Raw genomic sequence first — 115,343 nt, 5'->3', positions numbered from 1 at the left:
GGAAGATCGTGTCCCCCCTTTTATGCGTGGGCAAGGTAAAGGGTGGATTACGGCAGAATATGCGATGCTCCCGCGAGCTACGGATCAAAGGAATATCCGTGAATCCTCTAAAGGGAAGGTTTCAGGAAGAACAATGGAAATACAGCGTTTGATCGGTAGAGCATTAAGAGCAGTTGTTGATTTAGATAAAATCGGAGAACGTACCGTATGGGTTGATTGTGATGTCATCCAGGCAGATGGAGGTACCAGGACTGCATCGATTACCGGTGCCTTTGTAGCAGTGGTCCTTGCTTTTGGCAAATTACTGGATAAAAAGGTTCTGAAAGAGATGCCGATCAAAGACTACTTAGCAGCAATATCTGTCGGGGTGCTTCCAGACGGCACAGAAATTCTGGATCTGTGTTATGAAGAAGACAGTAAGGCGCATGTAGACATGAATGTGGTCATGACTGGTAATGGAGAGTTTGTTGAACTGCAGGGGACTGGAGAAGAAGCGACATTTTCTGTGTCTGAACTTCAAAAAATGCTGGAACTGGCTCAAACAGGAATGGAGCGAATTTTCAGTATTCAAAAAGATGCGATTGGCTCCTATGCAGATCAGGTAGACAAAGCAGTAGCAAGTGATAAAAAATGAAAGAACTAATTGTTGCTACTAAAAACAATGGAAAAGTGAAAGAGTTCAGAGAAATGTTCAAGAAATATGGAATTGAGCTTAAATCATTGCACGATTTAACTGATTGGTCAGGAGATATCGTAGAAAGCGGAACTACCTTCGAAGAGAATGCTCTCATTAAAGCTGAGGAAATTTCAAAAGCTTACGATGTACCTGTACTGGCAGATGATTCCGGTTTGGAAGTGGACGCTTTGCAGGGAAGACCTGGTGTATATTCTGCTCGCTATGCTGGTGAAGAGAAAAATGACCAGAAAAACCTTGAAAAAATTTTGAAGGAATTAGAAGAGACAGAGGATTCAGAGCGAACCGCTCGTTTTGTATGTTGCATCGCGATCATACAACCTGGCAAAGAAGCAATCATCAAAAGAGGAACCTGCGAAGGTAAGATTGCAAAAAAACCTGAAGGAAGTAATGGATTTGGCTATGACCCGATTTTTGTACCGGACGGTTATGATCAAACGATGGCTCAACTTAAATCTGATGAAAAAAATGCTATCAGTCATCGCAGAAATGCGATTGATAAAGTGGAGGAATGGTTGAAAGAACTTGTCTGAGAGGAGAGTGTCCTATGCCAAGTGTATTAATTATAAGTGACAGCCACGGATTGACTGATGAAGTAAAAGAAATTAAAAAAAAATATGAATCTCAGGTAGATGGTATGATACATTGTGGGGATTCAGAACTTAACCTTCATGACAAAGAGCTGGAGGGGTTCTATTACGCAAAAGGCAATGTGGACTTTGACTCTGAAATGGAAGAGGAGCAAGCGTTTACGATTGATGGAGTTACCTTTTTCGTAACGCATGGCCATCTGTTTAATATTAAATCTACTTTGATGCCACTGAATTATCGTGCCGAAGAATTGGGGGCAGATGTGGTATGTTTTGGCCACTCTCATATGGCTGGAGCAGAAAAAGTGGAAGACCGGTTGTTTATCAACCCTGGGAGCTGCAGACAGCCAAGGGATCACCGGGAGCCAACTTATGCGATTTTGAAATGGAATGATGATCTTGTGTTCCAACTGCAATATTACAATATGAAACACATGCCTATCGACTTAAAGCTCCAAACAACACTGCGGTCAGAGGCCTAGTACTCTGACCCAATTTAGGTGTTGACAAAGTAATAGAGAGTTAATATAATAAGTCTTGTCTCTTAAAGAGAGTACATAACAAAGAGAACAAATTAATCTAAATAATGCGCGGGTGCAATTTAGTGGTAAAACCTCAGCCACGAGCAAAGCATCCACCGAATAAGCTGCGAGTTGTCTCGACGGATTTAACTTCCTTGAATTATCTTGTAGAGGAAGAGACATGATTGTTCGTGAGCCTGACTTAAAGAAATCATTTATTTAACATGCGGGTGTAGTTTAGTGGTAAAACCTCAGCCTTCCAAGCTGATGATGTGGGTTCGATTCCCATCACCCGCTCTTTTCTAAAGCATAATTATTATTAATTTTTAATTAATATGTCCCAGTAGCTCAGCAGGATAGAGCAACAGCCTTCTAAGCTGTGGGTCGGGAGTTCGAATCTCTCCTGGGACGCCATTTTTAGTTAACAGCGTTGGGTAAACCCAAGGCTTTTTTTATTTGGTTAATAATTAAAGATTCCCTACTGTACGCTAGATAACTGTCTTCTTGAATTTTTTAAAATAAATGTTTGTTTTACTTGAAGTCGGGAAAAGATAGAAAGATAATAGAGAATAATACATAGAGCGATTAGGAAGGGTGTCCTATGAAGAAGAAAAAAGGGAATATCGTCATGTTCCCAAAATGGAAGACCAGACTGGAGAATGAGGGGTTAAAGGCCATACAGGAAAAACGGTATGAAGAAGCATTGAAAACATTTGAGCCGCTGTTCGAACACGATGTAGCATCACATGATGTCATTACAGGCAAGTTAGTAAGTTTAATGGAGCTTGGGAAATATGAAGCTGCTGAAGAACTATGCGAATATCTTATGAAACATGATTTGGAAAATTATTACCAATACTTACATATTTATTTAACCATTCTGTTTCAAACGAGCCGATATGAAGAGTTAGTAGGGCTGTTGGATGAAATATTTCAAGAAGAAGATATGCCACAAAAAATGCGTACCCAATTTTGGCAGTTATATGAAGTTAGCAGGAAGCTGGTAAAAGAAGATGATGAGCAACAGAACAATAAGTTAATAGATGAATTCTTTGAAGGTTTGAGTAATGAAGACATACATAAGCAATGGCGTTCAATCATTAAGCTGCGAAAGTTAAGCGCAGCTCCTTATATCCAACCGTTTACTGAACTTCTTAAATCCAAAGAAGTACATCCTATAATCAAAACAGGAATTATTCAATGGTTCCAGGAGCATCAGGTTGATATTAATTTAGAAATCTCCAAGTTCGGACTGACAGAGAGAGTAAATCCATCTCAATTGAAGGAACTGCATTCAGATTATGTCATGCAACAATTAAAAATGAGGTTGGGCGATATGGAACAAAAGAATCCTACCATGTATGATATTGTACAAAACCTTCTTTATCGGTATTTGTTTGTACGCTATCCTTTATTTCCAACCCAGGAGGAAGCGCCTCAGATAGTAGCAGCTTTAAGGCAGCTGGGGCATGAGTACTTACAGCTCCCTGTTCCAGAAGTGGAAAATTCGGACGAAGTTGAAAAATATAAACAGGAGATTCTCTTATGCGAGCAGCATTACACCCTTATTATGGAAGAGTAATGATGAAAATCTTCCCCGGATAGGATACATATGTTGAAAGGTGTTTCTTTTATGTTATAATGTAGTGGTTGCAAATTTAGATTCGTATGTAAATAGAATCAGAGAACAAGAAGAAAATCGCCCCAAGGCGAAAGGAAATCATAGATGTTGGAGGGAATTTTTTATGTCAGCAAAATGGGAAAAAAAAGAAGGTAACCAAGGGGTCCTTACAGTAGAAGTCCCAGCCGAAGAATTTGATCGTGCGTTAGATCAAGCGTTCAAAAAAGTAGTCAAACAAGTCCAAGTGCCAGGCTTCCGTAAAGGAAAAATGCCACGTAAACTATTTGAACAACGCTTTGGTGTAGAATCACTGTACCAAGATGCTTTGGATATCGTTCTGCCGGAAGCTTACATGAACGCTGTACAAGAAACAGAAATCGAGCCGGTTGACCGTCCAGAAGTGGATGTTCAGGAAATTGAAAAGGGTAAAGGTGTTACATTTACTGCTGAAGTTACTGTAAAGCCTGAAGTAGAGCTTGGCGAGTACAAAGGACTTGAAGTAGAAGAAATGGATACAGAAGTAACAGATGAAGATGTAGATAATGAGTTGAAAACATTACAAGAGAAGCAAGCGGAGCTTGTTGTCAAGGAACAAGGAGAAGTTGAAGAAGGCGACACAGTTGTAATGGACTTTGAAGGCTTTGTCGATGGTGAAGCTTTTGAAGGCGGCCAGGCAGATAACTACTCCCTTGAAATTGGTTCTGGCAGCTTCATTCCAGGATTTGAAGAACAGTTGCAAGGTAAAAAAGCAGGAGAAGAAGTCGATGTAGTAGTGACTTTCCCTGAGGAATACCATGCTGAAGAGCTTGCTGGTAAAGAAGCGACCTTCAAGGTTAAAATTCATGAAGTAAAAGGGAAAGAACTTCCGGAACTTGATGATGAATTCGCAAAAGATGTGGATGAAGAAGTTGAATCCCTGGATGAGTTGAAAAAGAAAACTCGTGAACGCCTGGAAGAACAGAAGAAGACAGACGCAGAAAATACCAAAAAAGATTCCCTAGTGCAACAGGCGTCTGAAAATGCGAGCGTGGAAATTCCATCTGCAATGGTAGATACCGAGCTTGATCGTATGATCCAGGAGTTCGAGCAACGACTACAAATGCAAGGCATGACGAAAGACATGTACTTCCAGTTCACAGGCTCTGATGAAGATGGTCTTCGTGAACAAATGAAAGAGGACGCTGAAAAGCGTGTCAAAACAAACTTGACACTAGAAGCCATCGCAAATGCAGAAAATATCGAAGTTACTGATGAGGATGTCAATTCTGAGTTGGAAACAATGGCTTCTATGTATCAAACAGATGTCGCTAACCTTACACAAATGCTTGGCGGAAACACTGATATGATCAAAGAAGATTTGAAAGTCCGCAAGGCAATTGATGTTCTGGATGAGAATAGTAAAACGAAATAATTTTGAACTAAAACAAGGCGCGGAAAACGTGCCTTGTTTTCTCATATAAATGTATATATTGCTTTACTCAAAGATAGACTAGTAATAAAAGGGAAAGATAAATAAACGTTGTGTATACATATGGTTTATTAACCAGGGTTAACCATGTAATAAGGCGCTGTTTTTTGTCGAAAATCCGTTTATTCTATTGTTTGACTTATCACTTACAAATCTACATAATGAGGTTGACGAATGTAACTTTAAAATAGGTCGTCAATTAGTGTTTTGCTTTGTCTGCCAACTTATATTTGTTATGATAGGCTAAAGAAACTTTACAAATGGTGTGACCGAATTGAGTATAGATTTTTTGGCTGATATAAATAAGGGGTGAATTGGATGTTTAAATTTAATGATGAAAAAGGACAATTGAAGTGTTCATTCTGTGGAAAAAGCCAAGAACAGGTTCGTAAACTTGTCGCTGGCCCAGGAGTTTATATATGTGATGAATGTATCGAATTATGCACGGAAATAGTGGAAGAAGAATTAGGAAATGAAGAAGAAGTAGAATTCAAAGAGGTTCCTAAGCCTCAGGAAATCCGTGAAATATTAAATGATTATGTAATTGGGCAGGATCAAGCAAAGAAGAATTTGTCTGTTGCCGTTTATAACCATTATAAGCGTGTGAATGCGTCGCCTAAAAATGATGATGTTGAATTAGCGAAAAGTAATATTTGTATGATTGGACCGACAGGTAGCGGTAAGACATTACTGGCCCAAACATTAGCACGTATCCTGAATGTTCCGTTTGCCATTGCGGATGCGACTTCCTTAACAGAGGCTGGTTACGTCGGGGAGGATGTAGAAAATATCCTTCTAAAATTGATTCAGGCTGCTGATTATGATGTAGAGAAAGCTGAAAAAGGGATCATTTATATTGATGAAATTGATAAGGTAGCCCGTAAATCAGAAAATCCTTCAATCACACGTGATGTTTCTGGTGAAGGTGTACAGCAGGCATTGCTTAAGATTCTTGAAGGTACAACAGCTAGTGTGCCTCCTCAAGGCGGCAGAAAGCATCCGCATCAGGAATTCATACAAATTGATACAACCAACGTGTTGTTCATTGTAGGAGGAGCCTTTGACGGTATCGATCAAATCATCAAACGCCGTCTAGGCAAGAAAGTAATCGGATTCGGTTCTGAAGATACTAATGAAGAGCTGGATAAAGGTCAGCTGCTATCAAAAATTCTGCCGGAAGACCTTCTTCGTTATGGATTAATACCAGAATTTATCGGTCGTCTACCGGTAATCGGAAGTCTGCTTCCGCTAGATGAAGATGCATTAGTTGAAATACTGACACAGCCAAAGAATGCTCTGGTTAAACAGTACCAAAAGCTTCTGCAAATTGATGACGTCGAGTTGGAATTTGAGGATGAAGCGCTCAGGGAAATTGCCAGAAAAGCAATTGAAAGAAAAACTGGTGCCAGGGGTCTTCGCTCCATTATTGAAAATATCATGTTAGATGTGATGTACGAATTGCCTTCCCGTGATGATATTGAAAAATGTATCATTACGAAAGAAACAGTCTTAAATGAAGATGGGAAGCCGAAGTTAGTTCTGACTGACGGTACTGTTCAAGATGAGAATAAAGAATCACCAAAAGAAAGTGCTTAAGACTGAGTGAATTTCCACAAAGCGAATGAGCTGAGGATCCAGGCCGCGCTGCAAACAGACTGTAGCGCGGCCTTCCTTTCATTTCTTCCTTTTTAGAGGTCCACTTTGGACTTAAGGAAGGCAAGGATTAAATGTACTACATAGGTAACACTAAAATCAGTATGGCATCACCCGAAAGACATCGAATATTTTACATGAAACGTACGATTTAATAGGATGAAAGTACGGAACAGCTAATCCATTTGGAGGTGCGCACATAATGACAGTAAATCAAAGAAAACAGATTCCCCTCCTGCCCTTGAGAGGGCTGCTCGTCTATCCTTCAATGGTCCTGCATCTGGATGTTGGACGAGATAAATCAGTTAAAGCTTTAGAACAAGCGATGATGAAAGATAATGAAATATTTTTAGCTTCGCAAAAAGAAATGAATATTGATGACCCATCCCAGGAAGATATTTATCAATTTGGAACCATCGCCAAAGTGAAACAGATGGTCAAACTTCCTAATGGAACCAATCGGGTTCTTGTAGAGGGGTTAGTACGCGCTGAAATAAGTGATTTCTCGGATGACGAGGAATATTTCATGGTTGAAGTAGAGAAGTATGAAGATAAGCACGATAACAGAAATGAGGAAGAAGCGCTCATGCGCACACTTCTGCAACATTTCGAACAATATATCAAAATTTCTAAAAAAATCAGTAAAGAAACCCTGGATACGGTGGCAGACATCGATGAACCTGGCCATTTGGCTGACATGGTAGCTTCTCACTTACCTTTGAAATTAAAGGAAAAACAAGCGGTCCTTGAAACAGTCGATGTTAAGAGGCGACTTCAGCACCTAATAGAACAGATCAGTAATGAAAAAGAAGTGCTCCAGATAGAGAAGAAGATTGGCCAGCGAGTTAAACGCTCCATGGAAAAAACACAAAAAGAATATTATTTGCGTGAACAAATGAAAGCCATCCAAAGTGAACTTGGTGATAAGGATGGAAAAAGCGGAGAAGTGGCAGAGCTCCGTGAAAAGATTCAAGATGCAAATATGCCGGAACGAGTAGAAGAAGTAGCCTTCAAGGAATTGGGACGATATGAAAAAGTGCCTCAGAGTTCTGCGGAAAGTTCAGTAATCCGCAATTATATTGAGTGGCTTGTTTCTCTTCCGTGGAATACGGAGACAGAAGATAATTTGGAAATCCACAATGCTCAACGCATTCTGGATGAAGATCATTATGGACTCGAAAAAGTTAAAGAGCGTGTATTAGAATACTTAGCTGTTCAGCAATTGACTCAATCGATTAAGGGGCCGATTCTTTGCTTAGTAGGACCACCAGGGGTAGGTAAAACTTCCCTTGCTAAATCAATTGCACGAGCAGTCAACCGAAATTTTGTCCGTGTTTCCTTAGGTGGAATCCGTGATGATGCTGAGATACGCGGCCATAGGCGTACGTACATCGGAGCAATGCCCGGCAGGATCATTCAGGGAATGAAACGTGCAGAATCAATCAATCCAGTCTTTCTGCTGGATGAAATCGATAAAATGGCAAGTGATTTTCGCGGGGACCCATCTGCAGCGATGCTGGAGGTGTTGGATCCCGAACAGAATAGCACCTTCAGTGATCATTTCATTGAAGAAAGCTATGACTTATCCAAGGTCATGTTCGTTGCCACAGCCAACAATATGAGCGCTATACCTGGTCCATTACTAGACAGGATGGAAGTAATAACAATTGCAGGCTACACAGAAGTAGAAAAGCTTCATATTGCAAAGGAACACCTATTACCGAAGCAGATAAAAGAAAATGGTTTGACAAAAGGACAGGTACAGTTTCGAGAAGAAGCATTATTGAAATTGATCAGGACTTATACTCGTGAAGCGGGAGTCCGTAACCTGGAACGAGAGCTTGCATCTATTTGTCGTAAATCTGCCAAAATTATTGTGGCAGGTGAAAAGAAGCGGGTAGTGGTTACGGAAAAACTTCTGGAAGAGCTGCTTGGCCGGCCGAAATACCGGTATGGACAGGCAGAGGAGGAAGACCAGGTAGGAACTGCTACAGGACTTGCCTACACATCTGCCGGGGGAGATACGTTGGCTATCGAAGTATCCATCTATCCTGGAAAAGGAAAGTTGACTTTAACAGGTAAGCTTGGCGATGTCATGAAAGAGTCCGCACAGGCCGCATTCAGTTACATCCGATCCCGAGCAGAAGAGTTAAAAATTGATGTCGACTTTGTAGAAAAAAATGATATTCATATTCATGTTCCTGAAGGTGCGACACCGAAAGATGGACCATCTGCAGGGATAACCATGGCTACGGCTCTCGTTTCTGCATTGACGGGAAGACCAGTAAGAAAAGAAGTAGGAATGACCGGGGAAATAACGCTTCGTGGCCGTGTCTTACCGATCGGAGGACTAAAGGAAAAATCTCTGAGTGCTCATCGTGCTGGCCTCCGAAAAATCATCATACCAGCAGATAATGAGAAAGATCTGGAAGATATTCCGGAAAGTGTACGAAATGACTTAGAATATGTGCCTGTTAAACACTTGGATGAAGTGCTGGAGCATGCATTGTTGGGGGATAATAATGAAAGTAAATGATGCCGAATTAGTCATCAGTGCCGTAAGTAAAAAGCATTATCCTGCTGATTATTTACCGGAAATTGCGTTAGCTGGCCGGTCGAATGTCGGGAAGTCTTCATTCATCAATAAGATGATACAGCGGAAAAGCCTTGCTCGTACCTCCTCTAAGCCAGGAAAGACCCAGACATTGAATTTTTATAAAATCAATGAAAAGTTCTATTTTGTAGATGTACCAGGCTACGGATATGCGAAAGTTTCCAAAAAAGAACGTAAAAAATGGGGAGACATGATGGAGGAGTACTTCGCGGAAAGGGACAACTTACGGGCTACTGCACTGATCATTGATATACGTCATAAGCCGACGGAAGACGATATCATGATGTATGATTATCTGAAGTATTTTGAATTGCCTGTCCTGATTATTGCAACCAAGCTTGATAAGATACCCAAAGGGAAACGGGACAAGCATGTCAAAATTGTAAGAGAGACATTAGAAATAGAAGACGAAGATGTGGTCATTCCTTTCTCATCTGAGACTGGGGAAGGAAAAGACAAAGCCTGGAAAGCGATGCTGGCCCATTTGAACTAATAAAGGTTGAAAGTTCACCCGAACTGCCTAGCAGGCAGTTCGGGTATTTTTAATTTTGTGAAACTTTTTTTAAGATGAAAAAGCAGTTTAATTCATGATAAAAAGGGTATTATTTACTTGGGTGCTTATCTACATAAAGAAGCATTTGGTGGAAATACTATGAAAAATCATCGAATTTGCTGATCTTTCATGGCTAAGTATACTTTGTGCTGTATAATAGCAGAATTTGAATTTTGAGAAAAATCTGACCAATTGTTATGATGAAGTGTGCGAAAAAAGATAAAAGAGGAGAGGATTTTGGGAATATGAAAAAGTTATCTATATCTTTAGCAAGTGTATTAATGATCCTTCTGCTAGCCGCCTGCGGTTCGAGTGAATCGGAAGAAAATCAGAGTTCAGATTCACAAGGTAAAAGCGAATACAATTTAGTAGAAGATGGCAAGTTCACATTTGCTGCATCAGGAGAATTCAATCCATTCAGTACCACCTCTGCTTCCGGTGAAATGGAAGGTTTTGATATAGACGTCGGCAATGCAATTGCAGAGGAGTTAGGTTTAGAACCTAACCAGCAGAAATTCAAGTTTGCTTCAATTGTAGAAGGTGTCAAAACCGGCCGTTTTGATGCCGCTGTAGCCAGCCACACAATCACTCCTGAACGTCAAGAGGAAGTAGATTTTTCCACCCCTTACTACTACTCAGGTGCCCAAGTCTTTGTGCGTCCAGATAGTGATGTAGAATCGCTGGAGGACTTAGAAGGTAAAGAGATTGCCGTATCAAAAGGTTCTACTTATGTTGAGTTCGCCAACCAGGTGACAGATAAAGTACAGAGCTATGATAGTGATGTTGTTGCCTTGCAATCGTTGGACAAAGGACGACATGATGCTGTCATCACTGATTTTTTAACTGGAAAAGAGGCAATTGGTAAAGGTTTGAATGTTGAAGGCAAAGAGATGATTGAGCGTAGTGAACAGGCTGTAGCTATTGCCAAAGATAACGAAGAGCTTTTACAAGCTGTGAATGATGCGATCGATAAACTTAGGGAAGATGGGACGCTTACAGAAATCAGTGAAGAATATTTTGGGGAAGATATTACGACAAAACCAGAATGAAAAAATTAATAAAAGAGCACGCCGTGCGTGCTCTTTTTTACACTTTTATTCCGTCTAACCCTGTGTGAGTATTAAAGCCTCAGAGTGATATATCAAGTTTTGCTAAATATTAGGAGGAGCTGAACGTATTGTATTTGAACATCATCAAATTCGGTGAAGCATTAATTGAAAGCCGGAGTCTTTTTGCTGAAGCCGCATGGCTGACGCTGAAGCTTACGGCTGTCTCGATATTTATAGCTATATTTATTGGCTTATTTTTTGCTTTATTAAAAATCTCTAATATTAAAGTATTGGAATGGATTGCGAACTTATATATATTTATTGTACGTGGAACCCCTTTAATTGTACAAATATTCGTATTCTATTACGGACTCACTGAAATAGCTATGATTTCAGGGTTTTGGTCTGCAACATTAGGCTTGGCCTTCCATAATGGGGCTTATATTGCTGAAATTTTCCGGGGCTCGATACAATCGATCGGTAAAGGACAGAATGAAGCTGGCAGGTCGCTAGGCATGAATCGTTCACAAACGATGAAAAGAATTATATTACCCCAGGCCTTCCGCCGAGCCTTACCCCCTTTAGGAAACCAGTTTATTATCGGTTTGAAGGACTCTTCTCTTGCGGCATTTATCGGTTTGACTGAAATCTTTGGTGCTGCGACAACAATGGGGGCAAATACATTTGATTATATGACTTGGCTGCTGGTAAGTGCGGTCTACTACTTGATTCTAGTATTCCTGTTGACTTTACTGGTATCATTCATTGAAAAGAAAATGGCGGCAAGTGATTAATAGAGGAGGAACAATAGCGTGTCTGAAGCCAGAGAAATGATTCGTGTAGAAAAATTGAATAAATCATTCGGTGATCTTCATGTCTTGAAAGATATCGATTTTACTGTAAAAGAAAGTGAAGTAGTAGTTCTGATTGGAGCGAGTGGTTCAGGAAAGAGTACATTACTTCGGTGCTTAAATTATTTGGAATTGAAAAATGACGGGAAAATTATCATAGAGGGAAAAGAAACAGACCCCAAAAAAGATGATTTGAATAAAGTAAGGCAGAAAGTAGGGATGGTCTTCCAACATTTTAACCTGTTTCCCCACAAAACAGTGTTAGAAAATGTAATCGAAGCACCTACACAAGTGAAGAAAATTAAAAAATCCCAAGCCATCGAAGAAGCAAAAACCTTATTGGATAAAGTAGGCTTAGCGGACAAAGCGGATGATTACCCTTCCCGACTTTCCGGAGGTCAAAAACAACGAGTGGCGATTGCGCGTGCGTTGGCGATGAAACCAGATATCATGCTATTTGATGAACCGACTTCCGCCCTTGATCCTGAGCTTGTTGGCGAAGTACTTGCTACCATGAAGGAACTTGCAAAGGAAGGAATGACGATGGTGGTTGTGACCCATGAAATGGGGTTTGCCCGGGAAGTAGCAGATAAAGTAGTATATATGCATGACGGCCGAATCGTCGAAGAAGGAGAACCGCATCAATTGTTTGATCACCCACAAGAACAGCGGACACAAGAATTTTTGAGTTCTATCTTATAAATAAAATCCCGGGCAACTAGTGCCCGGGATTTTATTTTTTTCTTTTATTTTTATCATTCTTTCTTAAGAGGAATAAACCAATAATAATCAAAGCGATGGACCAAAATTGCTCGATTAAGGCAAATAGCTGATAGATCCAGTGAAACCACCCTGGATTGACCGGGGAAAATAAGGCGAAAAGGCCGAGGAGTACTAACAACAGTCCCGGTATCAACCCCTGCTTTGTTTTATTAGAACGCATTACGAACGCAAAACCGATAATCAGGGGATATACTCCCCAATGATCCAGCCAGAAATGGTAAGTAGTAAGCCCGTGGAAATGTATTCCGAAGCCTAACAATACAGCACCCGCAAAAATATTATGGTAGTCATTCGTAATATAGCTATGTAGTAAAAAAGAAATTCCGATAATCATCAAAATTGTCGGCCAGGAATAAAAATCAGTTAGCAGGGGAATATGTAACTGTCGCAGCAAAAAATAGGCGCCTAGTCCAATTAATAGGAAACCTGTAAATGTGTTTTGTTTTTTCATGCAAAGCCTCCCTTTACATATGTCGAATTCTTGCGTATATACCACGGTTGTGGTACATTACAGTCGGGTTTGATTTGTTTACGAAGGAATTACAATTAATTATCTTTTATTTAATCCTATCATAGAGTTTCAAATTCTGTTCACAATTTCCAATGGTTAGCCCTATTTCTCATGTTATAATGTACTTTATAAAATACTGCTCGTCAGGAAAGTTTTTTGGGGGTAGATGATATGCACATTTTAGTTGTCGGCGTAAATTATAAAACAGCCCCAGTAGAAGTCAGGGAAAAACTCACGTTTTCTGAAAACCGCATTTCTGATGCCATGGTTGAATTGAACCAGCGGAAGAGTGTGTTAGAAAACGTGATTATTTCCACATGTAATCGAACGGAAATTTATGCCGTCGTTGATCAACTTCATACCGGCCGCTATTATATCAAGCAATTCTTGTCTGACTGGTTTGAGGTGGAGAAAGAAACGTTCTCCCCTTATTTGTCCATTTATGAAGGCGATGGTGCCATGGAGCACCTCTTGCGTGTAACCTGTGGCTTGGATTCTATGGTTCTTGGGGAAACGCAGATTCTTGGTCAAATGAAACAGGCCTTCTTACAAGGACAAGATGCCAAAACTACCGGCACCATTTTTAACCAATTATTCAAGCAGGCGGTAACACTTGCGAAACGCTCTCATAAAGAAACAGAAATTGGAGAAAATGCGGTGTCTGTCAGTTATGCCGCGGTCGAACTTGCCCGGAAAATCTTTGGTGACCTTGTTAATAAACATGTCGTCATCTTAGGTGCAGGAAAAATGGGTGAGCTTGCTGCTAAGAACCTGCAAGGATCCGGTGTGAAGCAGGTTACTGTAATTAATCGAACGCTTGCAAAAGCCCAGGTAGTTGCCGACCAGTTTAATGGAGAAGCTAAAACGATTGACGACTTGTCAAAGATATTGAAGGATGCGGATATTCTAATCAGCTCTACTGGTTCTAAAGAGTATGTGATTACCCAGGAAGTGATGGCTCCTATTCAGAAAGCCCGGAAAGGGAAACCGTTATTCCTGGTAGACATTGCGGTACCTCGTGATCTTGATCCTTCTATGGAATCTTTAGAAAGTGTATTCTTATATGACATTGATGATCTTCAAGGAATTGTTGATGCTAACCTGGCTGCAAGACAAAAGGCTGCAGAAGTTATTGAAATTATGATTGAAGAAGAGATCATCGCGTTTAAGGAATGGCTGCAGACGATTGGGGTAGTACCAGTCATCTCCGCTTTAAGAAATAAAGCATTATCGATCCAATCCGAAACAATGAAAAGCATTGAACGTAAAATGCCTGATTTGACTGAGCGTGAAAAGAAAGTGTTGAATAAGCACACGAAGAGCATTATCAATCAGATGTTGAAAGAGCCTATATTGCAGGCCAAAGAACTGGCAGCTCAACCGGATGCAGATGAGTCCTTGCAACTGTTCATGCAAATATTCGGCATTGAAGAGCAAGTGCAGAATGAAATCCAGGAACAGCAAATGAAAGAAAATAAAGTGGTGTCCCTGGACCGTAATGGGGAACTATCCTTTCCTGCCATAAAAAATGCTTCCACACACTAGTAAGGAAGGATAACTATATGCTTGATGTGAAATGGCTTTATGAGTTTATTATTTTCATTTATGCTCTAAGCGTAATAGGCTATTTTATTGATTTCATTCAACAAAACCGGAAGGCGAACCTTGCAGCCTTCTGGTTACTTAGTATGGTTTGGTCTTTACAAACCATTTTTTTATTAACACAAGTTTTTGTGAAAGATAATTTTCCTGTTATGAATGTCTACGATGGGTTATATTTTTATTCTTGGATTCTAGTTACTTTTTCATTGGTCATCAACCGCTTGTACCGGGTAGACTTTCTCGTATTTTTCACAAATGTGGTTGGTTTCTCAGTCATGCTGCTTCACATCACTACGAAAGCTCGAGCTGACCTAGTAGAACAAGGAATCCGTTTTGTTGATGAAATGCTTATTGCTCATATTACCTTAGCACTTATATCTTACGGTTTTTTCACTTTTTCCTTTATTTTTTCCTTAATGTACCTGCTGCAATACCGCTTGCTGAAAAAGAAAAAGTGGGATAAGCGGTTGTGGCGTTTGGGGGATTTATCCAAACTCGATCACTACTCTTACTTGGCAGTGACTGGCGGTGTCCCATTATTGTTGTTGGCTGTCATTCTTGGTGTCGTATGGGGGTATAACTCGGGTGATGTTTTTTACTGGTATGACTCGAAGACAATGGGATCATTCATCGTGTTATTCGTCTACATTATCTTTTTATTTTTACGGATAGTGAAAGGGTATCAAGGCAGGTCGATAGCTGTGTATAATGCTGCGGCATTTTTGTTTTTGCTCGTTAACTTCTTTTTATTCGGTTCACTGTCGAACTTCCACTTTTAAGATTGAGGAGGCAATTTGGTGCGTAAAATTATTATTGGTTCAAGAAAAAGCAATTTAGCAATCACTCAAACAGAATGGGTCATGGAACAATTGAAAAAGGTGGAGCCTGCCGCTGAATTTGAAATCAAGCGGATCTCAACAAAAGGAGATCAAATTCTGGATGTCACTCTCTCAAAAGTTGGTGGCAAGGGGCTGTTTGTCAAAGAGATAGAAAAAGCAATGTATGAAGAAGAAATCGATATGGCTGTTCACAGTATGAAAGACATGCCCTCCGTCATTTCTGAAGGTTTGATGATCGCCTCTGTGCCAGAGAGGGAGGATCATCGGGATGCGTTCGTTTCTAATAATGATATTAAATTGAAGGACTTGCCCGCAGGGGCAGTTGTTGGGACAAGCAGTTTAAGAAGAGAGTCGCAAATCCGTGCAGCCCGCCCTGATCTGGAAGTGAAATGGATTCGCGGCAATATTGATACCCGTCTTAAAAAGCTGAGAGACGGTGAATTTGATGCGATTGTTCTTGCTGCAGCTGGTTTAAAGCGCATGGGCTGGAGTGATGACCTGGTAACAGAATATTTGGATAAAGATGTTTGTGTACCCGCAGTCGGTCAAGGTGCTCTTGCAATTCAAACAAGAGAATCTGACAAAGAGTTACGTGAATTACTATCTAAAATCAATGACAGTTATACGGAAAAGACAGTAGCGGCAGAACGTAAATTTCTTCACGATTTAAATGGGGGCTGCCAAGTGCCAATCGGCGGGTATGCCTACCTCGAAAATGATGAAATTGTCTTGACTGCACTAGTAGCTACTCCGGATGGAGAAACCATTCTGAAGGAGACTTTCAAAGGTTCCGATCCAATCGAGGTAGGAAAAGAAGCGGCTGATCATTTGAAACAGTACGGAGCTCAGAAAATCGTAGATGATGCGAAAGAGGAGCTGGATCAATAATGGGGGCACTGACGGGTAGAAAGATACTTGTCACCCGGGCTAAAAGCCAGTCCGACTCATTATCATATAATATCAGGCAAGCAGGTGGGACCCCGGTAGAGGTCCCGCTGCTTCATTTTGCTTTACGTGATAACCAAGAAAATAAGCGGTATGTAGAACAACTTCACGAATACGCTTGGATATTTTTCACAAGCTCTAACGGCGTGAAGTTTTTTTTCGAATTATGGGATGAGAATGTTTCATGGCCAGATAATCTAAAGGTGGGGGCAGTAGGGGAGAAAACGGAAAAGATGCTGAACAAATATGGCGTTCGAGCAGACTTCGTTCCCAGTACATATACTGCAGAAGTGATGGCTGATGAATTTCTAGGCACCTTCCATGACCCTGGTCCCACTTTATTAGTTCGCGGAAATCTATCACGTGATGTATTGCCCGAAGCACTGAAAGGGCATGTCTTTTTCCAATCAATGACTGTGTATGATACGCTATTAACGAAGGATCATAGACCATTAACGGAAACGTTGGAAAAACTTCCAATAGACGCTTATACGTTTACAAGCCCTTCTACAGTGGAAGCATTCATCCGTTTATGCCATAGGCACAAGGATTTTAAAGCATTCCTCACAGTTCCTTGTGTTTGTATAGGCCCTACGACCGAAAAAAAAGCTAAACAGGAAGGATTCCTTAACGTTCTGATGCCTGAGGGACATTATACAACAGAAGGCATGACAGGAATTATGGAAAGTTATTTCAGTGAGAAAGGATAAGATTTAGATGAACAGTAATGGCTTTAAAAGACATCGCCGCCTGAGGCGTACGGACTCCCTCCGTGCGTTAGTCAGAGAAACTAAAATAACCAAAGATGATCTCATTTATCCTATTTTTGTTGTAGAAGGGGAAGGAATCAAAAAAGAGGTAGCCTCCATGCCCGGAGTATTCCATATTTCCCTGGATTATCTGACGGAAGAAATGAAAGAGCTGGAGGCAAAAGGAATCCGTTCGGTTATTGTGTTTGGTGTACCTCATGATAAGGATTCTCAAGGCTCTCAGGCTTATTGTGAACATGGTATTGTACAGGAAGCGATCAGGAAAATTAAGAAGGACGTTCCTTCACTTACGGTAATTGCTGATACGTGTCTTTGTCAGTACACAGATCATGGTCATTGCGGTCTTGTGGAGAACGGGGAAGTTTTAAATGACCCTTCCTTAGAGTTATTAGTCAAAACTGCTATCAGCCAGGCTGAAGCCGGTGCTGATATCATCGCTCCTTCAAACATGATGGATGGTTTTGTCGCTGCGATAAGAGAAGGATTGGATGAAGCGGGCTACAGTCAGATACCGATCATGTCCTATGCTGTAAAATACGCGTCGGCTTTCTACGGTCCGTTCCGGGATGCTGCTCATAGTTCCCCGCAATTCGGTGACCGTCGGGCATACCAGATGGATCCTGCCAACCGATTGGAAGCCATGCGAGAAGCGGAGTCTGATATTGAAGAAGGCGCCGACTTCCTTATTGTCAAGCCAGCCTTATCGTATATGGATATCATGCGAGAAGTGAAAGACCGTTTTAATGCTCCTCTTGTTGCTTATAATGTCAGTGGAGAATATTCCATGATCAAAGCAGCAGCGATGAACGGATGGGTCAATGAGCAGGAAATTGTCATGGAAAAATTGACCTCAATGAAACGTGCTGGTGCAGATTTGATCATCACTTACTTTGCTAAGGATGTAGCAGACTGGCTGAATGAATAAATATTTCCAAGGTGGTGCGTAGCAATGAAAAAATTTGATCGTTCAATTGAAGCCTATAAAGAAGCCGAGCAGTTGATGCCGGGTGGAGTAAATTCACCGGTACGTGCTTTTAAATCTGTAGATATGGACCCGGTATTTATGGAACGTGGAAAAGGGTCAAAAATTTACGATATCGATGGAAATGAATATATTGATTATGTATTAAGCTGGGGACCTTTGATTCTCGGTCATGCAGATGACCGTGTCGTAGAACAGCTTAAATCGATTACAGAGTTAGGGACCAGCTTTGGTGCCCCGACACAAATTGAAAATAAGCTTGCTCAATTAGTCATCGATCGTGTCCCTTCTATTGAAATGGTGAGAATGGTGAATTCAGGAACTGAGGCTACTATGAGTGCGCTCCGTGTTGCAAGAGGTTACACGGGCAGGAACAAAATATTAAAATTTGAAGGAAATTATCACGGACATGGGGATTCTCTCCTGATCAAAGCAGGTTCAGGAGTAGCTACACTTGGATTGCCTGATTCTCCAGGGGTTCCTGAGGGTATCGCCAAAAATACGATTACTGTCCCGTATAATGACCTTGAAAGTGTCCGTTATGCATTTGAACAATTTGGTGATGATTTGGCAGCAGTAATTGTCGAACCTGTAGCTGGAAATATGGGAGTCGTCCCTCCACAGAATAGTTTCCTTCAGGAGCTTCGCCAAATTACAGAAGATAATGGAACCGTATTGATTTTTGATGAAGTAATGACCGGTTTCCGCGTTGGATACAATTGTGCTCAGGGCCACTTCGGTGTAACGCCTGATATGACATGCCTTGGCAAGGTCATTGGGGGTGGACTGCCTGTTGGAGCATATGGCGGCAAAAAAGAAATTATGGAGCGAGTTGCACCTACAGGTGATATTTATCAGGCGGGGACACTGTCTGGGAACCCATTAGCGATGACAGCAGGATACGAAACATTAAAAGCGATGGATCAGGCTGCTTATGAAGCGATCAATGAAAAAGTGGACCGGTTAATTCAAGGCTTTACCGATGCAGCATCTGAACATGATATACCGTTCACTGTCAATCGTGCGGGATCCATGGTAGGTTTTTTCTTCAATAACGAAGAGGTTTACAACTTTGAAACAGCCAGCTCTTCTGATTTGGACTTCTTTGCAAAGTATTATCGCGGGATGATTGAAGAAGGGATCTTCTTACCTCCTTCCCAGTTTGAAGGCTTATTCCTATCCACTGCCCATAGCGATGAAGATATTGAAAAGACAATCGAAGCAGCTGAAAAAGTATTTGCTGACAACAGTAGAAAAAATAATTGATTACCTTTGGCTTAATAAGACACTATATAGCATAGATTAAAAAGACTTAGAGGAAACATACTCTAAGTCTTTTTATATTTATTTTTCTACCAATCTTTGATAAGGGTTTTTTTTGTTTCGTATATTTTTTCTCTTTGGCGCATAAAGTGGAACAGAGATGAAGTTGCGTGACAAGGGAGGAGGAAAGTACGTGACTAATGATAATAAGAATGTGTTTTCTTTTTATTTAGACGAATCGCTATGGTTTGAAAGGGGACAGGAAGTCAAAGAACTGATGGGGATTTCACTTGACCCGGAAATAGTCATTCATCCTTTAGAGGAAACGGTGTTGATTCAAGGGACCATCGACCTGACAGGTGAATATTTTACAAAGCCTGACGAAGAAGCAGAAGCGGAAACGGTAGCGCCTTTTCCTTCCAGAAAATTAATGGAAAGGGTGGAACATGAAGAGGAAGGTGCGAGTCAATTCCATCATCGTTTTCCGGTAGAGGTTTCAATCCCAAGGGACCGTGTGGCGAACGTTGACGATGTATCGGTAAGTATTGATGTGTTTGATTATGAATTGCCGTCTGCAAACCAGTTAAAGCTTCATGCAACAGTTGCGATACACGGTATTGAGGAAGCTGAAAGGGACAAGGAGGAGGATACAGAGGCAGAAGAAAGAGGAGAAAACAGTGAGAATTGGGATCAGTCCTATCAATTCGAGGTGGATTATCCTGATAACGATCAACCCTCTTCATCCTTATCCGAAACAGTCACGAGTAATGAGATTGCATCACAGGAAGACGAACAAGAGGATTTACCAGCAGAGTCTTCTAGCAGTAATCGTTGGAAATATAAACAAGTGCAAACTCTTTCTGAGTTTTTCAATCATGGAAATACAACCGAAGACCAAGATGAAGAGGATGACACAAATCCCTCGCCTTCCTATGAGGCTTCACCATCTTATGTGGAAGAAGATCAGGATTGGAATGATAAGGAGGATACGGAATCTCCTTCGCCTGATTCTTCCGAACGTAATATAGGGAATCAATTGCTGTTCAGTATGTTCGAAGACCGAGAAGAAACGTATACGAAAATGAAAATGTGTATTGTGCAGGAAGAAGATACACTGGAAACGATTGCAGATCGCTACCAAATTTCTATTACTCATTTAACGAAAGTGAATAATGTATTTGAAGACGATCTTACACCCGGCAAGATTATATATATTCCTTCGCAATCATAATAAAGGATGCTAACGGCTGTCGAGGAAGAATTTATTTCTTCCAAGGCAGCCCCATCTGTTTTCAGGGAGGGAACTTTTTTGGAAGAGATTCATAATTTCATCCACAGCTATGGAATATCTGGTTATCATATCCGGCAGGTGACTGACAAATTGCACCGGGTGGAGACTGATAATGGCGTGTTCGCGTTTAAGCAATCCCGCTATCATTCGCATGAAGAAGATAAGTGGAGGCCGATTATAAACTGGTTGGAAGTGAACGGGAAGAACTTTGCTCCCCCATTTGCACGTACCACAGATGGCATGCCCTATGTGTTAGGACGGAGTCACATCTATTATTTGACCCCATGGGTAGAGCATACGAAGGATGAATACCCAAGTCATGATATTGAAAGTTTTTTCCGTAGTCTTGGCACTTTACACAAACAATCGAAACAAACCCAATCTGATAATCAAGCGTATATGGAATATTTGTGGCAAAAAAAAGAAGCAGGCATCCAGGCACACCAACTTCTTCTGGAGAAAGTAGAAGCTTTTGAAAAGCGTCACTATATGCCTCCACTTGGACTCGCCGTATGTTCTCAGTATAAACAGCTTCATTACACATTGGAATTTATGAAAGAACTATATCAGGAGCTTCCTGAACGAGATCGTTTACCTGATAACTTACCCCACGTGATCAATCATGGTAATTTAAAGAATGATCACATTATTCAATATCATGGTCATAGTTATTTTGTGAATTGGGAGCAAATGTTTGTTGGTCCTCCCATGTTAGATTTGAGCAGGTTTTTTTTGAATGATTTCCGCTTTCATGACAGCCCTGTTGAAGAATATAAGAAAAAGTTTTCTGTTTATGAACGTTTGTACGGAATAACCAATCAGGAACGTTTGCTTTTAGCCATCCACCTTATTGATCCCCATCATTATTTAACGCGCTTGGATCGTCTATTAAGGGAGGAAAGGTCAAGTGAGCTTGAAAAGGTGCAAAAATTAGAAAAGAGCTTCAGACGCATTGTCTATGGTCGTTTGATCGCTGAATCTCTCTTCAATACTTTTCAAGCCCAGCAACTAAAGGATAATGAATCTAAATCCACTCCAGATGAAAAGCAAGGAAAATCCCAAGAATAATCCCAAGCAACAATACATCAAAGGTAGTTGGGAAGAGAAGGGTGCGCAGCAGTTGGAAAATGGCCAGTGGCAGCATCGCTTTTTCAATGATGTAGAGCCATCTTCGACACCAGGGTGGCAGGCGGTAGCGGTACAGTCTGCTCATTATAATTCACCTCTTTAGTATAAAATATGAAGAAACGGCAAAAATGATGAAAATGCGGATTTTTTAAGTAACAGTTGATTTTAAATACATTTCTCTATACAATATGAAATATAATTGAACACGTGAAATGCCTTGATGGGGAAGAGTACAGAATGCATCCCGACAGAGAGGAAAACAATTGCTGAAAGTTTTCCAGGATTATGCATACTGGAAGGTCGCCCCGGATGCAGCTCCTTTGAATGAAAGTAGAAGGTGCCGGTTAGAAGCCGTTAACAAATCGAGTGCACAAGAAATCATTTTTTTCTTGTGAATAAAGGTGGTACCACGGAGATCAATCTCTTTCGTCCTTTTTTGGATGATAGGGATTTTTTTATTTTTTTTAAAAAAGTAACATAAGGTGGCGACCCAAGTATGTCTAGTCACGTAAATATAAGGAGGAAATGTAAGATGAGTAATCAAGAAGTATCCTTACCGCCTAAATACGACCCGACCGCAGTCGAACAAGACAGGTATCAATATTGGGTAGATGGGAAGTTTTTCGAAGCAACCGGAGATAAATCGAAAGAACCTTATACAGTTGTCATACCACCGCCGAACGTAACAGGTAAACTACACCTCGGTCATGCATGGGATACGACGTTACAGGATATCATTACACGAGTAAAACGTATGCAGGGGTACGATGTGCTATGGCTTCCTGGCATGGATCATGCAGGGATTGCAACCCAGGCAAAAGTAGAAGCAAAATTAAAGGAACGAGGGCAATCCCGCTATGATTTAGGCAGGGAAAAATTCCTTGAACAAGCATGGGGATGGAAAGAGGAATATGCAGATTTCATCCGTACACAGTGGGAGAAACTGGGACTTGGTCTTGATTATTCCAGAGAACGGTTTACTTTGGATGAGGGATTGTCGAATGCTGTTAAAGAAGTATTTGTAAAGCTGTTTGAAAAAGACCTGATCTATCGTGGTGAATATATCATCAACTGGGACCCTGCTACGAAGACGGCTCTCTCTGATATTGAGGTCATTTATAAAGATGTCAAAGGTCATTTCTATCATATGAAATATCCATTAAGCGACGGCTCTGGTCATATAGAAATAGCAACGACTCGTCCGGAGACAATGCTGGGTGATACGGCAGTTGCTGTCCACCCGGAAGATGATCGTTATAAGCATTTGATTGGCAAGAAGGTTACGTTGCCTGTAATTGAACGGGAAATAGAAATAGTGGCTGATGATTATGTAGATATGGATTTTGGTTCTGGTGCGGTGAAAATCACTCCTGCTCATGATCCGAATGACTTTGAAATTGGCAACCGTCATAACCTGGAACGTATTTTAGTTATGAATGAAGACGGTACAATGAATGAAAATGCTGGCAAATACCAGGGCATGGACCGATTCGAATGCCGGAAACAGCTGGTAAAGGATCTGCAAGAACAAGGTATTTTGTTTGACATAGAAGACCATGATCATTCGGTAGGTCATTCAGAACGAAGTGGTGCAGTTGTGGAGCCTTATCTATCTACACAATGGTTCGTGAATATGGAGCCGCTTGCAGAAGAAGCAATTAAATTACAACAAGGCGAAGACAAAGTTCACTTTGTACCTGACCGATTTGAAAAGACTTATCTCCATTGGATGGAAAATATTCGTGACTGGTGCATTTCCCGTCAACTATGGTGGGGACATCGTATCCCGGCCTGGTATCATAAAGAAACAGGAGAAATTTATGTTGGCAAAGAAGCACCAGAAGATGAAGAGAACTGGGAGCAGGATACGGACGTATTAGATACTTGGTTCTCCTCCGCGTTATGGCCATTTTCCACCATGGGATGGCCGGATGAAAATAATGAAGACTTCCAGCGCCATTTTCCAACGAATGCATTAGTTACAGGTTATGATATTATCTTCTTCTGGGTTAGCCGAATGATTTTCCAGTCCATCGAATTTACAGGACGTCGTCCTTTCAAAGACGTGTTGATTCATGGTTTAGTCAGGGATGCGGAAGGCAGGAAGATGAGTAAGTCGCTTGGCAATGGTGTGGACCCAATGGATGTCATAGAGAAATATGGGGCAGATTCGCTTCGTTATTTCTTGTCCACTGGTTCCGCTCCAGGGCAGGATTTGCGTTTTCAATGGGAAAAAGTAGAATCGACCTGGAATTTCGTTAATAAAATCTGGAATGCTTCCCGTTTTGCGTTAATGAACATGGGTGGCATGAAATACGAAGAGATTGATTTATCAGGGGAAAAATCTGTAGCAGACGAATGGATTTTGACCAGGTTGAATCAGACAATCGAACAAGTAACTAAGAACATCGACCGTTATGAGTTCGGTGAAGCAGGCCGCCATCTCTACAATTTCATTTGGGACGAATTTTGTGACTGGTATATAGAAATGGCGAAACTGCCTTTGTATGGGGAGGACGAAGCGAAAATTAAGACGACACGTTCTGTACTTGCCTATACGTTAGACAACATTATGAGAATGCTTCATCCATTCATGCCGTTCGTAACAGAGGAAATCTGGCAGCACTTGCCACACGAAGGTGAGTCTATCACGCAAGCGTCCTGGCCGAGAGTAAATCCGACCTTTAATAACGATCGAGCGGTAGGGGAAATGGAACGGCTTGTCAATATCATTCGTTCTGTTCGTAACATCCGTGCTGAAGTCGATACACCGATGTCAAAGGAAATTCAGTTAATGATCCAGACCAAAGATAAAGAAGTTGCACAAGAGTTGGAAACGAATCGTCATTATCTGGAGCGGTTCTGTAATCCAAGCGATCTGACAATCTCAACCAGCATCAAGGCACCAGAAAAAGCAATGTCAGCTGTTGTAACCGGAGCAGAACTTTACTTGCCTTTGGCCGGCTTGATTAACATCGAGGATGAAATCAAGCGTTTAGAAAAAGAACGTGATAAATGGGAGAAAGAAGTGGAACGAGTACAAAAGAAACTTTCAAACGAAGGTTTTGTCAAGAAAGCTCCCGAGCATGTAGTCGATGAAGAGCGTAAAAAAGAAAAGGATTACCTGGATAAACGGGAAAAAGTAGAAGCCCGAATCAAAGAGCTCAAAGCATAAACAGTTAAAAAGCTGAGGGTGTTCCTAATGGGGATACCCTCTCTTTGTTATACTTTAAGAAAGTTTAACCTTGTAAAAGGATAAAAGTATAAGAAAAACTAAGGCTTTCGTCATAAATACTTGGCGATAAGCCAAGTTTTTTAATGAAAGGAGGAGCATTAATGAAATATGATGAAGCCATTGCATGGATACATAGCCGTGAAAAATTCAAGATTAAACCAGGACTGAAGCGGATGGAATGGATGATGGACAGATTAGGCCACCCGGAAAAGGATATCAATGCTATTCATATTGCCGGAACAAATGGTAAGGGGTCGACACTTTCTTTTTTGCGGCATTTACTCGAAGATCAGGGAATGAACGTAGGGACATTTACGTCGCCTTACATCATTCATTTTAATGAACGAATTAGTGTAAATGGGAAAGCGATTAAAGATGAAGATTGGGTGCACCTTGTGGAGACGGTTAAACCCTTGGCAGAAGAATTGGGAGAAACGCATCTAGGAGAACCAACAGAATTTGAAGTAATCACTGCGATGGCGATTGTTTATTTTCAGCAATCACAGCTTGATTTCGTAATTATGGAAACAGGTTTAGGAGGTCGGTTTGATTCAACGAATATCATTCAACCCATTGTGGCGGCGATAACGAATGTCGGCCTGGACCATATGAATATCCTGGGAAATAGTTATGAGAAGATTGCAGCGGAAAAGGCTGGGATCATTAAGAAACATGTGCCAGTGGTCACAGCGGTTGAAAATAATGCTGCTATCCATGTAATCGAAGAAAGAGCGAGAACGATGGAGGCAGAACTTTATCGATTGAACAAAGAGTTCTTTGTGGAACACAACTATAGTGATGAGGAAGGGGAACATTTCACTTTCCATGCTAATCAGTTTGTATCGAATGAACTAATAAGCCGAATGAAAGGTAGACATCAGGAGAAAAATGCAGCAGTAGCTTTGCAAGTAATGGAGGTACTTAAGGAAAAAGGAGCACCTTTCAAACGTGAACATTACAGTAATAGTATTATGTCAACAAAGTGGCCGGGACGTTTTGAGCGTGTATGGAATAACCCGTTAGTCATTTTAGATGGAGCCCATAATGAGGAAGGCACAAGTACACTCATGCGAACGATTGCTGAACATTACCCCCAACAACAAAAACACTTGCTCTATGCAGCCCTTGAAGACAAACCAGTGAAAGGCATGTTGCGACAATTAAAAGGAAATTTCACCTCCATAATATTCACTAGTTTTGATTTTCCTCGCGCCATGAACGGGAAAGCATTGAAAGAAATTTATGGAGGGGAAAATTCAGTCGTGCAGGAAAGTTGGCAACAGGCGCTCGATGATATAATAGGTAAAATGAACGATAAGGATCTACTAATAGTGGCAGGATCATTATATTTTATTTCTGATGTGAGAAAATACTTTGAATATAGGTCTATGGTATGATAGTATTATAGTTATCTGAAAATTCCAGTCACTGGAATCGCTCATGATAAAAATGCGTATATCCCGCCAGGATTTATACCGTCTCCCGTTGAATATGCTGGTTTTTTTAGTGACGAGTATCTCGGGTGCTTCCATTTACTACTTAATGGGAGGGCAGCATGGCAGTGAAGCCTATCAAACACTGTATGATATAATTCCGATTCTTGCCTAGGCCCTGACCACTTTCGTTACTAATCAGATATTGATCAAATTATTGGGCCTGTTTCTTATGAAGCGTCCCTTTCAGTGGATTGACCGCGCAACTTTGTGGGAAATTTATACTACCCTGCTAATATTACCGGTAGGTTTTGTTTTGTATAGATTATATGCTGATATGGGCCTGGCTGCTGTGTATTATGTAGGGATACCTTTCGCGTTTATATCAGCAATGATGATGCTTTATTATAAAAGCAGACAGCTCAACAGTTATTTGCAAAAAACAAGTGAAATCGGTCACGAATTGACAGGCCGTCTGAAGGAATCGGAAGTAATGGATTTGTTTATCAGCCGATTAGTAAAGCTATTGCCCATTGATTTTACCTATATTTATGATGTTATAGATCAGGAAAAAATAAAAATGAGTCGCTTTTATAAGGTACAGCAACAACAGAACATCCCGCAGTTCTTTTTAGAAAAAGGGGAAAGTATCAGTGGTGCTGTGCTTCAACAAAGGAAAGCGTTACAATATCACCGCCGGGACCAATGGAAAAAACAGAATCAGGAAGGGATTCCGGAAGAAGGGGAAAGTCTGATTTCTTTACCTGTTTTCCGAAATGATGAAATTGTTTCGGTAATCACGGTAGTATCAAAAGAAAAGAGGGCTTTTGAAAAATTTCAGTATATGATTGTTGATATACTATCCAATTATCTTGTCATTGCTATGGAAAATGCCAAAAACTATGAAGAAACGAAGAATCAAAGTGAACGTTGTCCGCTTACAAATTTATATAATTACCGCTACTTTGAAGAACAGCTGGAACAAACTTTTCAAATTCAGCAAAATATCAACAGACCTTTGTCGCTGATCTTATTAGACATTGATCACTTTAAATCAGTCAACGATACATATGGCCATCAAAGTGGGAACGAAGTTATTTGTACATTGGCGGACTGGCTTGTTGAAATGATTGGAGGGGAAGGTGTAGTTGCAAGGTACGGAGGTGAGGAGTTTGTAATTATGCTTCCGGATTACTCTGTAGAAGAAAGTTTTCAGCTGGCAGATAAAGTGCGTAGAAAAATTGCATCAAAGAAAATTATACTGCAGGAACACATGCTAGGGGACAAAGAGGAATCACTGGTGCTGACTGCCAGCATTGGGGTTGCTTCTTATCCCGAACATTGTGAACAGCCCCTGGAATTAGTCCGGCATGCTGACCGTGCCATGTACATGGGGGCTAAGCAAAAAGGCAGAAACAAAGTTGCCGTTTATCAAAGCAATAAAGCTTTAGCCGAGTGATTCGTCACTCGGCTATTTATATAGTATTTTTGTACGGCTTATACAAAAGTTAGACCTGGTATCCGATATATAAAGTAGAAATGACAACTTTCATCTAGCCCACAGCAGGTGATAGCTGATTTTTATTAAAATCACATTCTAAGAGGGGATGAACATATGGTAGTGGTTTTAGCAGTAATAATGTTTATGTTTGGAATTATATTTGGGTCCTTTTTTAATGTTGTTGGCCGGCGCATGCCGCAGGGGGAAAATTTCTCAACCTCTCGATCTTATTGCAGCAGTTGCAGTCAAACCCTTAATGGCTGGGACATGATACCGGTTCTTTCCTATTTGGCACTTCGCGGCAGATGCCGTTACTGTAAAGCAAAATTCTCCTTTTTATATCCGCTAACCGAATTATTGACAGGATTATTATTTGTTTCGAGCTTTTTAGTTTATGGGTGGGGTTACGAGTTAATCGGCGCCATAATATTAATTTCCTTAGGAATGATTATCCTGGTTAGTGATTTGGTATATATGATCATCCCCGATCGTTTATTATTATTCTACCTCCCACTGGTTATCCTCTTTCGAACTGTCTATCCTTTAGAGCCATGGTATTCATCTATCATAGGTGCCTTCATTGCCTTCCTTTTAATTTTTATTATTATTTTTATTACTCAAGGTGGGATAGGTTCAGGAGATATGAAGTTGTTTGGACTGCTTGGTTTTCTCTTAGGCTGGCAACAGGTATTACTAGTTTTTTTCCTCTCCATCTTAATTGGTGCAGTGATTAGCGTATTATTATTGAGTCTAAGAATCATTGATCGAAAGAGTCCGGTTCCTTTCGGGCCCTATATTATAATTGCGGCGTTGATTACTTATTTTGCAGGAAGCGATATTATAGGCTGGTATGTGCTATTGGTATGGTAAAGGTTCTTTTGGCTTTATAAGAGCAATAGTATCAAAATAAAACGAAGCAATATTAGACATAAATAGATGATTTTATTGGTAACCAGACGACACCGGTCGTCTGGTTTTTTGTCTGGGGTGTGGTAGATTGGATTAAAAGCCGGTAAAGGTGGTGGGATTATTGGACAAGCATCATAATAAGATATCTATCAGGATGAACGGGAAAGAGACTTTGATTCCCCGGGAAGATGAGAAAGCAATGGAAGAGGTGGTTTCTTCTAAAGAAGAACAGGCTGCTACAGCAGAAGTGTATGAATATGAACGGACAGAAGAACCAGCCAATGTGATCAAGCCGGAAGCTTGGAAAAAGCATCCCTATTATAAAAAGAAGAAGCGTAGGAAGAAGGTTTCCTCTCCGGTAAAGAATATTCTTATTGTTGTCATGACTGCATTAATCTTCGGTCTTTTATTGGGGTTTCTGTTATTAAGAATGTTTGTTGGAATGACTGAGAATGATGGCGCATCGGCAAACAGTGGTGTATCACTGACAGAAGTAAACAGCGGCGGAACGACTAATACCGGTGCAGAGGAAAGTCAGACATTGATGGCACTTCCAGGCACAGATGCATATGTCGTACAAGCAGGATATTTTACTAGTACGGAGAAAGCTGAAGAGTGGAGCCAAAATTATACAGAGCATGGGCATCCGACAGTTGTGTGGGAGCGTGATGAAAATGTCTTCTTATTTACAGGGCTGGCTCCGGACTATGAGGCAGCTCAGTCAAAAGCATCTCAATTACAACAAGATGGACTGGAAACCTATGTGAAGAACTGGTCGGTTCCAAAAATAGAAAAAGTGAACAAGGAAAAAGCGGAACCCTTGAGTGGTTTCGCTGATTTATTCTCTGCCACTTTGAATGGGGAAAATAAGGAAGAGGGTTGGAAGCAATTTGGCGAACGTTTGCCAAATGAGGAAAGCTTCATGGCGCTGAAAGATAATATTGCTGCCCTCGTGTCAGCAAGTGATTCTGTCCAACAAGATGTCCTGTTATTAGAAGTTTGGAAAAGCTATGAAGAAATACTCAAAAAATAGGTGCCTGCCACCTATTTTTTATTTTTAAGCTTATAAGTAAACAACAAAACTGGGAAAACTTATAATGGAACATAGATAGTTGTTTAAAAAATGAGAAGAAACGGAAATTATACAGTTTTTATAATTGGTTTAGAGTTTACTACACTTATTAGAACCTCACAGTTTTATCAGGAAGGATTTAAGTATGAAGAACACATTAGTGTTAGGCTCAGGGTCACCACGTAGAAAAGAATTGCTTGAACTGGCAGGCTACCGGTTTGAGATAAGGACGAGCGATGCGGATGAATCCGTTGTTACGGAGAAAAATCCCGAAATCTTAGTAAAGAAGCTGGCAGAAGTAAAGGCGGATCATATTGCGACTGATAACAATGAAATTCTGATAACAGCGGACACAGTAGTGAGTATCGACGGAAAGGTGTTAGGGAAGCCTGAATCAAAAGAGGAAGCCATCGAGACGCTCCGTCTGTTAAGCGGAAGATCGCATGCCGTTCACACCGGTGTAATGATTCGCAGCAGCGAGAGTCATGAACTATTTGCAGTCCGAACAGAAGTGGAGTTCCTGGAACTCACTGAAACCGATATTATCCGTTATGTAGATACTGGGGATTCTTTTGATAAGGCGGGGAGTTATGGCATTCAAACGAAGGGAGCTTTGCTGGTCAAAGGTATCAAAGGCGACTATTATAACGTCGTAGGTCTGCCTATCGCTTGCCTTGCTCGAAAACTTGACTCATTCAATATTTTCCCATCCTGATAAAGAAATGTGAGGATTAAAAGGAAAGGATGCGGAATATTTGTCAGAAGTCCAGGTGATGTTAAAAGATGTTCCTTTGGCCGATCGACCAAGGGAACGCATGCTTGAACATGGCTCCACCCATTTATCCAATCAAGAACTAATTGCGATATTACTTGGAAGTGGATCAAAAAACGAGTCGGTGATGAATCTATCACAACGTCTGCTGATCCATTTTGAAGGTTTAGACCTTTTAAAGGACGCTACCATTGAAGAATTGACAGCCATCAAAGGAATCGGAACAGCAAAAGCAGTCCTCATTCAGGCAGCTTTAGAAATCGGTAAAAGAATTCATCAGATGAAGCCTCCCGAACGGTACGTCATTCGAAGCCCTGAGGACGGGGCAGACTTTGTTATGGAAGAGCTTCGAGGACTGAAACAGGAACATTTTATCTGTTTATTTCTTAATACTAAAAACCAGGTTCTCCATCGCCAGACGATTTTCATCGGCAGTTTGAATGCTTCAATCGTCCATCCAAGAGAAGTATATAAAGAAGCCGTCAAAAGGTCGGCTGCTTCTCTTATCTGCATTCATAATCATCCCTCAGGCGACCCGACCCCCTCGCAGGAAGATATTAATGTAACAAGACGGTTAGCAGAGTCCGGTAAAATGATCGGCATAGAATTACTGGATCATTTAGTGATCGGTGACCGTAAATTTGTCTCTCTCAAAGAAAAAGGATATTTGTAAGACTATCCATTTTCTATTTTTTTTCGTATAATTGAATAGATAGTGAAATCTAGCGCCTTTTTATAAGCTCGATCTTATAATAGGCGCTTCTTTCTCATGCTGCCGATACGGTAAGGAGGCAGCTTCATTATCGGATTATCACACACAACTAGAATACCCTCAAGATAGAATAGAAAGGGAGATCCGTATTGGGTTTATTTGGTTTTTCACAAGATTTAGGAATTGATCTAGGAACAGCGAATACATTGGTTTTTATAAAAAACAAAGGAGTAGTGGTCCGCGAGCCATCTGTAGTAGCCAGAGACATATCGACAGGGAACATTGAAGCTGTCGGGAATCCTGCAAGAAATATGATCGGACGTACTCCTAGTAATATCTCAGTAGTGCGTCCCATGAAGGATGGGGTCATAGCAGATTACGACACGACAGCAGAAATGATGAAATATTATATCAATAAAGCGATGAAAAATAGATCCAGCTTTGCCAGAAAGCCGAACGTCATGATTTGTGTGCCATCAGGTATCACGATGGTCGAAGAACGAGCAGTAATTGATGCCACAAAGCAAGCAGGAGCAAAAGAAGCCTATCCAATAGCAGAACCGTTTGCTGCAGCTATCGGAGCTGGTCTGCCCGTGTGGGAACCGACGGGAAGTATGGTCGTCGATATTGGTGGAGGGACGACTGAAGTAGCAATAATCTCTTTAGGGGGCATTGTTACCTCCCAATCTATCAGATTAGCTGGTGATGAAATGGATGATGCTATCATCCAATATATTCGTAAACAATATAACCTGATGATCGGGGAGCGGACGGCGGAAAATATCAAGATGGAAGTAGGTGCTGCAGGGCCTGCCGATGAAGATAATGAAATGGACATAAGAGGAAGAGACTTATTGACAGGTCTTCCGAAAACGATCACAATCAATGCAGCAGAAATTGCCGGAGCCCTGAAGGATACGGTGGATGCCATTATTGATGCTGTTAAGAATACGTTAGAAAAGACACCACCAGAGCTGGCTGCAGATATTATGGATAGGGGAATCGTATTGACGGGTGGCGGTGCCTTGTTAAAAAATATCGATCAGGTTATCAGTGATGAAACAAAAATGCCTGTTTTCATAGCCGATGATCCACTGGATTGTGTTGCGATTGGTACGGGGAAATCTTTGGAATACATTCACCATTTTAAGTCACAGCCGAATGTGGCTTCCCGGGCTAGAATGGAGTAGTTGACTTATTTATGCCTTCTCTATTCAGGAAAAAAAGGCTTATTCTTGTACTCGTCAGTTTTATTTTGCTCGTCGCCTTGATTGGTTTTTCTTTAAGAGAGCGAAGTGAACTTACCTGGCCGGAGAAATTTGTCCATGACTCGGTTGGGTGGATTCAGACCATATTTAATCAACCCGTACAACTCATCCAAGGCACTTACGCAAACATTCAGGATATCAGCAGCACGTATGAACAAAATGAAATATTGAAATCTCGTCTCTCTCAGTACAAAAGTATCATGCAGGAAAACCAGTTATTAAAAAAAGAAAATGAAGAACTACGGTCAAGCCTTGATTACCAGGAGAGTTTAAGTGAATATGATCCGATCGACGCGTCAGTCATTGCGCGAAGTTCTGAACGCTGGTTCAGTCAAATGATCGTAAACCGTGGAGAAGCTCACGGAGTTGAGCGTAATATGGCGGTCATCACAGGAGAAGGGATGATAGGAAAAGTCCAATCCACCGATAAATTCCATTCCACGGTTCAGCTCTTGAGCGGGTTTGGTCTTTCCAATCGGATTTCTGCCTGGGTATGGCAGGATGATGATCCAATTCATGGTCTGATTCAAGGGTATGACGAAGAATCTAAATCTTTACTTCTAAAAGAAATTGATTCTGATGCTGAAATTAATGAAGGGGAACGAGTAGTCTCTTCAGGAAAAGGTGGAGTTTTTCCAGCTGGCTTGTTGATTGGAGAAGTCACGAAAGTTGAGATGGACCAGTATGGGTTAACACAGACTGCTTACGTTAAGCCAGCAGCCGACCTCTATGATATCAATCAAGTGATGATTGTCGATCGCAGCATGCCGACGCATAATATAGACGAAATAGATGAGGAGGAAGAGGAATGATTCAACGTTTCTATCTTCCTTTGATTTTACTCTTTCTGCTTGTCTTTCAAGGAATGGCTATGAGCCTTCTGCCTGGGAACCTTGCCTATTCGGATTACCTGATTACCCCTCATTGGGTTCTGGTCATCCTTATACTTATCACTATTTTTTTTGATCATGACGATACCTATTACTCTTTGCTTTACGCCCTCACTTTCGGCATTTTAATCGATATGGTATACACCAGTATTTTAGGGGTTTATATGTTCTCGTATGGCATTGTCATTTACCTGGTACATGGCCTGAAAAAAATGCTGCATGGCAACTTTATCGTAGCGGTCCTGTTAGCCGCACTTGGAATAGTGTTGACCGAGTTAATGTTGTTTACCATATATTCCTTCGTGCAGGTAACTGACATACCATGGGAGTCATTTTTGTCAATTAGATTGGTGCCTACCATAATCGCGAACATGATTTTCTTTCTCCTCGTATACCCCTTACTAAAAGGAAGACTGGAAAAGTGGGCAGCAAACATTTTAAGCAGCTGATCTTCCGTGATAAACGCGGGAAGCGGATTCTTGCAGATTAGGGGGAATATAGTTGATAGCGAACCAACAATTAATAACAGTTAAAGGAACCAGAGATGGGCTCATTTTAAAGGTTGATGACCATTGTGCCTATCAGGATGTATTAAATGAACTGAAAGAAAAACTCTCTGTGAACGATCTGATAGAGGATGACCGGCTGATTACCGTCAACCTCCAGCTTGGGAACCGTTATGTTACCCGTGAGCAAAAGGATGAACTGAAAGAAGTAGTCCGAAAAAGCCAAAACCTGGTGGTAGGAAAGGTAGAATCCAATGTTATTACGAAGGAAGAAGCTGCCGATTGGAAAAAACATGCGCAGGTGAAACCATTGGTCAAAGTAGTCCGGTCTGGTCAGGTGATTAATGTCGAAGGCGACCTGTTACTCATTGGCGATGTCAACCCCGGTGGAAAAATCATGGCATCAGGTAATATTTTTGTAATGGGGAGCCTGCGCGGGATTGCGCATGCTGGCATGGAAGGTGATAGTCATGCTGTTATTGCCGCTTCTTTCATGCAGCCTACGCAACTGCGGATTGGAGATGCAATCAGCAGAGCACCGGATCAAGATGCTGAGGGTGTCTATATGGAGTGCGGCTATCTGGAGAAAGGCAAGGATAAAATATTAATCGACCGTCTTCAAGAGGTAATTAAAAAGCGTCCGGATATCAGCAGTTTTGAAAGGAGAATGTTTAATGGGTGAGGCCATTGTTGTAACCTCTGGTAAAGGAGGAGTCGGTAAAACGACTACTACTGCCAATATAGGGACAGCACTCGCATTACTTGGGAAGAAAGTATGTCTGATCGACACAGATATCGGGCTGCGTAATTTAGATGTAGTGATGGGACTTGAAAATCGTATAATCTTTGACTTGGTTGATGTCGTGCAAGAGAGAGTGAAAACCAGGCAGGCTCTTGTTCCGGATAAACGATTTGATTGTCTCCAGCTGCTGCCAGCAGCACAAACTAGCGACAAATCAGAAGTTACACCAGAAGCTATGAAAAGAATTGTAGCGGAATTGAAACAGGAATTCGACTACATATTGATCGATTGTCCAGCCGGGATTGAACAAGGCTATAAAAATGCAGTTGCCGGAGCAGATAAAGCGATTGTGGTTACTAACCCGGAAAAGTCCAGTGTTCGTGATGCTGACCGGATTATAGGTTTATTGGAACAAGAAGACATCGAACCTCCTAAATTGATTGTCAACCGTATCCGTCACCATATGGTAGAAAGTGGGGATATGCTGGATGTAGACGAGATTGTATCTGTCCTCTCTATCGATTTACTGGGTGTGGTAGCGGATGATGATGAAGTGATAAAAGCGTCTAATAGCGGTGAACCAGTCGCCCTTCACCCAAATACAAAATCCTCTCTTGCTTATCGAAATATTGCGCGTCGCATTTTAGGAGAATCGGTACCGTTACTTTCATTTGAAGAAAAGAAAGGTTTCATGACAAAAGTAAAGAAATTCTTCGGCATGCGTCCTTAATAAGAAAACTGTCTCTTTTTTTGAGACGGTTTTTTGTTTGGGATTTTTTTGCAATAGAGTAATAAGGCTGGGTGGGGTTTATAGAAAACGATTTTTCTCATAGTTTTCGAATTCTTTACATAGACTTGTACAAATCTCATGTAAGGGATGGTAGCTATTATGGGGAAAGATATTGAAAAAGTACGTAAAAGTATCGCATCACGCAAACGAGAAAAAACGCTTCCTAAAAAGAACAAACATGCCCAGGACAAGACCATGTATTATCCGGTCCAAGAGGAAGAAAAACATGGATATTTACCCTTTGCCCAATCATCTCCTGGTTCGTCGGGTGAAAAGAGGGGTCAGAAACCAGGGTATTTTTTGCTAAAAGCTATCATTGCTGCCTGTTTGTTTTTTGGGGTGGCAAGTTTGGTGCAAATGGACGCGGGCTGGGTTCAAAAGCCTAAAGCGTGGGTTGTACACAACATGACTGAAGATTTTCCATTTGCAGCAGTTACCTCCTGGTATCACGAAAAGTTCGGGAGTCCTTTGAAATTAGTCGAACCACCAGGGGACGTGGTACCTAATCAGGCTGCGCTTCCCGTTAGTGGAGTAGTGAGTGAAACATTCCAGACCCATGGAGAAGGGATAGTCATGACTTCTGAGCAACCGTCGGAGGTCGTTGCCATGGATGAGGGCACAGTGGTGTTTGCGGGGAAAAACGCACAAACGGATCAGACGATTATCATTCAGCATGTGGATGGAAGTAAAAGCGTTTACGGCTACCTTTCTTCTATTGATGTCCATTTATATGAACATGTGAAACCAAATGACATTATCGGTAGTGTCAAACCGGAACCTGGACAAGTAAGCGACTTCTACTTTGCTATCGAAAAGGATAATCAATTTATTGATCCTGTTGAGGCGATAAAAGTCGATGAAACTCCGTGACTTTTTAACGATTGTTCACTTGCATCCGATATTGATTCTCTTTGTATTTACCGCTATTCTCACAGGGGCTTTCGTAGAGCTCCTGATTTTATTTGCCATCGTCACCATACATGAATGGGGGCATTTCCGAATGGCAAAATTTTTTAACTGGCGAATTAAAAAGGTGACCTTATGGCTGTTTGGTGGAACGATGGAATCGGAAGAGCATGGAAGCCGTCCGATGCAAGAACAGCTTTATGTCACGTTAGCAGGACCGTTCCAGCACATATGGATGTTAACCCTTTTATATTCGCTGGTGATACTATTGCCTGATCCCTCGTCATGGATTAGCACAGCTATCTCATATAACTGGCTGATTCTTGCATTCAATCTTCTTCCAATATGGCCTTTAGATGGAGGGAAAATACTTTTTTACCTCTTAAATCGTTTTTTCCCTTACCGTGTCTCGCATCATTTAACTATCATATTTTCAGCCGGCTTATTAATAGCGTCCATCATACTGCTCACCTTCGTTTCTTACTTTACACTCCACGGCTGCTTATTAGCAGCTTTCCTATTATTAGAAAATAGACTAGAATGGAAACGACGCTATTATTCATTTATACGGTACTTAATGCATCGCCATGGTAATAATGAACCACCTGTGAAAGTGGTAACGTGTCCAATTGAGCCTGACGAAACTATATGGAATGTTTTGAGCCGAATTCGTAATGATAGACAACAAAGGTACTTTTTGAAGGGGCGGAAAGGAAGCGAATTGATAAGAGAAGAGGATTGTCTGGAGTATTTTTTTACTCATGGGAACCCACACCTTCCAATCCGTGACCTCGCACAGATTTATAAATAAAGAGGGATTAGATGAGGAATTTATATATAGCATGCCGTTCAAGCGAGAAGGCTGCTTTACTTTATGAAGATAATAAATTAGTCGAAGTTTTTTTCGATCGTGAGTTGGACCGGTCGCAAGTTGATCATATTTACTTAGGAAAAGTTGTCAATATTGAAAAGGGACTGCAGGCGGCTTTTATTGATATCGGTACAGGGAAAAACGGCTTCTTGAGGCAGCAGGATATTGGAAACCAGGGCGAGCGAATCGAATCATTACTTACCATTGGCCAATATATCATTGTGCAGGTTAAAAAGGATGGAATTGGTGAAAAGGGGCCATTACTCACGGCAGACATTACCATTGCTGGTTCTTACTCCGTTTATTTGCCGAAAAGAGGCCGGGTTTCAGTTTCTCATAAAATCCAGAAAGACGAGCAGTCAAATTTGAAGGAAATAATTACACCCATGCTCGAAAAAGAGGAGGGTGTTATCGTTCGCACTGCCGCAAAACACCTGGACTCGTCCTCTATCAGGAATGAACTGTCCTTTTTAAGAGATAAGTGGCGCCAGGCGAAGGGAAGAATAGACAGAAAGAAGCCAGGCATGATTATGGAATCCAGGCTGGTACCTGATGGCGTTTTTAAAAAATATCCCATACATCTCATTGATGAATGTGTTGTTGATGACGCTAGTTTATCTAAGCAGATTAAAAGCATGTATCCATTATATAGTGACCGGATTAAATGGGTAAAACATTGGAATAAAAATAAAGGCTATTCGATTAATGAATGTCAGGAAAAGTTGGTACAGCGCACGGTTGGAGCTGCTAAAGGGGTCAATTTGACAATAGATGAAACGGAAGCAATGAATGTGATTGATGTCAATAGCCATGCGTTTACAGGGCGTTCTGACAAAGAACAGACTGCTTATCAGGCAAACGTGGCATCGGTCAATGAAATCGCAAGACAAATCAGGTTAAGGAACTTGTCGGGAATCGTTATGATTGATTTCATTAATACCGGCTCCAGGAAAAATAATGCCGATATCGAGCGCGCTTTGAAACAAGCCATGAAAGACGATCCGGTTCCAACAGTGTGTCACGGGTTTACTAAACTCGGCCTGTATGAAATAACAAGAAAAAGGGAAAACGCTTCCTGGTCCAGCAAATTGGTAGAAAATGTGACTAGTCACAAAAAACGGAGCACCGTATTGTTCCAAATGGACAGGGACATACTGGCATTGGAAGATTCTTCTCATGAAGCAATACTAGTAGCTGTTTCACATGAACTTGATCAGTTGAAAAAACAATTGCTTTCTACTTCTGTTTCTAGTAAAATTCCTCAGGAAGTCTTTTTCCGTGTCGATCCTGTCCTGCATAATTATACGATAGAGATGGCAGGCTCCCTGGATACGGTAAGAGAATTTGTGGCAAGTCGCGGCTATCATGTTGACAAAAGCTTTTGAATCATGATAACATCGTTATGTTATTCTAGTAGCACCCGACTGCTACAACCGCTCAGAACAGGTTTTGAAACCAAAGTGGTACCTGGGATGGCGAGTCTTAGTTCTATGAGGAGGTGCAGCAATGTACGCAATTATTGAAACTGGTGGTAAGCAATTCAAAGTAGAAGAAGGTCAAACAATCTACGTTGAGAAAGTCAGCGGAGAAAACGGTGACTCAGTCACTTTTGACAACGTACTTTTCATTGGCGGAGGAGATGACGTGAAAGTCGGCGCTCCATTCGTAGATGGTGCTTCTGTTACAGCTAAAGTTGAGAAACAAGGCCGTCAGAAGAAGATCACTGTCTTCAAATACAAGCCAAAGAAAAACTACAAGCGTAAACAAGGTCACCGTCAGCCGTACACAAAGCTAACGATTGATAAAATCAATGCGTAAGGCTTGTGTATCATGATAAAAGTACTGATATACCGCAGAGACAATGAAATGAATGGTTTTGAGATATCCGGCCATGCAGAAAGCGGTCCGTTTGGAAATGACCTCGTGTGTGCAGCCGTCTCAGCTGTTTCGTTTGGAGCAGTAAATGCCGTCATGGAGTTATGCGGAGTCGAGCCGGCAATCGATCAAGGTGGTGAAGGAGGCTTTCTCAAAGTCATGCTTCCGGAGGATTTGGAAGCAGAAACAGAAAGCAAAGCCAAGTTGCTGCTTGAAGGAATGCTGGTGTCGCTACAGACTATTGAACGAGATTATAATCAATATATATCGATAACAGAACGATAAGGAGGTGCATCCCATGCTACGTCTAGATTTGCAATTCTTTGCCCAAAAGAAGGGTGTAGGTAGTACAAAGAACGGCCGTGACTCTGAGTCCAAACGCCTTGGAGCCAAGCGTGCTGATGGACAATTTGTTTCTGGTGGATCTATTCTTTACCGTCAACGTGGTACCAAGATCTATCCAGGTACGAACGTAGGTCGTGGCGGCGACGATACACTATTCGCGAAAGTTGATGGTGTTGTGAAGTTCGAACGCTACGGACGTAACCGCAAAAAAGTCAGTGTTTACCCAGCTGCACAAGAAGCGTAAACCGCTGGCATTTATAGAAAACCAAAGCGAAAAGCCGCGCTATGCACTGCATCAGCGCGGCTTTTTTCTATTAGGCTTTAATAAATCTCACTATTCAAGTAAAGCTCCCTTTAATGGAAGACTCAGTTTCGAGAGAAACTGTTTCCGTTATGGTGTTGAGCGTTTGGAGGTCCGGGAAATTACTCGCTTTCCATGGGCGTACGGTGAGCTTCCTCGGGCTAAAGCCCTGCGGGATCTCACCATGTACTATTCTCCCATTAGAGTCTCGCAATTTCCCGGCCCTCCTTGTGTTTATGAGAGATACGGAAACATTGATATGAGTACTTCAATTAGAGGGGAGAGCTACTTAAAAAGCGTGCTTGTAACCAGAGTTAGTAGGATACATCTGCATGTATAGCAGGGTTCTTTTCTCCCATCCTTCGGATGGGGTGGTTGGGAAACTGCGAGACTCCCGTGGGAGAAGGATCTAGGCGAGATCCCACAGGGCGAAAGCCCGAGGAAGCTCGCCAGTTCCCCCACAGGAAAGCGAGTAGTTTCCCAGCTGCCCCTGTTACTTTTAGGGTAAAGAACCCTAAATATCTCGAAATCAAGTCTTCGACTTTTCGGCACTGTAATTGAATAACCAGATTTCGCAGAATTATTTCAAGTGCATACGGCTCGGGGCGGTCGCCTTTGCTGTTGATTTTTGCTATAATTCTTTTATTACGTTATCAGGAACGGGAGGGGCTTTCATGCGTGCGGATGAAGTGATGGAACTACTGCGTCATGCCCGGCATGATTGGATGAATGAGCTACAGTTAATTCAAGGTTATGCTTCCATGGGGAAAATGGATAAGGTAAAAGAGAAAACCAACGATGTTATGCAAAAAGCCGAAAAAGAACGGCGGTTGATGAATCTGAACACCCCGTATTTAAGCTTATGGCTCATGTCTTTCAACTGGCACCATCCATTTTTTCGCCTTACATACGAGGTTAAGGGTGAAACTGTCGATTTACGCCACAAAGACATCACTTTATATGCCCACTGTGAAGAAATCATCCGTGTTTTTGAACGTTTCAGCGATTCTTCCACCCTCTACCATGGGAAAGTAAGAATCGAATTGCATACAAGCGAACGAGTAGAAATCAGTGTAGTGTTATCCGGTGAATTTGTGGATATGCCGCATTTACAATCAACGATACAAGAAAAAGAATTTATCACAGCAGTTGAAATTGACGATATAGAACAGTATCATCAAGTAACAGCTAAAATGAATGTAGAAGTAAAGAGGTGACCGGCATGTTCGTCGATCAAGTCAAAGTTTATGTTAAAGGTGGAGACGGCGGTAATGGTTTAGTTGCTTTCCGCCGAGAAAAATATGTCCCAAATGGGGGCCCGGCTGGTGGAGACGGTGGTAACGGTGGAGACGTCGTCTTTGAAGTAGATGAAGGGCTTAATACATTAATGGATTTTCGTTACCAACGTCATTTTAAAGCAAAAAAAGGGGAAAATGGCATGAGTAAAGGACAGCATGGAAAAAATGCTGACCCTTTGGTTATTCCAGTTCCTCCAGGTACAACAGTGAAGGATGCAGATACAGGAGAAGTGATTGCTGATCTTGTAGAACATAAGCAGCGTGCCGTAATAGCTAAAGGAGGCCGTGGTGGACGTGGTAATATCAGGTTCGCTACAGCACGGAATCCTGCACCGGAACTTGCGGAAAACGGTGAACCGGCAGAAGAACGGGATATACAGGTTGAATTGAAATTGATTGCTGATGTAGGGCTGGTCGGTTTTCCTAGTGTAGGGAAATCAACTTTATTATCGGTTGTTTCGGCGGCAAAACCGAAGATTGCTGATTACCATTTTACTACACTGGCACCAAACTTAGGCGTTGTTGAATCAGGTGACCAACGAAGCTTCGTCATGGCCGACTTACCAGGTCTGATTGAAGGTGCCCATGAAGGAGTGGGGCTCGGTCATCAGTTTCTCCGTCATGTAGAACGGACAAGAGTCATTCTCCATGTAATAGATATGGCTGCTACGGAAGGACGCGACCCTTATGAAGACTACCTGACAATCAACCAGGAACTGTTTGAATATGATGAGAGGTTAAAGGATAGACCTCAAATTATTGCAGCCAACAAAATGGATATGCCTGGTGCTGATGAACAATTGCAGGAATTCAAGCGAAAACTGGATGGCGAATATCCTGTCTATCCCATCTCCACTCTGACAAAAGAAGGGCTGACGGATTTACTATTTGCTGTAGCAGACACGCTTGATCAAATACCTAAAGATAACACACCAATAGAGGAGAAAGAGGAACGTGTGCTTTATAAATACGAGCGGGAAGACGTTCCTTTCAAAATTACCCGTGATCCCGACGGAGCTTACGTGCTTTATGGCGCTCAAATTGAAAAATTATTCAAGATGACTGACTTTAACCGGGATGAGTCGATCCGTCGCTTTGCACGGCAAATGCGTGGGATGGGTGTGGATGATGCCTTAAGAAAACGTGGCGCCAAGGACGGGGATACGGTTAGGCTGCTTGATTATGAGTTTGAATTTGTTGAATAGATGAGGTAGTACCCTGAGAAGCGCAAGAGACGCTGTAGAAAAGGGGGATGTAAATGGGGGAGAAAAAAGAACACTTTTATCTTGTCAGAAGTGACGTTTTGCCAGAGGCTATGAAAAAGACGATTGAAGCCAAGTCATTGCTTGAAAAAGGCAGTGTCGAGTCAATCTTTGAAGCCGTTCAGAAGGTCGATCTATCGAGAAGCGCCTTTTATAAATACCGTGATGCTGTCTACCCATTTCAAGAAATGGTAAAAGAACAAATGATCACCCTTTTTTTTCACTTGGAAGACAGGAAAGGTTCTTTATCCAAGCTGTTGGCAGCGGTTGCGAAGGCAGGGTGTAATGTGCTTACCATTCATCAAACCATCCCATTACAGGGAAAAGCGAATGTCACTTTATCGCTGAATACAGCAGGGATGACAATCTCGATCGATGAATTGATTCAAAGGTTAAAAAAGGTGGATTTTATCAATCGTGTTGATCTATTAAGTACAGGAGCATAACAGCAAGGAGGAAAAAAAGACATGCCAGAATCTGAACATAACCAAAAGATTGGATATTTAGGGCCAAGAGGAACTTTTACAAAAATGGCGGTGGATGCCTTGTTCAAGGAAGGGGAATTCACAAGCTATGAGACGATTCCGGCATGCCTGGATGCCGTGGAGGCAGGAGAAATAGATACCGGAGTAGTTCCAATAGAAAATGCAATTGAAGGGTCTGTTCATTTAACGATTGATTATTTGACCCACCATGTCGACTTGCCGATTGTTGCTGAGATGACTGTCCCAATAAAACAGCACCTCCTCGTCCGGGGTGATTATAACCCGGACAAGGACAGGATCATCGAGGTGTATTCGCACAGTCATGCAATTGCCCAGTGTCATCAATATTTGCATAAACACTATCCAGGGGCAGAACTCTGCTATACATCTTCGACAGGGAGAGCAGCAGAAATAGTCGCCGAATCTGATAAACCGATAGCAGCTATAGGTAATCATTTGGCTGCCGAACAAAATGGATTGACTATCTTACAGCATGATATCCATGACTATGCTAATAACCATACCCGTTTTGTTGTGGTTCAAAAGCAGCCGAAGACACTAAAGATTCGCGATCATGTACCGACCAAACAAAAAACGATGGTAATGGTGACGTTGCCGAAAGATTATGCTGGTGCGCTTCATCAAGTACTCGCTGCGTTTGCCTGGAGAAAAATGAACTTATCCAAAATAGAATCCAGGCCAATGAAAACGGGTCTGGGAAATTATTTTTTCTTGATTGATATCGATCAGCCCTATGACCAAGTGCTGTTTCCGGGAGTGGAGGCAGAACTTGAGGCCTTAGGATGTTCATTGAAACTGTTAGGAACTTATCCAAGCTTTGAGTTGAATGTTTCTACGCCAGACCTTCAGGCAGCGGAATAAAAATTAACCGGATCACGAATAGCCGTGATCCGGTTTTTTGTATGCCTGAATTATTTGATTTGGTAACGGATATACGCCCGGCTGAATAGATATGAGTGAAACTTGTTTAAAAAAGTTTAGGCTTTTTCATCAACTTTTCCCATCCTGTGCATAAGTTGTTATGAAGATTTCTTGTTCAAATCGTTTGATTTGTATAAAGAAAGGAGCTACTAAAGTGAGAATTCATATCGTTCAGAAAGGTGATACGTTGTGGAAAATCGCTCAAAAGTATGGAGTTGATTTTGAACAACTGAAACAAATGAATACCCAGTTATCCAACCCTGATATGATTATGCCAGGGATGAAAATCAAAGTACCACAGGGAACAAAGCAAGTGAAGAAAGAGGCACCGATGCAAAAGGAAAAACCAAAAGAAGCACCAAAGGTGCCTTATAAGAAGGAGGCCCCTAAACCAATTCCGAAAGTTAAAGAAGATGAGAAAGAAAAACCGATGGTGCCTCCGATGCAGCAAATGATGCCAATCCAAATGCCGATGATGGAACAACAGCTGCAAAACTACTACACGACCTTCCACTTGCCGCAGATGCCTTACCAGCCTCCTGCACCACCGAAAGAAGAAGTCAAAGAGGAATCACCGGAGTCAGTAAAAGAAATGCCGCAGGTTCAGCCGGCAATGCATCATCCAATGCCATTGTGTCCGCCTGGATACTACCCGGTGTTCTGCCCGCCGATGCCATGTCCCCCAATGCCACAAGGTCACTTGGTTCAAAGTGATTTTCATTGTGAGGATGATATGGAAAGTGCTTATAAAGGAGCTTATCACCATGGCCCAATGCCTCAAGTGCAGGGCATGTGGATGCAGGATGATGAAGAATCTGCAGCCATGCCGCCGCAAATGCCAATGGCTGATGACTGTGGTTGTGGCGGAGGGAAAACGGGAGCTATGCCGATGTGGGGACACCAGATGCCTCCGCATATGATGCCAGGCTACGGTATGCAGCAGCCGATGCCATATCAGCAGCATGGCCAGATGATGCCTCAGATGCAGGGAATGCCTCAGATGCAGCATGGAATGGCTCCCTACCAGCAAATGATGCCTTGGGGCGGTCAGCAAATGGGACAGATGGGTTATGGTCAACCTGGCCAGCCACTCCCAGGAGGTATGGGAAGTCAGATGCCGTATTCTTACGATTTTGACGATGATGAGGAGTAAGTACCAGGGCGATTCTAAATGGAATCGCCTTCTTCCTTTTTTAAGCAGAAAAGAAATGACTGTGGAAGATGTCAAGAAGATTAAACAGGATGTCTATTGGGTGAAATCCCAAGGAAATGAGTATGCGCTGAAATGTTATGAAAGTCTTGAAAAACTAGAAAAACAACATACTTTTTTCGAACAATGGAAAGAAGCAAGCCTTTATGCTGCAGAACCTCTTTCTTACCCTGATGGCAGTTGGGTCATTTCTAATGCTGATGGCGAATGGGGATTGTTTAAGTGGTTAAAAGGGGATCATCTGCTTTTTGCCTATAAAAGTGACCGGTTAGCCGCAAGCAAAGTAGTGCAAGATTTTCATACCAGCACAGAGGGAATAGAAACTCCACTGTTACTTCAAAATCCACTCTATATTAAATACCAGCGAAGACTGGAACAGTTCGAAAAAACATTTCCGGCATTCTCCTATGGGGGGAATCGGACTTTATTCCAGGAACTTCACCAATTTGCGAGCAAAACACTGGATGACTTCGAGCGTCTGAACTGGTCTGCCATTGAGGAAGATGCTTGGGAACGAAAAACTTGGCTGCATGGTGATGTTGCTCATCATAATTTCATCCGAACGCGGGATGGTTCAGTGAAGCTGATTGATTTTGACCTTTTACAAATGGGACCGGAACTGTACGACGACATTCAGTTAGGTCAAAGGTTTTTACCCCATACCCATCATTCATTAAAGGAGCTTACTGTTTATTTTCATGCTACCAAGTGGAAAGAAGCGTGGTTGAAAGGGATTCTCGTTCCAAGTGATTTAATGCGTGAGTGGCTTTATGTCTACCGCAAATATAAGAGGCAAGACCAGAAATTGGCAGGCCATCTTGACTGGCTGCATGCTGCCTGGAAAGACAGGAAGGAATTTGTTGAAAAAGTTCAGCATGTGCTAAGATAAATAATTATAGCTGTAAAGGAGAAAAGAATGATGCAAGCACATGTAGACGCCATTGTTGAATGGCTTCAGCAAAAAGTAAAGGAAGCAAATGTAGAGGGTCTTCTGGTAGGTGTCAGTGGAGGTATTGATTCAGCGGTTGTGGCAAACTTGATTAAACTTGCCTGCCCGGAACATTCACTTGGGGTGATTATGCCGTGTAAAAGTAATCCAAGTGATCAGAATTATGCTCAAGGTGTAATTGATGCTTGTGAGATCGATCATATGACCGTTGATTTAACGGAAACCCATGAAACAATGTTCTCAGCAATAAAAAAACAATTACAGAATAAACAAACATTCAATCATGAACAGGAACAGCTCGCCGATGCTAACCTTCGTGCTCGCCTGAGAATGAGTACGTTATATACCTTAGCGACTAACTATCGTTATTTGGTAGTAGGAACAGATAATGCAGCGGAATGGTATACTGGTTATTTCACTAAATATGGGGACGGAGGAGTAGACCTCGTACCGTTAGTGAATTACACTAAAGGCGAGGTTCGCGAAATGGCCCGTCATTTAAATGTACCTGCTGAAATTATTGATAAAAAGCCCAGTGCCGGATTATGGGAAGGGCAAACAGATGAGAATGAAATGGGTACCACTTATGATATGATTGACAAACATTTAAAGGGAGAACCAATCCCTGATAAAGACCGTGAAATCATTGAATCCTTACATCGACGCTCGGCTCACAAACGCCAGCTTGCGGCGGCACCACCCGTTTTTGATATGTGAAAAGTGGGTTAATTTGACAGATTAAAAAAACCTCCTTAATCCAACATAAAGGAAAAGGAGGTTTTTTTATGTGGAAACAGTTAGTGGGAAGTACCTTTGTTATAGTTTTAGTTCTGGCAGGGTGCAACACACAGGAAACTCGTCAGAATGACCGGAATAACAACACCTACGATCCTTTAGAAACGACAGAACGGGGGAATTCAGAAACAAATAGCGAAGAATTGCGACGTGGAGATCCTAATAAAATAAAACGGGATGCGGAAGAGGATATGAGGGACACCACCTATAATATTAGCAATCGTGCCCATGATAATGACTTCTATAACGAAAAATCAATGGAAGTCACACGTGCCGTAAATGAATTACCACAAGTATCGGTGGCCAGGGCGATTGCTATCGATGGTCGTATCCTGGTTGGTGTTGTGCCTACTCCTCATGCCAAAAATGATCATGACTTGAAGAATAAGGTCAGAAATAAAGTGGCAGAGGTATCAGATGAAAGAGATGTAGTTATTCATATCAACCATAGTGATTGGGATGAAATGAAAGATCTTGATGCCAGAGTGAGAGCTGAAAAAGCACCGGAAAAAGTGAGGGAGGAAATAAACAAATTTATTGAGCGCTTCCAGCTGAATAATGACAGTTGATGACATTTCTCATTCTTCAATGATTCTTGCCAATATGATATAGTAATAAAAGAAATTAGATACTATCGTGTTGGAGAGGAGAATGTCCAATGGCTGGTCATTCTAAATGGAAAAATATCCAGAGACGTAAAAATGCGCAAGATGCTAAACGCGGAAAAGTATTCATGAAAATGGCACGGGAAATATTCGTGGCAGCTAAAGAGGGGGGTGGGGATCCGGAAATGAACCCCTCGCTCCGGCTGGCTGTTGATAAAGCCAAAGCGAGCAATATGCCGAATGAAAACATTGACCGGGCCATAAAAAAAGCTACCGGCGACCTTGACGGTGTCAGCTATGAAGAGATGACTTATGAAGGTTATGGCCCTGGAGGAGCAGCCGTCATGGTTAAAGTGTTGACGGATAATAAAAACAGGACAGCCGCCGAAGTTCGTCATGCATTTAATAAGAATGATGGCAATCTTGGTGAGAATGGCTGTGTTTCTTACATGTTCGATCGTAAAGGCTATCTCGTTATTGAACGTTCCGCCCATAATGTCGAAGAGGACGATCTAATGCTCGAGGTTATCGAAGCTGGTGCAGAAGAGCTGGAAACTAATGAAGAAACCTTCGAGATTTACACGGAACCGGAAAGCTTTTCAGAAGTTAAGAAAAAGCTTGAACAAAGTGGTTATACCTTTGAAACTGCCGAGATTTCCATGTTCCCTCAAACCTATACACCCCTTGGTGAAAAAGAGACCGAAAAGATGTTGAATCTTATTGATACGCTGGAAGACAATGATGATGTACAGGATATCTATCATAACCTTGAAGCGGATGAAGAGGTATTAGAAAAACTAACTTGAAATAATCCCTGATTATAATAGCTTCTATTTCTGGGCAAACTGGAAATAGAAAAATGCGTCAAGTTATGGTATATGTCAAAACTTAAATCATAATTGTCTGTGATATACGTTCTCTTGAATAAATTGTAAATTCAATATAGGGAGCGTGTATCATTTTGTTTATTGAAGACTTGTTAAAAGAATACTTATTTCATTTAGAGTTTAAGGGATACTCTACTAGAACACAGCGAAGTTATAAGACCAACTTAATGGCATTTCTCAAGTATGCTGAATCAGAATTTGGGATAACTGAACTTGAAGAAATAAAATCGACTCACATTAAGCAATATGGAATGTATATGACCAAAAAGGGCAGGAAAGCTACTTACATTAACAATATCTTCAAAGCGGTAAGAAGTTTTATCAATTATTGTATTGATGAAGGTTATTTGATGCCGAAATTCAGCCCAACTGCTAAGGTTCAATGGCTAAAAGAATCCAAGCCTGTTATCAATGCTTTTACTCCTGAAGAAATACGTGACATGGTCAATGCTTTTAAAACCAATACATTCATTGAAGCAAGAAATAAGTTGATTATTATGATGTTGGCTGATACGGGGATTCGTAACTTGGAATTATGCCAGCTTATGCAATCCAATATTGGTGCTACCACAATAAAAATTGTGGGAAAAGGAAACAAAGAACGTTATATTGCCATTTCACCAGCACTCAACAAATATCTGCTTAAGTATCGTCGGATACGTGAGCATTATTTAAAAAATGATTTTAATGGACATGATAATTTATTTTTATCATTCACTGGCAAACCTTTGACCGTAGAGGCTGTAGAACGTGTTGTGAAGGTAGCTGGGGAGCGTGCAGGTATCACTCGAGACATACGTATATCACCTCATACGATACGCCACACATATGCTCAAATGATGTTAATGAACGGTATAGACGTTTATTCGTTAAGTCGATTGCTCGGTCATGAAAATATAAATATTACTAAGAGATATTTACAGTCTCTACAAGACGAGCAAATTGTGGAGAATAGCATTAAATCATCCCCATTAATGAATATGTAAAACAAAAGGTTTTCTAAAACCAGGATTATTTTATATGAAGCGGTTCATACCGCTTCATTTTTAATGCTTCTAATTATATGAAGGCTGACTGTAATGAACCAGCATTAGTAGTTTAAGCATTAGAGGAGTTCTGTGTTACTCTCAGAAGCTTTACTATAGGGCAAAGGGGTTTGTTGAGACTCACTTCAGAGAAGCACCAGAAGCGGTTTTTGTCACTCGGGAGGGTAAAAGGATTACAAGGAATGGAGTCCAGTTATTTATAAAGCGACTGAAAAAAGATTTAGGTATTCAAGGGGACTTTTCACCACATGCTATGAGAAACGTATTTATTAAAAGGTTGTTGATGAATAAAGCAAATTTAAGGGAGATACAATTACTTGCCAGGCATTCCAAAATAGAGGTAACTAGACAGTACATTGGTTATTTTCAGCATGAACTAAAAGAAATTTTAGATGAACACGACCCTTTAAGAGGTTTATTGTAAAAGAAAAGAGGGAGATTTTGTGGACAAGAAAGCATTCATGGATAAATTGGAACATTTCCTACCGAATAATTCCAAATCATTTCTTGATAAAATGGTTAACATAATAGAGCTTGGTTCAAAAATGGGTACTCAATTTAACGATATAGAGACAACGAGTATACGAAGAGAAGCTAATGTAATGACAGCTTATTTTTTTAGAAATAGCGAACTTGAAGAGGTTCATGCTTCTAATGGGACAGAAGTATTAAACAGTAATTTTTTGGATGAACTAATATATAGCAATTCTGCTTTATTTCAAGAATGGTTAGAAATGAGGGAAGATTTTAAGTATAACAATGTTCGTATTATATATGATTTTATTTTACAATCGTATGAACTAATGTACACGAAAAGATGGGAGATAAACCCAGTTATATTTAGTATTCCTCCACAAGGTGAAATTGAGCATTCTTTTAGCTCACAAGAATTTAAAGATTTTTGGGAGACATTAACCAAATATAAATCAGGTAACTCTAATGCTTTTCTAGCAAATATTAAGGATTTTTGTATCGGTGGGGCAAAAAGGCTGCAGAATAGCACAAGCATATTTGAATATGAGAGTGAAGTAAATGAGTCACGAATAATAATGGAATACTGTTTTTCATTAAGTGTACCTACAGAATGGTTAGGAAAAGACGCACTTACAGATGAGAATATGAAGACCCTAATGATAACAAGTTCCGAAAAACTTTCAGAATGGCTTACTTTAAAAGATTCACTAATATTAGCGGAGGAAGATGAAGTATATTATGAACTCCTTTACTTAATGGGGGTATCTCTTGATGTTGTATAGGATATAGAAGAGATTTTTATGTATGTAAAAAGCAGCCGTTTTAGGCTGCTTTTAAATATATAGAATAGGTTATGTTTTTATCTTAAGATTACCTTACGTGTTGGGGGGGGGGTTGATGTTATTTCCATATGACAGTCGTTAAAGTTATATATGATGTGACTTCCTATCATTTTGTTTCTATGTGTTCTAGTCCTTATATATTCAGTAGCTTTATCCGCACGAATTTTGTTAGTTCCATTATTATCTTTAATTGGAGTAAGAGTAAATGAATTAACTACACCATCTAATGTCAAACAATCTGTTTTAACTACTTCTAAATACATTAATATTCTTCCTTTTTTAGAGAGTTATTTTTCTATCACTTCACGTCTGTTATTTAGTGAATCGAATTTGTAAGAAGAAGACTACTTAAGTTTTGTTTGGTTGGTAAATCTACTACACCACATTGTTGTGAATCTCATATCAATAAAGCCTAATTTTAAAGAATAACAATCTGATTTTTATGGTAGATTTTCGCATATATATTAAGGTATTCTAGTCCTGTTCTTTTCTTAACTTTCTGAGTACATAATGCACATAAGGCAATACATTGACCTTTCTGAAATCCGATTTTCAATAATTGTTTGTTGTTAAGTAAAACAGATACAGATGGCGTACACTTGATACCTTTAGAATCGACTTTCGCCTTACCCCATTTAAGGTCTATAGCATACTTACCTAGCTCTTCTACAAAACGTATATTATGAATTTTACCTTCTATACAAATTGGATGCCTTTCTTGCCAATTTAATCTTTTTAGGTATTTATGTGCTTCTAGATAACGCTCAGGTTCATAATAAAACGATTCCCATTTTACCTTCCTATTCTGACAACTAATCTCTACAATTGAATGAAGTTCCTTTTTATCCTCTAATGAATTTCGCAGTTCTATAATCTTTTTCATCGTCGCAAGGTATGAACTTAACTTTCCCTTAGATTGATACTTTTGTTCTTGGTTAACAGTCGTATTGACCGATTTCTTTTCTTCCCTTGAAGTATTATTTATGTCTTGAGGTATTGATTTATGAAGCAATGTAAGTCGTAAGTTAAACTTACTTTCATTTATACTTTCTAGTATAGCGTCAGACTCTTGCGCTATAATAGTTACTTGCCCCAAGGTGTTAAAACGGCAAGATGACTTGTGTTCAATCCCTTTTCTACGTATAAACCCTGCAGAAATCATCTGTTTGTTACGTTCATGCTCCATGCGGAAAGTAATTTTAATATTGCAATCAATGCATAGCAAACCTTTCCTTAACGACTCGTCCTTAGAAACATCAGTTGGGACGATAACTTTTCCAAGTATTTTAGAGAACGCTTTTTCCATTGCTACAGCCATGCCATTATCCTTTCTACATAAGATATAAAGGTCATTGGTAACCATCCTAATGTAACTATTATTGTTAAATATTGTATTATTAACAGGGAGAACAATCAATTATTTATGTAAAATATGGTATTATTTACTTAATAAGTGAATGGGAGGAGAAAAAAATGTCGTCTTATAAACATGACCCAAAACCAGAGATACTTAGAATTGAAGAGTTAATAATGAAAGTAAAGAGTGGAGATATTAAATTACCAAAATTTCAAAGACCTTTTGTATGGAAAAAAAACGATATTTTAGCATTATTGGATAGTATTTATAATCGGTATCCTATAGGTAGTATTTTATTGTGGTTAACAAAAGAGAAATTGGCTAGTGAGAGAATGATAGGAGACTTAGAAATCAACGAAAGGTCAGATGAGTATCCAACCAACTATTTATTAGATGGTCAACAAAGGCTATCGACTTTGTGTGGAGCTTTGTATTGGGCGGGGGACAATCCAAAAAGTGAGTGGAATATTGCATTTGATTTAGAAAAAGAAACTTTTATACATCCAGAGGGTGAAGAAAAATCAGAATATTTCCCACTAAGTAAACTGTTAGGAACATTTGATTTTATTAACCAATGTAAGCGCTTCGAAGGACATCCCAAACAAGAAAAATTTGAAGAAAATGCAAGAGCTTTGTTACAATCCGTCAAAGATTATAAGATTGCTGCAGTGACTATAGGAGATATGAAAGTCAATGAAGTAGCCCCTATTTTTGAGAGGATTAATAGCACTGGGAGAAGACTCACCATGGTAGATTTAATGAGAGCAGCAACATGGAGTGGAGATTTTGATTTAAGTGATAGTATTGAAGACGTCCGAAATGCTATCAGTTCAAAAAACTTTGAAGGAGTTAAAGAGGTTGAGATTCTAAGAAATATTTCTTCAGCTAATGGACATGGATTTAACAAAGATGACATTAACAGACTACGTGATTATAAACCTTCTGTTCTCAAAGAGGCATCAGAAAAATGTAAAGCTGCTTATGAACATGCAGTAGATTTTGTTACAAATGAATTACCAATAAGTTCAAATTCCTATCTTCCCTATTCACTGCAATTAACATTTTTAGTCGAGTTCTTTAACATAAAACCAAACCCTACTTTAGTACAAAGAGACGAATTGAAAAAATGGTTTTGGAAGGTTGCATTTACAGGGTACTTTGCTTCATTTAATACTGCGCAAATAACTATCGACCTTCAACAGATTAGAAATTTCGCCTTAGAGGAAATAGAGCATCTGGAGATTACAAAGCCCATAGACTATGATAAATTTGTAAAAGAAAATTTTAGGTTGAATAAAGCTATTAGTAAAACTTTTGCTTTGTTATTAGCTGAAAATAAGCCTTTAAGTCTATTAGACGGTTCTCGAATAAATACAGACAGAGCTTTAGCGGTAATTAATAGGCATGAGTATCATCATATATTCCCTAAGGATTATCTTAAATCATCAGGGATAGATAATATCGACCCTCATGCAAATATATGCTTGTTAAGTATGGGGAATAATAGAACAATATCAAATTCTCGACCGTCAGTTTATTTCAAAGATTTAGAAGGTATATTGGGTGATAAGATGGAAGAGGTATTGGAGAGTAACTATATAAACAATGAGGTATACACAGCCGCTATAGACGAAGACTACGAAAAGTTTTTGAGCACTAGGTCTAAACTGTTAAAGGAAGCAGCAATGAGATTGAGTGGGGATAACTAGAAAACTTATCTATCTTATTAATCTTATTGTTTTAGTGTTTATGGTAGTGACAAGAATGAACTATATTAATAAAAAAAGAAAACAATTGCCTTTTAAGTTTATTGAATCTCCTCCAGGGGGTTGGAAGAAAGAGGGATTTGAAGAGGATTTCAAAGTTCTTTCGAAATGTATAGTTCCCAATAGGCAGATATAAATGGTATTGTGTAGAATGCCATGTTAAGAAGATAAGCAAACATGCCTTTTATGAAGCTAAGCAAAGAATTGAGAAAAGGGCAAAAGGAAGAAGAAGACGTAAATTAGTCGAATTAAATAAGCATTTATAACCTTAGAGCACTGTCTCACAGAAGCTGTTATAAATACAGAAAATGCGCCTTAAGGCGCGTTTTCTGTATTGGTCTTCTCAACCTCACTCAATTATTGATGATAACTCTCTTTGGGTTAATCTACTTAAGATGTCTTCAGGAGTAACATGATTTTCTCGTAGTGCTCGAATTAGAACATTTCTAAGATTGGTCTTAACACCATATATCAATTCATTTAAGCCACTCCGTAGTACATTCTCTATACTTGTTGCTAGTTCAAGTATTTCAACTGGGCTTAAGATGAATATTCCATCCGTAGCATGCTGTGATGCTTCTTTGACCTTGTTTTTTGCACAAATCATTACAAGTGTAATTTCTTTATCATAATCCAAATTGTGCTCCTGCTTTACCCAACTCGGTTGCAAAGCAACTTGTCTAATATCTTCAAAAGGAATATAACCTTCTTCATCTTCTATGTTAGTTTTTGCTTCTAAAGATACCCATGTTTCTCCAATATTCCAAACGCCGTCTGGAATACCATCACCATTTGGAGGATTTTCTGCATAAAAACCTAGAGTTGTGCCTAAAGCTTTCAAAGCAGGTTCAAAGTGATGAGCTTCCTTATTACGAAGACCATCTAATATTTTTGCCCATTCATTATTAAACTTCTTATCCCTATCACCAAATGAATTTAAGTATTTGCCAATTCTCTCAATTTGTAACTCCATTTCATCGCTGTGTACTTCAACTTCAGTTTCTCCAATTAGGTTGATATCTCTTTTATCTAGCCAAATTTTGTTATTAGATGCTTTTAGACTTTTAGTTAGGTATTTCTGAGTTTTCTCCGTATCATCTTGAATTGTTGCTACACAAGCGATTAAGTAGTTCCACCATGCTCTATATCCTTTGAGTGACTCATTTCTTCCGAGTTCATTGAGCGCTTTATTAGCTGCTTCATGTGCGTCAGAGTATTCTTCATTCCATAGACTATATATATACTCAATTTCAGAACTAGTAGAATCGTACAATTGTATAGAACTCTGATTAGATGGGTGGTTTTGTTTTTGTTTTAGTAACTTACTCTCCTGCTTTTCTAAAAAGCTTTCTACTTTTGACCATTCCCCTGATTTATCGGAAAAGTATTTGATAGACTCATGCCAAGTTTCAACATCCTTTATAAAGTCTATTTGTTTAAAGCCGAAATCCATTTCTGCATGAATATCAGCGGGAAGAAGTCTTTTGAACTCTTCTTTATACAGGTAGTCACCAACGTATTTACCTGTAAACAACACTACTGCAGAATCACTCTTACTTCGTGTACATCGACCTAAGCCCTGAATGATTCTAGTTAACAACTTACTATTCAATAACTCAGTTGCATTTAATCTATCTTGTAAAAACTTTTCTTCTACACTTACTGCTACTGGTAAATCATGAATAATTTCTAACCTGCATTCATCATCTTTTAGGTCAATGCCTTCATATCTTCCAGATAGTGCTAACACAGCTTTATCTTTATTAGTGAAATTTGTAAGGTTATCTTCAATATCGGTGTTTTTTAAAAGGCTAAAGTCAGGTAACAGTTTTCCCATACATTTTTCCACTTTACCCAAGCTTTTATTGGAAGGTGTGAGTATTAAAGCCCTATTACTATTGTTAATTGTTTCAACTAAAGCACGTTGTAATTCTTCCCCTTCAAAATGGTCTTCTGGAAACAATATCAGCCTTCTTCCAGATACTTTGTTGGAATAATTAGCAAATTTATTGATATAGTGTATGTCTGGCACGCCAAACATTCTCTCTAATTCACCAGAAGTACCAATTGTAGCAGACATGTATATTCTCTCTTGAGGGTTATTGAATGCTCCATGTGCTTTATTAGGTGAGATAACAGGCTTAATCACAATGTTTGAATGATTAACAAAAATTTGGCATGCAGGAATATTATTCCTAATTCTGCTCCAAGAGTAATAAAGGTCAGTATCATCGGTACGAGAATCAAGCAAACTTCTTATTGAATCAATCTTTTTGTACCACTGGGGAAATGAAACAATATCTATTCCATCGGTCATTGGGTCATAAGTTCCATGAGTAAGTTTGTCATAAACATTTGGTGCGAGGCTATCTCCTAATGTAGTGATTAATGCCTCAAATATGTCTGGGTGACTTTGTCTATTAATATCGACAGACCAAAAATCATTAATTGCATATTCGGTAGCATGAGCATCATCAAAAATTATTAGGTTGGAATCATCAAATGCTGGATTAATATTGAAAATGTGACCATATGTAGTAACACAAATAGCTTCCGACCTCTGGTATTTCCCTAAGTCAATCTGAGAAAACTCTTTTGCTCTACCAGTTAACAATACAGCAGAAATACCATATTCTTCGAGTAATTTGTGTGTTTGAGAAGCTAATTGCCTAGTTGCGCAAGCGTAGACTACTCTCCAGTTGTTATTTAACCTATTAAATTCTGATATAAGTCCTCCAACTAAGGTTTTTCCGTGACCTGCAGGCATCTCAATTGCAAAATCAGAATATTTCTCTCTATTATCTTCGTACTCTTTTAGTGATTCTCCTTGTTCATGAGAAAGCCTTTCTAATTTCCCCAGTTTATTAAATAAGTCAATTGTATCCGTGTACTGGTTGTCTTCTTCGTCTGGAATAAAAAAACTCAATTCACTCTCTCCTCTCATATCGTAATATAGGAATATTATAACATTTAAGAGAATTATAGGGGGTATAAAAAAGTGAGCTCTAGACTACATTACAGAATGTGAAGTGGTCTTTTTGAAGTGAATTAAATGTTTACTATTAAGGTGATTTAGTACATTAGTAATTTACTGAATTATCTGAAAACTATTTGCCTTTTATTAGTAGATGCTTTATGCTTCTTATGGAAATTAATTTATAAGGTGGTTTAGAGATGCGTAGTTATACTCATGTAAAGGGTTTTAATATAACTGGGTTAGAGGGAGTTGTAGGAATTTATCTATTGATTGATAAAGACAAACAGGTAAAATACGTTGGTGCTTCAAAAGCTGACTTTAAAAATAGGTTGCAATCTCATTATTATCATCCTAGCCAAAAGTTAACTGATGATATTAATTATTTGTGTGTTATAAAAACCGACCCGAGAAATCAGACGGTGTTGCATGTACTCGAGCATCTAATTATTAGGTACTTCCAACCAGACAGAAATAAAGGGGGATGGCTTTTCTTTGGTGGAAAGGCTGCATATAAAAATATAGCTATTGATAATGGCTTGAAAATAGAAAGTAACAATATAAAAGACTATTTACTAGAGTTCGATGCGTGCCTAATCAAAAGGGAATGGTTTGAAAATGGTGAATTCAAAAAATATGGAGAAGTCCAAAAGTTCGCTGATAATATAATATGCTGCACTAATGAATACAACTGTCTTTGTTACAACTGTTTAGTAGATAGGTATGATGCTTAATTATGTCTTGGTCGTGCAACTATTATGAAAGGGGTGAGAAAAATGATTGGACACAATTGTAAAATTTACAAAAAATGCAAGGTGTGTGGCCTGGTCAAATGGTTTCAAGATTTTCCATCTAAAGGCAATGGGAAAAGAAAGTCTTTTTGTAAGTCCTGTACGCCTAATAGTAACAGTGTGTTACTACCGTCAACAGTTTATAAAACGGATGTAAGCCACTTGAGCAATACCGGTAATATTAAGGTAAGATTGAAAATTCCATCAAAGAGAAAGATTGAATACGAGGTATCCTTTGAACAAGCAGCAAAACTGGTCGACGAAGGTATGGCTGGAATAGTACATGATAGGCTAATTCATAAGTTTTACGATGAGAAAACCTTTAGGAATTTAATTTTAAAAAGGGACAACAATATTTGTTACCTGTGCGGAAAATATGGTAACACTATCGACCATATTATACCTAAATCTAAAGGAGGTATTACAAGCCTTAAGAATTGTGTATGTGCCTGTGAAAAATGTAATAAAAGAAAAGGAAACTTACACTTGCAGCAGTATCTCTTTTATATTGAACCCTTATTTCCAAGTGATAACTTATTAGAACAGCGCTTAGAACAATATTTGGATATTAGTTTACAGTTGGTGGACAGTTTGAGCTTAAAAAATGCAAATGCTGAATTTGATAGGGGAAGTTTGGAAAGCTTATTGAAGAAATGTAAAGATATAGAATTATATGTAAAAAAACTCTTAGAAAATAGTAATAAGGAAAGCGAAAGGATTATGTAGTAAACTATAAATTGGTTTGAAAATATAACCTCTTGTTTTCACACATTCTACTTTGGGAATTTACCGATACGAAGCCAAAACATCATAGCTTTTTATACGTCACCACCTTTATTTACTAAGGATTTTTATGGTGGTTTTCGATAAAGGTTAAGTTGAAGGTGGAATGTTCAGGATAGAAGAAATTAATTATAGAAAGATGGTTGAGGTTTTGAAAGAATTTATTAGTATGAGTCCAGTTCAAATTATAGACGCAACGTGTGGAAAAGGAAAAACTTCTTGGGCTATTCAGAGTATGAATGAAGCAGATGAATCTGAGAAATTTATGTTCATTACACCTTTTTTATCAGAGGTAGACCGTATAAAAAAATCTGTTACAAGTAGAAGATATTCTGAACCAGAGGTTGATAAAGACAGCGTTACGAAATTAGATAGTCTAAAGAAATTAGTGAGGCATGGAAAGAATATAGTGAGTACCCACGAGTTATTCTCAAATATTGATGAGGCAACTCTGAAATTTATTAAATCCAATAACTATACTTTGATATTAGATGAAGTAGCAAACGTTATTGAGCAAGCGCAAGTGTCAAAGGATGATATCAATTTGTTACTTGGACACGACGGTAATGAACCTTACGTCACAGTTGATGAAAATGGATTTGTCAAATGGAAAAGAGAAAATTATGATGGAGCTTTCAAACGGATTGAGAGGCTGGCAAAGACAAACAATTTAATGATTTTTAATGATACAGCAATGTTTTGGACTTTCCCTGTCTCAGTATTTAGAGCCTTCAAAAAAGTTAATATACTAACTTATATGTTTTGGGGACAGTCACAGCGATACTATTTCAAGATGTTTGGTGTTCCAATGTATTTCAATTCGGTAGAATTGGACAAAGTTACTAGCCGATATAAATTAATCCCCTATGTGAAGCCTACAAAAGAAAATGTAGCTTTCCTAAAACAAAGAATTAACATTTATTATCCTTTGAAACCAAATGAAAAAGACATGAATGCTGTGGGTGAAAAAAGGGGAGCATTTAGTAATAATTGGTTAACTCATCAAGTGAAAGATAAAGAAATGGTCAAGCTCATTAAAAGTCATGCTTATAATTTCTATTGGAACAAATGTAAGGTTAAATCTGAGCAGATGATGTGGACGTGTTTAAAAGATTTCGAGAACAAAATAACACCCAAATCTGCTAAAAAACAATTCGTCTCACTTACTGCCAGAGCAACAAATGATTATATAGATAAGGAAGTTTGTGTATATCTTGCAAATCGTTTTATGAACCCAGTTGAAAAGAAATTCTTCCAACATCATAATGTTAAAGTGGATGAAGATTTTTGGGCTTTATCAGAACTAATTCAATGGTTGTTCAGGAGTAGAATAAGACGGTATGAAACCATTGATTTATATATTCCTTCTAGTAGAATGAGAGGCTTGTTAGAAACGTATCTCAGTGGAGAAGCTGTTGCATGGTTTGAACAGGAAAAAACTTTTATCACAAACTCGAAATAGCTATGTAAGATTTTGCATAAGTGATTATGTAACCCCTTTATTTTACTGCTGTTTGCTGAAAATTCCTTATAAAAGGAGAATAGAAATTTGCATAAGTATTGTAATGGAGTTGTTATATACATGTGTTAATCGGAGCAAAGCGGAGATTAGCACATGGTCGAGGAGGAGCGAGTGAGGCACGAACGAGTGACGGGCTGAACAAGCCAGCCCTTAGGGTTGCCACCCCGTTACTACGCTAACGCTTCGTTACTCCTAGGCAGTTGCTAGTTCTTCACTATCGTTCAGAACTGCAACTTTATAAGATTTAATATCGAATCTACACATATAACAATGGTGTGTTGATGCAGTAGAGTTGCACTAGATACCTGATTGGTTAATTTATTAAAAGGTGGGAAAAAAGGGGTATGAGAAGAATGAGGGTCTCTTAATTGAGGCTCTCTTTTTTTGTAGTTTATTGGGAAAGGGAGTGAATTCTTTTCAGGCATTAGAAGAAAGGTTGAAAAAATAAAGAGATGCTTCTTTGGATGGCGTATATGGTATGAACAAGATGTACATTGAATTAGAATGAAAAGTTGGTTTACTGTAAATCAAACTGTAAATCCCTAAAAAAACGTTTGTATTGCAATACTTTTAGCTTTCATTGCAATACATTTGTTTATGACGGGATTTTCTGAAAAAAAGGTTCACTTAATGGCTTGTTTGATGCAATTGCAACTGTATCATTTTTCGAAAAGTTTCCCTGCTTACTTCAAATTAATTATCCCCGCTCTCTAATTTTGGACTCATCGGAAAAAAGAGAACAGTTTGAGATGCAAATACTAAATCAAGGTATTTGAACTAGGATAAAGGAGGAAGAAAATATGGATGAACAAGTTGTTAAAAAAAGTGTTAGCTTAAGAGCTGATATTTCTGGTTACCCTCATACCCAATCGGAGAGGTTACATGGAGGGAATTTTAGTGCTTATCTAACTTACTTAATTTCAAAAGAAAAAAAACGGAACTTCTTTAGATGAACAGGCAGATGAGAAGGTTTCCCTCACAAAAAAGCAGTATGAATCATTCATGACTAGTGGAAAAGTAGTTTATCACATGATTAAGATGCTTGATAAGGATATTAACCTTAGGAAAAATCACGTTTCCCTCCACCACGAGTCATTAATAGATTTAGTAAAATTAATGCTCAAATGTGATAATGCCAACAGCATAGATAAGGAAATCGACATATCAGTAAGGTTTCAAATTGTTTCGATAGGTTTTTAAATAGAGGGTATAGAGTGGAGGAAAACGGCTTTTTTATTGTGCATGAAAGGTGCAAATACTTAAAAGTTATTGCACCTTTTTAACATCCTTGCTATACTCTTCTTCAATAGGTGCAATAACTTAGTGTAATAAATAGTACAACAAATAACTGGTGAAGAGTGAGGAATTGATGATGAAATATGGATATGCAAGGGTCTCAACAGTAGCACAAGATTTAAAGGTTCAAATCCAAGCATTACAAGCTGAAGGATGTGATGTTATATTTAAGGAGAAATACACAGGTACTAAAACAGATAGAGCTGAGTTTAATAAGGTTCTTGAGGAGCTACAAGAAGGCGACACATTAGTCGTTACAAAACTAGATAGATTTGCAAGGTCAGCACTTGAAGGTATTCAAACAGTTAAGGCTTTATTTGGAAGAGGAGTTAAAGTTCACATCCTTAATATGGGGCTAGTAGAAAACAGCCCAACAGGCAGACTGATTTTTAATATTCTAAGTTCATTCGCAGAGTTTGAGCGTGATATGATTGTGGAACGTACTCAAGAAGGTAAAGCATTGGCTAAGCAACGTGAGGATTTTAGAGAAGGTAGACCTAGAAAATATTCAAAAAAACAAGTACTACACGCAGTAGAATTACTTAAGAATCATACATACAAAGAAGTTGAAGCAATGACTGGCATAAAGAAACGAACGCTAATTTACAGGAAAAATGAACTGAAGGCTGAACAATTATAAGGGACTCCCCTAGGGGTCTCTTTCTTTATGTGGCTGCTATTGGGGGTGTATTTCCACATTCTCAAGGGGTTCAAAACTTATATAAGCCCAGTGCCCCCTTATCTACACGACACAAAATTTGAAAAAAAGGAGCTATTAAAATTTTGGTGGTCTTTTTCTATATATGGTGTGATTTTCCTGCATATAAACTATAATTAAGTTTAAGAACTATGAAAGGAAAGTTGATTATGAATACTGAGATAGAAGAGTTCCAAAAGACAATATCACGGGAGTTAATTGCCATAAAAGATAGGGTAAGAAAATTAATTGGTGATGCTCATTGGGGAGAAGAAGGCAGATACAAGGAATCTATTCTAAAGAATGTAATTAGTCGCTTTCTACCCAGAAACTTAAGCTTAGGTACTGGTTTTATAGTCTCCATGAAGAGAAAAGAAGTAAAACGTTCGGGTCAAATAGATATAATAATTTATGATAATTCATATCCTTTACTTTTTAGTGAAGGAGACTTTATAGTAACGACACCAGATAGTGTAAGAGCTTTAATTGAGGTGAAAACTTCTGTCTCCAGTGGAGATATTATACCAATTATTAGAAAGGCAACAGAAAACGCAGCTTTAGTACCAAAAGCAAAATTTAATGGGATTTTTGCTTTTGAAAAAAGTGGTATTAAGATACAAAAAAGTAAAATAAACCAAAACTTAAGACAATCATTATATGAGAGTAAAGGAGCAGTTAACCATTTGTGCCTTGGGGAAAAAATATTTATAAAGTATTGGAAAAGTGGAGAAAAAAGGACGCAATTAGTGGATAATGTGTATAGCTTTTATGATATACAAGAACTTGCATTTTCATATTTTATATCTAATTTAGTTGAAAGTATAGCCCCAAAAAAGGTTCTCGATAAAACATGGTTTTTATATCCTATTAAAAAGCCAAATGGTAAAGAGGACGCATTAATAACTGATTTATCGATAAGAAAACAAAAATACCAGTCTTAAACAGTTTTTGCTTAGGGGGAGGAGAGTTTGTCAAATAAAGTTTCCATAAAAGTGGAATCAAGACAAAATGCCCTCTTAATAAAATATAGATATTATTACTTCTATTTAATAACCTTTGTTTCAAAAACCCAACACTCAACCACAAAAAAACAACATCAAGAAATAATAGTTAGAGCCACAAAAATTGCACTGCAATGAAAATAGATAGACATAACATCTTCCCTTCATTAGCATTACTGATTAAATATTGGAAAAGTTGATGGCATCTGTTCGCTTTCTTTTTTATTCACTTTTTAGGACTCTCTTTCAGGGTGTGACCTCTTCGCTATAGCCACGAGTGTAGTATTTTTTATTTTATATAAAAAGATTTGGAAAGGTAATAACTGGAACATGGAAAATTCACTTTATTTTAAGATAATGTAAAAAATATACTGTTTCTAGTATAATAGGTTTATAAATTACTAAAAGCGGTGATGACAATGCAAAGCAACTTTTCCTTTTTACGTGGAAAATGGGATGTACTTGCTAACCTAGGTGAAGCAGCTGAAAAGAATGTCTACCAAGACCCGCATACAACTTTAATGAAGCTTAGACTGTTCGGAGAAACTATGTCTAAGTTTATTTTGGCTTTAGAAAATATCTCTGAACCATATCGCAATAGACATGTAGACCGTATTACAACACTACTAAATGAAGGGCTAGTAGAGCCTGAATTATATAATATATTTGATACGCTACGTTTGAAAGGAAACAAAGCATCTCACGAAGCAGGTTACGGAGAAATTGAAGAAGCGAAAGTGCTTTTAAACCTAGCCTTCCGATTATCAACTTGGTTTATGGAAGTGTATGGTGACTGGGGTTTTGAAGCTCCAAATTACATAGAACCTGAGGAACAAAGTGATATTGATGTAGACGCATTACAGCAAGAATATGACGATAAAGTAAAGGAATTAAAAAACGAGTTAGAAGAGATAAGAAGAAAAGCGGAAACTGAAGATGCCGAAGTTAAGGCTGAACGGAAAAAAGCATCTAGAAGATTTATGCAACGCCAACAATTAACCGAAGCAGAAACTCGCTCAATCATTGATGAAAAACTCAGTTTGGCCGGCTGGGAAGTAGATTCAAATTTATTGAACCACTACACTAAAGGAACTTTACCTGAAAAGAACAGAAACATGGCTATCGCAGAATGGAAAGTAAAAGGTGGAAGGGTTGATTACGCTCTTTTCATCGGTCTTGAACTGGTTGGCTTAATCGAAGCCAAAGCACAGAAACGGAACATTCCAGGTTATCTAGAAAGCCAAACCAAAACCTATGCTAAAAATGTGATTCAAATAGACGAGGAAAAGATAATAGGAAGCCACGGGGACTATAAAGTTCCGTTTTTATATGCCACTAATGGCAGGGCCTATTTGCAGCAATTGAAAGAAGAATCAGGAATTTGGTTTTGGGACTCTCGGAAGCCATTAGTACACGCTCGACCTTTGGAAGGTTGGCACTCCCCTGGAGATTTGAAACTTCTTCTAGAACAGGATGATACGGACGCTAACAAACGACTTGAAGAAGAAGATATTACTAAGTTCGGTTTACGTGATTACCAAAAAAATGCTGTACTAGCAACAGAAAATGCCTTAAAAAAAGGTCAGCGAAGAATGTTAGTTGCTATGGCGACAGGCACAGGGAAAACTCGGACAGCAATTGCTCTTATGTATCGTTTAATCAAATCTAAAAAGTGTCGAAGAATACTATTTTTGGTTGACCGTAATTCTTTAGGTCAACAAACTGAAGATGCTTTAATTGATACTAAAATAGACGGCTATTCCTTTGCAGACACATACGATGTTAAAACGCTTGAGGATATAAAACCAGAGCTGGAAACTAAAGTTCAAATTGCAACTGTTCAAGGCATGGTTAAAAGGTTGTTCTATAACGATGGTGAGAATATACCAAGTGTAGGGCAATATGACTTTATAATAGTGGATGAAGCACATCGGGGTTATACCGTAGACAGAGAAATGACAGAAGAAGAACTGGAATTTAAAGACCAAAACGATTATGTAAGTCAATATAGACGTGTTATTGATTATTTCGATGCTGCTTGTTTGGGGCTTACCGCTACGCCAGCACTTCATACGTCTGAAATCTTTGGAGACCCGATTTACAAATATTCCTACAGTGAAGCAGTTTTAGACGGTTGGTTAGTCGACCATGAACCACCGTATTTATTTAAAACTGAACTTGCAAAAGCAGGCATTAGTTTTGAAAAAGACGAAGAAGTTGAAGTATATGACGTTGATAACGCTGAAATTCAGTTAGAGAAGATGGAAGACACTGTTCATTTTGAAGTAGAGCAATTTAACAAGAAAGTCATTACTGAACCATACAATAGAGCGGTTTTAAGCAAACTCACTGATTATATTGACCCAACCAGCAACGAAAAGACACTTATATTTGCAGCTACAGACCAACATGCAGATTTAATCGTTCGCATATTGAAGGAAGAGTTTAGCAAGCGTGGTGATGAGATAGAAGATGACGCTATTGTAAAAATAACTGGCTACATCTATCATCCAAAAGATGCTATTAGGAAATTGAAAAATGAGCGATTGCCTAACATTGTGGTAACAGTAGATTTACTTACAACTGGAATTGATGTCCCTGCAATCACTAACATTGTATTTTTAAGGCGTGTTCAATCTCGTATACTTTATGACCAAATGCTAGGACGGGCTACTAGGTTATGCCCTGATATTGGCAAAACTCATTTTAATATTTTTGATGCTGTGGGAATATACGATAAGCTGAAAAGCTATACAGAAATGAAGCCAGTAGTTAAACAGCAAAATGATAGCATTAAGCAGATACGTGAATCTTTTGAACATGCTACCTCAGATGAAGAAGAAAAATTCTTCAGAAACCAGTTGGTAGCAAAATTACAACGGAAGAAACAAAGGTTGAATGAAGAAGCAGACCAAAAATTCAAGGAACTATCTGAAGGTAAAAGCATTGATGAATGGGTGAGTGAAGTTCAGGAATACACACCTAATGCAGCACAGAACCACTCTATATTGTTTGAGTTCATAGAAACATATCGACCAAAAGGTGAGAAACGTTACATTTCTAATAAAGTAGACGAAGTCAAGGGTGTAGAGCGTGGCTACGGAGTAGGAAATAGCCGTCCTGAAGATTATATTGATGGCTTTGTAAGTTTTATTAAAGAAAACATAAACGAAATACCTGCCTTAAATCTAGTTTGTACTCGTCCAAAAGACCTGACTAGACAAGACCTCAGGGAACTTATTACAATATTGGAAACTAAGGGTTATAAGCAATCCCACTTACAAACCGCCTGGAAACATACAAAAAATGAAGATATTGCAGCTGATATTATTAGTTTCATTCGACAAGTGGCTTTAGGTGAGGCCTTGGTTGACCATGAAACACGTATTAAAAGAGCAATGCAAAAAGTATATTCAATGAATGATTGGACACCGAGGCAGAAAAAGTGGCTGGAAAGAATAGAAAAGCAGTTAATCCAATTTCCAGTTTTAGCCCCTAACCCACAGGATGCTTTTTCTGAAGAACCTTTTCGTAGCAGTGGAGGCTATAATATATTAAAACGAGAATTTGGCGAAGACATTGATGATGTTGTTAATACTATCAATGATAACTTGTATATTAGCTGAAAATTTTGTGCCTCTTAATCGAGGCACTTTTACGTTATAATGATAGAGTTCCTAAAATAAGAAATGTATTAATAACATAGAAAATACTGGGGGTAAAAAAATGAACAACCAAGAAATCGTACAAAAGTTATGGAGTTTGTGTAATGTACTTCGAGATGATGGTATTACATACCAGCAGTATGTTACAGAGTTAACATATTTGCTGTTTTTAAAGATGATGAAAGAGCAACAGACTGAATCAGTTATTCCAGAAGGATATAGATGGGATGACCTATTGGAAAAAGAAGGCGTAGTGCTGAAGAGGTTTTATCAACTAGTATTGCTTGAATTAGGAAGTAGTGGAAATGAAAAGTTAAGTTACATATATAGCGATGCTTCCACAAGTATAAGTGAACCTAAGAACTTAGAAAAAATCATTAAATCAATTGACGCTCTAGACTGGTATAACGCAAAAGAAGAAGGGTTAGGTAACCTATATGAAGGTTTACTGGAGAAGAACGCCAGTGAAACGAAATCAGGGGCAGGACAGTATTTCACTCCTCGTGTTTTAATTGACATGATTGTTCAGCTAGTAGACCCAAAAGTTGGCGAAAAGTGTAATGACCCAGCAGCTGGAACATTTGGCTTTATGATTTCAGCTGACCGTTATTTAAAAGACAAAACAGACGATTATTTTGACTTAGACCCACAACAAGCAGAGTTTCAAAAAAGAGAAGCGTTTACTGGCATGGAACTCGTGCAGGGAACTCATCGTCTTGCATTAATGAATGCTTTACTCCATGATATGGAAGGGCGTTTGGAACATGGAGATTCTTTGTCAGGTAACGGAAAATGGATAAAGAACTTTGATGTTATTATGACAAATCCACCGTTCGGAACTAAAAGAGGTGGAGAACGTGTATCTCGTGATGATTTAACGTTTGAAACTTCTAACAAGCAATTAAATTTCTTGCAGTTAATATATAACGCTCTAAAAGATGATGGTAATGCTCGTGCAGCTGTCGTGTTACCAGATAATGTGTTGTTTGAGAGTGGCATTGGGGCACAAATTCGTAACGATTTAATGAATAAGTGTAACTTGCATACCATTTTACGGTTGCCGACTGGAATCTTTTATGCTCAAGGTGTAAAGACTAATGTATTGTTTTTCAGAAAAGGAAAAACAGACAAAGAAAACACTAAAAATGTATGGGTATATGACCTCCGTACAAACATGGAGTCATTCGGTAAACGTAATAAATTAACTTTGGCTCACTTCGAGAACTTTATGAAGGCATATGAAGCAGAAGACCGTTCTAAAGTAACGGATGAACGTTGGGGTAGATTCACTAGAGAAGATATTGCTAAAAAAGATGATAATTTAGATATTGGCCTTATAGCAGATGAATCACTTTCATCTTATGACAATTTGCCAGACCCTATTGAGTCAGCAGGAGATGCTGTAAATAAACTTCAACAAGCGATGGATTTATTAAATGAAGTGGTAACTGAACTAAGAACTGTTGAAGAAAACAAGGTGGTCAAAAAATGAGTAAGAAAAAAAAGACCATTGAAAATTTAATGGAAGAAGCATTGCTATCAAAAGATGAAATACCGTATCAATTACCTGAAAATTGGATTTGGAGTAAGTTAGGGAAATTGCTGAATGAAATTCAGTATGGATATACTGAAAAATCTACTTTTGAAAAGATAGGGCCACATTTTTTAAGGATAACGGATTTAAATGAAGAAGGTATTATTTGGGATGAAGTCCCTTATTGTAATATTAATGATAAAGACTTTAAAAGGTATAAGTTGAAAAATAATGATGTTGTAGTTGCTAGAATGGGGTCTGTTGGAAAAAGTCAAATTATAAAGCATCCTGAGCCATCTGTATTCGCCTCTTATTTAATTAGGTTAAAAGTAAATAAATCATTAGATGCAAATTACCTATCCTTATTTATGAAAAGTCCACTTTATTGGAATCAAGTCACAAGTAACAGCAAAGGGACAACTAGAGCAAATATAAACACAAAAGGATTAAAGAACTTAAATGTACCTTTGCCTGCAATAAATGAACAAAAGCGTATCGCTGAAAAGGCAGAACGTCTTTTAAATAAAGTTCAGGAAGCGAAACAGTTAATTGAAGAAGCGAAGGAAACATTTGAACTTCGTAGAGCAGCCATTTTGGATAAAGCATTTCGTGGGGAATTAACTAAAAAGTGGCGTGAAGAATATCCATATGTGAAAACAGGTGAAAGTATTATAAAGGATTTTGAAATTCAAAATACTAAAACTAAGCTTCCCTATGATTTAGAAGAATCTGAATTGAATAAATTACCTGTTCCTAGCACATGGAGTGTTGCATATTTAGGGAATGTTAGTGAAATACAGGGAGGCATTCAAAAAACATCAAAGAGAAGACCTGTTGAGAATTATTATCCATATTTAAGAGTTGGTAATGTGTATAGAGGGCATCTAAAACTCGACAAAATTGAGTATTTTGAGTTATTGGATTCGGAATTAGAAAAATGGAAATTAAAAAAAGGTGATTTGTTATTAGTGGAAGGAAATGGCAGTTCAAAAGAGATTGGTAGAAACGCAATTTGGAATGAAGAAATTAGTGATTGTGTTCATCAAAACCACCTAATTAGAAGTCGTATGCTTGAAGGAATAGAACCTTTATTTATCTCACACTATTTAAATTCCTTTTTTGGGATTAAAGAAATGATGACCCAAGCAAGTTCATCAAGTGGTTTATATACATTAAGCGTGAAGAAAGTTAGCAAAATCCTAGTGCCTGTACCACCAACTGAAGAACAAATTGTTATAGTTAAAGAACTTGAAAAGTATTTTGAAAAGGAAAAGAAAGCACAAGAATATATATCAGAAGTTGAGAGTCAAATTGATAATGTTACTAATTCTATATTGCAAAAAGCCTTCAAAGGTGAATTAGGAACAAATGACTCATCTGAAGAAAGCGCATTTGAACTGCTTAAAGAAGTTCTTCAAGAGCAAGTAAAATAAGGGTTTTATATAAGCAACATTCTTATTGGCCATTCTGCATTATAGCAGTTGGTCAATTTTTATATACGTGAAATTTGGATTACTTTGCAATTGTGTGCTTTTGATTGTGTTATTATTACTTTTGTAGGAATTTGATAGGGGTGAAAAAATTGGGGAACAAAGTAGTAGAAGCTATTTTTTATGCAATAGCAGGTGGACTTGTTACATTTGTAGCACCATTGTTAGCCACTCTTTTTTTTGAGGATACACCTGAAGCTAATATAGGAAAATCAATTGCGATTAACGAAAATGAGTTTATTTTGCCTATAGACTTAACTACATACAAAGATAATATTGAAGAATTAAGAATTACGGTACCAATTAATATTACAAAAGAACAAATTAAATCTGAAACGCCTTTAAAAATATCAGTTCTGGATAACGATGTTAGAAATGCAGATGGCACAGATATAGCTATAAATAACATAACTTCAGATAAAGAAATTCAGTTAGCAATTATTTCAAGTGAGCGATTTGAATCTGAAGAAATAGATATTACAAATACTGGCAATAATATCAATACCAATTTGCTTTCTGAAAAAGAAAGTCCGGCAGCTTCTCGAGTGAAAGATTTATTTTTATCAGCTATTTTATATTCCATTTTAATAGGAGCTTTCGCTTATTACTTTATTAATAAAACTGATAAGAAATATAATGAGGTAAGAGACCATTTGGAAATAAGAGAATCAGAAATAAATAGATTAAAGGAAGACAGTGAAAATACAGAGGACAAATTATCAAAAGCCCAGAGTGACTTTCAAAAAAGCCGAGATGATTTTAGAAAGAGACAGCTAGTAATTCAAGCAAAATTATATGATTACCGTAAGGAAATAAATTTTTGGAGAGATACTATTAGAAAAATGCTTTATCAAAATAAAATTGATGAAGCAAAAGCTGAGGAATTATTTGATATTGTTACTTTTTCATTGGGAACTTATGAAACAAAAGGAAATAAGGATTTGTACCATGATTATGAACATCTAAAAGTACTTTCTAGATATGTGAATGATATAGAAAGCGATTGATTTTATTAATTTAATGTTTGCTCCTTACCAGCAGGGCTTATTCAATATAATAATATTGTAAATAATAAATAAAAGAAGGTCAGAAAACTTAATTTCATTTATGTATTTACCTCCTTATAAGATTGAGCAATCAGCGTTCAAAGAATAAAATTCGCTGGTTGCTCTTTTACATAAATATATAGTCGTTGAATATTAATTCTCAAAATTTTGTGCTTACATAAAAAGTTAATGGTATAATATGGATAACCTGCAGGGAAGTGGCGAAGTAGGTCTGGAACGAAATGTCCTGTCTAGGGGCATAGTAGTTCTAAGTACTGCCTCCTTCATGAGGTGAATTTGTCCCGATGGAAGTTGATATTCGTATTCGAGTTAGATTTCCTTTCGTAATCATAGAAATACTTTGGGCGATAATGAACATATTTCTATGAGGCGTCTGTAGGTTTTGCCTTTGTCCCAAAGCGAAGAGACCTAGGCATTACCCATTCCTTTTATTAGGAGTGGGTTTTCTTTTTTCCTTATTATAAGGAAGCAATTGATAATCGTTACGACATACCTATAATGACTGTTGATTTATGTTCATAGTCCTCTTATGATATATGTAACAATTTATTCAAGAGGAATTAATCAACAGACATTGGTGTCACAAGGTTTTAATTTTTAACAATGATGATGTGCAGGATATCTATCATAACCTTGAAGCGGATGAAGAGGTATTAGAAAAACTAACTTGAAATAATCCCTGATTATAATAGCTTCTATTTCTGGGCAAACTGGAAATAGGAGCTATTTTTTATATCCTTTAACAAGGTTTCGTATGAAAGAGGATAAAAAACTGAGGCTTTCCTCATCATATTCATACGGCCAAGTTTTTCTAAGGGGGGATTCGATGAAAACGACAATATGGAAATCGCTCACGATTAGTTTATTGATACTCTTATTTTTTATTGCAGTATTGGATGATCGGCCTTCGAGCGGGGAGGAAGATGAAGCAAAAAAAAGTTCCCTGGAGGAGCCTGTATCCTTGGTGGCAAGTCAACCATTAGAAGTAAAAGTGACCATGGAAAAGCAATATCTTGATGGAGTTACAGAGGTAGAAGAAAAAATAGAAACCATTTGGGCGATGGAAGACTTTTGGGCTAATTATGATGGTTGGACACTAATGAACCAGGGAGAAGGTTTTGTAGAGTTTTATAAGCAAATAGACGACCTTTCTCCGGAAGTAAAAGCAAATGGTTATTTTGGTATTGATTTAAATGATCAGTTAACGATTTTCCTTGGAAAGCCTACAGAAGGAAAAGTGATAGAATCATTTTTTCCTATTCCAGTGGATACTTTGGAAAGCAGTCGAAGGAAAGAATTGGAGCAGGGAATAAAGATTCAAGATAAAAACCACTTTAACAAAGTTATCGAAACATATGCTGATCGAGATCCTATTGATAAACATTAACATTTACGCTCTCCAATCGTTCAGATGGAGGGCTTTTCTTTTAAGGGTGAGGATAGGCGAACATGTGCTTGTATGTTACAATAAGTGGAGAAATTTGATTGTGAGAAGGGAAAATAAACATGATAGCATATGTTCGGGGAAAATTAACGGTCATAGATGATGAGAGTGTCATAGTAGAAGCAAATGGAGTTGGCTATGAATTGATTTGTGCCAACCCGTTTTCATTTCAAGAATATCTAGAAAAAGAGATCAAAATACATACCTATCATTATGTCAGAGAAGACTTGCAGACTTTATATGGATTTAAAAAAAGGGAGGATAAAGCACTTTTCTCTAAATTGTTGAATGTATCGGGAATTGGGCCAAAAGGAGCGCTGGCTGTACTTGCTTCTACCAGTGTGCGTGATTTTGTAACCGCAATTGAACAGGAAGATGAAAAGTTTCTGACCCGTTTTCCAGGAGTCGGCAAGAAAACAGCACGGCAAATGATACTTGACCTGAAAGGGAAACTGGTGGCATGGCTTCCCGATGAAGATAACGAAACGTCGATCTTTTATACGAAAGACCATACTTCACAGGAGCGCAGCCAGGCGGTTGAGGAAGCTCTGGAAGCAATGAAAGCGCTGGGATATTCAGAACGTGAGCTGAAAGCACTTCGTCCGAAGCTGGCGAACAGTGATCATGCTAACGTAGATGATTATGTACGCCATGGATTACAATTAATGATGAAAAATTGAGCGCGGAGGTGAATTGGTTTGGAAGAACGGATGATATCCAGTGATTTGCAAGAAGAAGATGCTTCCATTGAGTTGAGTTTGCGGCCTAGTCGATTAAGTCAGTATATTGGCCAGCCGAAAACAAAACGGAATTTGGAAATTTTCATTGAAGCAGCAAAAATGAGAAATGAACCATTGGATCATGCTTTATTATATGGTCCTCCAGGGCTCGGGAAAACTACATTAGCTTCAATTATTGCCAATGAAATGGGGGTTCAGTTCCGGACCACGGCAGGACCTGCTATCGAGCGTGCCGGTGATTTAGCAGCTATTTTATCTTCATTGGAGGCAGGGGATGTACTATTCATCGATGAAATCCACCGACTGCCAAGATCTGTGGAAGAAGTGCTCTATCCGGCTATGGAAGATTTCTGTCTCGATATTGTCATTGGGAATGGTCCCAGTGCAAGGTCCGTCCGTCTAGATCTCCCACCTTTTACATTAGTAGGAGCGACCACGAGGGCAGGGTTGTTATCGGCTCCGCTTCGGGATCGGTTTGGAGTACTAAGCCGGCTGGAGTATTACGATACAAAAGATTTATGTGATATCGTAGAGCGCACCGCTGATATTTTTCAGGTGGGAATTACTCGAGATGCAGCAATAGAAATCGCAAGAAGGTCACGGGGAACACCGAGAATCGCCAATCGGTTGTTGAAGCGTGTACGGGATATTGCACAAGTCAAAGGGAAAGACGAGATAGACTTGGAAATAACGCAAGAAGCATTAGAAATGCTCCAGGTAGACCCGGTAGGACTGGATCATATTGATCACAAACTGCTATTAGGCATTATGGATAGCTTTCAAGGAGGTCCAGTAGGCTTGGATACCATCGCCGCTACCATAGGGGAAGAATCACAGACGATAGAAGATGTATATGAACCATATTTGCTTCAAACCGGCTTTATCCAACGCACACCGCGGGGAAGGGTAGTAACACCCAAGGCTTATCTCCACTTTCAACGGGAGGTGCCTGAAGCTTGACCGGATTCGGAAAAATATTTATTGTAATAGGGGTTGTGTTTATCATTATTGGCTTGCTATGGAGCTTTATTGGCAAGCTGCCAGGTGATATCAGCTTTAAAAAGGGAAATGTAACGTTTTATTTTCCTATTGTTACATCCATTGTGGTAAGCATCATACTTTCATTGATTTTTTACTTCTTTGGTAAAATAAAATGAATAGAGATAGGAGATAATTATGGACATCAAGCAATATGACTTTGACCTGCCTGAAGAGTTGATCGCGCAAACCCCGTTGCTGGATCGATCTTCATCCCGGCTAATGGTGTTGGATAAAAAGGAAAAAACCATAAACCACAGAAGATTCTCGGATATTAAAGAATTTTTAAAGCCAGGAGACTGCCTGGTTTTAAATGATACTAGAGTATTGCCTGCAAGGCTGTATGGGGTAAAAGAAGATACAGGTGCGAAAGTAGAAGTTCTTCTGCTTCATCAGACCGAGTCGGATGAATGGGAAGTACTTGTAAAACCTGCAAAGAAAATCAAGGTTGGAACAAGGATAATTTTTGGTGAAGGGAAATTGGCGGCGGAATGTACAGCTACCGAAGATCATGGTGGACGTCAGCTGCGTTTCGAGTATGAGGGAATATTTCTTGAAGTCCTGGAAGCGTTGGGCGAAATGCCATTGCCACCCTATATCAAGGAGCAGCTTTCTGATAGTGAAAGGTATCAGACTGTATATGCGAAAGAAGAAGGTTCTGCCGCAGCACCGACAGCGGGACTGCATTTCACAAAAGAGCTGTTGCAGGAGATTGAACAGGCTGGTGTCGAACTGGCGTATATTACCTTACATGTAGGTCTGGGCACATTCAGACCAGTGAGTGTAGATAACATTGAAGACCACGATATGCATGCCGAGTTTTATCAAGTATCACAAGCTACAGCAGAAAAGTTGAATCGTGTCCGTGAGAACGGTGGGAGGATCATTTCTGTGGGGACTACTTCTACACGAACGTTAGAAACAATCATGCGGGATCATGGGACTTTTACAGAAGCCTCAGGCTGGACTGATATTTTTATCTATCCACCTTATGAACTGAAAGCGATTGATGGTTTGATTACGAACTTCCATTTACCACAGTCCACATTAATCATGCTTGTCAGTGCCCTGGCAGGACGAGAATTCATTTTACATGCGTACCAGCAGGCTGTAGAAGAGCGATATCGCTTTTTCAGCTTTGGTGATGCAATGTTGATTTTATAAGGAAAGGGTTTAATTACTAATGGCAATCACCTATGAATTTATAAAGACATGTAAACAGACAGGTGCTCGTCTTGGGAAGGTGCATACACCGCACGGTTCTTTCGATACACCTGCCTTTATGCCCGTAGGGACTCTTGCTACCGTTAAAACGATGAGCCCGGAAGAGTTGCAGGAAATGAATGCGAATATCATTCTTTCTAATACCTACCACCTATGGCTGCGCCCAGGGGAAGATATCATCGAAGAAGCAGGTGGACTCCACAAGTTCATGAACTGGGATGGGGCAATTCTGACGGACTCAGGCGGATTCCAGGTGTTCAGTTTGAGCGATTTACGGCAAATTGAAGAAGAGGGCGTACATTTTCGTAACCATATCAGCGGGGAGAAATTATTTCTTTCCCCTGAAAAAGCCATGCACATCCAGAATGCGCTAGGATCAGATATTATGATGGCATTCGACGAATGTCCTCCATATCCAGCGGAATATGACTATATGAAGAAATCGGTAGAACGGACAAGCCGTTGGGCTGAACGCTGTTTAACTGCCCATAAGAAACCAGATAAACAAGGGCTGTTCGGCATTGTCCAAGGTGGAGAATACGAAGAGCTTCGGCGCCAAAGTGCAGAAGATTTAACGTCACTCGATTTTCCAGGCTATGCGATTGGCGGTTTATCTGTCGGAGAACCAAAAGATGTGATGAATCGGGTGCTGGAGTTTACCACACCGATGCTCCCTGAAAACAAACCAAGGTATCTAATGGGTGTCGGTTCACCGGATTCCTTGATTGATGGATCCATTCGAGGAGTAGACATGTTTGATTGCGTACTACCGACCAGGATTGCCCGAAACGGCACCTGCATGACATCAAACGGAAGACTGGTCGTGAGAAATGCTAAGTTTGCCAGGGATTTCCGTCCAATTGATGAAAAGTGTGACTGCTATACCTGCAGGAATTATTCCAGCGCTTATATCAGACATTTGGTGAAAAATAATGAAACATTTGGCTTTCGATTAACTACTTACCATAACTTATATTTTCTGTTAAAATTAATGGAGCATGTCCGCCAGGCTATTAGAGAAGACCGTCTTGGCGACTTCAGAGAAGAATTCTTTGAACAATATGGTTTCAATAAACCAAATGCGAAGAATTTCTAGAAAGGGGGAATGAAAATGGAAGGAATATTAGGATTATTACCTATCATCCTTATGTTCGTTATTTTCTATTTCTTGTTAATCCGCCCACAGCAAAAGAAACAGAAGAAAGTACAGCAAATGCAAGCGGATTTACAAAAAGGAAATAGAATCATTACTATCGGGGGTCTTCATGGGACCATCCATGCCCTTGATGAAGGGACCGTCGTATTGACTGTCAATGATGGAACAAAGATGACTTTTGATCGTTCAGCTGTACGAGAGGTACTTAACCAGGACTAAAAAAATGACTCCGGCGATTTATATCGCGGAGTCATTTTTTATTTCCTGCAGCTCTGTTGGAGCGGATATTAACTCCTAACATTCCTCCGATTAACGCTGAGCCCACCATTCCCGCAAGATAAGGCACCTGACTTAATTGTACCCCCTGTTGAAGGCCGAGATATTGATAAAGGATTATGAATAACAAAAAGGCCCCGCCCGTTATCAGTCCATACATCCAGCCTTTTTCCTGCCCCCGATGTCCTGCTGTTGCTCCGCCGGTAAACAGAATGAGCATGGCCAAAATCATGGTGAATAAGTTTATGAGATTCGTATCAATGGTGGTAAACCGCAATAATAATGCCAATATGAAACTGCTAGTCAACATAAGAATCAGGATAATGGCCAAACCATATCCCAAAGCTGTCCAAACTTCTTTCTTCATTGTCTCCCTCCTTGTCTGCTTTGTCCCTACACTATATGACTTTAAAATTATAAATAGAAGTATATATTTTTAGCCGCTTATGAATAGACATCATAGAAAAGGCTGAAAAGGGGACAGGTTATGTTAACATGGATGGCCATATTAATTTTTATCATCAGTTACGGATTAATTATGTCTGAAAAGATAAATAGAGCCCTGGTAGCTATTGCGGGGGGAGTATTACTACTACTTACGAATGTATACGAATGGAAGGATGCTTTTACTCATTATATCGATTGGGAGACGATCGCCCTTTTATTCTCTATGATGGTTCTGGTAGCCATTACAAAAAAGACAGGTGTTTTTGAATATGTCGCCATCAGTTTTGCGCAAATGGTGAAAGGCAGACCGGTCCCGCTTTTGATTGGTACAGCAATATTAACCGCAGTGGGCTCTGCTTTTCTTGATAATGTTACGACCGTTCTATTATTTGTCCCTATCTTGTTGACTTTGACCAGCCAGCTGAATCTCCCTGCGTTTCCTTTTCTTCTTACTACTATTTTTAGTGCAAATATTGGCGGGACGGCAACGTTAATTGGAGATCCGCCGAATATAATGATCGGACAGGCGGTAAAGCATTTTACATTCGTTTCATTTTTAGTCAACCTTGGGCCAGTAGTAGTAATTATTTTTGTGTTTACCCTTGGCGGTATGGTTATGCTGTTTCGCAAACAATTGAAATATGAGAAAGACAAGGCGAAAGCTCTGATGCAACTGAACCCATCCAGTTATTTAAAGAAAACACCAATGTTATATCAATCTCTGTCTGTTATGGGATTGACAATGGTCGGATTTCTAATGCACCCGATCATCCATGTCGAATTAACGACGGTTGCAGTATGTGCTGCTGTTTTATTGTTGTTATTGACGGATGCTGAAGCGTCCAGTGAGAAAATATTTCAGGAAGTGGAATGGGTCACTTTGTTCTTTTTTATCGGGCTATTCATGTTAGTTGGAGGTCTGGAGAAAGTAGGGGTAATTGATGAAATAGCCAGAGGAATGATGTGGTTATCTGGCGGGGACTTGCCGATGACCTCCTTGATTGTATTATGGAGTGCTGGTCTACTATCTGGAATCGTAGATAATATCCCGTTTGTAGCAGCTATGATTCCAGTGGTACAGGAACTTCAAGGTTACGGGATGATGAATATCGACCCGATTTGGTGGTCATTGGCACTTGGCGCTTGTCTTGGAGGAAATGGTACATTGCTTGGAGCTTCTGCCAATGTAGTAGTGGCTGGACTGGCTGCGAGTGCCAACCATCAAATTCCGTTCCTTAAATTTCTAGTCTATGGAATTCCGGTTTTGCTTTTCTCCCTGTTGGTAGCAACCATATACGTTTACTTCCGCTTCCTTGTTCCCTTCTTGTCGTAGAAACTGTCACCCAAAAAAACATTAAATATCCCCGTCCTAAAAAAGTTTGGAGTGGACATTACAGCATTGCTGACACCTAAGTTAAAGGCTTAGGTGCTTTTTTATTGTTACCTGATATCTGAAATCTGCGTAACAATCCATTAATCCATAAAAGATATTATTACCTTCATGTATTTCCTTTTAATTGGAGTCAGTGGATTATAATTATAAGCTTAATATTTATTAGGATAAAAACTGTTAATTTGGAAAAAGTAACAAGTGACATCTAGACGGACGCCAGGGGTGGAATAAAAGTGGATATACAAATAGGGACGATATTATTTCGCACGCTGCTTACTTATTTGCTGATTTTAGTCATTCTCAGGCTGATGGGAAAGAGGGAAATTGGTGAATTGAGCGTATTGGATCTAGTAGTATTTGTCATGCTGGCAGAAATAGCCGTCTTCTCGATTGAAGAGCCCGATAAATCTTTGTACCACGCTATTCTCCCTATGGCTGTACTATTAGCTATCCAGCGGTTGACCGCTTTCATATCTTTAAAAAGCCAGAGATTTCGTGAATGGTTTGATGGGACTCCTTGTATTATAATTAAGCATGGTAAAGTGGATGAACATGAAATGAAAAAGCAACGCTATAATTTCAATGATTTACTTGTTCAGCTTAGGGAGAAAGAAATTTATAGTATCCAGGATGTAGAGTATGCGATACTCGAACCAAATGGTAAGCTGTCCGTATTACAAAAAGATGAAAATTCTCCAGAGCATACAACTGGATACTCTGCTGTATTGATTGCTGATGGCAAGTTCCAATATGATTCCTTGAAGCGAGTGAAAAAGAATAAGAGCTGGCTCATAAATGAACTGAAGAAGAGAGGATATGAATCAGAAGAATCCATATCTATATGTTCAATCGACGAGCAAGGAGAATTATTCATCGACGAAAAGAATGAGTATGAATAACAAATATGAAGACTGCAAATAAAAAAGCCCCTTCTTGCCGTTAGAGGGGGCTTGTCAGTTATTTGATCAGTTTATTCAGGTAAGGGAGCTGTTTCAGTTCATCCTTTGTTATGAAACGCAGGACGAATAACAGGAAGATATATAAGATGGTTAAGGTACAACAGATAATGATGAACTGAGATAGTTCTCCAACAGTATAGGTTAAAAAAGATTTCAACTGAGAGCCAATCACCCAGGTAACACTTATTAGTATAACCATTTTTGTCAAATCAAGGAAAGGTATTTTGAAATTAATAGCTTGCATGAGTGCACCCAGGTGCAGGAAGGTTACCACTAATACTCCTACGACAATTGCAATTGCTACACCGCGAATTCCAAAAGCGGGCTGAGACGCTAATCCTACTAAAACCCCGAATTTTACTACTGCACCAATTAAACTGTTCCACATAGCGGGTTTTGCTAAATCCAATGCCTGTAAAGCGGCTTGCAGGGGCGCCTGAATATACAACAAAAGAAAGAAGGGAGCCATTAATGCCAGCATATAGGCAGCATTGCTCGTCCCATACATTAACTGTAGAATCGTAGCAGCAAAACTTGTCAGCAGTATTGTGGCAAGGCCGCCGGAGGCAAAAGAAAGCCGGATGGATTGATGAATACGATAATGAATTAATTTCGTTTCATTTTTAGCACCAGCCTCACTGATCGATGGTACTAAAGCTACGGACAAAGAATGAGTGATAAAGGTTGGCAGCATTAAAAGTGGGAGAATATACCCTGCCAGCTCACCATACTGTTTCGTAGCTGCCGCTGTCTGAAGGCCTGCTAGAGCCAGGCTCTGGGCGACTAAGATTGGTTCGAGAAAAAAAGAAAATGAGCCAATCAATCTGCTCCCAGTTGTCGGGATAGCAATCGAAAGTAATTCGTTTACTGTTTTCCGGCCGGATTGTAAATAAGTAAAGAATTGCCGGCGTACTCTGAATCTTTTTTTGACAGAAAACATACGCAACATAAATAGTAACGAGGCGAATTCACCTAAAATTACAGAAGCCATTGCCCCAGCCGCTGCATATTCGATACCGTAAGGGAGGAGGAGCTTGGTTAAGAAAGCTACCGATAAAATTCGAACCACTTGCTCAATCACCATGGAAAATGCTTGCGGCTTCATATTCTGACGGCCTTGAAAATAGCCTCGCAATACAGATGATATTGCTATGATAGGGACAATCGGACTGATGACAAGTAATGGCACCACTGTTCTCGAGTCTGTTAGCAAATGATTGGCGACCCAGGGAGCCAAGAGAAACATTAATGTCGTAAATAGGATGCTGAGAATTCCGGTGATGGAAAGGGAAACTACTAAAATACGTTTAATACGATTCAGATCACCAGCAGCTTCCGCCTCAGCTACACGCTTAGAAATAGCTACCGGCAAACCGAACTGCGTAAGAGTGATCGCAAGGAACAAAGTGGGGAGGGCCATCATATAGAGACCTACCCCCTCCTCACCCATCACCCTGGCGACGACTATACGGTTGATAAAACCTAAAAATCGGGTGATCATCCCGGCTGCTATTAAAATCAGGGTCCCCTGCAGAAATGTTTGCTTGGTCATAATAACGACCTGCCTTCTCAAAGTGATAAAATTCATATACAATGAATGTATATGCGAAAGAGGTGGCCAAGCATGACATTATTTATATGGCTGACAGGCTTTCTCGTGGAGGAGGCGAAAGGATGAAAACCATAAAATCAGCCGACCAGTGGAAACTGGAGGTATATCCTGCTTTGAGGAGTAAGGCTGAAGAATTTCGATTGATGGGCTATCCCGACTCTATCCCGGATGATATATGGAATTGTTTAATATCCAAAGTATGGAAAGGGAATCCGGATAAGCATTTATATGAGATGGTGCAGGATATTTTTCATTTAAATACTGCTCTTTACATAAGTTTCCTGACAGTTGAAGCTCATCGCGGAAAAGATCTGGTAAATTCAATTGCCGAAATTTCCGGAGAAAAAGAATCTGCATCTTCTGTAGAATAAGCTTGAGCTTATATTGACAGTTAGTTAAAAAGGTTTCTATAATAGTTTTATTGGAAAAATTCAGTAAATCATACGGATTGTGTATGGTACGAGGATAGGCTTGACAACCAACTCGACAGCTTATGAACAATAGCAGCCTGTCCTGGTACCCTATTTACGTTTTATATACATAAAGATGCTATGTATCGGCGTATCGTGCGTGCAGTCATTAAAGGAGGAACAACTTAAATGGTTAAAAGGGGCAGAATCATAGCCTTTTTTCTTGTTGTATTGATATTGGCAGGAACAATTGGCACCACTATTACTGGAATTACAAAAGACATTAAGCTTGGGTTGGATTTGCAAGGCGGATTTGAAATACTGTATGAAGTAAAACCCTTGGATGAAAATCAGGAAGTAAATGAAAAAGTGCTTGAAGTTACGGCTCGTTCCTTGGAAGAACGTGTCAATGTACTGGGAATCAGTGAAACGAATATTGATATTGAAGAGCCCAATCGTATCCGGGTACAGCTGGCTGGAGTAGAAGATCAGACGCAGGCACGTGAACTACTGTCCACTACTGCCCACTTATCTTTCCGTGATGCTGAAGACAATGAATATATGAATGGTTCAGATTTAGTGGAAGGCAGTGCTTCCCAATCCTATTCAGAAACGAATTCACCGATTGTTACATTGCAAGTGAAGGACCCGAGTAAATTTTACGAAGTTTCTAAAGAAATAAGCAGCATACCGGAAGATCCAAATACTCCATATCCGGATGATGTTATGGTCATATGGATGGACTTTGACGAAGATACTTCTTTTGGTGAAGAGTATGGAAAAGAAGATCCAAAATATATATCTGCTCCCGGTTTTTCAAACGGACCAATTCGCAGTAAGAATATTCAAATAACCGGAGATTTTACCGTGGAGGAAGCTAAACGTCTGGCAGATATTCTTAATGCGGGTTCCCTTCCTGCTGACCTTGAGGAAATGTATTCCACTTCCGTCGGCGCTCAATTTGGGGAGCAGGCGATGAGCAAAACGATTTATGCCGGCTTCATTGGTATCGGAATCATCTTTTTGTACATGATGTTCTATTATCGTTTTCCAGGTGTCATCGCAACATTGACGCTTAGTGTCTATATTTATCTGATTTTACTTATCTTTGAATGGATGAATGGCGTGTTGACCCTCCCGGGTATTGCTGCCTTGATTTTAGGTGTTGGTATGGCAGTTGATGCAAACATCATCACCTATGAACGTATTAAAGAAGAAATAAAATCAGGAAAGTCGGTACTCGCTGCTTTCCGTTCTGGAAACCAACATTCTTTATCAACCATATTTGATGCGAATATAACAACAATGATTGCAGCGATTGTCTTGTTTACATTTGGGACAAGCTCGGTTAAAGGCTTTGCTACCATGTTGATTGTCAGTATTCTCGTCAGCTTCATAACAGCCGTTTACGGCAGCCGTCTATTCTTAGGACTTTGGGTGAAGAGCCGATTCCTGAATAAACGGCCGGGCTGGTTTGGAGTGAAAAGAGAAGAGATAGTAAATATTGAAGATGGGGAAGAAGTAGAAGCTACATTCTTCAACCGGAAAATAGATTTTGCGGGCTTGAGGAAACGTTTCTTCACCCTCTCGCTTATTTTGATTGTTGCCGGAATTCTTTCGCTTGCGGTAATGAGGTTGAATCTGGGAATAGACTTTACGAGTGGCTCCCGTGTCTCCATCTTATCTGATGGAAATATTACAGCAGAACAAGTCGAAGAAACTTTTGAACAGGAGTTCAATGTATCGCCGAAAAAGGTGGTCCTCTCCGGAGATGATAGTGAGATAGCCGATGTTCGCTTTGATAGCGTACTAGGACAGGAAAAAATTGCCGAAATCAAGGCTTATTATGATGACCAATATGGAAATGAACCGAACGTAAGCACGGTTTCCCCAATTATAGGGCAAGAGCTTGCGAAAAACGCTGCCCTTGCCGTGCTGTATGCTTCCATAGGGATAATCATCTATGTCACGATCCGGTTTGAAATCTACTTTGCCTTGACTGCTATCATTGCGCTGCTTCATGACGCGTTTTTCATCTTGGCACTATTTAGTTTAACAAGGTTGGAATTCGATATAACCATCATTGCGGCCATATTGACCATTGTCGGTTATTCGGTCAATGACACGATTGTCACCTTTGACCGGATTCGAGAAAATGTAAAACGGGAAAAACGAGTCAAATCATTCGCACAGTTGGCTAAAATCGTTAATAAGAGTTTGATGCAAACAATGGCCAGAAGTATCAATACAGTTCTGACTGTCGTTTTCGCGGCCTTGATGCTTCTTTTATTCGGTGCATCTTCGATTACCAATTTTTCTTTCGCGCTGGTGATAGGCTTGCTTGCTGGAACTTACTCTTCACTATTCATCGCTGCCCAATTATGGCTAGTGCTTAGAGGAAGAAATATCAAAGAAAAGCCACTAAGCTTTGTGAAAAAGAAAAATACGGGAGGGCCACAAGTATAATAAGGCCCTCTCATAAGCCTGCTTCTTTCCAGGAAGCAGGTTTTTCTTTTGGGAACGTTTGTCAGATAAGGATAAAGGTAATAAATAGACTATAATAAAAAAGTCAGTAAATGAGGAAGGAGGAATAGAATGAAAGGTCAATATTATTGGATATTAGCACTTATATTTGCGTTATTGATTGCTATATTTGCTGTAATCAATGTGGATCCTGTGGAAGTCAATTTTATGTTTGGTACAGGAGAGTGGCCCTTGATACTGGTTATCCTTATTTCTGCACTGTTAGGGGGGATTGTTACAGCGGCAGCTGGTTCGGTACGATTTTATCAACTGCAGCGAGAGGTTAAAAAGCTGCGGAACGGCACTAAAGGGCAGACACCTGCCGGGAGATCTGAACTCCGATCCCATAACAATAAGCATGATAAGCAACGTTCGACTGCTGCTGACGATACAAAACATAAGTCATAAAAATAGTACTTTCATCTATTTGCTACCCCTGAATCCCTCTAGTATAATGAGTGGGTCAGGGGTGAACGTATGCTTAAAAGTAAACTGAAATGGAATTTTACATATAACGATGAAATGCAGCGTGATTTCTTTTTTGATGATATAGATTTATCACCACTAACAAGCAAGTTATTATGGAAAAGAAATATTACGGATAGTGAGAGCGCTGAACGGTTTTTGTTTCCTTCTCTGGATCATTTGCATGATCCTTTTCTAATGGAGGGTATGAAAGAAAGTGTGGAACGTGTAAGACAGGCGATTAAAAAAGAGGAAAATATTCTAGTGTTTGGAGATTATGATGCGGATGGGGTAAGTGCTACATCTGTAATGGTGGAAGCTTTGCGTGAAGCTGGCGCTGATTGCGACTTTTATATACCAAACCGGTTTACGGAGGGGTATGGCCCGAATGAAGAAGCTTTCCGGAAAGCAAAGGAAAATGGTATCGACGTCATTATTACGGTGGATACCGGAATTGCGGCAGTCCATGAAGCAGAGGTGGCAAAAGAGCTTGGGATGGATCTTATTATCACCGATCACCACGAAGTCCAGGAAGAACTGCCAGCTGCTTATGCCATTATTCATCCAAAGGCATCAGCTTCTTATCCCTTTCAGGAATTAGCGGGGGTAGGGGTAGCTTTTAAATTTGCGCAGGCGTTGCTGGGCAGATTACCGAAAGAGCTCCTGGATCTTGTGGTAATTGGCACTATTGCTGATCTGGTACCCTTAAAAGACGAAAATCGCGTGCTAGCTTCCTTCGGCTTGAAGGCTATTTCCCAATCGCCGCGCCCTGGTATCCAGGCATTGAAAAAAATTTGCGGTATAGACGGGGAGTGTAATGAAGAAACCATCGGTTTTCAGGTAGGTCCCAGAATTAATGCTGTCGGACGTCTTCAGGATGCTTCACCTGCGGTAGATTTACTACTGACCAGAGACCCTGAAGAAGCAGAAGGATTGGCTAAACTGATTGATCAATTGAATAAGGAGCGTCAGAAAATAGTTTCAGATATCGCGGATGAAGCTGAAAAGATTCTCGAAGCAGATGAATCAGGGGAAAACGACTCTGTCATTGTAGTAGCTAAACCTGGCTGGAATCCGGGTGTACTTGGGATTGTAGCTTCCCGTTTGGTCGGACGTTTCGACCGTCCGGCTATCGTAATGGGGATTGATGAGGAGACGGGTGAAGCAAAGGGTTCAGCAAGGAGTATCGATGCTTTTGACCTCTTTGTTAATTGTATGAAGATACGGGACATTTTCAAACACTTTGGCGGACATGCCCAGGCTGCCGGGATGACAGTGAAAATTGAAAATATCAATGAACTTCGCCGGGAATTAAATCGATTAGCTTCGGAACAATTGACACCAGATGATTTTACCCAGAGTATCGATGTTGAAAATACGATTGATATTGAAATGCTTTCACTAAAACAGTTGGAAGAAATAGATAAATTGAGTCCTTTCGGGATGGGGAACCCTAAGCCTATTTTCCATATTGAACATGCTCCCAAAGAGATTAGGCAAATTGGCAGCAAGCAAAACCACTTAAAATTTCAGTTTAATAAGTCAGGGACGCAGCTGGATGGAATCGCTTTTGGAATGGGAGAATTGTATAGTGATATCTCTCCTTCTTCCAAGGTGGAAGCCATCGGTGAGTTAGGCATCAATGAGTGGAATGGCAGAAAAAAACTCCAGATTATGATTAAGGATATCCGTATTGCTGAATGGCAGTTATTTGACTACCGGGGATCTAAATACCTGGAGAAGAAGCTGGCAGGCAGCAGCTTGAATAACCATGCAGCTCTTACGTTTGAAGGGAAAAGTTCTGCGCCGTTTGGAATGGATGTGTTGGATAAAGAGGCGATTATGAATGAGAAGGATAACAATTTTTCAGGCCTTGTTCTATTGGATCTGCCTGCTCGACTAGACGATTTAGCTGATATCATAAGAAAGGTTCAGCCTGAGAAGATATATGCCTGTTACCGGGTAGATGACAGTGCCTTTTTTGATAAGCTTCCTACGCGAGAGGACTTTAAGTGGTTTTATGGTATGCTTCTGAAACATAAGACTTTCGAGTTGTCCAGGGATGCATCCAAGCTTGCTTCCTATAAAGGTTGGAGCAAAGATACATTGGAATTTATCTCCCAGGTGTTTTTTGAGTTGGATTTTGTTAGAATAGAGAATGGACTGATTTCACTACATCCTTCCCCGTCTAAGAAGGATTTAAATGATTCGGATACTTATCAGTTAAAACAACGGAAATTACAAGTCGAAAAGAAACTTTATTATTCCAATTATCAAGAACTGAAATCCTGGTTCGATCAATATATGGAGCAAATGGACTTGGCCGTTAAGGAGGAAGTAACATATGGATTATAAACAACATATTGCTATTGTAGAAGATTGGCCAAAAGAGGGTGTCCGTTTTAAGGATATCACCCCATTGATGGATAATGGAAAGGCCTTTAAGTCTGCCATCGATGATATCGTGGAATATGCTAAATCATTGGATATCGATTTGATTGTAGGACCAGAAGCTCGTGGGTTTATCGTTGGTTGTCCGGTTTCTTACGCACTCGAAGTAGGCTTTGCCCCTGTGCGAAAAGAAGGGAAACTCCCGCGGGAAACAATTAAAGTCGATTATGGTTTAGAATATGGAGAAAATGTCCTTACTATCCATAAGGATGCAATAAAGCCAGGTCAGAGAGTGCTTATCACCGACGATTTATTAGCTACTGGTGGAACGATCGAAGCAACAATCAAACTCGTTGAAGAACTTGGCGGTGTTGTAGCCGGCTGCGCTTTTCTAATTGAATTAACCTATTTACATGGAAGAGAAAAGCTTGAAGGACATGATGTGTTAACATTGATGCAATACTAAAGATAATGGAGTGCCCTCCTAAGGGTGCTCTTTGTTTATAATTAAACTTTTTTCTTTACATTTATCCCTCTTTTTTTGATAATGAGATAAAACTAAGTTTAAATTTTTAACAAGTATGTATAGAAACTAAGGTGATTAGATGTCGAAAGACAAAATTTTGAGCGCAGAAGAAGTGATTGAGGAAGCAAGCCGGTATTTGACGGAAGAAGATGCCGGTTTTATTCGACGCGCTTATGAATTTGCAGAGCAGGCACACAAGGATCAATTTCGTAAGTCGGGAGAACCATATATTATTCACCCTATCCAGGTTGCCGGCATTCTTGTCAACTTGGAGATGGACCCGGAGACCATTGCTGGAGGTTTTCTTCATGATGTCGTAGAAGACACAGAAGTGTCTATTGAAGAAATAGAAGAAACCTTCAACACAGAAGTAGCCATGCTTGTTGATGGTGTGACAAAGCTTGGAAAAATCAAATATAAGTCAAAAGAAGCACAACAAGCTGAAAATCATCGGAAAATGTTTGTCGCGATGGCAAAGGATATCCGGGTAATTCTGATTAAACTGGCGGATCGGCTTCATAATATGAGGACCTTAAAGCACTTACCGCCGGAGAAGCAGCGGCGGATATCCAATGAAACGCTTGAGATTTTTGCACCATTAGCTCACCGTCTTGGTATATCCACCATAAAATGGGAGCTTGAAGATACGGCTTTGCGTTACCTAAACCCTCAGCAGTATTATCGTATTGTACATTTAATGAAACAAAAGCGTAATGAACGCGAATTCTATATAGAAGATGTCATGAAAGAAATAGAAGATAGAATGCAAGAGGTTAATATCAAAGCGGACATTTCCGGACGGCCGAAACACCTGTACAGTATATATAGGAAAATGGTATTGCAAAATAAACAATTTAATGAAATATATGATCTTCTGGCTGTCCGGGTAATTGTCGATAGTATTAAAGACTGTTATGCGGTGCTTGGTATTATCCATACATGCTGGAAACCAATGCCTGGCCGGTTCAAGGACTATATTGCCATGCCAAAGCCAAACTTGTATCAATCCCTTCATACCACGGTCATCGGCCCGAAAGGAGATCCACTCGAGGTACAAATTCGGACGCAGGAAATGCATGAAATCGCTGAATATGGAATCGCAGCTCACTGGGCCTATAAAGAAGGCGGCCAATTCAATCAAACAAAACAATCATTTGAAGAGAAATTAACGTGGTTCCGTGAAATTCTGGAATGGCAAAATGAAACGCATGATGCCGAGGAATTTATGGAATCCTTAAAGGTAGATTTATTCTCTGATATGGTCTATGTGTTTACTCCAAAAGGGGATGTTATAGAACTTCCATCCGGTTCTGTACCTGTTGATTTTGCTTATCGCATTCATACGGAAGTTGGAAACCATACCATCGGTGCGAAAATCAATGGGAAGATGGAGCCCCTGGATTATGAATTGAAAACGGGAGACATCGTAGAAATGATGACTTCAAAACATTCGTATGGACCATCTAAAGATTGGATAAAACTAGCCCAAACATCACAAGCCAAAAGTAAGATAAAGCAATTCTTCAAGAAACAACGACGTGAAGAGAATATTCTGAAGGGAAAAGAACTTGTAGAAAAAGAAATAAAAAATATGGATTTAGCACCAAAAGAGGTACTGACCCAGGAGAATCTCGACCGTGTGTCGGAAAAGTTCAATTTCAGTAATGAAGATGATATGTTTGCAGCGGTAGGCTATCAAGGGATAACTGCTGCCCAGATTGCTACCAGGCTGACTGAAAAATTAAGAAAACAAAAAGAACAGGAACAGAACCTCGAAGAAACCTTAGAAGAAGTGAAAAATGAAGTTAAAGCTAAACCTTCCAATAAACGGGATTCCGGGGTAAGGGTAAAGGGTGTAGACAACCTCCTGGTTCGTTTGTCTAAATGCTGTAATCCTGTTCCGGGAGACGATATTGTTGGCTATATTACGAAAGGTCGAGGTGTATCGGTGCACCGTTCGGACTGCCCCAACGTCCATACTGAAGATGCGCAAAGTCGTTTGCTGCCAGTCGAGTGGGAAGGAAGCGGCTCCGACTCCAAGCAATACCATGTAGACTTAGAAATATCAGGTTATGACCGTCGTGGTTTAGTGAACGAAGTATTACAGGCGGTCAACGAAACGAAAACAAATATAACAGCCGTTTCTGGTAAATCTGACAGGAATAAAATGGCTACTATTAACATCACGATATTAATTCAAAATATCAATCATTTAAGGAAAATTGTCGATCGAATTAAACAAATTCCTGAAGTATATACAGTAAGAAGAATGATGCAATAAGGGGATTAGTTATTATGAGAGCAGTAATCCAACGTGCAAAAAACGCTTCCGTTACAGTCGAAGGACAAATTACTAGAGAGATTGATTCCGGCCTGGTCGTATTACTAGGTGTGACCCATGAAGATACGGAAGAGGATGCAAAATATTTAGCAAACAAAATTATCAACCTTCGCATATTTGAAGACGAGCAGGAAAAGATGAATTTGAGTCTGAAGGATGTTGCGGGAAAAATACTATCTATTTCTCAATTCACGCTCTATGGCGATACTCGTAAAGGCCGCAGACCTAATTTTATGGCAGCGGCGAAACCTGACAAAGCTAATGAGCTGTATGAGGCGTTCAACACGCTGGTAGTACAAGAGGGAATCGAAGTTGAAACCGGAGCATTCGGAGAAATGATGGATGTTCAGTTAAACAATGTCGGCCCTGTCACTTTGATTTTGGATAGCAAAGAAAGGTAAAAAATACCAGGATCAAAAGCTCAGAGTGTAAGCTCTGAGCTTTCTTTCATTCCTGATCGCTCCTCATACATCACTAAACTCTTCCGTATTTCCAGTTCAGAGTGGATTATGAAATGAAAAAGCAGGAACCTCCGCTAAATTGGGAGGTTCCTGCTTTTAACTCTTTATTATTGAAAATAATTGATAAGTCCATTGACTATTCCTGTACTAATTTTACCTTGGTAACTAGATGTTCTTATCAGCGATTCTTCAGAAGCGTTTGACAAATAACCAAGTTCCAAGAGTAAAGAAGGAATTGCGTTATTACGAATGACATGGAAACTGTTCACTTTAGCTTTCCTGTCCCGTGCGCCTGTCGCTTGAATTAATCCTTTTTGCACCTGTTTGGCTAAACTGCTGTCCTGGCTTCGATTGTAAAAAGTCTCAATCCCTTTTGCGGCAGGATAGGATGGAAAGCTGTTATAATGAAGGCTGATAAATGCATCGGCAGCAGATGAATTTGATATGGACACCCTATGTGCGAGTGAGACATAATTATCACTGCTACGTGTCATTATTACCTTAGCTCCTGCAGCCTGCAGTTTTTCTTTTAAATGAAGCGCCGTCGAAAGGGTGACTGTTTTCTCATAGGTACCGCTGAGGCCGATAGCGCCTGGATCACGTCCTCCGTGACCGGCATCCACAACAATCACTTTCCCGTTTAACCCGTTGCTGGAACTGTTACTGACTGTACTGGCTCCAGAATTCGCTGTCACAATCCACCCGGCCACAAAGGCTGTACTGGATCCATATTTAATCTTGTACCACTTTCCCTCTTTGCTAACTACCCGGAAGTCGTCGCCTTTGTGTGCTCTTCCTACTATTTTGTGGTTGGTAGAAGGACCGCTTCGGATATTAGTGCCATTATAGAGTAGTGTTACTTTCTGAGAGTTGCCAGAGCTGGTACTAGTTTGAGATGGTTGGCTGGATTTTTGTTTAGAATTACTAGGACTCGAATAATCACTATGGATCCAGCCTTTCCCTTTCTTGCTGTTCACTTGATACCAGGAACCTTTAGCTCCAACCTGGCTTACTTTCTCTCCCTTCATAAGATGGGTGAGAATTTTAGAGTTCGTGTTAGGCTCTGCACGTACTCGTAGGTAATTGACATCGGAGCGAAGTGATGTATTGTTCTGTACTTTGACAAGATATTTAGCTACCCACGCTTTCTTGCCATTGTACTGTATTTGTACCCATCCGGACTTCTCATCCAGTATCGGGTAGGTTTCGCCTCTATGTATCTGCCCTAATTGCCTAGTAAAAGACCCAGGACCTTCTCTTACATTGAGCGTATCAATATTGACCACAGCATTGTCGGCATGGGCCGGCACAGCCGTATACGCAGCGATACTTAGTAAGAGTAATAGAAACAAACCAAATACCTTATATGGTTTTATTATCAAATAAAATACCTCCTTTAAAATAGTTTATTATTCGAGTTTAATAGTACCATTTCGACATTTTCTTTAAAATACCTTTTTTTCCATTATTTTTTCGAGCTAAATATAGAAAAATATAAAGAAAAGCTTGACATTACCTTTTTGGAATCATATGATTATAATCAATTCTAAAATAGAGTCGTTAAAACCGATGAGAGAAAAAGTAATCAGGAGACATGCAGACAGAGAGGAAATGCCTTGTGGCTGGAAGCATTTCTGTGTAATGCCCTGGTGAAAGACATTCTTTAGGTGCTGTGTCGAACAAGGAGTAGGCTCAGCCGTAAACAGGCGTTAACTGTATGGAGAGGAAACATGCGGAAGTATGTTTCAACCAGGGTGGCAACGCGGGTAACTCCCGTCCCTTTTTTATAAGGGACGGGAGTTTTTTATTTTTTAATAAAACATAAGAAAACCTTGGTATCCAGAGAGGCAACTGATAATGATATAAAGGAGGATGTTGAGATGAAGGCACCAAGAGGGACACAGGATATTCTTCCTGGTACGTCCGAAAAATGGCAGTATGTAGAAAATGCTTTAATCGAACTATGTAAAAAATACAATTATCGGGAGATCCGTACCCCGGTATTTGAACATACGGAGTTATTCCAACGAGGCGTAGGGGACACGACTGATATTGTTCAAAAAGAAATGTATACCTTTGAAGATCGTGGAGGAAGAAGTTTAACCCTCCGTCCAGAAGGGACTGCTTCTGTCGTACGCTCTTTTGTGGAACATAAAGTATTCGGTCAGCCATTGCAGCCGACGAAATTATTCTATATCGGACCGATGTTCCGATATGAACGGCCACAGCAAGGAAGAATGCGACAGTTCTACCAATTTGGTATTGAAGCAATGGGGAGTGCTGATCCAGCTATCGATGCGGAAGTGATGGCACTGGCAATGGCATCCTATCAGGAGCTTGGGCTGAAATCGTTGAAATTAGTAATCAACAGCTTAGGTGACTCGGAAAGCCGTAAGCAGCACCGTGAAGCGTTAATCAAACACTTTGATCCTCATAGGGAAGAATTGTGCGAGGACTGCCAGGTACGTCTTGATAAAAATCCGCTTCGGGTTCTTGATTGTAAAAAAGATAGAGAACACCCGGCAATGGAAACAGCACCATCTGTATTGGATTATTTGAATGAGGAATCCAGCGAGTATTTTGAACAGGTGAAATCCTATTTAGATGCCATGGAAATTCCATATGTCGTCGATAAAAATCTTGTCCGGGGGTTGGATTATTATAACCATACCGCTTTTGAAATAATGAGTGACGCTGAAGGTTTTGGAGCTATCACAACATTGAGTGGCGGCGGCCGATATAACGGCCTGGTGGAAGATATGGGCGGACCGGAAACACCGGGAATCGGCTTTGCGTTAAGTATTGAGCGGCTATTGATGGCATTAGAGGCTGAAGGAATAGAATTACCAGTTAATGATGGAATTGATTGCTACTTTGTTGCATTGGGAGACCAGGCAGAAAAAGAAGCTGTCCGACTCACTTATCAGCTTCGAAAAGCAGGTGTACAGGTAGATAAAGACTACCTAGGCAGAAAAATCAAAAGCCAATTCAAGTCTGCAGACCGACATAAGGCAAAATATGTGATTGTGCTAGGCGAAAACGAATTGGAAGCTGGCCAGGCGAACGTAAAATTTATGGAAACTGGTGAGCAAAAAGAAGTATCGCTGGATGAATTGGTCACTTATTTAAAGAACGAACTAGCAGGAGGGAATTGAGATGGCACGACATCATTGCGGCAGACTGCGTGAATCAGATATCGGCAGTAAAGTTACGTTGAAAGGCTGGGTACAAAAACGCCGGGATTTAGGCGGGTTAATTTTTATTGATTTAAGAGACCGTTCCGGGATTGTCCAGGTTGTATTCAACCCAGAGATTTCCGGAGCGGCTTTGGAGACGGCGGAAAGCGTCAGAAATGAATATGTATTAGAGATACATGGTGAAGTGCTTGGAAGAAATGAGAGTACCATCAATAAGAACCTGGAAACAGGTGCTATAGAAGTTCAGGCAGAAAAAGTCGAAATTCTTAACAAAGCAAAGAACCCGCCATTTATGATTGAAGAAGAATCGGATGTGGCAGAAGATCTTCGACTAAAATATCGTTACTTGGATTTAAGAAGGAAACCAATGCAAGAGACATTCCGATTACGTCATAAAACAACTCAAGTGGTACGAAACTTCTTGAATGAGGATGACTACCTGGAAATGGAAACACCAATGTTGACTAAAAGTACTCCGGAGGGGGCACGGGATTACCTGGTACCAAGCCGAGTTCATCCAGGTGAGTTCTATGCTTTGCCACAGTCACCGCAATTGTTCAAGCAATTACTTATGATGTCTGGTTTTGAAAAATACTATCAGATTGCCCGCTGTTTCCGTGATGAGGATTTGCGGGCAGACCGCCAGCCGGAATTCACCCAAATTGATATCGAGACTTCCTTCATGTCCAAAGAGGAAATCATGGATATGACGGAACGGATGATGGCGAGAGTCATGAAGGAGGTAAAAGGCATTGAGCTGGAAACTCCACTACCCAGGATGCGTTATGAGGAAGCGATGGAACGCTTCGGCTCCGATAAACCCGATACTCGCTTCGGGATGGAGCTGGTGAATGTCTCTGAAGTGGTAAAAGACTCTGGGTTTAAGGTATTCAGTGGTGCCGTAACTTCAGGCGGCCAGGTAAGTGCCATAAATGTCAAAGGCCAGGCCGATGGATTTTCCAGAAAAGACATTGATAAGCTGACTGAATTTGTCAAAGGGTATGGAGCAAAAGGCTTAGCATGGATGAAGGTTGACGAAGCTCAATGGAATGGTCCAATCGCTAAGTTCTTCAGCGAAGAGGAGTTGATCGGACTTGGCAATGCAGTCCACGCTGAACCGGGGGACTTGATTCTCTTTTTAGCTGACAAGACAACAGTCGTACAGGAAGGCCTGGGTGCTTTACGTTTAATGCTCGGCAAACAGCTGGAAGTAATTGATGAAAGTAAATTCAACTTCTTATGGGTAACTGATTGGCCATTGTTAGAGTATGATGAGGACGCTGGACGTTATTTCGCAGCCCATCATCCATTCACGATGCCGGAACCTGAGGAAGTGGAGCTATTAGAGACAGATCCGGCAAAAGTCCATGCCCAAGCCTATGACTTAGTGTTGAATGGCTATGAATTGGGTGGAGGATCTCTTCGTATTTATCATAAAGAGCTGCAGGATCAAATGTTTGAAGTTCTAGGGTTTTCTAAGGAAGAAGCGGAAGAGCAATTCGGATTCCTGCTTGAAGCACTTGAATATGGCACTCCTCCACATGGCGGCATAGCTTTAGGTCTTGATCGCATTGTAATGCTTCTTGCCGGCCGAAACAATCTAAGGGATACCATTCTATTCCCTAAAACTGCATCTGCCTCCTGCTTATTGACAGAAGCTCCTGGGGAAGTCAGTGAAGCACAACTAGAAGAATTACATCTAAAAACGACCGCAACAAAAGTAAAAGAAGAACAGTGAGCTTGATAAAATGGTGTAATTATTAATACAAAAACGTCCTGGCAAACTTATTGATATTTAGTCTGACGTATGCTATTATTTGATTACAAAGTAAAGGAACCAATCCTGATGTGTACGTTGTTCGAATGTACGTTTTGACCGAACATTTATGTACAGGGAGCCTGGCGTTTCCATGTGGAGTGCAAGCCTCATTCCGATGAGGACGCATGAAGCATGGAACAGGGCACCCACCTGCTAGGAGCGGGTTCAAAACTCATGAAACAACGGCACAATTGGGATTGGACTTACATACGTAAAGACCTTAAGGGGAACCTTAAGGTTTTTTTACTTTAAGAAAGGTTAATTGGTTAAAGATAATCTATATAAGAAGGCTTCCGCAATAAAGACTAGGCGCGAAGCCGGTTTTTTAATGAAAGGGGCGACTTATCGTTATGTTGCATCAATTTTCACGGAATGAGTTGGCGATCGGAAAAGAAGGCTTAGAGTTACTGAAGGGTTCTACAGTAGCTGTGTTAGGAATTGGGGGTGTCGGCTCCTTTAGTGTCGAAGCCTTAGCCAGGACAGGTATAGGCAAGTTAATATTGATCGATAAAGACGTGGTGGATATAACAAATATTAACCGACAATTGCCTGCACTCCTTTCTACGATCGGACAACCTAAAGCTGAATTAATGAAGGAACGAATTCGTGATATTAACCCAGAATGTGAAGTAATTACTCTAAATATGTTTTATACGGAAGAGACGTACGAAACATTATTTGATTATCAGCCTGACTTTATCGTAGATGCCAGTGATACGATTATCTATAAAGTACACCTTATTAAAGAATGTATTTCACGCGATATACCGATTATCTCTAGTATGGGTGCTGCGAATAAAACGGACCCCACCAAGTTTCAAATAGCGGATATTTTCAAGACCAGCTATGATCCTATTGCTAAGGTGATTCGAAAAAAATTACGGGAAGCAGGGATTAAAAAAGGCGTTCCTGTTGTATACTCACAGGAAAAGCCAATAAAAATCAAAGAAGATGTAAGAAAAGAGGTAGCGCCGGAGAATGCAGAAACTAGGAAAGCGGAGATGCCTCCCTCTTCTAATGCATTTGTGCCTTCCGTTGCAGGGCTGATTATGGCCAGTTATGTAGTTAATGAGATAGTAAAGACGATCGATATAGAACGGAACTAAAAAAGCAGGAAGCGATTATACGCTTCCTGCTTTTTTTTCGGACTGCTGGGTTGTAGGTTATTTTGCAACCTGTTCCAGGTTTCCATTTCGTTCCATACGGAATTGTGGTTTGGCAAAGTCCCCATCTTCATCAAATACAATCATCTTTCTAGCCCGATCCATGATTTGAATCAAAGCCTGATAATCATCCTGCATCGTGACTAACTGACGTTGCAGCTGCGCATATTGATGTTCCAGTTTTTCTTTGTCCTCTTTAAGTTGTCTGTTTTCAGCAGTGACTTTTTCTAGTTTGTTTCTATGATTTGTAGAGTATTCCATATCAGATTGAAGGTTACGTAAATAATCAATGACTGAACTAAGATTCAACTGGGCAACAGGGCCATCAGAAGCATGGCTCACAGTACCCGGTTCCTGTACTAATGATGGATTAGTATCCACTTCCGCGAATTTATCCTGGGCTTTAGCCGGTCGTTTTGGCTGTTCCATAGCTTCTGCCCGTTTCTTCTCTTTCCGTTGTTTTTTTGCAATTTCAATTGCCTGATCATATTTTTGCCTGACTTCTGCATTCCATCGGAACCCGCATGCCGCGGAAGTGCGATTTAGAGCATCTCCAACTTCGTCGAATGCTTTCAGCTGGGTGCTTCCTTCTCTGATATGTCTTAAAACAGTTTCCGCTAACAATAAATCATCTTCATGAGACCATGCATCCTGCCTGACTTTTGTCATTTTCATTCACTCCTAATCTTAATGATCTATCTAGTATTTTTAAAAACTAGTTTGTTATTTTTATGCCTATTGTGACCACTAAGAAAAGGATTTATACCACTATAGCAATGATTATTTATTTTTTTGCTGGTTTATTTTCTCATAGACTTGTTTTATAGCCTGCTCAAACTTACCCGTACTTTTAGGCTGGTAATATTTTTTATGTTTGATGGTATCAGGCAGGTATTGTTGATTGACCCATGCATTCTCGTAGTTGTGTGGATATTTATACTCCACACCTCTTCCTAGTTTTTTAGCTCCCTTATAGTGAGAATCTTTCAAGTGTAAAGGGACTTCCCCGCTGTTTCCGTTTCTGATATCACTTAAAGCTTCGTCTAATGCTTTATAAGCACTGTTCGATTTAGGGGACAACGCTAATTCCGATACTGCAACAGAAAGCGGAATCCTTGCTTCTGGGAAGCCTAGGCGTTCCGCCGCTTCTACCGCTGCAACAGCACGTGGTCCTGCCTGTGGATTAGCAAGGCCTATGTCTTCATAAGCGATGACGACTAATCTTCTGGCAATACTGTCAAGGTCTCCAGCTTCAATTAAACGGCCTAAATAGTGAAGCGCAGCATTGATATCACTTCCCCGAATCGATTTCTGGAATGCTGATAGAACATCATAATGCGCGTCCCCGTCTTTATCATGGGAAAAGCTCTTTTTTTGCATGCACTCTTCAGCAGTTGCAAGGGTTATAGGAATCGTTCCATCCTGGTCTGCAGGTGTGGAATAGGCGGCAAGTTCCAGTCCGTTTAATGCTGCACGTAAATCTCCATTCGCCGCTTGGGCAAAGTGTTCCATGGCATCATTGGATACTTCAAGGGACAGTTCTCCGAGTCCTTCTCTTTCATCGGTGATGGCCCGGTTCAAAGCTTCTTTTATATCCTCTTTGCCGAGACGGTAAAGTTCAAACAGGTGGCAACGGCTCCGGATTGCTGGATTGATGGAATGATAAGGATTGCTGGTTGTACAACCGATCAGTGTCAGCAAATTGGTTTCCAGGTGTGGAAGAAGGAAATCTTGTTTCCCTTTATCTAATCGGTGGACTTCATCAAGGATCAGCACCATTTGCCCATGCATTTTTGCTTCTTCGACAGCAATTTCCATGTCTTTCTTTTTATCTGTCACTGCGTTAAGAACTTTAAAAGGAAGGCCGAGGCTTTTAGCCAATGCCATTGCCATCGATGTCTTTCCGGTGCCTGGAGGGCCGAATAATATCATCGATGCCAGCCGGTTTGCTTGCACCATTCTCCTAATTGTTTTGCCTTCTGAAACGAGATGTTTCTGCCCGATGATTTCATCTATATTCGTCGGCCGCATTCGAAAAGCTAATGGTTTTTGTTTCATTCTTTTTTGTCCCCTTTATCGTCGTTCTTCTTTTGATAAGCGTAGTGATATTTCAGATAGAATGCAAGAGCTGTACATTCATGCTATAATAGCGTTTGTTATAAGTACAAGATTGGCAGTATCCGTGCAGCTTATATATTGCCATGGAGGTTGACGATTCAAGGCAAACTTCATTTATTTTAAGAAGCAGTCTAGCATTTTAGTCAGGGGGGAGTATATGTCTCGCCATCCGAATGATTTTTATCATTACATGGTACGCTGGTCATTTTTTGTGATTGGCTTGATTATACTGGCATTGGGCATTTCACTAACCATACAAGCAAAAGTTCTTGGAATTGGCCCATGGGATGTCTTTCATTATGGATTATTTGTACAATTAGGATTAACCATAGGAACATGGGCAATCATTGCCGGTCTGGTTATCGTTGCTGTTACTTCGATTGCACAGAAACAATGGCCGCAAATAGGCACGGTATTGAATATGGTCCTAATTGGTGTATTTATTGATTTTTTTAACTGGGTATTACCGGAACCTGAACAATTATGGGTTGCGATAGTTGTTTTTATCATAGGAACGATTGTAATGGCCTATGGCATCGGTATTTATGTGGCTCCTGGTATGGGAGCTGGCCCGCGTGACAGTCTGATGCTCGTATTGACCGAAGCTACGGGCTGGAAGGTATCCACCGTTAGAAACTGGAATGAAATAATCATTGCATTACTTGGATGGATGCTCGGCGGTCCAGTAGGCATTGGGACAGTAATTATTGCACTATTCCTTGGAACAATGGTCGGGTTTTCCCTGCCACAAGCGAAGCAGTTACTTAACTTTTTCCTGAAGAAAGGTGAAAAGCATGAAAATATCTACAAAGGGCCGGTACGGCCTGACAATCATGATCGAACTGGCGAAGAGGTACGGTGAAGGACCGATATCGCTAAAACAAATTGCCCGAGAAAAAGATTTGTCTGAACACTATCTGGAGCAGTTGGTCGCTCCTCTTAGGAATGCAAGGCTTGTTAAAAGTGTACGGGGAGCCTACGGAGGCTACATGTTGACCAAAGCTCCCCATGAAATTACAGCTGGAGATGTCATACGTGTTCTGGAAGGCCCGATTACTCCGGTCGAGGGGATTGAGGACGAAGAGCCAGCTAAACAGGCGCTTTGGAAAAGAGTCAGAGACGCAGTAAAAGAAGTTCTGGACACCACTACGTTGGAAGATTTGAAAGACCATGTAGAGGATCAAACCCAGGACGCTTATATGTTTTACATTTAATTAAACGGAAGTGATTTTATGAAAGAAATATATCTGGATCATGCAGCGACAACACCTGTGCATCCGCAAGTGATTGAAAGTATGGTGCCTGTTTTTCAGGATGTATTCGGAAACCCTTCCAGCGTCCATCAATTTGGAAGGAAGGCAAGAAGGATATTAGATGATGCACGCCGGACAGTTGCCAGGAGTATCGGCGCTAATGAGAAAGAAATTATATTCACAAGCAGTGGTACAGAAGCAGACAACCTGGCTTTAATTGGAACAGCACGTGCCAATAAAGAAAAAGGGAAGCATGTGATTACCACATCTATCGAACATCATGCTACGCTTCATGCTGCACAACAGCTGGAACAAGAAGGTTTTCAAGTCACTTACCTCGACCCGGATGAAAGCGGGCTTATTAGCATTAAAGAACTTGAAGATAAATTGGCGGATGATACGATTGTTGTGTCAGTCATGGCGGTAAATAATGAAACAGGTATGATCCAGCCTATTGAGGAGATCGGTGGGCTGTTGGAGAATCATCAAGCCTATTTCCACACAGACGCCGTACAGGCATATGGCACATTAGAAGTCGAGGTGGAAAGGCTTAAAGTGGACATGCTGACCGTCTCGGGGCATAAAATCAATGGTCCTAAAGGAATCGGTTTTTTGTATGCCAGGGAAGGTACATTAATGCAAACATTGCACTTTGGCGGTGAGCAAGAGCGGAAACGCCGCCCTGGAACGGAGAATCTTCCTGCCGTAAAAGGTCTGCAAACAGCAGTAGAACTTATGGTGGAAGAACGAGAGTCTCGCGTGGAAACTTATAAACAATATAAAGCCCTGTTTTTGGACACCTTATTAGAAGAGGAGGTAGCTTTCTCTATCAACGGTGATCCGGACAGAATGGTAGCTACCATCGTCAATGTAAGCTTTCCGGGGATGAACGTGGAAACGCTGCTGACGAATTTCGACCTGGCGGGAATTGCTGCTTCAAGCGGAAGTGCATGTACTGCTGGATCGGTAGAGCCTTCACATGTTTTATCAGCAATGTACGGAGCTTCGGATGAGCGAACAGTCAATTCCATTCGATTCAGTTTTGGAATGGCCAACTCAAAAGAAAACGTCATAGAAGCAGCTAGAAAAATCAGTCAAGTAATCAGACGTCTCCAAAAGATTTAAGCTTTAACAAAAAGAGGTGAATAATGTGGTGAAAGACCCAAAAGATACCCGTGTTGTAATTGGTATGAGTGGTGGAGTCGATTCATCGGTAGCAGCTTTGCTTCTGAAAGAGCAGGGATATGATGTGGTCGGCATTTTTATGAAAAACTGGGATGATACCGATGAAAACGGGGTTTGTACAGCTACTGAAGATTTTGAAGATGTGATAAGGGTGTGTAATCAGTTGGATATCCCTTATTACGCGGTCAATTTTGAAAAACAATATTGGGACAAAGTGTTCCGTTACTTTTTAGATGAATACAAAGCAGGCCGGACACCTAATCCGGACGTAATGTGCAATAAAGAGATCAAGTTTAAAGCATTTTTGGATCATGCCATTTCTCTTGGCGCTGATTACCTTGCGACTGGACACTACGCTCAGGTGAGGGAAAAAGATGGCGTTTACGAAATGCTGCGCGGAAAAGATAACAATAAAGATCAAACGTATTTCCTTAATCAGCTATCCCAGGATGTATTGGCGAAAGTAATGTTTCCGCTCGGAAACCTCGATAAGAAAAAAGTACGTGAAATCGCCAAAGAGCATGATCTTGCTACAGCAACGAAAAAAGACAGTACCGGGATTTGTTTTATAGGTGAACGTAATTTCAAGGAATTTTTAAGCGAATATCTACCTGCCCAGCCTGGAGAAATGCAGACCCTGGATGGTGAAATCAAGGGACGCCATGATGGTTTGATGTATTATACATTAGGACAACGTCAGGGGTTGGGCATTGGCGGTGCTGGAGAACCATGGTTTGTCGTTGGTAAGAACTTAGAGGATAATATCCTGTATGTCGGACAAGGCTTTCATCATGAGGCATTATATTCGGACGCGCTTATTGCCACTCAAATCAACTGGATCAGCCGAAAAGCGCCAGAAGTTGAAATGGAATGCACTGCAAAGTTCCGCTATCGTCAGGATGACAGTCCGGTGACTGTTCAGGTACTGGATGATGACAAAGTAAAAGTGATTTTCCATGAGCCACAACGAGCCATTACTCCAGGTCAGGCTGTCGTCTTTTATGACGGAGAAGTATGTCTAGGCGGAGCGACCATCGATGAGGTCCTAAAAGAAGACAAGGCGTTGACCTATGTAGGGTGAAACGCTGTAAAAGCGGTCAAGAAAGACCATGCATGGCCGAAATATTAGGCGCATGGTCTTTTCTTATGGAAAGAAAGGGGATAAACATGGATAAACTAGCTAAAGGTATCGAAGAGATGAAAGAGCATAATTACGAGCAGGCAGCCAAATGGTTTACGGAGACGATCGATGAAAATCCTGAGGAACCATTGGGTTATATCAATTTTGGCAATCTATTACTGCATATGAAAGATTACGAGCGTGCCCAGCGTTTTTTTGAACGAGCAATTGAAAAAGACAGTCATGCCGCTACTGCGTATTATGGGTTAGGGAATACTTTCTATGACCAGGAGGACTATGCACGTGCTCAAGAACAATTTCTGCGGGCGATTGAAGAAGGCTTAAATGAAGCTGATGTGCATTTCATGATGGGGATGACTTTCATGCATCAGGACCATCAGCGCCTGGCGTTACCTTACCTGATGACAGCGGCTGAAATGGATGAAGATGATATTGATATCCAATTCCAATATGGGCTATGTCTCGCTCAAAATGAAGATATCGAACATGCCGAAAATCAGATGAATCATGTGCTACAATTAGAAGCAAATCATAGTGATGCTCATTACAACCTTGGCGTTATAGCCTTATATAAAGAAGATGCTGATACAGCCCTTAAGCATTTCAACAAAGCATTAGAGATCCAGCCGGAGCACATGCTTGCGGCTAATGGAAAAAAACAGTTAGAAAATCTGTTAGATAACTAAAGCTGGGCAGGAAAGGAGAAGACGGATAGCAATGGAAACAAGTGAAGAGAAACAGCAGATTGAGGCGGGTTATATTAAAGGTAAGTTGAATCGGATGATCTTTCATAATGATTCCGAGCATTTTTCCATTGCTTCCGTCCGTATTAAAGACACAAATGAGCCACTCGAAGAAAAGGATGTTGTCATCAAAGGTCATTTTTCTCCCTTAGAAGAAGGAGAAAGCTACATCTTCCAAGGAAAAATACAACAGCATCCTAAGTTTGGCAAGCAATACCAGATAGACTTTTATCGTCGGGTGCTTCCAGAATCAAAAGATGGATTGATTGCTTATTTATCCAGTGACTTGTTCCAGGGTATTGGCAAAAAAACAGCAGAAAAAATTTATCAACAGCTTGGTAATCAGGCTGTCACAGCAATTTTAAATGATAAATCCGTATTAGATGACATCCCTGGCATGAAAAAAGAACAGGCAGACCGCCTTTATCATGCATTAAAGGAACATCAGGGGTTTGAACATGTGGTAATACACGTGTCAAAATACGGGTTCGGATTGAAAATGGCTCAGAAAATCTACGAGGTCTTCAAAGAGGAAAGCTTGCCTATTCTACAGGAAGATCCCTATCAGCTTGTATTCCATGTAGAGGGATTTGGTTTTCATCGGGCAGATGAAGTGGCACGAGTGAATGAAGTGCCTTTCGACCACCCGACACGAATACGGGCGGCGTGTCTTTATATTTTGCAGCAAAGTTACCAGACGGGACACGTTTATTTGCCGACTCGTGAAGTATTAGAAAGTGTCGATCGTCTCTTGAACGGCAGTCAGCAGGCGATCTCTTTTGAAAACCTGTCCCAGCAGTTAATACAAATGGGAGAAGAAGGCATTGTCCGTATCGAAACGGACCGTGTTTACCTTCCTTCTTTATTCCATGCAGAAAATGGATTCTGCCACCAATTAGAAAGAATTATAGCAAAAGATGTGGATGCTGATTACACGCAAGCGGAATTATTAAAGATCATAGGTAAGGTGGAAGAAGAAGAAGCACTCAGCTATGGACAGGATCAATTTCAGGCGATAGAAAAAGCATTACAATCAAAAGTGATGATTTTGACCGGGGGACCTGGTACTGGAAAGACTACGGTTATTAAGGGGATTATCCGTGCCTACGCAGAATTAAATGAACTGTCTCTTAACCCGGAAGATTATGATCAGGATCAGCCTTTTCCGTTTGTATTGACTGCCCCCACCGGAAGAGCTGCTAAACGAATGACCGAATCCACAGGATTGCCTGCCAGGACGGTTCATAGGCTGCTGGGGTGGGATGGCAAGCATTCCTTTGAAAAAAATCAAAATAATCAGCTGGAGGGGAAACTTCTGATCGTAGATGAATTTTCTATGGTAGATATTTGGCTTGCCAACCAATTATTTCGTGCTATCCCTTCAGACATGCAAGTTTTAGTGGTAGGGGATGAGGATCAGCTTCCATCCGTTGGGCCCGGCCAGGTATTGACTGATTTACTAGCTTCGCAGCAGCTCCCATTTGTCCAACTGCAGGAAGTTTACCGGCAAAAGGAAGGGTCACGTATCATTCAGATGGCTCATGAAATAAAAAATGACAGCTGTACTCTCCAATCATTGCGAAAAGAACAGGATTTCACTTTTATCGATGCTGGGGAGAATCAATTAGTAGATGTTGTAACACAAATAGTTAAACGGGCAATGGATAAGGGGATTGAACGTCGTGAAATCCAGGTACTTGCACCAATGTATCGGACGCATGTAGGTATCAATAAACTAAATGAAGAAATCCAATGGTTAGTCAATCCGCCTAGTAAACAGAAAAGGGATATTAAATTCAAAGACCTCGTCTATCGGACCGGTGATAAAGTGATTCAGCTTGTCAATCAACCGGAAGACGGTGTTTATAATGGAGACATTGGCGAAATTGTCGCGATTTTCAGGGAAGATGAAAATGTTGATCAGGTGGAACAGGTAGTGATTGATTTTGATGGAAAAGAAGTAGTCTATCCTAAGAAAGATTTATCTAATATCACACTTGCTTACTGTACTTCGATTCATAAATCGCAAGGGTCAGAATTTTCTATTGTCATAATGCCAGTAGTAAGAAGCTACCGACGTATGCTTCGTAAAAACCTATTATATACGGCGATTACAAGAAGCAAACAATCGCTGATTATTTGTGGTGATAAGCAAGCATTCCTCGAAGGCGTCAAAACAGAAGACACCAACCTGCGTAATACTTATTTGAAAGAGAAATTAACAGAAAACAGTGCCACACCAATTTCCGATGAGGAAGAAGAAGAAATCTCACCCTATGACTTTATGTAAAAGGACAACAACCTGTATTTCCAACTATAAATTTCACAGATAAGCTCCCAATCGCTGAAGACTCAGTTTCGAGACGTTAGCTAGTGATTATGATGGCTGGAAAAACGGATCGCTTTCCGAGGGCATGTGATGAGCTTCCTCAGGCTTCGCCTTCCGGGATCTCACCGCTCATGTTCATCCCACTGGAGTGTCGGAATTTCCCAATCAGCCCTGACGCTACTATGGTAAAGAACCCTTAATATCTTGAAATCAAGTCTTCGACTTTTCGGTCCTCTTGTTGAATATAGTAATCAATAAAAACAGTTCTAAATAGAGGATTACCATGTATAAACAGAGCTTTGGCGGGACATGATAGGGGCTAAAAAGGAGTTTTTCTCTTGATTTGCCCTAACTGTCAACGGAAAGATATCGGAAAAGTCGGCACTAATCAGTACTATTGTTGGAATTGCTATATTGAACTATCCTATGAAAATGGCAGAATGAATGTCCATCAGATCGAAGAAGACGGCAGCTTAAGTTCTTTGAATGACTTGTTCTTCCAGGAAGCAGAATAAAGATGGAAGAGAAAATCAGACGCGCATTATACCGATTTGTGCTGCTGATCTTTATTCTATTAAGTTTATTTTTGCTGGCAAAGTTGTTTCCTTATTATAAGGGGATGTTGGTGGGCGTATGGAAGGTTCTTATACCTTTTCTAATTGCAGGTTTTATAGCATTTCTGCTCCATCCGGTCGTTGAGAAATTGCACGAACGCCATCTGCCGCGCTGGGCAGCAATTCTTGTAATCTTCTTCCTGTTTTTTGCAGGAGTGGGTTACGGGTTATATAAAGGTATACCGAGATTAATCAACCAATTAAGAGACCTGAATGCTCAAATTCCTGAATTTGCTGAAGGTTACCGAAACCTGATTTCACAAATCTATCAGCAAACATCTGATTTGCCGGAAAGCTTTCATGATCAGTTGACCGAGATTTTGTATCAGCTGGAAACCTGGACGAACGAACGGGTGACAATGCTAATTGCGAGCTTCACTGGTATCATGGATGTACTAGTAGTGGCTGCTGTCATTCCTGTTTTGACATTTTATTTTCTTAAGGATATCGAACGGATTAAAGAGGCATGTAAGAAATTGACACCAAAACGGTTTCATTTCGAAGGCAAGACACTGGTGCATGATATAAGCATTTCGTTAGGTGGCTATATACGAGGGCAATTTATTGTCTGTTTGTTCGTTGGATGCCTTTCTTTTATTGGGTTTTGGCTGATTGGAATAAATTATCCACTGCTTTTGGGCGTGGTAGTCGGGGCTACCAATATTATTCCTTACTTTGGCCCCCTGATTGGCGCTTTTCCCGCTGTTATCATAGCACTTACTACATCTGTAAAAATGGTAGTCTATGTGCTTATTACAATTATCGTTGTCCAGGTTATTGAAGGAAACCTGTTATCCCCATATATAGTAGGTAAAAGCATCCATATACACCCGATACTTATCATCCTTGCTTTACTTGTCGGAGAAGAGGCGGCCGGCATACTGGGCATGATTCTGGCTGTCCCGATCCTAACCTGTATCAAGGCGATAGCAGAACACATATGGAGAGCAAAGGCTCCGCATTGACAACTACTGGATAGTTATCTATAATAACGCATATCAAAATCAATTTTTTATGGAATATGTTGACGGAACTGAGTATGCAGCAGACCATTCTTTAAGAGAGGGATTTCCTTGGCTGAGAGAGATCCTGGATGAAGGGCTGCAGAAGCTATTCCCGAGTGCGGTTAAAACCCGCCGGCCACGCACCGTTACCAGCGTCCAAGGTGATGGAGATATACTCCATAATCAGGGTGGTACCGCGGAAATGATACCCCGTCCCTGCTCAATAAGAGCAGGGACGGTTTTTTTATTCTTTTGTATTATCAAGGAAAGGTAACACCCGAAATTTAAAAAACCATCACATATTCTCTATAAATACTTATGCGGAACAAGCTGTATCCCAGCTCTTCCCACGCATTTGCAGATGGTTAATCAATATTTACACTTTAGTTGCTACGAGAATAATTCAGGAGGAATGAAAAGATGAAAAAACTGACTTCAGCCGAAGTACGCCAAATGTATCTGGATTTTTTCAATGAAAAAGGACACCGCACCGAACCAAGTGCCTCACTGGTCCCGCATGAAGATCCGACTTTATTATGGATCAATAGCGGTGTGGCAACATTGAAGAAGTATTTTGATGGAAGAGTGGTGCCCGAGAACCCTAGAATCGTCAATGCGCAAAAATCTATCCGCACAAACGATATTGAAAATGTCGGGAAGACAGCACGCCACCACACTTTCTTCGAAATGCTTGGTAATTTCTCAATTGGAGATTACTTTAAAGAAGAAGCTATTAAATGGGGATGGGAGTTTCTTACCAGTCCGGAATGGATCGGGTTCGATAAAGATCTCCTATCGGTCACAGTCCACCCTGAAGATGATGAAGCTTTTAACATCTGGAGGGATATAGTTGGTCTTCCGGAAGAGCGGATCATCCGATTGGAAGAAAATTTCTGGGATATTGGAGAAGGACCGAGTGGGCCAAATACAGAAATTTTCTTTGATCGCGGCGAAAAATATGGGAACGATCCAAGTGATCCAGAATTATATCCCGGCGGGGAAAATGAACGCTATCTGGAAATATGGAACCTTGTATTTTCTCAGTTCAATCATAATCCCGACGACACGTATACCCCTTTGCCGAAGAAAAATATTGATACCGGAATGGGATTAGAGCGGATGGTCTGTGTTATTCAGGATACACCTACTAACTTTGAAACGGATTTATTCATGCCGATCATCCAGGAAACAGAAAGGCTCTCTAACGTGAAATATGGGCAGGATACAGAATATGATGTGGCATTCAAAGTGATAGCCGATCATATACGTACTGTAGCGTTCGCGGTAGGTGATGGAGCACTGCCTTCCAATGAGGGACGCGGATATGTGTTGCGACGTTTATTGCGACGTGCAGTAAGGTATGCAAAGCAAATTGGAATCCATGAGCCATTCATGTACCAGCTCGTTCCACAAGTTGCAGATATTATGATAGATTTCTATCCGGAAGTAAATGAAAAGCGGGCATTTATTCAAAATGTAATTAAAACTGAAGAAGAACGTTTCCATGAAACACTGAACGACGGACTTTCGATATTATCAGATATTATCAAGGAAGAAACAAACCAAGGTAATAATGTCTTTCCAGGTACAGAAGTCTTCCGTCTCTACGACACCTATGGTTTTCCGAAAGAATTAACAGAAGAATATGTGGAAGAAGCAGGGTTTACCATTGATGAAGAAGGCTTCCAGAAGGAAATGGAAAAGCAGCGGGAGCGCGCTCGTAGTGCCCGCCAAAAGTCCGACTCCATGCAAATCCAGGAAGGTGTACTAGGAGATGTTCAAGTCGAAAGTGAATTTATCGGTTATAATAACCTGGAAGTAGAAGCGAAGGTCGTGGAAATGATTAAAGGAAAATCATTTGCAGACACAGCAGAATCAGGTGAGACAGCCTATATCTTTTTAGATCGTACTCCTTTTTATGCGGAAAGCGGAGGTCAAATCGCTGACAAAGGATGGATAAAAGGCGATCAAGTAAGCCTGGAAGTGAAAAATGTACAAAAAGCACCGAATGGTCAGCACATGCATGAAGTGGTAGTAACGGAAGGGAAATTAGAAAAGGGAGCAACAGTGACAGCTGTAGTGGATGCCTCGGCCCGTTCTTTTGTCGTGAAGAATCATACAGCTACACACCTGCTTCATCAGGCATTAAAAGATGTACTGGGCAATCATGTCAACCAGGCTGGTTCTTTGGTGGCGCCGGATCGGCTCCGTTTTGACTTTTCTCATTTCGGTTCTGTATCAGAAGAGGAGTTGCATCAAATCGAAGAAATCGTCAATGAGAAAGTGTGGGAGTCGATACCTGTACAGATCGAGTATAACTCTTTGCAGGAAGCGAAGGAAAAGGGTGCGATGGCTTTATTTGGCGAGAAGTATGGGGATGAGGTACGTGTGGTTCAAGTAGGAGACTATAGCATGGAACTGTGCGGAGGTTGTCATGTGCTTAATACTGCTGAAATCGGCCTCTTCAAGATTGTCACTGAGACAGGGATTGGTGCTGGTACAAGAAGGATTGAAGCAGTTACTGCAAAAGATGCTTATCAATATATGAACGGTAAAGAAACGCTTCTTAAGGAAGCGGCTGCACGTTTGAAGACAAAACCGGAGCAGGTACCTGAGCGAATTGACGTACTACATCAGGAATTGAAAGCAGAACAAAGAGAAAAAGAATCGTTAGCCAGTAAGCTTTCTAACCTTGAGGCGAGTTCCATTCTGGATGAAGTAGAAGAAGTCAATGGTATTCCTGTCCTTGCAAAACAAGTGAATGTCAAAGATGCAAATGCTCTTAGAAGCATGATGGATGAACTGAAGCAAAAGCTTGAATCAGGGATCATACTATTGGCAGCTTCGAATGGGGAAAAAGTCCAGTTAATTGCAGGAGTTTCCAAGGATCTTATCGAAGATGGTTACCATGCAGGGAAATTGATTAAAGAAGCTGCTGCTCGCTGCGGCGGTGGAGGCGGCGGTCGTCCGGACATGGCGCAAGCTGGTGGAAAAGATCCATCGAAGATAGAAGAAGCGCTCCAATATGCAAAAGAATATGTTCAATAAACCCCGATGTTTTTCAAACTCCTGAATTAAGTATATAATGGAGTAAATCATAAAAAGTGCGAGGTGTTAAGATGAGTTCAATGGACAAGACAATGAAATTTAATTTTTCAGAGGAGCCGTTTGATCAGGATGTGCGTTCTGTACTGCTTTCGGTACACGAATCGTTAAAAGAAAAAGGTTATAATCCGATCAACCAGATAGTAGGCTACCTGCTTTCCGGGGATCCAGCGTATATTCCTCGCCATAAAGATGCCAGGAACTTAATCAGGAAAATGGAACGGGATGAATTAATTGAAGAGCTGGTGAAATACTATTTGGAGGGAAACAAAGGTAAATAAATGAAAACAATGGGATTAGATGTCGGAGAAAAAACGATCGGAGTTGCAATCTCCGACGGTTTAGGCTGGACTGCCCAGGGTATTACAACAATTAAGTGGACAGAGCCGGACTTTGAAACGGCTATTGCCCCTTTAAAGGAACTCATCGATGAACATGAAGTATCCAAGGTAGTAATCGGCCTGCCAAAAAATATGAATGGAACGGTTGGGCCACGTGGTGAAGCCAGTAAGGAATTCGGACAGCAGTTAGAAAAAGCCTTCCAATTACCGATAATTTACTGGGATGAACGTTTGACCACCATGGCTGCTGAACGTGTTTTACTAAATGCAGATGTCAGCAGAAAAAAGAGAAAGAAAGTAATTGATAAGATGGCAGCCAGCATAATCTTACAGAGCTATCTGGATGCCAATCAATAAAGGAGTGGATTAGCATGGCCCTAGAAGAACAAGAGCGTATTATCATCCCTGATGAGAATGGGGAAGAACATCTCTTTGAGGTGTTATTCACCTTTGATGTGGACGAGACGAACCATTCTTATATTGCAGTAGTCCCAGCGGAACAAAAAGATGAGGAAGAAGTAGAAGTGTTCGCTTTCCGTTACGAAGAAAAAGAAGGCGATGACGATGATTTAGCTTTATATCAAATCGAGACAGATGAAGAGTGGAATATGGTAGAAGAAACATTGAACACGCTCACAGAAGAGCAAGAATAAAAGAAAGCATATAGCCTGCCCATAAGTCTCATTGGCTTACCGGGGCAGGCTTTTTTATTGTAAATGGCTTTGAGATTGTTCCATATGCACTAACGGCGAGCTGACCTCAGACGAATAGGGTCATTTTCCTTTCATTCTGCTTAAGGTGTCGTATCTTCAAAGAGGTAACTTTTTTGTTTATTCAGGGTAGAAAAGACAAAACCATTTGCGTATCAGACAACACGGGTACTCATCCTCTTTTGTCATTTACCCATAGAAAATATGACACTTTTTGTAGTATAATGTACCGGATGGATGAAGGAGGATGGCCAATGTCTGATTCGAACTTTAAAGATTTACATCAGAAACAAGTGAAAAAAAGAGGAGAAGAAGCAAGTACAGTACGTAAAGTGGTTGCTATCGTTTTAACCACATTGTTAGTTGTTTTTATTGGCGCTGGAATAGCCGGTTACTTATATATTAAATCAGCTTTAGAGCCCGTGGACCCGGAAGCGGAAGAAACAACCACTGTCGAAATCCCACTTGGATCTTCGACTTCTCATATAGCTAGTATACTTAAAGAGAACGACTTGATTAAGAATGAGATAATTTTTCGTTTTTATACAAAATTTAAAAATGAATCCGATTTTCAGGCAGGTGAATATCAATTTGCCCAATCCATGTCAATCGACCAATTGACTGAATCATTGAAAACCGGAAAGGTAATAAGGGAACCGCTATTCCGGGTGACCGTACCCGAAGGAAGACAAATCACTCAAATAGCAGAAAGGTTTGCCGATTCAGAACATACGGATTTTACAGCGGAAGAATTTATGGATAAAGCAGAGGAGCCCGAGTATTTGGAAGATTTGATGAAACAATATCCGGAACTGTTGACAGAAGACATTACCAATAAAGATATCCGGAATCCATTAGAAGGATACTTGTTTGCTTCTACCTATGACTTTTATGAAGAAAACCCAAGCGTTGAAGAAATTATAGAGAATATGCTGGCCCGAACCCAGGAAAATGTATTACCATACTTGTCTGAGTTGGAAGAGTTGGGTATTTCTACGGTTCATGATGCAATAACTATGGCATCACTTATCGAGAATGAAGCCCCTACAGAAGAGGACCGAAAAAAAATCGCCGGTGTATTTTATAACCGTCTGGAAGCTGATATGCCACTACAGACAGACCCTACTGTTTTGTATGCACTAGGCAAGCACAAAGACAGAGTGCTTAACAAAGATTTAGAAGTGGATTCTCCCTACAACACCTATCAAGTAAAAGGGCTGCCAGTTGGACCGATTTCGAATTTCAATAAAAACTCTCTGGAAGCTGCATTACAACCTGAAGAGTCGGATTATATGTATTTTGTGGCTAATAGTGAAGGAGAAGTCTATTATGCAGAAACATATGAGGAGCATCTGGAATTGAAAAAAGAACATATCGATAGCCAACGTTAATCAGAAGGCTGTCTCATGAAAGGTGGAATGTCTGGGGGAAGGCACAAACATTGTTGCAGACAGCGCCGCATGAGACAGTCTTTTTTATAAGTTAAGAAGATATAAAAAGTAATAAAGTAGCGCAGGCTTTTGTGTTGGCAGTCATCCTATTTTTTTCTAATATGAATGATGATAGTGAAGAAATTATCGGTTTATGATAAAATATTAGGGTTGTAAATTGAGATGAATGTTATTGGTTGGTAAAGGAGTGTTTGCAGAATGGATCGTACGGAAGAGTATTTAGAATCTCTGCTCCCGCCTTCCCCTTCGTGGGTGAAAGAAATGGAGAAATTCGCAAATGATAATCAGGTCCCTATTATGGAGCCTCTTGGGATTCAATATTTAATGCAATTAGTCAGAGTAACCCGTCCGAAAAGAATATTAGAAATAGGGGCTGCCATCGGTTATTCTGCGTTACGCATGCTGGAAGCTCACCCAATGGCAGAGATCGTCACCATAGAAAGGGATCCGGATCGCTTTAGTCAGGCCGAAACCAACCTTGAAAAATTAGATAAAGACAACCATATAGATTTAATTTACGGCGATGCCCTGGAACTACAGGAACAGATTGCTCAAAAAGGCCCATATGATGTACTATTTATTGACGCTGCTAAAGGGCAGTATAAAAAGTTCTTTGAAAGTTACGCCCCTATGGTAACCGAAAAAGGTATCATTGTGTCAGACAATGTATTATTCAAAGGTTATGTGGCAGGTAGAGACGACAATCCACGTATGCAGAGAATTGGTAATAAAATAAAAAAATACACTGAATGGCTCATAGAGCATCCGGACTATCACACATCCATTATTCCGATCGGTGATGGTATAGCACTTACTGTAAAGAGGTGAAAGAAAAGGCGAATTATCCTTCAAATAGTAAAAAAGTAGACCAAGCAGTATATTTATATAACATGATACGAAGGGAGACCCACTAAGAATGTCAGAAAGGCCAGTAGTAATAGGTGTAGCCGGGGGCACAGGTTCTGGTAAAACCAGTGTGACCCGGTCTGTTATCCAACGCTTTGCAGATAAACCATTATTAATGATTGAACAGGATTATTATTATAAAGATCAATACCACCTGCCAATGGAAGAGCGATTAAAAACGAACTATGATCATCCGCTTGCTTTTGATAATGATTTACTCATTGAACATTTGAAAGAGTTAATCCAGGAGAAACCTATTGAAAAGCCGGTTTATAATTATAAAATGCATACCAGATCGGATGAAACCATTCATGTAGAACCCAGAGAAGTTATTATTGTAGAGGGGATACTTGTATTAGAAGATGAGCGGCTGCGCGACTTGATGGATATTAAAGTATTTGTAGATACCGATGCTGATGTCCGCATTATCCGCCGATTAATGAGAGACATCAAAGAAAGAGGAAGGTCCATTGATTCAGTAATCGAACAGTACATCAATGTGGTACGTCCGATGCACTTGCAATTTGTAGAGCCTACAAAAAGGTATGCGGACATCATTATACCTGAAGGTGGGCAAAATCACGTAGCAATTGACTTAATGGCGACTAAAATCAAAACTATCCTGGAAGAACGCAGCGAGAAATAATTGGTAAAAAGAGTTGAAAAGTCTTATGAAATCTGGCATAGTTTTGTTTAGTAGTTCTAGACAGATAAACTCCTCGATAAAATGAAGTATAATCAAGCCTGCGTGCACATTTTAGATGTGCCGCTCATTTTTATAGTGATATTGGGGACAGACAATTAAGTTGGGATAAAGGAGTGTTTGTTACATGGCTGAAGAAAAAAGCTACTATATGACACAAGAAGGTAAAGAAAAACTAGAGAATGAATTACATTATTTAAAGACAGAGCGACGTCAAGAGGTAGTAGAACGAATAAAAGTTGCTCGTGATTTCGGTGACTTGTCGGAAAACTCCGAGTATGATTCAGCTAAAGACGAGCAGGCTTTTGTGGAAGCTCGAATCGCTCAAGTTGAAAATATGATTCGTAATGCGGTAATCATCGAAAATGATAACCAAAATCCTAACATGGTTTCTTTAGGTAAATCAGTTACATTCCAGGAGCTACCTGAAGGTGATGAAGAAACTTACACGATTGTAGGAAGTGCGGAAGCTGATCCATTTGAGGGTAAGATTTCTAATGATTCTCCAATGGCAAAGAGTCTGATTGGCCATGAAATAGGCGAACAGGTAACTGTCATGACACCTGGGGGAGAAATTGAAGTTAAAATTGTCAGTGTAGAATAGAATAACATTAAAAAATGACGGGACTCCCCGTCATTTTTTTGTTTTTTACAGGCATCCAGTCAAATATAAAAACCACTATAGATATGATCAATGATACAATCGACCTTTTTAAACTTATTGGGTAAACTTCGATCAAAACTTGAAAAGTATAATGATGATTTAGTTGCCTGGTAAGATTAAGACGTTATCTTTAACACGGGGAAGGACAGTTTAATTGAAGGGTCAAAAGGGGTATCATGCCAAAAATGTCATCATTTTGTCTCATGCGCAGAACAGCCGCATTAGCAAGCAAAATTTAAAAAAAGATTATGGTGTCTGAGCCAATAGCGCAGAAGTACCCCACTCATGAGTATATTTCGGCCATAGAAATTCCTGCAGAAATGACTCCTTTTCCGTCGAAATAATGAATTGAAAGACGATTTTCTCTTCCACACCTTTAAAATACACAGCTTTTTCGTCAAGAAAAACGATACACAATTGTTTAGTCTGGTTATCATATCCTATTTTTACAAAACTTTGGTTTCCCCAGGTTTCTGAATCAAAGTTGGTGTAGTTCATTGCATCACCTCGTCTCCAAATTTTTAAAATTTCTATTAGTTATGTTTATTAGATATTCATGGTCAACTTCCTTCTTCTCTTCCAAAACTAGTATTAATTCGACAAAAACAGCCATTTTTTTCAGAAAGTTTAACTTTATTAATGGGTTAAAGTATAAGAAAAGAATAAGGCTTTCGCCATAAGTAGGGGGCGACAAGCCTGGTTTTTTCTAATAGTATCGTATTTATTGGTTCATCTTACGGAATCTTGTATAATATAACAAGGATAGAAGGAGGGCTATTATTTATGGTAAATAATAATAAATATACACGAAGTTCACGTCGCCAAAAAAAGAATAAAGGAAATCGTGCAATCGTTTGGCTGGCTAGTATAGCCGCTGTCATGGTGGTACTATTGATT

At 40.1% G+C, this 115,343-nt stretch carries 107 protein-coding genes, 2 tRNA genes, 1 other RNA gene and 4 other annotated features (2 of these 114 running past the window's edge); of the genes, 100 read left to right on the top strand and 10 right to left on the bottom strand.

Going from position 1 to position 115,343, the window contains the following annotated elements:
• From rph to B9Y67_RS19635, 13 genes are all read left to right on the top strand, one after another.
• Nucleotides 1-634, top strand: the 3' portion of a protein-coding gene (gene rph / locus B9Y67_RS19695; RefSeq protein ID WP_085509038.1) for a ribonuclease PH. The gene continues 128 nt to the left of window position 1, outside the view; only the last 634 of its 762 coding nucleotides appear in the window; the start codon falls outside the window, past its left edge; it ends in the stop codon at nt 632-634.
• On the top strand, nt 631-1,227 hold the full coding sequence (locus B9Y67_RS19690; RefSeq protein ID WP_085509037.1) for an XTP/dITP diphosphatase: 597 nt from the start codon (nt 631-633) through the stop codon (nt 1,225-1,227). Before rph ends, B9Y67_RS19690 begins: the two co-directional genes overlap by 4 nt.
• Nucleotides 1,228-1,241: 14 nt before the next feature.
• Nucleotides 1,242-1,766 (top strand): metallophosphoesterase, encoded by a 525-nt coding sequence (locus tag B9Y67_RS19685; protein WP_085509036.1) that lies wholly within the window; start codon nt 1,242-1,244, stop codon nt 1,764-1,766.
• Nucleotides 1,767-2,031: 265 nt separating this feature from the next.
• Nucleotides 2,032-2,102, top strand: a tRNA-Gly gene (locus tag B9Y67_RS19680).
• 40 nt (nt 2,103-2,142) lie between these two features.
• A tRNA-Arg gene (locus B9Y67_RS19675) sits at nt 2,143-2,219 on the top strand.
• Between the two features lie 187 nt (nt 2,220-2,406).
• Entirely contained in the window at nt 2,407-3,387 is a 981-nt protein-coding gene (locus B9Y67_RS19670; protein ID WP_085509035.1) for a tetratricopeptide repeat protein, read from the top strand.
• A gap of 163 nt (nt 3,388-3,550) precedes the next feature.
• Nucleotides 3,551-4,837: a trigger factor gene (gene tig / locus B9Y67_RS19665; protein WP_085509034.1), complete on the top strand. Its 1,287-nt coding sequence runs from the start codon at nt 3,551-3,553 to the stop codon at nt 4,835-4,837.
• Nucleotides 4,838-5,212: 375 nt separating this feature from the next.
• Nucleotides 5,213-6,490 carry an ATP-dependent protease ATP-binding subunit ClpX gene (gene clpX, locus B9Y67_RS19660; protein ID WP_085509033.1) on the top strand — a complete coding sequence of 426 codons (1,278 nt, stop codon included), beginning with the start codon at nt 5,213-5,215 and terminating at the stop codon, nt 6,488-6,490.
• Between the two features lie 259 nt (nt 6,491-6,749).
• On the top strand, nt 6,750-9,083 hold the full coding sequence (lon, locus tag B9Y67_RS19655; protein WP_085509032.1) for an endopeptidase La: 2,334 nt from the start codon (nt 6,750-6,752) through the stop codon (nt 9,081-9,083).
• Nucleotides 9,070-9,654 carry a ribosome biogenesis GTP-binding protein YihA/YsxC gene (gene yihA / locus B9Y67_RS19650; RefSeq protein WP_085509031.1) on the top strand — a complete coding sequence of 195 codons (585 nt, stop codon included), beginning with the start codon at nt 9,070-9,072 and terminating at the stop codon, nt 9,652-9,654. Before lon ends, yihA begins: the two co-directional genes overlap by 14 nt.
• Before the next feature lie 305 nt (nt 9,655-9,959).
• Nucleotides 9,960-10,763 carry a transporter substrate-binding domain-containing protein gene (locus tag B9Y67_RS19645; protein ID WP_085509030.1) on the top strand — a complete coding sequence of 268 codons (804 nt, stop codon included), beginning with the start codon at nt 9,960-9,962 and terminating at the stop codon, nt 10,761-10,763.
• 143 nt (nt 10,764-10,906) lie between these two features.
• Entirely contained in the window at nt 10,907-11,557 is a 651-nt protein-coding gene (locus B9Y67_RS19640) for an amino acid ABC transporter permease (protein WP_441007565.1), read from the top strand.
• A 36-nt stretch (nt 11,558-11,593) separates the two neighbouring features.
• On the top strand, nt 11,594-12,316 hold the full coding sequence (locus B9Y67_RS19635; RefSeq protein ID WP_085509253.1) for an amino acid ABC transporter ATP-binding protein: 723 nt from the start codon (nt 11,594-11,596) through the stop codon (nt 12,314-12,316).
• A 31-nt stretch (nt 12,317-12,347) separates the two neighbouring features.
• Here B9Y67_RS19635 and B9Y67_RS19630 read toward each other — a convergent pair whose 3' ends face one another.
• Nucleotides 12,348-12,848 carry a LiaI-LiaF-like domain-containing protein gene (locus B9Y67_RS19630; protein WP_085509028.1) on the bottom strand — a complete coding sequence of 167 codons (501 nt, stop codon included), beginning with the start codon at nt 12,846-12,848 and terminating at the stop codon, nt 12,348-12,350.
• 231 nt (nt 12,849-13,079) lie between these two features.
• Between B9Y67_RS19630 and hemA the strand changes: the two genes are divergently transcribed.
• From hemA to B9Y67_RS19435, 39 genes are all read left to right on the top strand, one after another.
• Nucleotides 13,080-14,453, top strand: a complete 1,374-nt coding sequence (hemA, locus tag B9Y67_RS19625) for a glutamyl-tRNA reductase (RefSeq protein ID WP_085509027.1) — start codon at nt 13,080-13,082, stop codon at nt 14,451-14,453.
• A 17-nt stretch (nt 14,454-14,470) separates the two neighbouring features.
• The gene (locus B9Y67_RS19620) at nt 14,471-15,289 is read left to right on the top strand and encodes a cytochrome c biogenesis protein (RefSeq protein ID WP_085509026.1); all 819 of its coding nucleotides are present in this window, start codon (nt 14,471-14,473) and stop codon (nt 15,287-15,289) included.
• Nucleotides 15,290-15,307: 18 nt separating this feature from the next.
• Nucleotides 15,308-16,237: a hydroxymethylbilane synthase gene (hemC, locus tag B9Y67_RS19615; RefSeq protein WP_085509025.1), complete on the top strand. Its 930-nt coding sequence runs from the start codon at nt 15,308-15,310 to the stop codon at nt 16,235-16,237.
• Nucleotides 16,237-17,004, top strand: coding sequence for a uroporphyrinogen-III synthase (locus B9Y67_RS19610; RefSeq protein ID WP_085509024.1), 768 nt, complete (start codon nt 16,237-16,239; stop codon nt 17,002-17,004). Before hemC ends, B9Y67_RS19610 begins: the two co-directional genes overlap by 1 nt.
• A 7-nt stretch (nt 17,005-17,011) precedes the next feature.
• Entirely contained in the window at nt 17,012-17,989 is a 978-nt protein-coding gene (hemB, locus tag B9Y67_RS19605; RefSeq protein ID WP_085509023.1) for a porphobilinogen synthase, read from the top strand.
• A gap of 24 nt (nt 17,990-18,013) precedes the next feature.
• Nucleotides 18,014-19,312 carry a glutamate-1-semialdehyde 2,1-aminomutase gene (gene hemL, locus B9Y67_RS19600; RefSeq protein ID WP_085509022.1) on the top strand — a complete coding sequence of 433 codons (1,299 nt, stop codon included), beginning with the start codon at nt 18,014-18,016 and terminating at the stop codon, nt 19,310-19,312.
• Between the two features lie 190 nt (nt 19,313-19,502).
• Nucleotides 19,503-20,540, top strand: a complete 1,038-nt coding sequence (spoVID, locus tag B9Y67_RS19595; RefSeq protein ID WP_176224066.1) for a stage VI sporulation protein D — start codon at nt 19,503-19,505, stop codon at nt 20,538-20,540.
• A gap of 78 nt (nt 20,541-20,618) precedes the next feature.
• On the top strand, nt 20,619-21,668 hold the full coding sequence (locus B9Y67_RS19590) for a phosphotransferase (protein WP_176224065.1): 1,050 nt from the start codon (nt 20,619-20,621) through the stop codon (nt 21,666-21,668).
• 268 nt (nt 21,669-21,936) lie between these two features.
• Nucleotides 21,937-22,165 (top strand) — a binding site (T-box leader).
• A gap of 95 nt (nt 22,166-22,260) precedes the next feature.
• Nucleotides 22,261-24,903 (top strand): valine--tRNA ligase, encoded by a 2,643-nt coding sequence (locus tag B9Y67_RS19580; RefSeq protein WP_085509018.1) that lies wholly within the window; start codon nt 22,261-22,263, stop codon nt 24,901-24,903.
• Nucleotides 24,904-25,064: 161 nt separating this feature from the next.
• Entirely contained in the window at nt 25,065-26,360 is a 1,296-nt protein-coding gene (locus tag B9Y67_RS19575) for a bifunctional folylpolyglutamate synthase/dihydrofolate synthase (RefSeq protein ID WP_085509017.1), read from the top strand.
• A 52-nt stretch (nt 26,361-26,412) separates the two neighbouring features.
• The gene (locus B9Y67_RS20835; protein WP_176224064.1) at nt 26,413-26,571 is read left to right on the top strand and encodes a hypothetical protein; all 159 of its coding nucleotides are present in this window, start codon (nt 26,413-26,415) and stop codon (nt 26,569-26,571) included.
• 141 nt (nt 26,572-26,712) lie between these two features.
• A complete protein-coding gene (locus B9Y67_RS19570; protein ID WP_176224063.1) occupies nt 26,713-27,855 on the top strand; it encodes a sensor domain-containing diguanylate cyclase in 1,143 nt (380 codons plus the stop codon).
• 156 nt (nt 27,856-28,011) lie between these two features.
• Nucleotides 28,012-28,767 carry a prepilin peptidase gene (locus B9Y67_RS19565; RefSeq protein WP_085509015.1) on the top strand — a complete coding sequence of 252 codons (756 nt, stop codon included), beginning with the start codon at nt 28,012-28,014 and terminating at the stop codon, nt 28,765-28,767.
• A 160-nt stretch (nt 28,768-28,927) separates the two neighbouring features.
• Nucleotides 28,928-29,839: a hypothetical protein gene (locus B9Y67_RS19560; RefSeq protein ID WP_085509014.1), complete on the top strand. Its 912-nt coding sequence runs from the start codon at nt 28,928-28,930 to the stop codon at nt 29,837-29,839.
• A gap of 184 nt (nt 29,840-30,023) precedes the next feature.
• Nucleotides 30,024-30,593 carry a Maf family protein gene (locus B9Y67_RS19555; RefSeq protein WP_085509013.1) on the top strand — a complete coding sequence of 190 codons (570 nt, stop codon included), beginning with the start codon at nt 30,024-30,026 and terminating at the stop codon, nt 30,591-30,593.
• 58 nt (nt 30,594-30,651) lie between these two features.
• A complete protein-coding gene (gene radC, locus B9Y67_RS19550; RefSeq protein ID WP_085509252.1) occupies nt 30,652-31,323 on the top strand; it encodes a RadC family protein in 672 nt (223 codons plus the stop codon).
• 188 nt (nt 31,324-31,511) lie between these two features.
• Complete coding sequence (locus tag B9Y67_RS19545; protein WP_085509012.1) at nt 31,512-32,552, top strand: rod shape-determining protein; 1,041 nt, start codon at nt 31,512-31,514, stop codon at nt 32,550-32,552.
• 11 nt (nt 32,553-32,563) lie between these two features.
• Nucleotides 32,564-33,442: a rod shape-determining protein MreC gene (mreC, locus tag B9Y67_RS19540; RefSeq protein ID WP_085509011.1), complete on the top strand. Its 879-nt coding sequence runs from the start codon at nt 32,564-32,566 to the stop codon at nt 33,440-33,442.
• Nucleotides 33,439-33,969: a rod shape-determining protein MreD gene (gene mreD, locus B9Y67_RS19535; protein WP_085509010.1), complete on the top strand. Its 531-nt coding sequence runs from the start codon at nt 33,439-33,441 to the stop codon at nt 33,967-33,969. The genes mreC and mreD overlap by 4 nt, the downstream gene beginning before the upstream one ends.
• Nucleotides 33,970-34,021: 52 nt before the next feature.
• Nucleotides 34,022-34,708, top strand: coding sequence for a septum site-determining protein MinC (gene minC / locus B9Y67_RS19530; RefSeq protein ID WP_085509009.1), 687 nt, complete (start codon nt 34,022-34,024; stop codon nt 34,706-34,708).
• Nucleotides 34,701-35,498: a septum site-determining protein MinD gene (minD, locus tag B9Y67_RS19525; protein ID WP_085509008.1), complete on the top strand. Its 798-nt coding sequence runs from the start codon at nt 34,701-34,703 to the stop codon at nt 35,496-35,498. The genes minC and minD overlap by 8 nt, the downstream gene beginning before the upstream one ends.
• Nucleotides 35,499-35,657: 159 nt before the next feature.
• The gene (locus B9Y67_RS19520) at nt 35,658-36,428 is read left to right on the top strand and encodes a M23 family metallopeptidase (RefSeq protein WP_176224062.1); all 771 of its coding nucleotides are present in this window, start codon (nt 35,658-35,660) and stop codon (nt 36,426-36,428) included.
• Entirely contained in the window at nt 36,415-37,275 is an 861-nt protein-coding gene (locus B9Y67_RS19515; protein ID WP_085509006.1) for a site-2 protease family protein, read from the top strand. Before B9Y67_RS19520 ends, B9Y67_RS19515 begins: the two co-directional genes overlap by 14 nt.
• Nucleotides 37,276-37,286: 11 nt before the next feature.
• Entirely contained in the window at nt 37,287-38,720 is a 1,434-nt protein-coding gene (locus B9Y67_RS19510) for a ribonuclease E/G (RefSeq protein WP_085509005.1), read from the top strand.
• 36 nt (nt 38,721-38,756) lie between these two features.
• Nucleotides 38,757-38,828 (top strand) — a sequence feature (ribosomal protein L21 leader region).
• A gap of 13 nt (nt 38,829-38,841) precedes the next feature.
• Entirely contained in the window at nt 38,842-39,153 is a 312-nt protein-coding gene (gene rplU / locus B9Y67_RS19505) for a 50S ribosomal protein L21 (RefSeq protein WP_062447024.1), read from the top strand.
• 12 nt (nt 39,154-39,165) lie between these two features.
• Nucleotides 39,166-39,495: a ribosomal-processing cysteine protease Prp gene (locus B9Y67_RS19500; protein ID WP_085509004.1), complete on the top strand. Its 330-nt coding sequence runs from the start codon at nt 39,166-39,168 to the stop codon at nt 39,493-39,495.
• A gap of 13 nt (nt 39,496-39,508) precedes the next feature.
• Entirely contained in the window at nt 39,509-39,799 is a 291-nt protein-coding gene (gene rpmA, locus B9Y67_RS19495; protein WP_062447020.1) for a 50S ribosomal protein L27, read from the top strand.
• A gap of 731 nt (nt 39,800-40,530) precedes the next feature.
• Complete coding sequence (locus tag B9Y67_RS19490; RefSeq protein WP_085509003.1) at nt 40,531-41,073, top strand: Spo0B domain-containing protein; 543 nt, start codon at nt 40,531-40,533, stop codon at nt 41,071-41,073.
• Nucleotides 41,074-41,078: 5 nt separating this feature from the next.
• Entirely contained in the window at nt 41,079-42,359 is a 1,281-nt protein-coding gene (gene obgE / locus B9Y67_RS19485) for a GTPase ObgE (RefSeq protein WP_085509002.1), read from the top strand.
• A 53-nt stretch (nt 42,360-42,412) separates the two neighbouring features.
• Nucleotides 42,413-42,862, top strand: coding sequence for an ACT domain-containing protein (locus B9Y67_RS19480; RefSeq protein WP_062447012.1), 450 nt, complete (start codon nt 42,413-42,415; stop codon nt 42,860-42,862).
• Between the two features lie 21 nt (nt 42,863-42,883).
• Nucleotides 42,884-43,783: a prephenate dehydratase gene (gene pheA / locus B9Y67_RS19475; protein ID WP_085509001.1), complete on the top strand. Its 900-nt coding sequence runs from the start codon at nt 42,884-42,886 to the stop codon at nt 43,781-43,783.
• A gap of 214 nt (nt 43,784-43,997) precedes the next feature.
• On the top strand, nt 43,998-44,996 hold the full coding sequence (safA, locus tag B9Y67_RS21180; RefSeq protein WP_369668776.1) for a SafA/ExsA family spore coat assembly protein: 999 nt from the start codon (nt 43,998-44,000) through the stop codon (nt 44,994-44,996).
• Between the two features lie 55 nt (nt 44,997-45,051).
• On the top strand, nt 45,052-45,942 hold the full coding sequence (locus B9Y67_RS19465; protein ID WP_176224061.1) for a phosphotransferase: 891 nt from the start codon (nt 45,052-45,054) through the stop codon (nt 45,940-45,942).
• A gap of 30 nt (nt 45,943-45,972) precedes the next feature.
• On the top strand, nt 45,973-46,719 hold the full coding sequence (gene nadE / locus B9Y67_RS19460; RefSeq protein ID WP_085508998.1) for an NAD(+) synthase: 747 nt from the start codon (nt 45,973-45,975) through the stop codon (nt 46,717-46,719).
• A 68-nt stretch (nt 46,720-46,787) separates the two neighbouring features.
• On the top strand, nt 46,788-47,366 hold the full coding sequence (locus B9Y67_RS19455; protein ID WP_085508997.1) for a YhcN/YlaJ family sporulation lipoprotein: 579 nt from the start codon (nt 46,788-46,790) through the stop codon (nt 47,364-47,366).
• Nucleotides 47,367-47,455: 89 nt separating this feature from the next.
• Nucleotides 47,456-48,208, top strand: coding sequence for a YebC/PmpR family DNA-binding transcriptional regulator (locus tag B9Y67_RS19450; RefSeq protein ID WP_085508996.1), 753 nt, complete (start codon nt 47,456-47,458; stop codon nt 48,206-48,208).
• 155 nt (nt 48,209-48,363) lie between these two features.
• Nucleotides 48,364-49,275, top strand: a complete 912-nt coding sequence (locus tag B9Y67_RS19445) for a tyrosine-type recombinase/integrase (protein WP_085508995.1) — start codon at nt 48,364-48,366, stop codon at nt 49,273-49,275.
• Nucleotides 49,276-49,378: 103 nt separating this feature from the next.
• Complete coding sequence (locus B9Y67_RS21175) at nt 49,379-49,759, top strand: tyrosine-type recombinase/integrase (protein WP_085508994.1); 381 nt, start codon at nt 49,379-49,381, stop codon at nt 49,757-49,759.
• A 19-nt stretch (nt 49,760-49,778) separates the two neighbouring features.
• Entirely contained in the window at nt 49,779-50,591 is an 813-nt protein-coding gene (locus tag B9Y67_RS19435) for a hypothetical protein (RefSeq protein ID WP_085508993.1), read from the top strand.
• 77 nt (nt 50,592-50,668) lie between these two features.
• On the opposite strand, the gene B9Y67_RS19430 is transcribed toward B9Y67_RS19435, so the two are convergent.
• Together B9Y67_RS19430 and B9Y67_RS19425 are read right to left on the bottom strand one after the other, a co-directional pair.
• Nucleotides 50,669-50,914: a hypothetical protein gene (locus B9Y67_RS19430; protein WP_085508992.1), complete on the bottom strand. Its 246-nt coding sequence runs from the start codon at nt 50,912-50,914 to the stop codon at nt 50,669-50,671.
• A gap of 155 nt (nt 50,915-51,069) precedes the next feature.
• Nucleotides 51,070-51,969: a hypothetical protein gene (locus tag B9Y67_RS19425; protein WP_085508991.1), complete on the bottom strand. Its 900-nt coding sequence runs from the start codon at nt 51,967-51,969 to the stop codon at nt 51,070-51,072.
• A 155-nt stretch (nt 51,970-52,124) separates the two neighbouring features.
• On the opposite strand from B9Y67_RS19425, the gene B9Y67_RS19420 reads away from it, so the two are divergent.
• The gene (locus B9Y67_RS19420) at nt 52,125-53,717 is read left to right on the top strand and encodes a DUF262 domain-containing protein (RefSeq protein WP_085508990.1); all 1,593 of its coding nucleotides are present in this window, start codon (nt 52,125-52,127) and stop codon (nt 53,715-53,717) included.
• 406 nt (nt 53,718-54,123) lie between these two features.
• On the opposite strand, the gene B9Y67_RS19410 is transcribed toward B9Y67_RS19420, so the two are convergent.
• Nucleotides 54,124-56,700, bottom strand: coding sequence for a helicase C-terminal domain-containing protein (locus tag B9Y67_RS19410; protein WP_176224060.1), 2,577 nt, complete (start codon nt 56,698-56,700; stop codon nt 54,124-54,126).
• A gap of 248 nt (nt 56,701-56,948) precedes the next feature.
• On the opposite strand from B9Y67_RS19410, the gene B9Y67_RS19405 reads away from it, so the two are divergent.
• From B9Y67_RS19405 to yajC, 17 genes are all read left to right on the top strand, one after another.
• Nucleotides 56,949-57,482 carry a GIY-YIG nuclease family protein gene (locus B9Y67_RS19405; RefSeq protein ID WP_085508987.1) on the top strand — a complete coding sequence of 178 codons (534 nt, stop codon included), beginning with the start codon at nt 56,949-56,951 and terminating at the stop codon, nt 57,480-57,482.
• 42 nt (nt 57,483-57,524) lie between these two features.
• Nucleotides 57,525-58,265 carry an HNH endonuclease gene (locus tag B9Y67_RS19400; protein WP_176224059.1) on the top strand — a complete coding sequence of 247 codons (741 nt, stop codon included), beginning with the start codon at nt 57,525-57,527 and terminating at the stop codon, nt 58,263-58,265.
• Between the two features lie 163 nt (nt 58,266-58,428).
• On the top strand, nt 58,429-59,784 hold the full coding sequence (locus tag B9Y67_RS19395) for a DEAD/DEAH box helicase family protein (RefSeq protein ID WP_254901847.1): 1,356 nt from the start codon (nt 58,429-58,431) through the stop codon (nt 59,782-59,784).
• A gap of 860 nt (nt 59,785-60,644) precedes the next feature.
• Nucleotides 60,645-60,797, top strand: coding sequence for a hypothetical protein (locus B9Y67_RS20830; RefSeq protein WP_176224058.1), 153 nt, complete (start codon nt 60,645-60,647; stop codon nt 60,795-60,797).
• 419 nt (nt 60,798-61,216) lie between these two features.
• Nucleotides 61,217-61,780, top strand: coding sequence for a recombinase family protein (locus B9Y67_RS19385; protein ID WP_085509250.1), 564 nt, complete (start codon nt 61,217-61,219; stop codon nt 61,778-61,780).
• 227 nt (nt 61,781-62,007) lie between these two features.
• Complete coding sequence (locus B9Y67_RS19380) at nt 62,008-62,778, top strand: DUF6602 domain-containing protein (protein WP_085508984.1); 771 nt, start codon at nt 62,008-62,010, stop codon at nt 62,776-62,778.
• Between the two features lie 479 nt (nt 62,779-63,257).
• The gene (hsdR, locus tag B9Y67_RS19375; protein WP_085508983.1) at nt 63,258-66,464 is read left to right on the top strand and encodes a type I restriction-modification system endonuclease; all 3,207 of its coding nucleotides are present in this window, start codon (nt 63,258-63,260) and stop codon (nt 66,462-66,464) included.
• Nucleotides 66,465-66,564: 100 nt separating this feature from the next.
• Nucleotides 66,565-67,995, top strand: coding sequence for a class I SAM-dependent DNA methyltransferase (locus B9Y67_RS19370; protein WP_085508982.1), 1,431 nt, complete (start codon nt 66,565-66,567; stop codon nt 67,993-67,995).
• Nucleotides 67,992-69,470 carry a restriction endonuclease subunit S gene (locus tag B9Y67_RS19365; protein ID WP_085508981.1) on the top strand — a complete coding sequence of 493 codons (1,479 nt, stop codon included), beginning with the start codon at nt 67,992-67,994 and terminating at the stop codon, nt 69,468-69,470. The genes B9Y67_RS19370 and B9Y67_RS19365 overlap by 4 nt, the downstream gene beginning before the upstream one ends.
• 149 nt (nt 69,471-69,619) lie before the next feature.
• Nucleotides 69,620-70,534, top strand: coding sequence for a hypothetical protein (locus B9Y67_RS19360; protein ID WP_085508980.1), 915 nt, complete (start codon nt 69,620-69,622; stop codon nt 70,532-70,534).
• Between the two features lie 886 nt (nt 70,535-71,420).
• Entirely contained in the window at nt 71,421-71,981 is a 561-nt protein-coding gene (locus tag B9Y67_RS19355; RefSeq protein WP_176224057.1) for a BofC C-terminal domain-containing protein, read from the top strand.
• Nucleotides 71,982-72,100: 119 nt separating this feature from the next.
• Entirely contained in the window at nt 72,101-72,718 is a 618-nt protein-coding gene (ruvA, locus tag B9Y67_RS19350; RefSeq protein ID WP_085508978.1) for a Holliday junction branch migration protein RuvA, read from the top strand.
• Nucleotides 72,719-72,736: 18 nt separating this feature from the next.
• Nucleotides 72,737-73,738 carry a Holliday junction branch migration DNA helicase RuvB gene (gene ruvB / locus B9Y67_RS19345; protein ID WP_085508977.1) on the top strand — a complete coding sequence of 334 codons (1,002 nt, stop codon included), beginning with the start codon at nt 72,737-72,739 and terminating at the stop codon, nt 73,736-73,738.
• Complete coding sequence (locus tag B9Y67_RS19340) at nt 73,735-73,935, top strand: DUF2905 domain-containing protein (protein WP_062446990.1); 201 nt, start codon at nt 73,735-73,737, stop codon at nt 73,933-73,935. The genes ruvB and B9Y67_RS19340 overlap by 4 nt, the downstream gene beginning before the upstream one ends.
• Before the next feature lie 19 nt (nt 73,936-73,954).
• On the top strand, nt 73,955-74,980 hold the full coding sequence (gene queA, locus B9Y67_RS19335) for a tRNA preQ1(34) S-adenosylmethionine ribosyltransferase-isomerase QueA (protein ID WP_085508976.1): 1,026 nt from the start codon (nt 73,955-73,957) through the stop codon (nt 74,978-74,980).
• A gap of 19 nt (nt 74,981-74,999) precedes the next feature.
• A complete protein-coding gene (gene tgt / locus B9Y67_RS19330; protein ID WP_085508975.1) occupies nt 75,000-76,136 on the top strand; it encodes a tRNA guanosine(34) transglycosylase Tgt in 1,137 nt (378 codons plus the stop codon).
• 15 nt (nt 76,137-76,151) lie between these two features.
• Nucleotides 76,152-76,415 (top strand): preprotein translocase subunit YajC, encoded by a 264-nt coding sequence (gene yajC / locus B9Y67_RS19325; protein WP_062446981.1) that lies wholly within the window; start codon nt 76,152-76,154, stop codon nt 76,413-76,415.
• 31 nt (nt 76,416-76,446) lie between these two features.
• Here the strand turns inward: yajC and B9Y67_RS19320 are convergent, their stop codons facing one another.
• Nucleotides 76,447-76,839: a TIGR04086 family membrane protein gene (locus tag B9Y67_RS19320; protein ID WP_085508974.1), complete on the bottom strand. Its 393-nt coding sequence runs from the start codon at nt 76,837-76,839 to the stop codon at nt 76,447-76,449.
• 120 nt (nt 76,840-76,959) lie between these two features.
• Here B9Y67_RS19320 and B9Y67_RS19315 point away from each other — a divergent pair, with 120 nt between their 5' ends.
• Nucleotides 76,960-78,252: an ArsB/NhaD family transporter gene (locus B9Y67_RS19315; RefSeq protein ID WP_085508973.1), complete on the top strand. Its 1,293-nt coding sequence runs from the start codon at nt 76,960-76,962 to the stop codon at nt 78,250-78,252.
• Nucleotides 78,253-78,545: 293 nt separating this feature from the next.
• Nucleotides 78,546-79,211, top strand: a complete 666-nt coding sequence (locus B9Y67_RS19310) for a DUF421 domain-containing protein (protein WP_254901846.1) — start codon at nt 78,546-78,548, stop codon at nt 79,209-79,211.
• A gap of 58 nt (nt 79,212-79,269) precedes the next feature.
• Here the strand turns inward: B9Y67_RS19310 and spoVB are convergent, their stop codons facing one another.
• Nucleotides 79,270-80,823 carry a stage V sporulation protein B gene (spoVB, locus tag B9Y67_RS19305; RefSeq protein WP_085508972.1) on the bottom strand — a complete coding sequence of 518 codons (1,554 nt, stop codon included), beginning with the start codon at nt 80,821-80,823 and terminating at the stop codon, nt 79,270-79,272.
• Nucleotides 80,824-80,945: 122 nt separating this feature from the next.
• Between spoVB and B9Y67_RS19300 the strand changes: the two genes are divergently transcribed.
• The 7 genes from B9Y67_RS19300 (at nt 80,946) to dtd (ending at nt 89,940) form a co-directional block, all read left to right on the top strand.
• A complete protein-coding gene (locus B9Y67_RS19300) occupies nt 80,946-81,254 on the top strand; it encodes a post-transcriptional regulator (protein WP_085508971.1) in 309 nt (102 codons plus the stop codon).
• Nucleotides 81,255-81,482: 228 nt separating this feature from the next.
• Entirely contained in the window at nt 81,483-83,759 is a 2,277-nt protein-coding gene (secDF, locus tag B9Y67_RS19295; protein ID WP_085508970.1) for a protein translocase subunit SecDF, read from the top strand.
• A 129-nt stretch (nt 83,760-83,888) separates the two neighbouring features.
• Entirely contained in the window at nt 83,889-84,224 is a 336-nt protein-coding gene (locus tag B9Y67_RS19290; protein ID WP_085508969.1) for a LapA family protein, read from the top strand.
• Nucleotides 84,225-84,293: 69 nt separating this feature from the next.
• Nucleotides 84,294-86,636: a single-stranded-DNA-specific exonuclease RecJ gene (gene recJ / locus B9Y67_RS19285; RefSeq protein ID WP_085508968.1), complete on the top strand. Its 2,343-nt coding sequence runs from the start codon at nt 84,294-84,296 to the stop codon at nt 86,634-86,636.
• Entirely contained in the window at nt 86,626-87,138 is a 513-nt protein-coding gene (locus B9Y67_RS19280) for an adenine phosphoribosyltransferase (RefSeq protein ID WP_085508967.1), read from the top strand. Before recJ ends, B9Y67_RS19280 begins: the two co-directional genes overlap by 11 nt.
• A 139-nt stretch (nt 87,139-87,277) precedes the next feature.
• Nucleotides 87,278-89,479 (top strand): RelA/SpoT family protein, encoded by a 2,202-nt coding sequence (locus tag B9Y67_RS19275; RefSeq protein WP_085508966.1) that lies wholly within the window; start codon nt 87,278-87,280, stop codon nt 89,477-89,479.
• 14 nt (nt 89,480-89,493) lie between these two features.
• Nucleotides 89,494-89,940 carry a D-aminoacyl-tRNA deacylase gene (gene dtd, locus B9Y67_RS19270; RefSeq protein ID WP_085508965.1) on the top strand — a complete coding sequence of 149 codons (447 nt, stop codon included), beginning with the start codon at nt 89,494-89,496 and terminating at the stop codon, nt 89,938-89,940.
• A gap of 167 nt (nt 89,941-90,107) precedes the next feature.
• Here dtd and B9Y67_RS19265 read toward each other — a convergent pair whose 3' ends face one another.
• Nucleotides 90,108-91,382, bottom strand: coding sequence for an N-acetylmuramoyl-L-alanine amidase (locus B9Y67_RS19265; protein WP_085508964.1), 1,275 nt, complete (start codon nt 91,380-91,382; stop codon nt 90,108-90,110).
• A gap of 178 nt (nt 91,383-91,560) precedes the next feature.
• Nucleotides 91,561-91,784: a binding site (T-box leader), on the top strand.
• Between the two features lie 96 nt (nt 91,785-91,880).
• Here B9Y67_RS19265 and hisS point away from each other — a divergent pair.
• From hisS to B9Y67_RS19245, 4 genes are all read left to right on the top strand, one after another.
• Nucleotides 91,881-93,155, top strand: a complete 1,275-nt coding sequence (gene hisS / locus B9Y67_RS19260) for a histidine--tRNA ligase (RefSeq protein WP_085508963.1) — start codon at nt 91,881-91,883, stop codon at nt 93,153-93,155.
• 1 nt (nt 93,156) lies between these two features.
• The gene (gene aspS, locus B9Y67_RS19255; protein ID WP_085508962.1) at nt 93,157-94,935 is read left to right on the top strand and encodes an aspartate--tRNA ligase; all 1,779 of its coding nucleotides are present in this window, start codon (nt 93,157-93,159) and stop codon (nt 94,933-94,935) included.
• Nucleotides 94,936-95,034: 99 nt separating this feature from the next.
• A non-coding RNA gene (ssrS, locus tag B9Y67_RS19250) (6S RNA) lies at nt 95,035-95,218 on the top strand.
• Between the two features lie 148 nt (nt 95,219-95,366).
• Nucleotides 95,367-96,122 (top strand): tRNA threonylcarbamoyladenosine dehydratase, encoded by a 756-nt coding sequence (locus tag B9Y67_RS19245; RefSeq protein ID WP_085508961.1) that lies wholly within the window; start codon nt 95,367-95,369, stop codon nt 96,120-96,122.
• Nucleotides 96,123-96,179: 57 nt separating this feature from the next.
• Here the strand turns inward: B9Y67_RS19245 and B9Y67_RS19240 are convergent, their stop codons facing one another.
• The gene (locus B9Y67_RS19240; protein WP_085508960.1) at nt 96,180-96,848 is read right to left on the bottom strand and encodes an RsfA family transcriptional regulator; all 669 of its coding nucleotides are present in this window, start codon (nt 96,846-96,848) and stop codon (nt 96,180-96,182) included.
• Between the two features lie 111 nt (nt 96,849-96,959).
• A complete protein-coding gene (locus B9Y67_RS19235; RefSeq protein WP_085508959.1) occupies nt 96,960-98,237 on the bottom strand; it encodes a replication-associated recombination protein A in 1,278 nt (425 codons plus the stop codon).
• 217 nt (nt 98,238-98,454) lie between these two features.
• Between B9Y67_RS19235 and B9Y67_RS19230 the strand changes: the two genes are divergently transcribed.
• The 16 genes from B9Y67_RS19230 (at nt 98,455) to greA (ending at nt 114,386) form a co-directional block, all read left to right on the top strand.
• Nucleotides 98,455-99,159 carry a YczE/YyaS/YitT family protein gene (locus tag B9Y67_RS19230; protein ID WP_085508958.1) on the top strand — a complete coding sequence of 235 codons (705 nt, stop codon included), beginning with the start codon at nt 98,455-98,457 and terminating at the stop codon, nt 99,157-99,159.
• Nucleotides 99,092-99,511 carry a cysteine metabolism transcriptional regulator CymR gene (cymR, locus tag B9Y67_RS19225; RefSeq protein WP_028783311.1) on the top strand — a complete coding sequence of 140 codons (420 nt, stop codon included), beginning with the start codon at nt 99,092-99,094 and terminating at the stop codon, nt 99,509-99,511. The genes B9Y67_RS19230 and cymR overlap by 68 nt, the downstream gene beginning before the upstream one ends.
• Nucleotides 99,512-99,529: 18 nt before the next feature.
• On the top strand, nt 99,530-100,675 hold the full coding sequence (locus tag B9Y67_RS19220; RefSeq protein WP_085508957.1) for a cysteine desulfurase family protein: 1,146 nt from the start codon (nt 99,530-99,532) through the stop codon (nt 100,673-100,675).
• A gap of 28 nt (nt 100,676-100,703) precedes the next feature.
• Entirely contained in the window at nt 100,704-101,816 is a 1,113-nt protein-coding gene (mnmA, locus tag B9Y67_RS19215; RefSeq protein WP_085509248.1) for a tRNA 2-thiouridine(34) synthase MnmA, read from the top strand.
• An 86-nt stretch (nt 101,817-101,902) separates the two neighbouring features.
• Nucleotides 101,903-102,562: a tetratricopeptide repeat protein gene (locus B9Y67_RS19210; RefSeq protein ID WP_085508956.1), complete on the top strand. Its 660-nt coding sequence runs from the start codon at nt 101,903-101,905 to the stop codon at nt 102,560-102,562.
• 31 nt (nt 102,563-102,593) lie between these two features.
• Nucleotides 102,594-104,909, top strand: a complete 2,316-nt coding sequence (recD2, locus tag B9Y67_RS19205) for an SF1B family DNA helicase RecD2 (RefSeq protein ID WP_085508955.1) — start codon at nt 102,594-102,596, stop codon at nt 104,907-104,909.
• Between the two features lie 377 nt (nt 104,910-105,286).
• Nucleotides 105,287-105,463, top strand: a complete 177-nt coding sequence (locus B9Y67_RS20825; protein ID WP_093045502.1) for a hypothetical protein — start codon at nt 105,287-105,289, stop codon at nt 105,461-105,463.
• Between the two features lie 2 nt (nt 105,464-105,465).
• On the top strand, nt 105,466-106,527 hold the full coding sequence (locus B9Y67_RS19200) for an AI-2E family transporter (protein WP_085508954.1): 1,062 nt from the start codon (nt 105,466-105,468) through the stop codon (nt 106,525-106,527).
• A 50-nt stretch (nt 106,528-106,577) separates the two neighbouring features.
• Nucleotides 106,578-106,787, top strand: a binding site (T-box leader).
• A gap of 199 nt (nt 106,788-106,986) precedes the next feature.
• Nucleotides 106,987-109,614 carry an alanine--tRNA ligase gene (alaS, locus tag B9Y67_RS19195; protein WP_085508953.1) on the top strand — a complete coding sequence of 876 codons (2,628 nt, stop codon included), beginning with the start codon at nt 106,987-106,989 and terminating at the stop codon, nt 109,612-109,614.
• A 71-nt stretch (nt 109,615-109,685) separates the two neighbouring features.
• Entirely contained in the window at nt 109,686-109,952 is a 267-nt protein-coding gene (locus B9Y67_RS19190) for an IreB family regulatory phosphoprotein (RefSeq protein WP_085508952.1), read from the top strand.
• Nucleotides 109,953-110,369 (top strand): Holliday junction resolvase RuvX, encoded by a 417-nt coding sequence (gene ruvX, locus B9Y67_RS19185; RefSeq protein WP_085508951.1) that lies wholly within the window; start codon nt 109,953-109,955, stop codon nt 110,367-110,369.
• 14 nt (nt 110,370-110,383) lie between these two features.
• Nucleotides 110,384-110,665 carry a DUF1292 domain-containing protein gene (locus B9Y67_RS19180; protein WP_062446925.1) on the top strand — a complete coding sequence of 94 codons (282 nt, stop codon included), beginning with the start codon at nt 110,384-110,386 and terminating at the stop codon, nt 110,663-110,665.
• A 311-nt stretch (nt 110,666-110,976) separates the two neighbouring features.
• Nucleotides 110,977-112,113, top strand: a complete 1,137-nt coding sequence (gene mltG / locus B9Y67_RS19175; RefSeq protein ID WP_085508950.1) for an endolytic transglycosylase MltG — start codon at nt 110,977-110,979, stop codon at nt 112,111-112,113.
• 258 nt (nt 112,114-112,371) lie between these two features.
• Nucleotides 112,372-113,001: an O-methyltransferase gene (locus tag B9Y67_RS19170; protein WP_085508949.1), complete on the top strand. Its 630-nt coding sequence runs from the start codon at nt 112,372-112,374 to the stop codon at nt 112,999-113,001.
• An 88-nt stretch (nt 113,002-113,089) separates the two neighbouring features.
• Nucleotides 113,090-113,725 carry a uridine kinase gene (gene udk, locus B9Y67_RS19165; RefSeq protein WP_085508948.1) on the top strand — a complete coding sequence of 212 codons (636 nt, stop codon included), beginning with the start codon at nt 113,090-113,092 and terminating at the stop codon, nt 113,723-113,725.
• 184 nt (nt 113,726-113,909) lie between these two features.
• On the top strand, nt 113,910-114,386 hold the full coding sequence (gene greA / locus B9Y67_RS19160) for a transcription elongation factor GreA (protein WP_085508947.1): 477 nt from the start codon (nt 113,910-113,912) through the stop codon (nt 114,384-114,386).
• Nucleotides 114,387-114,692: 306 nt separating this feature from the next.
• On the opposite strand, the gene B9Y67_RS19155 is transcribed toward greA, so the two are convergent.
• Nucleotides 114,693-114,944 (bottom strand): KTSC domain-containing protein, encoded by a 252-nt coding sequence (locus B9Y67_RS19155; RefSeq protein ID WP_085508946.1) that lies wholly within the window; start codon nt 114,942-114,944, stop codon nt 114,693-114,695.
• A gap of 285 nt (nt 114,945-115,229) precedes the next feature.
• On the opposite strand from B9Y67_RS19155, the gene B9Y67_RS19150 reads away from it, so the two are divergent.
• Nucleotides 115,230-115,343, top strand: the start of a protein-coding gene (locus B9Y67_RS19150; protein WP_085508945.1) for a YrrS family protein. The gene runs 639 nt beyond the window's last position; 114 of the gene's 753 nt are visible here — the first part of the coding sequence; it begins with the start codon at nt 115,230-115,232; its stop codon lies off the right edge, out of view.

The organism is Thalassobacillus devorans (assembly GCF_900176565.1).
GTDB lineage: Bacteria > Bacillota > Bacilli > Bacillales > Halobacillaceae > Thalassobacillus > Thalassobacillus devorans_A.
Note: the sequence above shows the minus strand (reverse complement) of the source record. Positions and strands in the feature narration are given on the sequence as shown.

Bases quoted from the DNA above. Each gene is read 5' to 3' on its own strand.
- B9Y67_RS19510 (WP_085509005.1), top strand. From the start codon at position 37,287: ATGAGGAATTTATATATAGCATGCCGTTCAAGCGAGAAGGCTGCTTTA.
- B9Y67_RS19170 (WP_085508949.1), top strand. From the start codon at position 112,372: ATGGATCGTACGGAAGAGTATTTAGAATCTCTGCTCCCGCCTTCCCCT.
- B9Y67_RS19610 (WP_085509024.1), top strand. From the start codon at position 16,237: ATGGGGGCACTGACGGGTAGAAAGATACTTGTCACCCGGGCTAAAAGC.
- ruvX (WP_085508951.1), top strand. From the start codon at position 109,953: ATGAAAACAATGGGATTAGATGTCGGAGAAAAAACGATCGGAGTTGCA.
- ruvA (WP_085508978.1), top strand. From the start codon at position 72,101: ATGATAGCATATGTTCGGGGAAAATTAACGGTCATAGATGATGAGAGT.
- B9Y67_RS19245 (WP_085508961.1), top strand. From the start codon at position 95,367: ATGTTGCATCAATTTTCACGGAATGAGTTGGCGATCGGAAAAGAAGGC.
- B9Y67_RS20835 (WP_176224064.1), top strand. From the start codon at position 26,413: ATGCGTATATCCCGCCAGGATTTATACCGTCTCCCGTTGAATATGCTG.
- B9Y67_RS19380 (WP_085508984.1), top strand. From the start codon at position 62,008: ATGAATACTGAGATAGAAGAGTTCCAAAAGACAATATCACGGGAGTTA.
- B9Y67_RS19395 (WP_254901847.1), top strand. From the start codon at position 58,429: ATGTTCAGGATAGAAGAAATTAATTATAGAAAGATGGTTGAGGTTTTG.
- tgt (WP_085508975.1), top strand. From the start codon at position 75,000: ATGGCAATCACCTATGAATTTATAAAGACATGTAAACAGACAGGTGCT.
- rplU (WP_062447024.1), top strand. From the start codon at position 38,842: ATGTACGCAATTATTGAAACTGGTGGTAAGCAATTCAAAGTAGAAGAA.
- B9Y67_RS19685 (WP_085509036.1), top strand. From the start codon at position 1,242: ATGCCAAGTGTATTAATTATAAGTGACAGCCACGGATTGACTGATGAA.
- B9Y67_RS19635 (WP_085509253.1), top strand. From the start codon at position 11,594: ATGATTCGTGTAGAAAAATTGAATAAATCATTCGGTGATCTTCATGTC.
- B9Y67_RS19690 (WP_085509037.1), top strand. From the start codon at position 631: ATGAAAGAACTAATTGTTGCTACTAAAAACAATGGAAAAGTGAAAGAG.
- B9Y67_RS19200 (WP_085508954.1), top strand. From the start codon at position 105,466: ATGGAAGAGAAAATCAGACGCGCATTATACCGATTTGTGCTGCTGATC.
- B9Y67_RS19575 (WP_085509017.1), top strand. From the start codon at position 25,065: ATGAAATATGATGAAGCCATTGCATGGATACATAGCCGTGAAAAATTC.
- B9Y67_RS19385 (WP_085509250.1), top strand. From the start codon at position 61,217: ATGAAATATGGATATGCAAGGGTCTCAACAGTAGCACAAGATTTAAAG.
- rpmA (WP_062447020.1), top strand. From the start codon at position 39,509: ATGCTACGTCTAGATTTGCAATTCTTTGCCCAAAAGAAGGGTGTAGGT.
- B9Y67_RS19520 (WP_176224062.1), top strand. From the start codon at position 35,658: ATGGGGAAAGATATTGAAAAAGTACGTAAAAGTATCGCATCACGCAAA.
- B9Y67_RS19480 (WP_062447012.1), top strand. From the start codon at position 42,413: ATGGGGGAGAAAAAAGAACACTTTTATCTTGTCAGAAGTGACGTTTTG.
- B9Y67_RS19500 (WP_085509004.1), top strand. From the start codon at position 39,166: ATGATAAAAGTACTGATATACCGCAGAGACAATGAAATGAATGGTTTT.
- B9Y67_RS19230 (WP_085508958.1), top strand. From the start codon at position 98,455: ATGTCTCGCCATCCGAATGATTTTTATCATTACATGGTACGCTGGTCA.
- alaS (WP_085508953.1), top strand. From the start codon at position 106,987: ATGAAAAAACTGACTTCAGCCGAAGTACGCCAAATGTATCTGGATTTT.
- B9Y67_RS19275 (WP_085508966.1), top strand. From the start codon at position 87,278: ATGTCGAAAGACAAAATTTTGAGCGCAGAAGAAGTGATTGAGGAAGCA.
- B9Y67_RS19240 (WP_085508960.1), bottom strand. From the start codon at position 96,848: ATGACAAAAGTCAGGCAGGATGCATGGTCTCATGAAGATGATTTATTG.
- B9Y67_RS19365 (WP_085508981.1), top strand. From the start codon at position 67,992: ATGAGTAAGAAAAAAAAGACCATTGAAAATTTAATGGAAGAAGCATTG.
- pheA (WP_085509001.1), top strand. From the start codon at position 42,884: ATGCCAGAATCTGAACATAACCAAAAGATTGGATATTTAGGGCCAAGA.
- B9Y67_RS19405 (WP_085508987.1), top strand. From the start codon at position 56,949: ATGCGTAGTTATACTCATGTAAAGGGTTTTAATATAACTGGGTTAGAG.
- B9Y67_RS19300 (WP_085508971.1), top strand. From the start codon at position 80,946: ATGAAAACCATAAAATCAGCCGACCAGTGGAAACTGGAGGTATATCCT.
- B9Y67_RS19315 (WP_085508973.1), top strand. From the start codon at position 76,960: ATGTTAACATGGATGGCCATATTAATTTTTATCATCAGTTACGGATTA.
- mreD (WP_085509010.1), top strand. From the start codon at position 33,439: ATGATTCAACGTTTCTATCTTCCTTTGATTTTACTCTTTCTGCTTGTC.
- tig (WP_085509034.1), top strand. From the start codon at position 3,551: ATGTCAGCAAAATGGGAAAAAAAAGAAGGTAACCAAGGGGTCCTTACA.
- yajC (WP_062446981.1), top strand. From the start codon at position 76,152: ATGGAAGGAATATTAGGATTATTACCTATCATCCTTATGTTCGTTATT.
- minD (WP_085509008.1), top strand. From the start codon at position 34,701: ATGGGTGAGGCCATTGTTGTAACCTCTGGTAAAGGAGGAGTCGGTAAA.
- recD2 (WP_085508955.1), top strand. From the start codon at position 102,594: ATGGAAACAAGTGAAGAGAAACAGCAGATTGAGGCGGGTTATATTAAA.
- spoVB (WP_085508972.1), bottom strand. From the start codon at position 80,823: ATGACCAAGCAAACATTTCTGCAGGGGACCCTGATTTTAATAGCAGCC.
- B9Y67_RS19490 (WP_085509003.1), top strand. From the start codon at position 40,531: ATGCGTGCGGATGAAGTGATGGAACTACTGCGTCATGCCCGGCATGAT.
- B9Y67_RS19355 (WP_176224057.1), top strand. From the start codon at position 71,421: ATGAAAACGACAATATGGAAATCGCTCACGATTAGTTTATTGATACTC.
- lon (WP_085509032.1), top strand. From the start codon at position 6,750: ATGACAGTAAATCAAAGAAAACAGATTCCCCTCCTGCCCTTGAGAGGG.
- cymR (WP_028783311.1), top strand. From the start codon at position 99,092: ATGAAAATATCTACAAAGGGCCGGTACGGCCTGACAATCATGATCGAA.
- B9Y67_RS19430 (WP_085508992.1), bottom strand. From the start codon at position 50,914: ATGTATTTAGAAGTAGTTAAAACAGATTGTTTGACATTAGATGGTGTA.
- hemA (WP_085509027.1), top strand. From the start codon at position 13,080: ATGCACATTTTAGTTGTCGGCGTAAATTATAAAACAGCCCCAGTAGAA.
- B9Y67_RS19670 (WP_085509035.1), top strand. From the start codon at position 2,407: ATGAAGAAGAAAAAAGGGAATATCGTCATGTTCCCAAAATGGAAGACC.
- recJ (WP_085508968.1), top strand. From the start codon at position 84,294: ATGCTTAAAAGTAAACTGAAATGGAATTTTACATATAACGATGAAATG.
- hisS (WP_085508963.1), top strand. From the start codon at position 91,881: ATGAAGGCACCAAGAGGGACACAGGATATTCTTCCTGGTACGTCCGAA.
- dtd (WP_085508965.1), top strand. From the start codon at position 89,494: ATGAGAGCAGTAATCCAACGTGCAAAAAACGCTTCCGTTACAGTCGAA.
- B9Y67_RS19400 (WP_176224059.1), top strand. From the start codon at position 57,525: ATGATTGGACACAATTGTAAAATTTACAAAAAATGCAAGGTGTGTGGC.
- B9Y67_RS19220 (WP_085508957.1), top strand. From the start codon at position 99,530: ATGAAAGAAATATATCTGGATCATGCAGCGACAACACCTGTGCATCCG.
- secDF (WP_085508970.1), top strand. From the start codon at position 81,483: ATGGTTAAAAGGGGCAGAATCATAGCCTTTTTTCTTGTTGTATTGATA.
- B9Y67_RS19465 (WP_176224061.1), top strand. From the start codon at position 45,052: ATGACTGTGGAAGATGTCAAGAAGATTAAACAGGATGTCTATTGGGTG.
- B9Y67_RS19235 (WP_085508959.1), bottom strand. From the start codon at position 98,237: ATGAAACAAAAACCATTAGCTTTTCGAATGCGGCCGACGAATATAGAT.
- hemL (WP_085509022.1), top strand. From the start codon at position 18,014: ATGAAAAAATTTGATCGTTCAATTGAAGCCTATAAAGAAGCCGAGCAG.
- queA (WP_085508976.1), top strand. From the start codon at position 73,955: ATGGACATCAAGCAATATGACTTTGACCTGCCTGAAGAGTTGATCGCG.
- B9Y67_RS19645 (WP_085509030.1), top strand. From the start codon at position 9,960: ATGAAAAAGTTATCTATATCTTTAGCAAGTGTATTAATGATCCTTCTG.
- clpX (WP_085509033.1), top strand. From the start codon at position 5,213: ATGTTTAAATTTAATGATGAAAAAGGACAATTGAAGTGTTCATTCTGT.
- B9Y67_RS19290 (WP_085508969.1), top strand. From the start codon at position 83,889: ATGAAAGGTCAATATTATTGGATATTAGCACTTATATTTGCGTTATTG.
- udk (WP_085508948.1), top strand. From the start codon at position 113,090: ATGTCAGAAAGGCCAGTAGTAATAGGTGTAGCCGGGGGCACAGGTTCT.
- nadE (WP_085508998.1), top strand. From the start codon at position 45,973: ATGCAAGCACATGTAGACGCCATTGTTGAATGGCTTCAGCAAAAAGTA.
- B9Y67_RS19620 (WP_085509026.1), top strand. From the start codon at position 14,471: ATGCTTGATGTGAAATGGCTTTATGAGTTTATTATTTTCATTTATGCT.
- mreC (WP_085509011.1), top strand. From the start codon at position 32,564: ATGCCTTCTCTATTCAGGAAAAAAAGGCTTATTCTTGTACTCGTCAGT.
- B9Y67_RS19320 (WP_085508974.1), bottom strand. From the start codon at position 76,839: ATGAAGAAAGAAGTTTGGACAGCTTTGGGATATGGTTTGGCCATTATC.
- obgE (WP_085509002.1), top strand. From the start codon at position 41,079: ATGTTCGTCGATCAAGTCAAAGTTTATGTTAAAGGTGGAGACGGCGGT.
- B9Y67_RS19630 (WP_085509028.1), bottom strand. From the start codon at position 12,848: ATGAAAAAACAAAACACATTTACAGGTTTCCTATTAATTGGACTAGGC.
- B9Y67_RS19565 (WP_085509015.1), top strand. From the start codon at position 28,012: ATGGTAGTGGTTTTAGCAGTAATAATGTTTATGTTTGGAATTATATTT.
- mltG (WP_085508950.1), top strand. From the start codon at position 110,977: ATGTCTGATTCGAACTTTAAAGATTTACATCAGAAACAAGTGAAAAAA.
- greA (WP_085508947.1), top strand. From the start codon at position 113,910: ATGGCTGAAGAAAAAAGCTACTATATGACACAAGAAGGTAAAGAAAAA.
- B9Y67_RS19420 (WP_085508990.1), top strand. From the start codon at position 52,125: ATGTCGTCTTATAAACATGACCCAAAACCAGAGATACTTAGAATTGAA.
- B9Y67_RS19580 (WP_085509018.1), top strand. From the start codon at position 22,261: ATGAGTAATCAAGAAGTATCCTTACCGCCTAAATACGACCCGACCGCA.
- B9Y67_RS19180 (WP_062446925.1), top strand. From the start codon at position 110,384: ATGGCCCTAGAAGAACAAGAGCGTATTATCATCCCTGATGAGAATGGG.
- B9Y67_RS19515 (WP_085509006.1), top strand. From the start codon at position 36,415: ATGAAACTCCGTGACTTTTTAACGATTGTTCACTTGCATCCGATATTG.
- B9Y67_RS19155 (WP_085508946.1), bottom strand. From the start codon at position 114,944: ATGAACTACACCAACTTTGATTCAGAAACCTGGGGAAACCAAAGTTTT.
- B9Y67_RS19210 (WP_085508956.1), top strand. From the start codon at position 101,903: ATGGATAAACTAGCTAAAGGTATCGAAGAGATGAAAGAGCATAATTAC.
- B9Y67_RS19455 (WP_085508997.1), top strand. From the start codon at position 46,788: ATGTGGAAACAGTTAGTGGGAAGTACCTTTGTTATAGTTTTAGTTCTG.
- hsdR (WP_085508983.1), top strand. From the start codon at position 63,258: ATGCAAAGCAACTTTTCCTTTTTACGTGGAAAATGGGATGTACTTGCT.
- B9Y67_RS19370 (WP_085508982.1), top strand. From the start codon at position 66,565: ATGAACAACCAAGAAATCGTACAAAAGTTATGGAGTTTGTGTAATGTA.
- radC (WP_085509252.1), top strand. From the start codon at position 30,652: ATGTTAAAAGATGTTCCTTTGGCCGATCGACCAAGGGAACGCATGCTT.
- B9Y67_RS20830 (WP_176224058.1), top strand. From the start codon at position 60,645: ATGGATGAACAAGTTGTTAAAAAAAGTGTTAGCTTAAGAGCTGATATT.
- B9Y67_RS19280 (WP_085508967.1), top strand. From the start codon at position 86,626: ATGGATTATAAACAACATATTGCTATTGTAGAAGATTGGCCAAAAGAG.
- aspS (WP_085508962.1), top strand. From the start codon at position 93,157: ATGGCACGACATCATTGCGGCAGACTGCGTGAATCAGATATCGGCAGT.
- hemB (WP_085509023.1), top strand. From the start codon at position 17,012: ATGAACAGTAATGGCTTTAAAAGACATCGCCGCCTGAGGCGTACGGAC.
- B9Y67_RS19190 (WP_085508952.1), top strand. From the start codon at position 109,686: ATGAGTTCAATGGACAAGACAATGAAATTTAATTTTTCAGAGGAGCCG.
- B9Y67_RS19450 (WP_085508996.1), top strand. From the start codon at position 47,456: ATGGCTGGTCATTCTAAATGGAAAAATATCCAGAGACGTAAAAATGCG.
- B9Y67_RS19555 (WP_085509013.1), top strand. From the start codon at position 30,024: ATGAAGAACACATTAGTGTTAGGCTCAGGGTCACCACGTAGAAAAGAA.
- yihA (WP_085509031.1), top strand. From the start codon at position 9,070: ATGAAAGTAAATGATGCCGAATTAGTCATCAGTGCCGTAAGTAAAAAG.
- B9Y67_RS19425 (WP_085508991.1), bottom strand. From the start codon at position 51,969: ATGGCTGTAGCAATGGAAAAAGCGTTCTCTAAAATACTTGGAAAAGTT.